The organism is Mesorhizobium sp. M1169 (genome assembly GCF_040318345.1).
Lineage (GTDB): Bacteria > Pseudomonadota > Alphaproteobacteria > Rhizobiales > Rhizobiaceae > Mesorhizobium.
In genome coordinates this window covers 54,363-165,950 of the sequence record NZ_JAMYME010000007.1, presented here as the reverse complement: position 1 = coordinate 165,950, position 111,588 = coordinate 54,363, and the positions used below count along the sequence as shown (strand labels likewise).

Sequence of the window (111,588 nt, the reverse complement as noted above, 5' to 3'; positions counted from 1 at the left end):
GGCGGCGCCAGCCAGCTTGCCGGCCTGCCAGAAGCAGCACGCCGCATTCTCGGCCGCAATGTGCGCATCGGACGCCCGCTTGGCGTGGCAGGCCTACCCGAGGCGGCCAAGGGGCCGGCTTTTTCGACGCCCGTCGGGCTTCTGATCTACCCGCAGATGGCGAGCTTCGAGAGCCGCCCGGCGAAGGGAATTTCCGGTCTTCGGATGACCGGAACAGGCGGAAAACTGCATCGAATGAGTCAGTGGTTGAGAGACAGTTTTTAATTTGACGGGGACAGCCCCATAGGCGGCCGCGGCGGCGAAGCGGCGGGAAAGGCAAAGGACGAAGACAATGACCATCAATCTGCAGAAGCCGGACATCACCGAGCTCAAGCCGCGCATCACCGTATTCGGTGTCGGCGGCGGCGGCGGCAATGCCGTCAACAACATGATCACCGCCGGCTTGCGCGGCGTTGAGTTCGTGGTGGCCAACACCGACGCGCAGGCACTGACGATGTCGAAGGCCGAGCGGCTGATCCAGCTCGGTGCGCATGTCACCGAGGGTCTTGGCGCCGGATCGCAGCCTGAAGTCGGGCGCGCGGCGGCGGAAGAGTGCATCGACGAGATCATCGATCATCTCTCCAACACGCATATGTGCTTCGTCACCGCCGGCATGGGCGGCGGTACCGGCACCGGGGCGGCCCCCGTCGTCGCGCGCGCTGCCCGCGAAAAGGGTATCCTCACCGTCGGCGTCGTCACCAAGCCGTTCCACTTCGAAGGCCAGCGCCGCATGAAGACGGCCGACATGGGTATCGAGGAACTGCAGAAATGCGTCGATACCCTGATCGTCATTCCCAACCAGAACCTGTTCCGGCTGGCCAATGACAAGACCACCTTCGCCGATGCCTTCGCCATGGCCGACCAGGTGCTCTATTCGGGCGTTGCCTGCATCACCGACCTGATGGTCAAGGAAGGCCTGATCAATCTCGACTTCGCCGACGTCCGCTCGGTCATGCGCGAAATGGGCAAGGCGATGATGGGGACCGGCGAGGCTTCGGGCGAGGGCCGTGCAATGGCCGCGGCGGAAGCGGCCATCGCCAACCCGCTGCTCGACGAGACCTCGATGAAGGGCGCCAAGGGTCTGCTGATCTCGATCACCGGCGGCCGCGACCTGACCCTGTTCGAAGTCGATGAGGCGGCAACCCGCATTCGCGAAGAGGTCGACCAGGACGCCAACATCATTCTGGGCGCCACCTTCGACGAGGAACTCGAAGGCGTTATCCGCGTGTCGGTGGTCGCCACCGGCATCGACAAATCGGCGGCCGAAATCGCTGCCGCGCCGATCGCCATCCGCACGGCTCCGCCGAAGCCGGTCAGCCGCCCGGCGGCTCAGGTCACGGAAATGCGCCCGGCGCCTGTCCAGCAGCCGATCTATGAACCACGTGCTGCCGATCCGGTCGCCGAGGCCATTCAGCTCGCCGAGGCGAATGCGGCAGCGATGGCGCAGGCCCGCCCGGCACCGGTCGCCCATGCGGAAGACTTCCGCCCGCAGAGCAAGATCTTCCAGGCGCCACCGGCTCAGCCGCAGCCGATGATGCAGCCAGTGGTTCAGCAAGCGATGCAGCCGGCTCCGCATCGTGAAATGCCGCAGCCGGTTGCCGCAGCGCCCCAGCGCATGCCGCGGGTCGAGGATTTCCCGCCGCAGGTGAAGGCCGAAGTGGAAGCCAAGATCCGCCCGGCCGACCACGAGAACAGCGGCCCGATGGGGTTGCTCAAGCGCCTGACCAACGGTCTGACCCGCCGCGAAGAGGAGCCTGCACGGCTGCAGCCGGCGCAGCCGCGCGAACCGAAACTGCGCCAGGCGCCGGCCGAAGTGCGCCGCCTAGCCAGCCAGGATCCGCAGCTTTACGCGCCGCGCCGCGGCCAACTGGACGAGCAGGGCCGCCTGACGCCGCAGAGCCGGGCTGTCCAGGAAGACGATCAGTTGGAGATTCCCGCCTTCCTGCGCCGACAGGCCAATTGATCTGTTAACGGTTCGTAACAGTTATTAACAGGCGAGCAGGAAACTGTTCGCCTGTAAACTTTAAAAGTGATTGTAAAACAAGGACTTATGGGGCAATCCCGCGCTGGACCGCAGTTACAAAGAGTAAGAAACCGTGATTTGGAGTCTCCCTGCGGGATCATTATCTTCGCCACCGACCAAAGTCGGTTTGCTGGGAGTCTCGGGGAAGTGGCCCTGCCTGCCGATCAATCAAGAGCCGCGCCCTCAGGGCAGATGAAGCGGACCTAGGCAGCAAGGGCTATGGGGATTGTTTTGCACGACTATCAGACGACACTTAAATCGCGCGCGACGCTGACCGGCATCGGCGTTCACAGTGGCAATCCGGTCACCGTCCATTTCCTGCCGGCGGACGCCGATACGGGTGTCGTCTTCCAGCTTTCGAATGCAAGCGGAAGCCACGAATTTCGCGCGCTCGTTTCCGAGGTCGGTGCCACCGACCTCTGCACCATGCTCGGCGATCCGCAGGGCGAGCACATTGCCACGGTCGAGCATCTGATGGCGACGCTTTTCGGGCTTGGGATCGACAATCTCGTCATCGAAATCGACGGCCATGAGGTGCCTATCCTCGACGGTAGCGCAGTGATGTTCATCGAGGCCATTGACCAGGCAGGCGTCGAAACGCTGCCGGTCAAGCGTCGCTACATCAGGGTGGTCAAGCCGGTTCGCATCGAGAACGGCGCCTGCTGGGCGGAGTTCCGGCCCTATGACGGCACGCGCTTCGAGATCGAGATCGATTTCGAAAGCCCGGCGATCGGGCGCCAGCTTTTTGCATCCGACATGAACGCCGACATTTTCCGGCGTGACGTCGCGCGGGCCCGCACTTTCGGTTTCATGAAGGACGTCGAGCGGCTGTGGGCGGCCGGCTATGCGCTCGGCTCCTCGTTGGAAAACTCCCTGGTGATCGGCGACGACAACCGCGTGATCAATATGGGAGGCCTGCGCTATCCCAACGAGTTCGCGCGCCACAAGACGATGGATGCGATGGGCGACCTGGCGCTCGCCGGTGCCCGGTTCATCGGCTGCTTCCGCTCCTATCGTGGCGGCCACAGGCTGAACGCAGCTGCGCTGCGCCGTCTCTTGTCCGACCGTTCGGCTTTCGAGATCGTTGAGACGACGCGCCGCGAGCGCGGGCGTACCGCGGAGATGAGCGCCGTCAACGCACCCCTCTATGCGCCCTGGATGATCTGATTCTTAAGGTCTTGCGGCTCCCGTTGCGGTCAAGCTGTGTTGCATGGATGCATCACCGGCCTGCCAAATTACACAGTTTTCCAGGTAGCGCCAAAGCGCCACAAAAATGTGCGATTGGCCGGGGATAGCGTTGCCGGGCAAGGCAATTATGGTTTATGGCTGCTGCCGTCGACTGAAATGACGCCGAAAGGGCGGAATCCAAACATGTTTTTCAAGCGAGTTGGTCAATCGAAGGCGCCGCGGCGGGCTGTTTTCCTGGCGCTTTCGGTGGTCGTTCCATCGCTGTTTCTGTCGGCCTGCATGTCGTCCGAGAAGGACGTCGATCTGTCGACCTATGTCGATCAGACCGAGCCGGCCGACGTGCTCTACAATCAGGGTCTCGCCAATCTGAATGCCGGGCGACTGCAGGAGGCAAGCCGCAAGTTCGATGCCGTCGACCGCCAGCATCCATATTCCGAATTCGCCCGCAAATCGATGGTGATGGGTGCCTTTGCCGACTACCGTCAGGGCAATTACGATGAGGCGATCGGTTCGGCCAAGCGCTACCTGACCCTCTACCCGTCGACCGACGATGCAGCCTATGCCCAGTATATTATCGGGCTGAGCTACTACCGCCAGATCAAGGACGTCACCCAGGACCAGAAGGAAGCGCGTCTTACCGCGCAGACGATGCAGGATCTGGTAACGCGCTGGCCGACTTCCGAATATGTTGATGATGCCAAGGAGAAGATCCGCTTCGCCAACGATCAGCTCGCCGGCAAGGAGATGCAGATCGGCCGCTACTATCTCGAGCGCCGCGAATACATCGCGGCCGTCAAACGGTTCCGCAACGTCGTGGAGAACTATTCCAACACACGTCATGTCGAGGAGGCGCTGGCGCGTCTGACCGAGAGCTACTATGCGATGGGGCTGACGTCGGAAGCGCAGACCGCTGCGGCCGTGCTCGGCACCAACTATCCCGACAGCCAGTGGTACAAGGACTCCTACAAGCTCCTGCAGAGTGGTGGGCTCGAGCCGCGCGAGAATGCCGGATCGTGGATCTCCAAGGCCGGGAAGCTGATCACCGGCGCCTGAGCGGCGCGTCACCATGCTCTCCAGGCTGTCGATCCGCGATATCGTTCTGATCGAGAAGCTGGACATCGACTTCTCGTCCGGCCTTTCGGTCCTTACCGGCGAAACCGGCGCCGGAAAATCCATCCTGCTCGACGCCTTGTCGCTGGCGCTTGGCGCCCGCGGCGACGCTTCGCTGGTGCGGCATGGCGCGGCACAAGGCCAGATCATCGCCGTGTTCGACGTGCCGCGCAACCACGCGGCTCGCATGTTGCTTGCCGAGAATGCCATCGAGGACGACGGCGAAATCATCCTGCGCCGCGTCCAGACGGCTGACGGCCGCACGCGCGTGTTCGTCAACGACCAGCCGTCCAGCGTGACGCTGATGCGCGACATCGGCCGTGCGCTGGTCGAGATCCACGGCCAGCATGACGAGCGCGCTTTGGTCGATCCCGGCGCCCATCGCGAGTTGCTCGACAGTTTCGGCGGCCATCTCGGCGCTGCTCGGGCAACCGGCGAGGCGTGGCGGCATTGGCGTACCTGCGAGCAGGAATTTTCACGGCACCGGGCCAAAGTCGAAGCAGCTGCCCGTGAGGCCGATTATCTGCGTGCAGCGGTCGCCGAATTGACCAGGCTCGATCCGCAACCTGGCGAAGAGACCGAGCTGGCCGAATTGCGCGCCTTGATGATGCGTGCCGAAAAGATCGCCTCGGAAATCCACGATGCGCAGGATGTGCTCTCGGGTCCGTCCTCGCCCTTGCCGCAGCTGGCCAGCCTGCTCAGGCGGCTGCAGCGCAAGGTCACCGAAGCGCCCGGGCTGCTCGAGGATGTCGTCAAGTCGCTCGACGAGGCGATGCTGTCGCTCGACGCGGCGCAGTCGGGCGTCGAAGCAGCACTTCGCGCCACCGAATATGATCCGCAGCGGCTGGAGAAGGCTGAGGAGCGGCTGTTTTCGCTGCGTGCCGCCTCGCGCAAGCACAGCGTCGCCGTCGATGACCTGGCGCAATTGCGTGACACCATGGCTGCCGACCTTGCCGATCTCGACGCCGGCGAAGAGCGCCTGCAGGCGCTGGAGAAACAGGCTGCGGCGGCGCGCGAGGCCTATGACATTGCAGCGGCCCAGCTGTCGTCGCTTCGCCATGCGGCGGCTGTCGGGCTGAGCAAGGCGGTGATGGCCGAACTGCCGGCGCTGAAGCTCGAACGCGCCGAGTTCATCGTCGAGATCGCTAGCGATGCCGAGAGCCGCATGGAAGAAGGCATCGACCAGGTCGAGTTCTGGGTGCGGACCAATCCCGGCACCAGGCCCGGCCCTATGATGAAGGTCGCTTCCGGCGGCGAGCTTTCGCGTTTCCTGCTGGCGCTCAAAGTCGCGCTGGCTGATCGCGGGTCGGCGCCGACCTTGGTCTTCGACGAAATTGACACCGGCGTCGGCGGCGCGGTTGCCGACGCCATCGGCCAGCGGCTGGCGCGGCTGGCAAAACGCGTGCAGGTGCTTTCGGTCACGCATGCACCGCAAGTGGCGGCGCGCGCGGCGACGCATTTCCTGATCTCCAAATCGGGCGGTGCCGACCGGGTCTCGACCGGCATCGCCGAGATGGACCGGGCGGCGCGGCAGGAAGAGATCGCACGCATGCTCGCCGGTGCCACCATCACCGACGAGGCGCGTGCGGCGGCCGAGCGGCTGCTGCGGGAGAACACCGCGGCAGCGTAGAGCTGTTCATCGTTTCACCGAAACGCCGAACCGCTCTACCTCTTTGTTTCTGCGCAGTTCCGGACGGAAAACCGTTTCACACTTTTCCTGGAATTGCTCCAGGCGAGTTCGTTTCCGGCGCTCGTGACCTGAGTCAGGGTATGGCGCCATCCTGCTGTTCAGGAATGATTTTCTGTGTCTGGTCTCTCCCTCATGAGAAAATCCTGTTCTATTGTGTCGCGCCACCGTGGAGGGAGCAGTGCATGGACGAAAAACCAATCGATTCGCTCAGCGAAAGCGAGGCGGCAAGCGAGTTGAAGCGGTTGGCGCAGGAGATCGCCGAGCACGACCGGCGCTACCATGGCGAGGACGCGCCGATAATCACGGATGCGGAATATGACGCGCTGACCCGGCGCAACCTCGCCATCGAGCAGCAGTTCCCGCATCTTGTGCGCGAGGATTCGCCCTCACGCAGGGTCGGCGCGCCGCCGGCGGAAGGTTTTGCAAAGGTGCGCCACGCGGTGCCGATGCTTAGCCTCGCCAAGGCCTATACCGACCAGGACGTCGCGGACTTCATAGAACGGGGCCGGCGATTCTTTGATCGCGACAAGGAGCTGAACATCGCCTTCACGGCTGAGCCGAAGATCGACGGGCTATCGGCTTCCCTGCGGTATGAAGGCGGTGTGTTCGTGCAGGGGGCAACGCGCGGCGACGGCGTCGTCGGCGAGGACATCACCGCCAATCTCAAGACCATCGCCGATATTCCCAAGACCTTGAAGGGATCGGACTGGCCCGAGGTCATCGAAATACGCGGTGAGGTCTATATGACCTACGCGGAATTCGAGGCGCTGAAGCAGCGTTCGGCGGCGATAGGCGGCCAGGATTACGTCAATCCGCGTAACACGGCGGCCGGATCGCTGCGCCAGAAGGACCCGTCCGTTACCGCCAGCCGCAACCTCAAATTCTTTGCCTACGCCTGGGGCTATACTTCAAAGGATCCAGCTCCGACCCAATACGATTCCGTGCAAAAATTCGCGGAGTGGGGGTTCAAGGTCAGTCCGCTGATGGTCCGGGCAAAGTCGGTCGACGAACTGATCGCGCATTATCACCTTATCGAGGCCCAGCGCTCATCGCTCGGCTACGACATCGACGGCGTCGTCTACAAGGTCGACCAATTGGAGTTGCAGCGCAGATGGGGCTTCGTCACCGGCGAACCACGCTGGGCGATCGCTCATAAATTTCCGGCCGAACAGGCGATGACGACCGTGCTCAGGATTGACATTCAGGTCGGCCGTACCGGTACGCTGGCGCCCGTTGCCCGGCTTGCGCCCGTCACGGTCGGCGGCGTCGTGGTCGAAAATGTCACGCTTCACAACGAAGACTACATCAAGGGTCTGGACAGCAACGGCCAGCCGATCCGCGACGGCAACGACATCCGTATCGGCGACACGGTGGTCATCCAGCGGGCAGGGGACGTCATTCCGCAGATCGTCAGCGTCGTCGTCGACAAGCGTCCGCCAGATGCCGTGCCCTACGAATTCCCGCACAAATGTCCGATCTGCGGCTCACCCGCAACGCGCGAGATCAACGAGAAGACCGGCAAGGAGGATTCCCGCCGACGGTGCACCGGCGAGCTGATCTGCCCCGCGCAGGCCGTGGAAGGATTACGCCACTTTGTGTCGCGCGGCGCCATGGATATCGAAGGCCTGGGCGCTGAAAACATAGACCTGTTCTTCAATGCCGGGTTGGTCAAGACAGCCGCCGATATCTTCACCCTCCGGGACCGCCGTCCCGCCGTCACCAAGGCGCTGGCGGAGCGACGGGAGGAGCAGGCCAGGCAGCGCGAGGCCGCATCGGGCAAAACGCGCAAGAATGTACGCAGCGTCGAGGAACGCAACTATGACGGCCTCGACAAGCTCTTCGCTGCCGTCGACGCCCGCCGCGAACCCGAACTCGATCGCTTCATCTTTGCGCTGGGCATCCGCCATATCGGCGAAACGACGGCCGCTGTGCTCGCCCGAACCTTCTCGACGATCGAGGAGTTGATCCGCATTGGCAAGGAGACAGCAGCAGCAGCCGATCCACACACCGTTTTTCCTTCGATCAACGGCATCGGCGATACCGTGATAGGCGCGCTTCGCGATTTCTTCGGCAATGAACGCAACGACGCCGTACTTGAAGCGCTGCTCACACAGGTCCACCCGAAGCCGTACATTGTGAACGTCTCAGCCGATAGTGCGGTCGCCGGCAAGACAATCGTGTTTACAGGCACGCTGGAAAAGATGACGCGCCCCGAGGCCAAGGCGATGGCCGAACGTCTCGGGGCGAAGGTCGCCGGCTCGGTTTCCGCGAAGACCGATCTCCTGGTGGCAGGGCCAGGCGCCGGTTCCAAGCTGAAGGACGCGACCAAATTCGGCATCGAGGTGATCGACGAGGACACCTGGCTGCAGCGGATTGGCAAGGGCGGGTGATGGCGGCTGCGTTCAATGGATTTGGGCAAAAGGCCATTCCCTTCCTCAAGGCGCTGGATTTTCATCAGAGCCGGGAGTGGTTTTTGGAAAACCGCGATCTTTTCGAGCGCGACCTGCGCGATCCCTTCGGCGATCTGGTCGAGACGCTCTCCGAGCGCTTCACGGCATTGGGGCTCGGCCTGCGCGGCGACCGCAAGAAATCGCTGTTCCGGATTAATCGCGACGTGCGTTTTGCCAAGGACAAACGGCCTTATAACCGGCATTTGTCGGCGATCCTTTCGCCCGACGGCACCAAGATGGAACAGGGCGTGTTTTACGTCCATATCGGGCTCGAGCGCTGCTTTGCCGCCATTGCCTGGTGGCAGCCCGGACCGGAGCTATTGCTGGCGCTGCGCAACGCGATCGCGAAGCGGCCCGCTGAATTCTGCAGCCTCGTCGCGGCGCTGAAGAAGAACGGCCTCGAGCTCGACCCGGACGGCTGCATGAAGCGCACGCCGCGCGGCTTCGAGCATATCGCCGAGCCCGATCTCGCTGCCGCGATCCGCAACCGGCATTTTGCCGTCCGGCACGCAATCGAGCCGGCGGATATCTACGGAGCTGGATTGGTCGACGAACTCGTCGACTTCGTCATGCGGGCAAAACCGCTGCTTGACTGGGGCAGGGCGATCGATGGCAAGGCTTCGCCGCGCTAGGCTCGGAAGCGAGCTTGCCGCGACGCTTCAGCCATCATTTCCGCTGATCGTTTGCCTCAAGCAAATTGGTGTGACAAGCCGCGCCGCCCTCCCTACATAGGCGCTTCCCGAGGAGCGGTCGATGTCGGCGGAAGCAATCTCCGAAAACGGAGCGAAAAGCGATTTCTGGGACGGCGTGCGGCTCAGCATGCCCGTCGTGGTGGCGTCGGCGCCGTTCGCGTTGCTGTTCGGGGCGCTCGCAGTCGACAACGGGTTTTCCGTGCTCGAAGCGTTCCTGATGAGCGCAACGGTGTTCGGCGGCGCCAGCCAGATGGTGGGCATCGAGCTGTTCGGCCAGCATGTCGCGCCGTGGCTGATCGTGCTGTCGATCTTCGCGGTAAATTTTCGCCATGTGCTCTATTCGGCTGGCATCGGCCGACGCATCGCGCATTGGCCGCTGGTGCAGCAGGCGATAGGCTACTTCGTGCTTACCGATCCGCAGTTCGCGGTGGCCGAGCGCAAGGCTGAGGCCGGCGAGACCGTCGGGTTCACCTGGTATATGGGGCTTGGGCTGCCGGTCTATGTGTTCTGGATCAGCGAAAGCGCGCTCGGCGCGATGTTCGGCAAGCTTATTCCCGACACCCATGCGTTGGGCATCGATTTCCTGCTGCCGATCTATTTTCTCGGCCTGGTCATGAGCTTCCGCAAGCGGCCGCTGTGGCTGCCGGTGGTCGTCGCCAGCGCTGCCGCCTCCATTATTGCATACAAAACGGTCGGCTCGCCCTGGCATGTCTCCATAGGTGCGCTGGCCGGCGTGCTGCTCGCCGTCATCCTGCCGCCCCGCCACAGCGGCGTGGAGGCACGGCCATGAGCACGACCTTGTGGATCATCGTCGCCGGTTCCATCGCGACCTATCTGACCCGCATCGGCGGTCATCTGGTGATCTCGCGTTTCGATCAAATCCACCCGCGCGTCGAAGCCGGGCTCAGCGCCGTGCCGGCGGCGGTGCTGACCACGCTGGTGGCGCCGGCGGCGCTCAGCGCCGGGCCGGCGGAATGGGCAGCCTTGATCGTCGCCGGCCTTGTCTCACTGCGCGGCGGCCTTATGGCGATGTTCCTGGCGGGTGCTGCCGTGCTGATCCTCGCGCGGCAGCTCGTCGGCTGATCGACTTTTGCCTTGGCGGCGAGAGCACACATGCGCTTTACCGCAGCGACTATTGCCGCGCCGACCCGCGACAGGCTCAGCCGGACCGCCTCCGATCTCTCCTGGTGGGCGCCACGCACGGCGTCGCTATAGAGCGCTTCGTGCTGCTTCGGCGTCAATGCGCTTAGATCGGTCGGCTGGATGCCGAAGGGCTCACGCGACATTTCCATCTCCCCTGGTTTGCCGTGTTGATCGGCAGCTACACCGGCGATTTACGGGAAAGGCATAATCAGTTAAAATGAATAATTAAGATCGTTATGTTCTCCAGGAGAGATGTATGGATTTGGCCGATCTGCGCATCTTCCGCACGGTGGTGCGCGAGGGCGGAATCACCAGGGCGGCGGAAAAACTGTTTCGCGTGCAGTCGAACGTGACCACACGCATCCGGCAGCTCGAGGAGGATCTCGGCGTGCAGCTGTTTATCCGGGAGGGCAAGCGCCTGCACGTATCGCCGGCCGGTCACAGATTGGTCGGCTATGCGGATCGGCTGCTGGCGCTTGCGGAGGAGGCGCGAACGGCGATGCTCGATCCACGCCCGCGCGGCACTCTTCGCCTAGGTGCCATGGAGAGCACCGCCGCGGCACGGCTTCCAAGTCTGCTCGCCGAATACCATGCACGGCATCCCGAAGTGGAAATCCAGTTGCGCACCGGCAATCCGCAGGTTCTCGCGACCGCCATGCTTGCCGGCGAACTCGATGCAGCCTTCGCCGCCGAGCCGATCGCTGACGTTCCGTTCGAAAAGCTGCCGGCATTCCACGAACAGCTGGTCATTGTCTCGGCGGCATCGCGCGTTTCGGTCGAAGACCACCTGGACATGCCCAAAACCATGATAGCCTTCGAGCACGGCTGCCCGCACCGCAAGCGGCTGGAACAATGGTACGCGCGTAGAGGGTTCATGGCCGAGAAAACCATCGAGCTTGGTTCATACCATGCCATCCTTGGTTGCGTGGTGGCTGGCATGGGCATAGCGCTGATGCCGAAAAGCGTGCTTTCGGGTTTTCCGGAAAGCCGCTGGCTAAAGCTGCACGAACTGCCCGCTGACGAAGACAATGCCGTCACGGTGTTGTTCTGGCGCAAGGGAGCCGGTTCTCCCAACGTCACCGCTTTGCAGGCACTGCTTGCGGAGCAAAGCCTGTCAACCGGCGTTGCCGCCGCGGCTATTGCTTGAAGTCGTGCGGCAGCGGCGCGGTTGCCTTTTCCAGCCAGGCCAGCGTTTCGCCGTCGAGCATCGGTCCGATCTCGGCCAGTACGCGCGCATGGTATTCGTCAAGCCAATGCAACTCGTCGCGGGTTAAAAGGTCCGATCGGACCAGCCGCTTGTCGATCGGCGCCAGCGTCAGAGTCTCGAAGCCGTGCATGGCGATGTCGCCGCCCTCGATTGCCTCGGCCGGTGTCACCAGAATCAAGTTCTCGATGCGGATGCCGTAGGAACCTTCCTTGTAATAGCCGGGCTCGTTGGAGACGATCATGCCGGCCAGCAGCTTTTCGGTGCCGGTCTTGGCGATACGCTGCGGGCCCTCGTGCACGGCAAGATAGGAGCCGACACCGTGCCCGGTGCCATGGGCGAAATCGCAGCCGTGTCTCCATAGCGCCAGGCGCGCCACTGCATCGATTTCGGAGCCGCGCGTGCCCTGGGGGAAGCGCAGCATGGAGATGCCGATCATGCCTTTCAGCACCAGCGTGAAGCGCTCGCGCATCTCCTCGGTTGGCGCGCCAATCGGAACCGTGCGGGTGATGTCGGTGGTGCCGTCCTGGTACTGCCCGCCGGAATCGAGCAGGAACAGCTCGCCATCCCCCAGCTTGCGATTGGTGGCGCGGGAGACGCGGTAGTGCATGATGGCGCCGTTAGGACCAGCGCCGGAGATGGTATCGAACGATACGTCGCGCAGCGGCATCTGCGTTTCTTCGCCGGTCTGACGGCGCGTCTCCTCAAGCCTGGTGACAACGGCGATTTCGTCGAGCGTGCCGGGCTTCTGGCGGTCGAGCCAGCACAGCAGCTTGGCGACCGCGGCGCCGTCGCGGCGATGTGCGGCGCGTGCGCCGGTGATCTCAGCTTTGTTCTTTGTTGCGCGTGGAATGCGGGCCGGATCGGGCACGGCAATGACGGTGCCGCCATTATCCTCGACCAGCATCCTGAGCTTGTCCGCCGCTAGAACCGGGTCCAGCGCGATTTTTGCGCCGCCCTTGGCCCGGGTGACGATTGCCGTTTCGAATTCACCTGGGTCGTGCAATTCGGCGAGCTGCGTCAGGTAGGCCGCGACGGTGCGCGAAAACTTGCGCTGATCCATGAAAAGCAGATGCGAGCCGTCGGCGGCGAGCACGGCAAAGCCGAGCGCCAGCGGTGTGTGCGGTACGTCGCCGCCACGGATGTCGAACGCCCAGGCAATGGAGGAGGGGTCGGTCAGCACGGCATGGGTGGCGCCGTCCTTCTCGATGGCCGCTGCCAGCCGCACCAGCTTGTCCTTGGCCAGTTCGCCGGCAAAGCCGATCGGGTGGATCTCGACCGGCGCCAGTGGCGGCCCGGGCTGGTCCTGCCAGATGGCGTCGATTGGATTTTGTTCGAGCGGCTCCAAAGTCGCGCCGGACTTCTCGGCCGAGGCCTTCAGCGCCTTGACGTCACTGATCGTATGGAGCCACGGATCGAAGCCCAACCGCACGCCCTTGCCGAGATTATCCTTGATCCAGTTGGCCGGCGGGTTGTCGACAAGGCTCTCGATCGAAAAGATGTCGAGGTCGACCTCCTGGCGCACCTGCAGCGTGTAGCGCCCGTCGACAAACATGACGGCGCGCTCGCCAAGCACAATGGCGACGCCGGCCGAGCCGCTGAAGCCGGTCAGCCATTTCAGCCGTGCCGAGCGGTCGGCGACATATTCGCCCTGGTGCTCGTCGGCACGGGGCACGATGAAGCCATCCAGCCCGTTCGCCGCCAACCATTGGCGCAGCATTGCCACGCGCGGCTTGCCAACGGCCGGATCGCCGGCGGAATCGAAGGTCTGGAACATGTCGGCTCTCCTCGAATGCTGGCGCGACCGTAGCGCATGACTTCGAAAATCGGAATCGATTTTCGGACCGATCATTCCCGGTTGCTGCGTGTCTCTTTGCGCATGGACGCCATGCAGAATCGACGATTTCAAAAAGCGTCAGCGGAGCTTACCTTCTTAATGTGGAGGAAAAGTCCTGTTGCCCTGCAAAGGAGACCGTCATGTCCACGATTTCACCTAGACGCGGATTTTTCAAAAACGCTGTGAAAGCGCTGATCGAAGCTCGCCAGCGCGAAGCGAGCCGGTATGTAAGCGGCGTTCTGCTTGGCTTTGACGACGAAACGCTGAAAGCTCACGGCTACGATCGCGAACAGCTGAAGAAAGCGGCGAACTCGCGCTAAGTCCGAGCGGATTCCGGCTTGCGTTGAAGGCGTCGCGCCTCAGCGCTTGAGGTGAATCGTCACCCAGCCCTCGCGGTGCAAGGTGCGGACGTGCCGGAATTTCTGGCCGACATAGGCCGCGATTACCGCATCGCGCTGGCGCTCGAGGATGCCCGACAAAACAATCGAGCCACCGAGCGCGATATGCTCCGCCATTTGCGGCGCCAGGCGCATCAGCGGCCGCGCCAATATGTTGGCGACGATCAAGTCGAAGGGCGCGCGCGCGGCAAAGATCGGGTGGTGGAATCCGGGCGCCGTCACTGTTTCGACGAGCCCCTTGACGTGGTTCAGCCGCGCATTGGCGGCGGCCACCTTGACGGCGACCGGGTCGATGTCGGTCGCCAGCACCGGTATATGCGCGAGCCTGGCCACTGCGATCGCGAGCACCGCGCTGCCGGTGCCAAGGTCGAGCGCGTTGCGCGGATGCTCGCGCCGTACGACCTGCTCCAGCATTTCGAGGCAGCCGGCGGTGGTGCCGTGATGGCCGGTGCCGAAAGCAAGGCCGGCCTCGATCTCTATGGCGATTTCGCCGCTGTGGCGCTTCCTGCGGTCATGCGCGCCATGGACGAAGAAGCGCCCGGCCCGCACCGGCTTCAATCCCTCCAGCGAGCGCGCCACCCAGTCGATGTCGGGCAGCGTTTCGCGCGCTATAGGCTTCGACAGCGACAGTCCGGCAAGTACATCCCTGAGCCGCGCCTCGACCGCATCGACGTCGTCGCCGGCATAGAGCGATACTTCGTGGATGTCGCGGTCCTCGTCGACCTCGAGCACCGCAATCGGCAGGCCCTCATCGTCGAACGCCGCACCGAGCGCCGCGAAGATGCGATCAGCCTCGATCTTGCCCGCGGTGAAATACAAACGCGTCTGCGTCATTACCGGATGTGTCAACCTTCCGCCGCCAGCCGTTTGAGCTTGGCGATGGCGGCGTCCGGGCTTTCGCCATAGGCAATAGTGCCGGCGAAATCGCCCTTGGCATTGAGCAGCAGCACCGAAGCGGTGTGGTCCATCGTGTAGTCGCCGTCGTTCGTGTCGACTTTCTTCCAGTAGATGCCGAAGGACTTGGCCATGGCGTGGACCTTATCCGGATCGCCTGATATGCCGAGGATGCGATCGGAGAAATTGCTGACATAGGTGTTCATGATTTCCGGCGTATCGCGCTCCGGGTCGACCGTAACGAAATAGGCACGCAGGTTCTTGCCGTCGTCGCCCATCGTCTTCAGCCAGCCGGCCAACTCGAAAAGCGTGGTCGGGCAGACTTCCGGACAATGCGTGAAGCCGAAGAAGACGACGCTGGGGTGGCCGCGAAACGCGGCTTCGGTGACCGGCGCGCCCTTCTGGTCGACCAGCGTGAACGGTGCTCCGAACGGCTCGCCGCCATAATGTCCGCGGTACCAGTCGAAGGTGAGCCAGCCGATGCCAGCGGCCATCAGGACGAGAATACCGACCAGAATTGAACGCATCATCAGTGAAGTCCGTCGTTATTTCCATCGGGCGCCGGGTTGGCGCCGTGAAGGCCCTGGCTTGGCGAACACTCTTAGCGGTTCGGTCGCGCCGACGCAAAGATGTCGCGTTGCCGCAACCGGCAATCCTGTGGGAGGCGATCTGCTTGCAAAGCGCTGCCGTTCGTCCCACCTGAGGTCGGCAAAATTCGAACCGCAGGAGGCCTCTTTGCGAAAACTGATTGGCGGCGCGTTAGCCGCATGCCTGGTCATTGGCGCCGGCGCGGCCGCCGCCGAGGAAGTCGGCAAGGTCGGCGTCGATTGGCTAGGCAATGATATCATCGTCGAGGCGATCAAGGATCCGAAGGTCGAGGGCGTGACCTGCCACGTCTCCTATTTCGACCGTGGCATGATCGACCGCCTGCAGAAAGGCAACTGGTTCGAGGACCCGTCCGATTCCTCGATCTCCTGCCGCCAGACCGGGCCGATCACCATTGGCGACATCGACATGAGCGAGGCCGGCGAGGAGGTGTTCAAGCAAGGCATCAGCCTGATCTGGAAAAAGCAGGTGGTGAACCGCATCTACGACAAGGCCAACGAGACGCTGATCTACCTGTCGCATTCGCGCCAGGTGCAGGATGGCTCGGCAAAAATGTCGGTCACCACCGTGCCGCTCTACGGCCAGAACGTAGTGTGGACCAGCGGCAAGCCGAAATAGAGACTGAAGGTGCTACGGGGTCCTTGGCGCGTCCAAGCGGATGCGCGGCGCTGCACTCGGCTTGCGAGACTTTGCGCGCGGGCGTAAAGCGCCCGCATGGACCGTCCCGAACACCTTGTCCTGAAAGATCCCGAGCCGCGCATCCACCCGACGGCGGAGCTGAAGGCGTGCAAGCTTGGACGCTATGCGTCGATCGGCGAGCGCGTCATCTTACGTGAAGTCATGGTTGGCGACTTCTCCTACTTCGAGCGCCACGCCGAGGCGATCTATACGACGATCGGCAAATTCTGCTCGATCGCCGCCAACAGCCGCATCAATGCGCTGGAGCATCCGGTCGAGCGGCTGACGCAGCACAAAATCAGCTATCGGCCCAACGAGTACTTCCGCTGGCTGGGTGTCGATCAGGCATTCCGCGACCGGCGGCGGGCGAGAGCCGTCAGCATCGGCCATGATGTCTGGATCGGCCATGGCGCCGTGATCATGCCTGGCATAGTGATCGGCAACGGCGCGATCGTCGGTGCCAATGCGGTGGTGACGCGAGACCTGCCGGCCTATGCAATCGTCGCCGGCGTTCCGGCCAGGCCATTGCGGCAGCGCTTCAGCGCGGGAACTGCGGCCCGGATCGAACGTCTTGCCTGGTGGGACTGGCCGCTCGAGAAACTGGCCAGGGCAGTCCCCGACATGCAGGCCTTGCCCATCGAGGCTTTCCTCGACCGCTGGGAAAACGGCGCCGCCTGAGTTCGGGCGTATCTGCAAGCGGTCCGACGGCCTGCGCGATCTGCTCCTCCAACAATGTACCCGCGACCTTCCGCCACGAGGGAACCAGGAGCGGCTGCCAACTGTTTCTGCAGACACAATGAACTCGGCTTCCGTCCGGGTTCGTCGCCCGGCTGTTGAGGGAGTTTGAATGATTGAGAAGCTTTTCACCAGGATCGCCAACAACGTCGCCCATTTTGCCGGCCTGCCGCCGACGTTTGCCGTCTGTTTCCTGATCATCGTCGTCTGGGCGGCAAGCGGGCCGATGTTCGGCTTTTCGGACACCTGGCAGCTCGTCATCAACACCGGCACGACGGTCGTCACCTTCCTGATGGTGTTTCTCATCCAGAACACCCAGAACCGCGATGGCGCTGCGATCCAGGCGAAGCTCGACGAATTGATCCGGGTCAGCACAGCCCAGAACACCTTCATCGGTATCGAACACCTGACTGAGACCGAAGTCGAAGAGATCCGCAAGAAATGCGAACAGGCAGCGAAGCGGCATGATCAGAAGCTTGCCGAGTTGGCAGCCGAGAAAGCCATGGCGAAGAAGCGGAACACGAAGAAGCATGCGGCGGCGTGATATAAAGGTCTGGCGCATACCTGCGAAGATCGGATCCGATTCGTTGCTACGGTGATCTTCGGTTCGGGATCATGCGCTGCGTGTCATGAATGCCGCGAAAGCATCCTTGTAGTCCGGGTGCCAGCGCGACAGGGCAGGGCGGTTCTCGATGAGGTCGCCAATCGCCCAGGCCATGCGCTTTTCGTCCATGGACCGGGTCGCCTCGTTATCGGGGCACAGGATGTAGAAATCGCCACGCAGCAGCGAGGCCAGCATGAAGTCGATGACCCGCTCGCCGGTCCAGGCGCCGGCCGGCTTTTCGGTCGCACCTTCGGTCAGGCCGGTAAAAGTGAACCCGGGGATAAGCAGATGCGCCGCGACACTGGCGCGCGGCTCGTTGCGCAGCGCGTGTGCAAGGCCCTCGGTATAGGTCTTCACGCCAGCCTTGGAGACGTTGTAGGCGAGGTTGCCGGGCGGCGTGGTAATGCCTTGCTTGGAGCCGGTGTTGACGATCAGGCCCGGCTTTCCCGCCGCCAGCATGCGTGGCGCGAACGCCTCTACGCCATGCACGACACCCCAGAAATTGATGTCCAGCAGTCGCTTCCAGGCGTCACGGTTCTCCCACGGCTTGCCGGGGTTGTTGCCGACGCCGGCATTGTTCATCAGCAGCGACACGTCGCCGAAAGTGCCGGATGTCCTTTCGGCGAGGCGGTCGAGCTCGTCGGCCTTCGAGACATCGGTGGCGACGGCAAGTACGGCGCTGTCGCCGGCGATGGCGGCGACGGCGCGTCGGGCCTCATCGAGGCGTGCGCCGCCGATATCGGCCAGCACGATCTTCATGCCCATCGCCGCCAGCCGTTTGGCCGCGGCGAGGCCGATGCCGCTGGCCGCGCCGGTGATGACGGCGACATTACCGGAGGCAAGTGCGGGCAGGGCGGTCTGGATCTCGGCGTCGGTGGTCATGATTTTCTCCTGTTCTGGCCGTGGCGAACTTAGCGCGGAAAGAGGCTCGCGCAAGCCGGTGCGGCTTCTTCGGGTTGACCGCGTCGGCGGGCGCTGCGCATGCTGATATCGAAAAAGGAGACTGACGATTGACCGACTGGATCGAGATCCTGAAAGAACAGACCGCCACCGGCGACCAGATGAGCCGCGAGGTGCCACAAATGCTCGCCAATCCCGACATCAGCGAAGCGCAAGTTATGACGCTGTTTTCGGCGCTCGAAAAACAGGCGGAATTCGTTGAAAAGCTGCGCATGGCGCTGGAAAAATTCGGCCATGATTTTTCAGTGATCAAGGCGGCCGAGCGGCTGGAGGAGCGCTACGCCGACCTTGCCGCTTCGGTAGCGGAAAAGCTGAAAGCAATGCGAGGCTAGAAGGGGCCTATTTCTCGATCAGCCGCTCGAAGCGCCTGTCCGGCACGAACCAGATCATCGCCACCAGGACATAGATCGAGACACCGATCCAGTGATTGACGAAGGTCAGCGCGATGGCGGAAAGATAGAGGACCAGCGAGATCTTTCCCTTGAGGTCATTGCCCAACGCCCTGGCGAAGAGAGTCTCATTGCCGTGCAGTCGATGCAGGGCCATGGTGAGGATGTTAAAGCCGATGGCGCAGAGCGCCAGGTCGACGCCATAGACGGCAACCGGCACCGGCGCGAAATGGTTCTCACCCATGAAGGCTGTCGTCGCCGGCATCAGCGATAGCCAGAACAGCAGGTTGAGGTTCGCCCACAGCACGCGGCCGTCGACCCGCTGCACGGTATGGAACATGTTGTGCAAATTGTTCCAGTAGATGCCGACATTGATGAAGGACAGCACATAGCTGAGGAAGATCGGCCAGAGTGGTGCCAGCGCGGAAAAATCCTCGCCATGCGGCACCTTCAATTCCAGCACCATGATGGTGATGATGATGGCGACCACGCCATCGGTGAATGCCTCGACTCGTCCCTTGCCCATGAATCTCCCCTGACAATCCGCTGAAGTTAAAAGAGGATCTCGCTCAGCGCCATCGGCAAAGCTGCCAAACTTGTCAGGAGCAAGCCGGGGAGGGGGAACGGCTGACGCGAAAAAGGCGTTAGGATGTCAGATTCCGAACAGCAAAAGGTCGAAAAAATGACAGCTCACGCTCAAGTCATGACGCGCGATCACGAACTCGGCGGCCGCGCTGCAGCGGCCGCCGTGGCCGCCATGATTGCGGCTCTTTTCGCCGGCAGCACGGCGCTGACGCCGCTTTACATCATCTACAAGCAGCTCTTCGGCTTCTCGCAGATCACTTTGACGCTGGTCTACGCCGTCTATGTCATCGGCAATCTGGCAGCGCTTCTGATGTTGGGGCGTGTGTCCGATGTCATCGGGCGCCGTCCAATGGCATTGGCCGGGATGGCGGTGGCCGTGGTCAGCGCGGTGGTTTTCCTGTTCGCCGAAAATGTCGCATGGCTCGACATCGCCCGAATTCTGAGCGGACTGGGAATCGGCGTCGGCGCGGGCACCGGCACCGCCTGGCTCGCCGAATTGCTCCCGACCGACGACAAGTCACAGGCGGCGACGATTGCCACCAGCACCAATTTTCTCGGCCTCGGCCTCGGTGCGCTGGGAGCCGGGTTGCTCGCCGAATACGCGCCTTGGCCGCTCAGGCTGACATTCGTCGTCTACCTGGCGATGCTCGCGACTGTAACCCTGCTGGTCTGGCGCACGCGGGAAACCGTTTCGCGGCCGGGGAAACTGGCTGACGTTTCGATGCGGCCGCGCCTTTCCGTGCCCGATGCCATCCGCGCAAATTTCGTTGCGCCGGCGGTGACCGGCTTTGGCGCAATGGCGCTGGTCGGCTTTTATGCAGCACTCGCACCGAGCATTTTGGCGCAGCAACTGCAGGTAACCAACCATGCCGAAGCCGGCGCTCTGTTCTTTGAATTGGCGATCGTGACGGCCGCCACCATTGTAGCGACGGCACGTCTTTCGAGCCGAGCCGCGATGTTCGCGGCGCTTGCGCTGATGATCCCAACCGTCGCGCTGATTGTTGCGGCGCAGGTCTTCGCCTCGATGACCATAATGATTGCCGGCACCGCCTTGTGCGGCGTGGCGGCAGCGCTCGGCTATCGCGGCGGCTTGCAAGTGGTGAACGAGATCGCGCCGGCGGACCGGCGCGCCGAAGTCGTCTCGGCCTTCTTCATCTGCTGTTTTTGCGGCAACGCGCTGCCGGTCATCGGCATCGGCGTTCTGTCGACGGTGGCAGGTGCGACCGCGGCAAGCCTGGCCTTTGCCGGCATGATTGTCGTCTTTTCCCTGGTCGCTCTCGGGTTTGGCGCGAAATACGCGCGCTGAGCCGACCTTTCAGCCGTTCGGTGTCTCGGGCGAAAGGTGCGCGCGCTGGCGCGGTACGCCGAGGCCGGTATCCGGCGGTTCGCCGGCAGCCGGCCGGCTCTCGATCATGTGCAGGCTGCGCCAGCGGCCGAAGCGATAATAGGCCGCGGCCAGCACGAGCGAGGTTACAGAGCCAGCCGGAAAGCTCCACCACAGAGCTTCCTCGCCGATCACGCTTCGGAAGAAATAGGCGAAGCTGGTGCGCACCAGCAGCACCGAGATCACCAGGATGATCAGCGGCGGCATCACCGCGCCGGTGGCACGCACGGTGGCGAAGAGCACGATGGTGATGCCGAACAGGATGAAGGACCACGACGCGATCTTGTTAATGTGAGTGGCGATGTCGATTGCTGCACTGTCGCTGCCAAGGAAGAGGCTGAGCACCGCGCGATCGAATACGAACAGCAGCGCGACGAGCATCCCGGTGAGCACAAGGTTGAAGCCGACGCCGGAGGTGGCGATGCGTCCAATCCGGTCCCAGCGCCTGGCGCCGACATTTTGCGCCGCCATGGACGACACCGCGGCGCCGATGGCGAGCGCCGGCATCTGGATATAGGTCCAGAGCTGTGCGGCTATGCCGTAGGCAGCCGCGACCTGCGAGCCGTACGAGTTGACCATGCCCATCACCGTCAGCGCCGCGGCCGAAACGACGATCATCTGCAGGCCCATCGGCACGCCCTTGAAGACGACGATGCGCAGCAGCGCCGGGTCCGGCCGCAGCAGAGCGAGATTAGCGCCGGCCAGCCGCAGCGGGTGCTTGCGCGCATAAAGCACGATCAGGATGGCAACCACGCTTACCGTCTGGCCGATCAGCGTCGAGGTGGCCGAGCCGGCGATGCCGAGTTCGGGGAACGGGCCGATGCCGAGGATGAGCAACGGGTTCAAAACGACGTCGAGCATGACGGCCAGCGCCATAAAAAGGAAAGGCGTGCGCGAATCGCCGGCGCCGCGCAGCACCGTCATGACGAAGGACAGCAGGTTCATCATCGGCACGGCGAGGAAGATGATGCGCAGATAGGAGCGCGCCAGCGGCAACGCGTCGGCCGGCGTGCCGAGCGCATCGAGGATCGCATCGACCCAGATCCAGCCGCAGACCGCGAACACCACCGAGACGAGGAAGAAGAAGGTGGCGCTGGTTCCGACGATGCGCCGGGCTTCGGGCAGGTCACGAGCGCCGACGGATTGTGCGACCAGGATGGTCGCCGCCATGCCGATGCCGAAGACGGTGCCGAGGATGAGAAACAGCACGAGGTTGGCATTGGACGTGGCGGTCAGCGCCGCTTCACCGAGGAAACGGCCGACCCACACGGCATTTATCGAGCCGTTGAGCGACTGCAGCACATTGGAGCCGAGCACCGGCAGGGCAAACAGCAACAGGGTGCGCGGGATAGGCCCACTGGTGAGGTCGCCGGTCTGCCGGCGCGGGGGCATGTTGTCGTCCATGGCAGGCAACTCGGCGAAGGCTTGTCTGAGTCCGCAATGATTGCCGATTTAACGGGAGAGGTCGATGCGGCGCTGTAAATTCCGCCTGGCGTGCCTTGATCTAAGCATTTCTCAACCTTCCGGAATCGTATATTGATCCCGCACGCGTGGGGCCGCATTTTCCTGGATCTCATGGGTAGGCCGGGGGGCTCATGTCCGATATTCCGTTGTTTTTTGAGCGCCTGAACCGGCGCGCCTTTCTTGGTGCATCCGCTCTGGGCGCGGCCTCCGTGGCTCTTTCGTCGTGCACTACGACGGACGTGGCGGCGCCGGTGCCCGCGGCACCAAGCGATCCGGCTTTCGGCGATGCCGCAAGCATGTATGCCGCGCGCATGGACGAGGGCTATCAACTGCCGGCAATCCCGGTAGCCAAGGTCGATCCGAAATTCGTGCGTCAAATCGTGGCCGACCCGACTGGAGAAAAACCCGGCACGATCGTCGTCGATACTTCCGAGCACTTCCTCTATCTGGTGCGCGACGGCGGCAAGGCAATTCGCTATGGCGTCAGCCTCGGCAAGGCCGGTTTCGGATGGACCGGCAGCGCCGTGGTACAGGCGAGGAAGAAGTGGCCGGTCTGGACGCCGCCGCCGGAAATGATCCAACGCCGGCCGGAACTGGCGAAATACAAGGACGGCATGCCGCCCGGCCCGCAGAGCCCGCTTGGTGCCCGCGCGCTGTATCTCTTCCGTGACGGCAAGGACACGATGTATAGGCTGCACGGCACGCCGGAGTGGGATTCCATTGGGAAGAACGCTTCCTCCGGCTGTGTGCGCTTCATGAATCAGGACATAATCGACCTCTACAGCCGCGTCGACGGCGTCGCGCCGGTCTTCGTGCGCCCGAACCTGTCGGCCGCCGGGAAGATCGCCGCCGTGTCGAACAGGACGGCCGAGCCGATCGATGCCGGCGTGCCAAAGGACGCGGAGATGTTGAGGTAAGTGCCTTCGACTGGATCGTCAGTCGCAGGTTTTGCAACGCACCAGGACACCGTCCTTGCGCGGGCGAGCCGCAACTGAAGGGCACGACCGCTCAATCGCGCCAGCTCAGGCGGACGCGTTCCGCGCGTCCGCCTGTATGGGTGCCGCTACTTCTTGGCGAGGCCTGGGAGCGTGACCTGATAGACCAGGAACATGGTGTCGACATCGGCGCCATCCTCGGCCTTGTAGGCCGCGCCTACCTGGAAGCCGTCCTGCGTGAGGAAGTCATTGTCATTGGCGACGAACAGGAAATAGTCGTCGGGCAGTGTCGGATCGAGGACGCTCACCACCGACATCGCCTCCCACTTCTCCGAAAGGTTGTTGCGGTCGTTGGGCGCGCCATTGTGCAGCCCGAAGCGGCCGAGCTCGGTCTTGTCGTTGATGTCAATGAGCGGCGTCAGCTTGGCCGGCGTCACCGATGGATCGAGCTCACCCTTGGGCGCCAGCGGCTTGTCCTTGTCGAATTCTGTGCCGGCGACATCGGTTGCCGCAGACAGATCGACGACGCTGATCTCGCGGTGGAGCGAGGTGTCGCCCTTCAGCCCCTGGCCATTGCCGCTGTCGCGCGCCAGCATCAGGAAGGTCTTGTCCGACAGCGCCACGATTTCGCTCTGCGCGGCGATCTTGGTTTTGCCCTTGGCATCGGTGAACACCGGCAGCGGCACGACATATTCATGCGCGAGCTTGAGCTGGCCGGGATCCGAGGCATCGTAGACCAGCGCGCGCGTGTTCTGACGCGTCGAGGCGGAATCGCCGCCATCCTGCCTTGGGGCCGACTGCAGCACGGCAATCAGGAACTTCCCGTCCGGCGTCAGCGCCATGCCTTCGAGGCCCTGGTTGTTCTGACGGCCGGTTTCGGGATCCTTCGGATCCGGGTCTGCCGCGCCAAGTCCCGGATTGTTGGAAGCAAAGTTTGGCGTCCCGTGACGCATCGGGACAAGCGCCGCCGGCGGCTGCGTTGCCGACATCAGACGCCCATCGGCGGAGAAGCGGTAGATGTTCGGACCGTATTCGTCCGAGATGAACATCGTGCCGTCGGGCAGCCGTGCGATCGCTTCGTTATCGAGCGCGAGCTTGCCGTTGGCTTCGGGCAGGATCGGCATGTCGTCGGTCGCGGCACGCACGCCGTTGAGCGGATCGAGGCCGGTTGCGTCGGCGCCCTTGTCGTCGGTCAAAAGCATGGTGTCGGCAAGCGTCGCCTTGAGGCCCGATTGTTCCTGGCCGGTGGCCGGCACTGCACCCGGCGCGATCGGCGCGAACTCGAGGGCGATCGTGTTGAGGCGCGGGCGGTAATCGGTGGTACCGACGACATTGTAGCCGCGGTCCGGCAACAGCCATAACGAGCCCTTATAGCCATCGGCGCCATGTGTCCAGCCGGCAGCGTCGATCGACATGCCCGAGCCGGAGCCAAACGTCTCGCCGAACTTGTCCTTCTGGCTGGCCGGGATGCGGCCGACACCGACCAGGCCCTTGTTGACGAAGCCGACGCCGCCGACGGTCGCGGCGTTTTCTGCCAAGGCCGGGGTCAAGGCGGTGAACATCGCCAGCGCGACGGCGAGGGACGCGGTTCGGAGCAGGTTTTTCATGGATATCCTCTTTTGAGACAAAGCTGCCGGGATCTGAAAAAGCGCCGCGTGGCATCGAGGATGCCGCGAAAGCCTTCGGAGAAGCGATCTAGGACGCGAACATGATACTTGCGTGACAGTGCCGCGCTTGCTTGTCCCCCGTGGTCGCAACTGGCCTGGGTATGGCGAATTCGTCGTCGCCGAGCGAGCAATTAACAACTTTACAAATAATCGTTCTAATGTAAAGTTATGACAATGGAAGGTCCCCGATGACTGCCTATCGTTTCGCCACCCGCCTCAATTCCTTTGCCTCGCGGCCACAGTCCGAGTGGCCCGATCTTGTCGGCAAACCGTCCATGCTGCAAATGGCGGCACGTGCGGCGAAGGTTGCGGAGTTGACCGATCTCGACCTCAACTTCCCCGACCATGTCGATGAAAAGCCTCCGGAAATAGCGCGCAAACTCGGCGATATCGGGCTTTCCATCAATGGTTTCGCCATGCGCTACTATTCCAATCCGGCTTTCAAGCTCGGCGCCTTCACCAACCCGGATCCTGCCATTCGCCGCGAAGCCATCGACCTGACCAAGGCCGGCATCGACGCCACCCGCGAGGCGGGCGCCAGCCTGATGACCTTGTGGCTCGGGCAGGATGGCTTCGACTATGCCTTCCAGGTGGACTACGCAGCGCTCTGGCAACACGAAATCGATGGCATTCGTGAAGTTGCGGCGCATGATCCGGGCTGCCAAATCAGCCTTGAATACAAACCCAACGAGCCGCGCTCCTACAGCCTGATGCCAGATGCGGCGACTACATTGCTGGCGATCCGCGAGATCGGCCTGCCCAATCTCGGCGTGACGCTCGATTTCGCCCATGTGCTCTATGCCGACGAGCAGCCGGCCTTTGCCGCAGCACTCGTGGCGCGCCATAGCAAGCTGCTCGGCGTGCATCTCAACGACGGCTACGCCAAGCGCGACGACGGCCTGATGGTCGGCGCCGTGCACACGCTGCAAACGATCGAGCTGCTCAGGCAGATCCGTCGAGACGGCTATGCCGGCGCCATCTACTTCGACACGTTTCCCGATATGACCGGGCTCGACCCGATCCACGAATGCGAAGTCAACATCGCGACCGTCAAGCGCATGCTGCGCGTCGTCGATCGGCTGGACGGGGACAACCGCCTGTCAGCCGCCGTCGGCCGTCAGGACGCGGTCGCGTCGCAGGCCATCATCCAGGAAGCCATGCTCGGGCCGGACAGCTGAGGCCGGCGGCATAGACCGTTTTTCAACAAGGGAGGAAGATCATGAAATTTCTACTTGCCATCGCTGCCGCTGCCCTGATGGCGCTGTCCATCGACTCGGCTTTTTCCGCGGACCTCGCGCCGCTCAATTCCGACACCGAGAAGGATCGCATCGACTGGTCGCAGCTCGAGGCCAAGTTCGGGGCGTTCCCCAAGCTGCCCGAGGGTACCAAGGCGGGTGCGGTCTCCAAGACGCTGACCAATGAATACTGGCGCTCGCTGGGAGAGGGCTACAAGTCGTTCGGCGACCGCACCGGCGTGCCCGTCGTCTACCAGGCAGCGCAGAGCGAGGGCGACCAGCTCGGCCAGCTCACCATCGCCGAAGGCCTGGTCACACAGGGCTACAACGTGCTGCTCGTCTCGCCGCAGACCGACTCCAACCTGCAGCCGATCATGGAACAGGCCAAGGCGGCCAACGTGCCGGTGGTCAACGTCAACGACGCGGTCATCCCGCAGGCCGAGCATTATGTCGGTAATGTCCAGCGCGACAACGGCGTGCGCGTCGCCAAATGGTTCATCAAGAACCGGCCGGACGGCGGCAAGGTCGCCATCGTCGAAGGCCAGGCCGGCGTCTACGCCGCCGTCCAGCGCACCGACGGTTTCAAGACAACGATCACCGAGGCCGGCAAGTTCGACGTCGTCGCCAGCGTCCCCGGTAACTGGGATCGCCAGACCTCCTACGACGCGGCCACCAACATCCTGCAGCAGCACCCCGACCTGATCGGCTTCTATGCCAACAATGACGGCATGGCGCTGGGCATCGTCGAGGCGGTCAAGGCTGCCGGGCTGCAGGACAAGGTTGCGGTCTTCGGCACCGACGGCATCTCCGACGCCTATGCCTCGATCCGCGCCGGCGAGCTGACCGGCACCGTCGATTCGTTCCCGGTGCTGACCGGCGAGGTGGCGCTGGAATCGGCGCTGCGGCTGGTGGCCGGGCAGAAGCTGCCGCGCGTCGTTGCCACGCCGCAGGCGCTGATCACCAAGGACAATGCCGACCGTTACTCCGGCGGCGGCGATGCCGTGCGCAAGGCGCTGCTCGAGGACGCGGCAGCGGGCCAGTAGAGCAGGGCCGGCAGGTGCCGGCCTTGGGTCGGCACCTTGCCTGGAGAACCGAAGCAATGTCAGCGCGGCTGCAATTCGAGGGCATTTCCAAAGAGTTTCCGGCTGTGCGGGCGCTGAGCGAAGTGTCGTTTTCGGTCGGCGCCGGCGAGATCCATGGCCTGCTCGGTGAAAACGGCGCCGGCAAATCGACGCTGCTGCGCATACTGTCAGGCGTCTACCGACCGACGGCGGGAAGCGTGCTGATCGACGGCAAGCCGGTGACGCTGAACAATCCGGTCGCCGCACGCGCCGCGGGCGTGGCGATGATCCATCAGGAATTACAGCAGGTGCCACGCCTCAGCGTCGCCCAGAACATGTTTCTCGGCCATCCGTTGACGCGCGGCGGCGTCTTCGTCGCACGGCGCGAGCAGGAGAGCCGCGCTGCGGAAGCGCTGGCCGCCATCGACCCGACCATCGATCCGGCAGCCCCGCTTGGCAGCCTGAAGGTGGCGCAGCGGCAGATCGTCGAGATCGCCCGGGCGCTGCTCGACCGCGCCAGGATCGTGGCGATGGACGAGCCGACGTCGAGCCTCACGCCGAGCGAGTTCGAACGGCTGGCGGAAGTCATTGCCGGTCTGGCACGCGACGGTGTCGCCGTCGTCTATGTCTCGCACAAGCTGGACGAGGTGTTCGGCATCTGCCAGCGCGCCACTGTCATGCGCGACGGCGTTGTGGTCGAAACCGTCGATCTCGCGCAGGTGTCGGAAAAGGCCGTCGTTTCGATGATGGTCGGCCGCGAGCTTGCCCAGGAACAACACCGCTCGCATGCTTCCCCCGAAATCAGGCTGAGCGTGCGTGGCCTCGCCTCGGTAACCAAGGTCCGTGACGTTTCGTTCGACCTGCATCGCGGCGAGGTGTTGGGCATTGCCGGACTGGTCGGCTCCGGCCGCACCGAGCTGCTGCGGCTGCTGGCCGGCGCCGACCGGGCCTCATCAGGCGCAATAGAGATCGACGGCAAGGCGGTAAAGCTTTCCAGTCCGCGCGACGCGATCGCGGCCGGCATCGGCCTGGTGCCGGAGGAGCGCAAGCGCGAAGGCATCGTGCCGTTGCGGTCGATCTCCAGCAACATGGCGCTGGCCTCGATGGGCGTGTTCGCGCCGCGCGGCCTCATCGACCACCGCCGGCTGAAGCGCGTCGCAGCCGAGAAGATGAAGCGAGTCAATCTCAGGCCGTTCCTGCTCGACCGGCCAATTCGGCTGTTCAGCGGCGGCAACCAGCAGAAAGCGATCATCGGCCGCTGGCTGGCGGCGGGAACGCGGATCCTTCTGTTCGACGAGCCGACGCGCGGCATCGATGTCGGCGCCAAGGCGGAGATCTACCACCTGATCGAGGAACTCGCCGCCGAAGGCCATTCGGTTATCGTCGTGTCGTCCGAGTTGCCTGAGGTGATCCGGCTCGCCGACCGCGTGCTGGTCATGCGCGACGGCACGGTCGCCGCCGAACTGGGCCGCGCAAGTCTCAGCGAACACGCGATCGCCGCGCACGCCATACCCCAAACGGAGATTGAGGCCGGCAAGGCGCAAGGCCATCGGGCCGGTGCATAACGGACAGGACCAGCGGATGACCGATATAACCCAACACACAGCAGCGCGCCCAAGGGCAGATTTCCTGCACCGGTTTTCCGTGCGCGACGCCGGCACGCTGATCGGCCTGGTGGTGATCCTTGCCGTCTTCGGGGCGCTGGTCCCCGGCTTTTTTGCCGAGCGTAACCTGATCAACATCCTGCAGCAGTCGAGCATCAATGCCTGCCTGGCGTTGGGCATGACGCTGGTAATCATCTCGGGCGGCATCGATCTGTCCGTTGGGCCGACGGCAGCGGTTTCTGCCGTCATCTCGGCCTCGATGCTGGTTGCCGGCGTGCCGTTTCCGCTGGCCATCGCCGCCGGCTTCGCCATCGGCCTCGCCTGCGGACTGCTCAACGGCGTGCTGGTTGCCTATATCGGGCTGCAGCCCTTCATCGTCACGCTGGGAACGCTCAGCACCTACCGGGCGCTGGCGCTGATCTATACCGGCGGCAATCCGGTGCTCGGCCTGCCTGCCGGCTTCCGTGCCATCTTCAACGGCTCGCTGTTCGGATTGCCATTGGCGGTCATCATCGTGGCCGTGGTCGCGCTGATTGCCTGGATCATCCTCAAGAAGACGCCGTTTGGCGAATATCTGCTCGCCGTCGGCGGCAATGAGGAGGCGGCCTACATAGCCGGCGTGCCGATCGCCCGCACCAAGATCGCCGCCTATATGATCTCGGGCCTGCTGGCAGCGCTTGCAGCGCAGATCCTGATCGGCCGGCTGGGTGCGGCCGAACCCATTCTCGGCAATCTCTGGGAGCTCGACGCCATAGCAGCGGCGGCGATCGGCGGCGCCTCGCTGATGGGCGGCAAGGGCAGCGTCGTCGGCACCATCCTGGGTGCCGTCATCCTTGGCAGCATGCGCAACGGCCTGACGCTGATGAACGTGCAGTCCTTCTATCAGCTCCTGGCAACTGGCCTTATAATCCTCGCCGCGATGCTTATCGATCGCGTGACGAGGGGACGTGGATGACCTTGACCGGGCTGGACCTGAAAGCAGTAGGACCGCGCATTCGCATGATGATGCCGCATCTGACGCCGCTCGAGGCGAAGGTGGTTGAAACCGTCTTCGGACGGCGCGGCTTCGACGAGACCATACCGCTCAAGCAGATCGCCGAGGAGGCCGGTGTCTCGGAGGCGATGGTGGTCAAGATCGCCAAGAAGCTGGGTTTTTCCGGCTATCGCGATTTTCGCACGGCGGTCTATGAATACAGCCGCCTGCCGACCGCCGAGATGCATCAGGAGCTGTCGGTGGACGACAGTTCGGCCGAGATCGTGCAGAAGGTGTTCCGCACCTCTATCCAGGCGCTGGAGGAGACGCTGGCTATCCTCGACATGGACGATTTCGACCGTGCCGCCGATCTGCTTTACCGCGCCAGGAACCGCGATTTCTACGGCGTCGGCGGTTCGGCGCAGATCGCACGCGACGTCTCGCACAAATTCCTGCGCATCGGCATCCGCACCTCTGTCTACGACGATTCGCACATGATGCTGATGTCGGCCTCGCTGCTCGGCGCCGACGACATTGCTGTCGGCTTCTCGCATTCCGGCAACACGAGCGCCGTCATCGACGCCATCCAACTTGCGCGCAAAAGCGGCGCGCGTACGCTGGCCATCACCAACTATGACAACTCGCCATTGGCAGCCGTCGCCGACATCGTGCTTTGCTCGACCGCGCAAGGCTCGCCGTTGATGGGTGAGAACGCAGCGGCCCGCATTGCCCAGCTCAACATTCTCGACGCGCTGTTCGTCGCGGTCGCGCAACGCGACTACCAGGCGGCGGAGCGCAATCTCGGCCGCACCATGTCTGCGGTGACGTCGAAACGGAAAGATAAAGGCACATGACGGCTTCCCCGCCGCTGGTGACCGTATTCGGCAGCCTGCATTACGACATCATGGTCGAAGCCGCCGATCGCCCGCGCAAGGGCGAAACGGTGACCGGCCATTCCTGGCATCCAAAATGCGGCGGCAAGGGCGGCAACCAGGCGGTGTCGGCAGCGCGGGCCGGCGTGCATGCGGCGATGATCGGAGCTGTCGGCGACGATGATTTCGGCCGCGCGCTTCTCGACAATCTTGATCGCAACGGCGTCGACCAGCGCTTCGTGGGAGTGGCTTCGGGCGCCGGCTCGGGCATGAGCGTAGCGATTTTCGACGACAGCGGCGACTATGGCGCGGTGATCGTCTCGGGCAGCAATCTCACTCTCGGCGAAAAGGACATTATTGAGGCGGCCGAGTTGATCGCGCAAACGGCGGTTCTGCTGCTGCAAAACGAGGTACCGGAAGCCGCCAACATTGCCGCGGCGCGAGCGGTGAAGGCGCATGGCGGCCGGGTCGTTCTCAATGCGGCGCCGGCGCGAAAGCTGACAGCCGAACTGATCGCGCTGACCGACATCGTCATCGTCAACGCCATCGAGGCGGAGTTCCTGGCCGGCGTTCCGGTCGTCGACACGCTCGAGGGTGCTGCGAAGGCGGCCGGCATACTCGTCGGTTCCTATCCGGCTGCAATCGTCACGGCCGGCGGCGAGGGCGTTGCCTATCGCGACCGCGACGGCCAGGCATTCGCCTTGCCGGCGATGCCGGTGGAGGTGGTCAGCACCCACGGTGCCGGTGATGAATTCGTCGGCGCCTTTGCGGCGTGGCTTGCGCGTGGAGAGCCCGTCGAGGCGGCACTTGCCGCCGCCAATGCCGCCGCTGCCTCGCTGGTCGCAACGCCGGAGCGCGAGCGCGGGGGTCTTGATCAATCTGAGCCTGCTCAGTGACCGCCGCGATTCAATCGCTGTCGCGCGCGATCAGTTCCAGCGGCCAGACTTCACGGATGATGCGTGCGCCTTCGGCGCCGGCGTAAGCCGGGATCGATGCCAGCAGCATTTCGGCCAACCGCTCGCCCATCGGCTCCAGCGCCGGGCGGAAGCCGGTCAGCGCCGGCGAAAAATAGCGACAGAGCGGCGTGTCGACGATGACGATCACCGCAACGTCGTGGCCGGGCCTGATGCCCGCCTCGGCCAGAGCCTTGCAGCCGCCAAGCGCCATCGCGTCGTTGTTGAAGATGATGGCCGTCGGCGGGTCCTTGGAGTGCATGACCTTCGGCGTCACCGCGTAGCCGCCGGCCTCGTTGATGAAGCCGTCGGCGATCAACGCGGGGTCGAATTCGATGCCGTGCCGCCGCAACGCCTTGCGATAGCCGGCGAGGAACAGATAGCCGAAATTGAGGTCGAGCGACGGGCGGATGGCGGCGATGCGGCGGTGACCGCGCGCGACGAGACGATCGACCGCGTCAGCCCCGGCTTTTTCGAAATCGAGGTCGAGCGAGGGATAGGCATCGCCGCCGGAGCGGCTGCGGCCGAGCGTCGCGAACGGGAAACCGGCCTGGGTCAAATAGTCGATGCGCTCGTCCTCGCGCCGCGTCCAGGCCAGCACCACGGCATCGGCCCGCCGCGTCTCGACGACACGGCGCAGGCGCTCCTGCTGATAGTCGCCCGGCGCGCCCATCACCACGATCAGGTCGAGGCCGCTTTCGGCGAGCTTCGCCTGCAACCCGGTCAGGAACGGAATGAAGAACGGCTCGCCATATTCCTGGTCGCCCGGATGAGGCTGCAGCATGAAGGCGATCGAATGGGTGGCGCCGCGCCGCAGGCTGCGGCCGGACTGGTTCGGCGAATAATTCAGCTTCTTGGCCGCATCGAGCACGCGCTGGCGTGTGTCGGCATTGACGTCGGCGCGGCCGTTGAGCGCGCGCGACACCGTGCCGATGGAAATATTCAGGTGACGTGCAAGGTCGTGAATGCTGGACGCCAAAGGACAGTTCTCCCCCTTGCTTGGCTAGCACCGGCTGCTCTCCGGGCCAAGCCGACGCCACGATTTTTCACAGCCGGCCAATTGACATTCTACGCCATCGGGTGTGTTCTCGTAAACGTTTACGGAAGAACGTTTGCGGCTCTGCCGTGAACGCCGTGGCGATCGGTCTGGAGGGGCCGAGAGGGAGGAGTGCTGGATGATCAATGTCGTCCTTGTCGGCTGCGGAGCGATGAGCAAGACCTGGCTCGATGCGGCCAAGCAGATCGACGGGCTCGCCATTGTCGGCCTGGTCGATATCGACGCCGAAAGGGCGCGGGCAAGGGCGCGCGAATACGAGCTTTCCGGCGCCGTCATCGGAACCGAGCTCGACGCCGTGCTCGACCAGACCAGGCCCGACGCGGTATTCGACGTCGTGGTTCCCGCCGCCCGCCGCGAGGTCGCGCTTTCCGCCTTTGCCCACCATTGCCATCTCTTGACCGAAAAGCCGCTGGCCGACAGCCCGGACAATGCGCGTGCCATTGTCGAGGCCGCCCGCAGCGCCGGCCGCATCCATGCCGTCGTGCAGAACCGCCGCTATGTCGCCAATGTCAGGCGCATCCGGCGCTTTCTCGATTCCGGCGCCATTGGTGCGCCAACCAGCATCCACGCCGATTTCTTCGTTGCGCCGCATTTCGGCGGTTTTCGCGAAGAGATGCGCCATGTGCTGCTGCTCGATATGGCGATCCACACATTCGATGCAGCCCGCTACATGGTGGCCGGCGAACCGGCCGGCGTCTATTGCCAGGAGTGGGAGCCGGCCAACTCCTGGTATCGGCAAGGGTCGTCGGCAACCGCAAGCTTCGACCTCGGCGGCGGCAAGCTGTTCACCTATGCCGGCAGCTGGTGCGCGGCCGGCTTCCGTACAAGCTGGGACAGTACATGGCGGATCGTCGCCGAGCGCGGCAGCATTGTCTGGGACGGCGCGGACGGATTGAAGGCGGAAGTCGTGCGGCCGGTCCGTGAAGGCCTGTTCGACCGCACCGAACCGATAGCCGTGCCGCCGCTCGACCCGGCAGATCGCGTCGGCGGCCATCTCGGCATCATCCAGGATTTCGTCCGCGCCGTCGAAACCGGCACCGAGCCGGAGACGCGCGGCGCCGACAACATCAAGAGCCTGGCCATGGTTTTCGCTGCGATCGAGAGCGCCGAAACCGGGCGCCGGGTCGCCATCGCTCAACAGGAAGGATCATGATGCCAAACCCGCTGCTCGACATCAGGATCGGCACCATGGTGCGCGCCAATCTGGACGACCCGGCCGCCTATGTCAGGCAGATTCTGCCGCTCGGCTTCGAGAGCATCCAGCCGTTCTTCTGGCAGACGCTGGGCGGCAAGGACATTCCGCGGCTGGCGGGCGAGATCCGCGAGGCGATCGGCGATGCCGATGTCATCGTCTCGTCGATCGGCGTGTTCGGCAATCCGCTGGAGAGCGGCGAGATCGATCGCGGCGTGCTCGAGGCGTGGGAAACGATCATCGACAACGCGCATCTGTTCGGCACCAATGTGGTCAGCGGCTTCACCGGCCGCATCCGCGGCAAGCCGCTGCCCGACAGCCTGCCGCGCTTCCGCGAGGTCTGGGGGAAGCTGGCAAAGCGGGCCGCCGACAAGGGCGTGCGCATCGCCTTCGAGAACTGCGCCATGGACGGCAACTGGGCCAGCGGCGACTGGAACATCGCCCACAATCCGGACGCCTGGGAGCTGATATTCAACGAATTGCCAAACGACAATCTCGGCCTGGAGTGGGAGCCCTGCCACCAGCTGGTCTATCTGATCGATCCGATCCCGCAGATCCGCAAATGGGCGCAGCGTATCTTCCACGTCCACGGCAAGGACGCGACGGTGCGCTGGGACGTGATCCGCGAACATGGCGTGTTCGGCCGCCTGCCGTTCGTGCAGATGCGCACCCCTGGCTTCGGCGACAGCGACTGGACGCGGGTGATCAGCGAGCTGCGGCTGGTCGGCTACAAGGGCGCCATCGACATCGAGGGCTGGCACGACCCGGTCTATCGCGGCGATCTCGAGATCACCGGCCAGGCGCGTGCGCTGGATTATCTCCAACAATGCCGGGGAGGCGCGAGCTACCTGCCGAACCCGGTGTGAGGCTAATGCATGTCGCGCAAAAGTGCCCAGCGGTTTTGCGATAACGGCATACATAAAAACAGGACAAGCCGGCGGGAGGTGCCGGCCAGCGAAAGATTGCGGCGCAATACCGAAGCGATCGTCAAAACCCCTCGGCTAGCGAGGGAACAAAGGGAGGATAAGTGCATGAGCATTACGATGAGAAGGACAGTTCTGCGCTCGACCGTCGCGGCGGCCGCGATGGCGCTCTCCGCCGCACTCTCGACCTTGCCGGCGCAGGCGCTCGATGCCCAGTGGTGTAAGGATGTCCATATCCGTTTCTTCGTCGGCGGCGCCGAGGGCGATGCCTTCGGCACGATCGTCTATAATGGCGCGAAGCAGGCGGCGGCCGATCTCGGGCCGAAGGTCGACTACATCTTTTCCCAGTGGGATGTCGAGAAGATGGTGCAGCAATTGCGCGAGGCTGTCGCGGTCAAGCCCCAAGGCATCGCCATGATGGGCCACCCGGGCGACGCCGCGATCATGCCGCTGGCCGAACAGGCGCACAAGGACGGCATCAAGATGATGTACCAGAACGTGCCGGTGCCGACGGTCACGGCGGCGTTCGGCGGCGGCTATGTCGGTGCCCAGCAGGAGCAGCAGGGCCGCGCGCTTGGTGCCGAGGCGGTCAAGCTGGCCGGGCTCAAGGCCGGCGACAAGGCAATCATGATCGGCCCGTTCGAGAACGAGAGCCGCGGCGCACGCGAACGCGGCACTGTCGCTGCCCTCAAGGAAGCGGGCGTCGAGGTCATACAGCTCTCCTCGCCGCCAAGCGGCGAATGGGCTTCCGACCCCAATCTGGCCCTTCCGGTGATCACCGCGGCACTGCTCAACAATCCCGACGTCAAGGCGGTTGGCTATCCCGGCGGACAGATGCTGGGCAACGTCCCGACTTACATGCAGGCGGCGGGCAGGAAGCCGGGCGATATCTTCAACTTCGGCTTCGACACCAGCCCGCAGATCGTCGAGGGCTTCAAGGGCGGCTGGGTGCAGCTGACGGCCGACCAGCAGCCGTTCCTGCAAGGCTATCTGCCGATCCTCAGCCTCTGCCAGCAGGTTGTGCTGGGTCTCGCACCGATGAATGTCGACACCGGCGCCGGCTTCGTCACGCCGCAGAATTACGAGATCGTCGCCGAGCTCGCCAAGCAGGCGCTGCGCTGACCTCCCAAGCCGCCGGCCGGGATCGAGCCCGGCCGGCGGGACCGCCGGCGAAAAGGCCGGCACGCGACAATCAAGCGAGGATCGCCATGGCCGAACGCATCATCGAACTGCGCGACATCACCAAGTCCTACGGCCAGGTCTATGCGCTGGGCGGGGTCAATCTCAGCGTCGATCGCGGCGAGGTGGTCGGCCTGATCGGCGACAATGGCGCCGGCAAGTCGACGCTGATCAAGATCCTGTCCGGCGTGGTCAAACCGACCAGCGGCGAGATTCTCGTCCGCGGCAAGCCGGTGACCGGATGGAACCCTGCGCGCTCGCGCGACGCCGGCATCGAAACGGTGTTCCAGGACCGGGCGCTCGCCGTGCAGCAGACGATCGTGCGCAATATCTTCATGGGCCGGGAGCTCACCGGCTGGCTTGGCTGGCTGAAGGTCAACAAGGAGATCGCGGAGGCGAGCCGGCTGATGCGCGAGATCGGCTTCACCTCGAAAGTGTTCACGCCACAGTCGATCGTCGGCCAGCTCTCGGGCGGCGAACGGCAGGGCGTGGCGATCGCGCGGGCCATCTATAAGAAGGCGGAGCTGATAGTCCTCGACGAACCGACGACCGCGCTATCGCTGACCGAGACCGCCAAGGTCTTCCACTTCGTGCGCCAGGTGCGGGCGAGCGGTCGCTCGATCCTGTTCATCGGCCACAACATCCACCACGTCTTCGATATCGCCGATCGCTTCGTGGTGCTGGACCGCGGCAAGGTCGCGCTCAGCGCCGACCGCAGCGAGGTCAAATCGGCCGAAGACCTGATCAATTTCATGGAAGACGTCGCCCACCCCAGCGGATTGCCGGGGTTGCACGACGCGGGCGATGCGGGGAGGGCGGCACGATGAGCAAGACCATGGAACCCGATCTGCAGAGCCCCCTCGGCGGCACGCATGGCGAAACCGCCGGGAAAGAGTGGAGACACCCGTCCGACAATTGGCTGCGCGGGTTCATCCTCGACAACCGCGCCGCGCTCGGCACGCTTGCCGTGTTCATCGTCATGATGGCGGTGTTCATGATCGCCAACCCGATCGTCTTCACCACCTGGTATCTCTACAGCTCCGTACTCACCACGCTGCCGGTGGCGCTGTTCGTGGTGGTGCCGCTGGTCTTCGTCGTCACTTGCGGCGAGATCGACCTGTCGTTTCCGGCGACGATGGGCTTTGCCTCCTGGGTGTTTGCGCTGGTCGTGCAGGCCGGCTACGACCCGTTCCTCGGCATCGCCGCCGCAATCGTCACCGGCATGCTGCTCGGCTTCCTGGTCGGCTCGCTGGTCGTCTATGGCGGGCTGTCGTCGCTGATCGCCACGCTCGGCATGAATTTCCTGCTGCGCGGCCTGATCCAGATCATCAACGAGGGCAGGTCGACGGCGCTGACCGGCCTTGCCGACAGCTGGGCCTACAAGATCTTCTCCAGCCAGCTTTACGGCATTCCGGTGCAGATCTTCTGGGCCATCGGCTTCGTCGTGCTGTCGGCGCTGCTTTACAACCGCCATCGCTTCGGTGCCCAGGTCAAGGTGGTCGGCGACAATCCAGACAGCGCCCAGCAGATGGGTATCGACGTCAAGCGCGTGCGCGTAAAAGTGTTCGTCTTCGTCGGCATCGGCGCGGCAATCGCCGGCACCTTCTCGGTGATGATCAACTTCACCTGGTGGCCGACGGCGGGCGACGGCTATCTGCTGCCGGTGCTGGCATCGGTGTTCGTCGGCGGCACCCCGACCTGGGGCGGCATCGGTACCGTCGTCGGAGGCGCCATCGGCGCGGTCACGGTCTCGTTCATCCAGACCGGCGTCGTCGCGGCAGGCCTGAGCGGCTTCTACGTCCAGTTCTTCAACGGCCTGATCATCATCCTGTCGCTGCTCGGCCACAAGTGGAACCAGGCGCGGTATCGCTAGCGCCCGGCGGCCTCACACCCCGGTGACAAACCCGTCCAGCACGCGTTTCTGGCCGGCTTTGTCGAAGTCGATGGTCAGCTTGTTGCCTTCGATGGCCGAGATGTTGCCGTTGCCGAATTTCTGGTGGAAGACGCGGTCGCCGACGCTGAAGGGGGACGGCGTGTCGGCGACGGATTTGGCGACCAGCTCGCCGTCGATGGTGCGCCCCTTGACCGAGGTGCGGCCGGCGCCGTAGCCGGAGTCGGTTTCGCCATAGCCGATGCGCTCGACCTGGTGACCGGAGCGCGTGCCCCAATTGCGGTCGGTCGCCTCGGTGCGGTTGGCCTGAGCACGCTGCCAGCCCGGTGTCGCATAGGTGCTGGAGAAAGCGCCGGATTTTTCGGCGCCGTTATTGCCGCCGATGTTGTCGAAGCGCGATGCCCCATAAGGGTTCTGCCTGCCTGCACCTTGGCCTCCACGACCGGAGGCGAACGAGCCGCCGCCATAGGCATTGCCGTAGCCGCCGTAGGAGTTGCCGCTCTCGGAAACTTCGACATGGGCTTCCGGCAGCTCGTCAAGGAAGCGCGACGGGATGGTCGATTGCCAGAGGCCGTGGATGCGGCGGTTGGAGACGAACCAGATGTGCAGGTTCTTCTTGGCGCGGGTCAGGCCGACATAGGCGAGGCGGCGTTCCTCCTCCAGCCCTGAGCGGCCGCCCTCGTCGAGCGAGCGTTGATGCGGGAACAGGCCTTCTTCCCAGCCGGGCAGGAACACGGTTTCGAATTCGAGGCCCTTGGCCGAATGCAGCGTCATGATGTTGACGGCGTCGAGCTCGGCGTTCTGCTCGGCGTCCATCACCAGCGCGACATGTTCGAGGAAGGAGCGCAGCGATTCGTACTCCTCCATGGAGCGGATCAGTTCTTTTAAGTTCTCGAGCCGGCCGGGCGCTTCGATCGAACGGTCGTTCTTCCACATGTCGGTGTAGCCGCTCTCCTCCAGAATGGTCTCGGCGAGCTCGGTGTGCGGGGTGGTTTCCAGCGCCTTCTGCCAGCGCTCAAAATTGGCCGCGACCTCACGAAGTGCGGCGCGTGGCTTCGGCTTCAGCTCGTCGCTCTCGGCGAGTTTTGCCGCCGCCTCCAGCATCGGGATGCGCAGCGCCCGTGCGGTGTCGTGGATCTGGCGGATGGTGGCCTCGCCCAAGCCGCGCTTCGGCACGTTGACGATGCGCTCGAAGGCGAGGTCGTCGGCGCCTTGTGCGACGACGCGGAAGAAGGCCAACGCATCGCGGATTTCGAGGCGCTCGTAGAAGCGCGGGCCGCCGATGACGCGGTAGTTGAGGCCGAGCGTGACGAAGCGGTCCTCGAATTCGCGCATCTGGAAGGACGCGCGGACGAGGATCGCCATGTCGTTGAGATTGTGCTTCTGGCGCTGATAAGCCTCGATGGTCTCGCCGACGGCGCGGGCCTCCTCTTCGGAATCCCAGGCGGCGTGGACATGCACCTTCTCGTCGTCCTCGGCGATCTTTTCGGTGAACAGCGTCTTGCCGAAGCGGCCCTCATTGTGGGCGATGAGGTGGGAGGCGGTGCCGAGGATGTGCGCGGTCGAGCGATAGTTGCGCTCCAGCCGGATGATGGTGGCGCCGGGAAAATCCTTGTCGAAGCGCAGGATGTTGTCGACCTCGGCGCCGCGCCAGCCATAGATCGACTGGTCGTCGTCGCCGACGCAGCAGATATTTACGGTGGACAGGCGCGGGCTTCCCTCCCCCTTGAGGGGAGGGTGGCCGGGCGAAGCCCGGTCGGGTGGGGTCCGTGCGGCAGTGCTTGACCTACCGGCGGCAGTGCTCGACGCTCTAGCGGTGCCTTCTGCGGCAACCCCCTCCGCCCGCTTCGCGGGCACCTCCCCCTCAAGGGGGGAGGATTGCGGCCGCTGTGCCAGCAGCCGCAGCCACATGTACTGGGCGGTGTTGGTGTCCTGGTATTCGTCGACGAGGATGTAGCGGAAGCGCTTGTGGTATTCCTTCAGCACGTCCGGATTGGCGCGGAAGATGCGGATCGGATGGCACAGGAGATCGCCGAAGTCGCAAGCGTTCAGCGTTTTCAGCCGCTCCTGATAGGCCTTGTAGAGCTCGCGGCCCTTGCCGTTGGCGAAGGCACGGGCATCGCCCTCGGGGATGTCGGCGGGGCCAAGGCCCTTGTTCTTCCAGCCGTCGATCATCTGGGCGAACTGCTTGGCCGGCCAGCGCTTGTCGTCCAGCCCTTCGGCCTGGATAAGCTGCTTGATCAGGCGCACGACATCATCCGTGTCGAGAATGGTGAAGTCGGATTTGAGCCCGGCCAGCTCGGCATGTCTGCGCAGCAGCTTCACTCCAATCGAGTGGAAGGTGCCGAGCCACGGCATGCCCTCGACATTGCCTTCACCGATCAACAGGCCGATGCGCTGCTTCATCTCGCGCGCCGCCTTGTTGGTGAAGGTGACGGCGAGGATCTGCGAGGGGAAAGCCTTGCCGGTGGCAAGGATGTGGGCGATGCGGGTGGTCAGGACGCGCGTTTTGCCGGTGCCGGCGCCGGCCAGCACCAGCACCGGGCCTTCGGTGGTTTCCACCGCCAGCCGCTGCTCGGGGTTGAGGCCGTTGAGATAATCGGGCGCGTTGTTCTGGTTGCTGCGGGCAGCCATGGCGCGCGCGGCAATGCCCGACGGGGCCGCGGGCCGCGCGTTCGGTTCGTCAAAAAAGGGCATGTCTTCCGAAAAGCCGGACATCTCCCCCCGAATGTAGTGATTCGGCAGCGAAAGGCCAGAAGTGTCTCCGTTTTGTTCTCTGTCCAGTCGGTAGACTCACAATCTGAATGGGTCCGCTAACCAAAACGCCGGGCTTGCTGAGGGTCGGCACCGTAAAACGCCGAGCTTGCTTGACAGGGGAAGCGGGCCGGAGAAAGTTGCGTGGGGGCAGGAGCGCAATGCCGGGTTGCCCATGGACGCGTCGCGGAGCGCACCAGTCGAAGGAGCACCGTCTTGGCTGTGGTCATTACCTCCCTGATCCTTTTCCTCATCGGCCTGGCGGTTGGCGGCGGCGGCATCTGGCTCGTGACGCTGGGCGGCAGCTGGTACTACGTCATCGTCGGTCTAGCTTTCCTTGTCGCGGCCTGGCTGCTCTACAGGCGCAGATCCACGGCGCTGTGGCTCTACGCGGCGATCGTGCTCGGCACGCTCGCCTGGGCGGTCTGGGAGATTGGCTTCGACTGGTGGGAGCTCGGCCCGCGCGGCGGCATCATCGTGCTTGTCGCGCTATGGCTGTTGACGCCATGGGCGCGGCGCGGGCTTACCGGTCCCGACGGACGCGCGCCGCTTATCCTCGCCGTGCTGGCATCGCTAGCCGTCGCCGGCTATTCGATGACGACCGATCCAAAGGATATTGCGGGTGAACTCAACACCGACAAGGTGACGCCGACGGCCGATCTTGGCGGCAACGTGCCGGCTGGCGAATGGCACTATTACGGTCGCACGCAATATGGCCAGCGCTATTCGCCGCTCGACCAGATCACCGCTGAAAACGTTGCCAATCTGCAGCCGGCCTGGACCTACCGCACCGGCGACGTGAAAGGGCCCGACGACATCGGCGAGACGACCTATCAGGTGACGCCGCTAAAAATCGCCGACACGCTCTACATCTGCACGCCGCATAATTTCGCCATCGCCATCGATGCCGCGAGCGGCAAGGAGAAATGGCGGTTCGATCCGCAGGTCAAGCTCAACAAGGACCGCCAGCACCAGACCTGCCGCGGCGTGTCCTATTATGCCGATGCCAAGGTCGCCGCCGGCCAGCCCTGTGCCACACGCATCTACCTGCCGACATCCGACGCCCGGCTGATCGCGCTCGATGCGGCGAATGGCCAGGTCTGCCCGACTTTCGCCGAAGGCGGCACGCTGAACCTGCTCGCCAACATGCCATATCCGAAGCCGGGCTATTATTATTCGACCTCGGCGCCGCTGATCGTCGCCAACAAGATCATCGTCGGCGGCGCGGTCAACGACAATTATTCGACGCAGGAGCCGTCCGGGGTCATCCGTGCCTACGATGCCGACACCGGCGCGCTGTTGTGGAATTGGGATTCCGGCAATCCGGACCAGACGACGCCGCTGCCGCCGGACCAGACCTACACCAACAACTCGCCCAACATGTGGTCGACGGCAAGCGCCGACGAGAAGCTCGGCCTGCTTTATGTGCCGCTCGGCAACAAGACGCCGGACCAGCTCGGCGCCGGGCGCAGCGCCAATGACGAGAAATTCTCCTCGTCGATCACCGCGCTCGATCTCAACAGCGGACAATTGCGCTGGGTGCGGCAGACCGTGCACCACGATCTCTGGGACATGGACGTGCCGGCGCAGCCGACGCTGGTCGACATCACCACGGAAAGTGGCGTGGTGCCGGCGCTGGTCGGGCCGACCAAGCAGGGCGACCTCTATGTGCTCGACCGGCGCAGCGGCGAGCCGATCGTTCCGGTCAAGGAAGTGCCGGCACCGGGCGGCGCGATCGAGGGCGACCATACCTCGCCGACGCAGCCGGTCTCGGATCTCAGCTTCAGTCCGAAACCGCTGACCGGTGCCGACATGTGGGGCATTACCATGTTCGACCAGCTGGCCTGCCGGATCGAGCTCCGGAAGTTGCGCTATGAGGGCCGCTACACGCCGCCGTCGCTGCAAGGCTCACTGATCTATCCCGGCAATTTCGGCACCTTCAACTGGGGCGGCGTGGCAGTCGATCCGGTCCGGCAGGTGATGTTCGGCATGCCGACATACCTGGCGTTCATCTCCAAGCTGGTGCCGCGCGCCGACGTGCCGCCGCCCGGTGACACCAAGGGCAGCGAACAAGGCCTGAACCGCAATGACGGTGCGCCTTACGCAGTGATATTGAAGCCGTTCCTGTCGCCGCTCGGCATTCCCTGCCAGGCGCCGCCCTGGGGCTATGTGGCGGGTGCCGACCTTCGGACCGGCAAGATCGTCTACAAGCATCGCAACGGCACCGTCTACGACATGACGCCGCTGCCGCTGCCGTTCAAGGTCGGCGTGCCCGGCATTGGCGGGCCGATGATCACTGCCGGCGGCGTCGCCTTCCTCGGTGCGGCGGTCGACGACTATGTGCGCGCCTATGACCTGACGACCGGCAAACAGCTCTGGCAGGCGCGGCTGCCGGCCGGCGGGCAGTCGACACCGATGACCTACACGGTAGCCGACGGACGCCAGTTGGTCGTCATCGTTGCCGGCGGCCACGGCTCGGTCGGTACCAAGCCGGGCGACTATGTGATGGCCTATACGCTGCCGAAATAGAGAAGTTCCTTCAGAGCCCGAGATGCCCTTTCAGGTCGGGTACCGATGCAAGTACCTCACTGGTCAGCTGCGGGCCGGCGGCTGTCTCGGCCTGCTGGACCAGCATCGTGCCGGCCTGGCTGATCTGAGCGAGCGTGAGGCCTGATGGCTTGAGTATGGCGACGCCGTTGATCAGCGCGCCGGTCTTTTCGCCGAGAGCGCCGCCGAGCGCGCCCTCCAGCGAGGACAGGAGGCCACCACCGGAAGCCGCGCCGGGAGCCATGACATCATATTGCTTGGCCAGGGCGTCGGCTCCCGGGATTTTGGCAAAGAAGCTGGACAGAGTCGTGCCTTCCGCCTCGTGTTCGAGCACCGAGAAAATCGTGCCGGCGACCTTTTCCGTCAAAGCCTGGTTGAGACCGGATTTCTGGGAGACGGTGTTGATGATGTCCTGAACGTCCATGACCTTTCCTCAGGCTTTGGTGTTTGCGGGCGGGTGCCGGTTGGCGCGGATCTTGATCAACGATCGTTTGAAGGCGGTGAAGGCAGTGAACCGCAGCGCCAGCAAAGCCATAGCGGCGAGGGCGAACCCACTTGCCAGAAGCGGGGAGGGAAAGGTCATGGGCGTGTTCCTTCGTCGTCAATCAGGCATTCTTTTCCCGCCAAATGGCCATTGTCGTTCGCCAAATGGCCCGAGTGAGGCATAGCCCGGTAACTTCTTTTTACATTGTGGTGCGTGCATTTAGCATTGCCACAAAGGACCAAAATTTAACGACAGTGGGGCTAGCGGCATCACGGCCCTCGCGCAGGGACTTATGGCAGCCTCACTCAGCCGTGACTGGATCAGGCAAGCTTCGGCTCTATGTTGCCGCGGGGGGCGCCGACGAGGAGCGCGCCATGACAACACCTGCCGAACCCACTGCCGCCGAGCCTGTCATTACCCAGGCGATGATCGACGCCTATGACGAATACACGCATCTGACGCTCGACCGGCGGCGCTTCATGGAGCAATTGACCAGGCTTGCCGGATCGGGTGCGGCAGCTGCCGCGATCGCGCCGCTGCTGGCGGCGAACTCGGCCCAGGCGGCAATCGTGGCGGAAGACGATCCGCGTGTGAAAGGCGAGGACATCAGCTATCCCGGCAGCGCCGGCGAGATGAAGGGCTATCTGGTCAGGCCGGCGGACCAGACCGGCAAGCTTGGCACCGTCATCGTGGTGCACGAGAACAGGGGTCTCAACCCGCATATTCGCGATGTGGCGCGGCGCGTGGCGCTGGAAGGGTTCGTGGCGCTTGCGCCGGACTTCATGACATCGCTCGGCGGCACGCCGGACGATGAAAACAGGGCACGTGACCTGTTTTCCCAGCTCGATCCAGCACAGGTCGCCGCCAATGCCGTGGCAACCGTCGCCTACCTCAAAGGCTACGAGGACGGCAACGGCAAGGTCGGCGCTGTCGGCTTCTGCTGGGGCGGCGGCACGGTGAACATGCTGGCCGTCAACGCGCCGGACCTCACCGCCGCCGTCGCCTATTACGGCATGCAGCCAAAGGCCGAGGACGTGCCGAAGATCAAGGCCGCGCTCATGCTGCACTATGCCGGGCTCGACACCCGCACCAATGCCGGCATCGATGCCTTCAAGAAGGCACTCGACGCGGCTCACGTCGAATACTCGGTCTATGTCTATGAAGGCGCCAACCACGCCTTCAACAACGACACGTCGGCGGCCCGCTACGACAAGAACGCGGCTGACCTCGCCTGGGGCCGAACGATCGCTTTCCTCAAGGAGAAGCTGGCCTGATCAGGTGGGCGCCGGCGCCGGTTTGTGAAGGGCGACGCCGGCCACCACCAACGCGATGCCGATGCAGTCGGTGAGGCTCGGCACCTGCCGCAGCACAATGACGCCGATCAACGTCGCGGTGACCGGCAGCAAAGACAGCATCAGCGCGAAGCTGGAGCGCGGCAGCCGCGACATGGCAAGCTGGTCGCAAATATAGGGAATGACCGACGAGCAGATGCCGACGCCGACCCCCGCAAGCAGCAGCGGCGGCGCCGAGAAAGCCGGCAGAGCATCGGCGAAACCGATCGGCAGAACGACGAGAAGGGCGACCGCCATGGCGGCACCCAGCCCGGCGATGCCATCACCGGCGCCGCCGCGCGCGACGCGGTGGCCGAGCACGATGTAGCCGACGAACAGCGTGCCGTTGAGGAAGGCCCAGAACAGGCCGACGGGATCGCTCGACCATTTGACGTCGATCAGCAACAGGGTGCCGGCGACAGCGATTGCGAGGGCGGCGAGATTGCGCGGGCTTTTGAGGCCAACAAGCGCAACGCCGATGGTGCCGACGAATTCGATCGCCGCCACCAGCGAGATCGGCAGCCGGTCGAGCGCCAGGTAAAACGAGCAATTCATCACCCCAAGGCAGACGCCGAAAGCCACAAGCAACAACCGCGTCGAGCGATCGGCGCGGGCGAAGACAGCCCATGGCCGGGTCAATGGGGCAAAGACGAGTGCCGCGGTGGCGATGCGCAGCCAAGCCATGCCGAGCACGCCGACATGCGGGAAGAGCAGCACCGCGAAGGCCGGTCCGAGATAGTGGAACATGGCGCTGACGCCGAACCAGAGATGCGGCGGGACCGCGTTTGCCAAGGTAAAGGCGGGGCCGGCGAGTGCCGGACTTGCCGCTGGGGCTTGCGTCCGATCTTGCATGGGATCAGTATCGCAGGCGATTTTTGCGATTGATATGGATGGTGGCCGGGCATTGCGGCCATTTCCTTTCCGAAAGCAAGGAGTATTCCGCTGAAACGCCTTCGAAATGAAAATAGCGATCTGGATCCGGCGGATCTGAAAATCCTGCGCCTGCTGGAAAAGGACGCGCGCACCAGCACCGCCGAACTGGCGCGGTCGGTCGGCCTGTCGGCGCCGAGCGTTGCCGAGCGCATCAAGCGGCTGCAGGAAAGCGGTGTGATCGAGGCCTATACGGTGCGTATCAATCCGGCCGCGCTCGGCATGAAGCTGTCGGCATGGCTGCGGATCAGGCCGGTGCCGGGGCAACTGGCTGTCGTGGCCGAAATCATCCGCGACCTACCGGAAATCGCCCAATGCGACCGGGTCACCGGTGAAGACTGTTTCATCGCGCTGGCGCATGTCGCCTCGGTGGCCGAGCTCGAGCGGGTGATCGACCGGATCATTCCGTTCGCGATGACCAATACGGCGATCATCCAGTCGTCGCCGGTGGTGCCGCGATCGCCGCTGGGTGCGGTGAAGCGCCAGCCTTGACACTTGGGATCGTTCGTCAGCACATCATCAGAAATGCAAACCGGACGGCCGGTCTGTTTTTTCCCCCACCGTTCAGGCGTGGCCGCGTTTCATCCGCGCCTGCTTCAGGATGGCGCGCCAGCGGATCATGGCGAAGGGGATCGGCTCGTTGTTGTTGGCGATGTGGAAGATCTCGTTATTGAGGTTCTTCAGCGAGCGCCAGAAATCATAGTCGGTGATGCGTGGATCAGCCGCCAGCCTGTCCGCCTCGACCTTGATATCGGTTTTCATGCACGTTCCCCGAACCGCTGCTGCTCCGCCGCCCGTATCGCAATTCGATGCGGACGGTTTTCCAACGCCGCACTGAGTCGTTCAACGTCTCAATTCGGCTTGTTCACGTTAAAACCTCGGTAAGGTTAACGGCGGTTGGGTTGCGGTTCAAGCCGGCTTACGACGAATACCGATCGAGCGGCCGGCGCGCTCCGGCATCGGCAGGGCGGCATGGGCGGCGCGCATCGCTTCCACCCTGGCCAGGACGTCGGCGGGGAAGGGCGCGACCTTCGGGCCAGCCATGTCGACGTGCAGCGACAGCGTTTCGGATGTGGCGGCAAGCCAGCCGTCGAGATGGCGGATTTCCTGATAGGCCCTCAGGCGCTTCTCGTCATGGTCGAGGAGTTGGAACGAGACCGTGACCTTGTGGTCGAGATGCAACTCCTGGACGTAGCAGACATGGACTTCCGCCGTGTAGATGGTCAGCCGTCGTTCTTTCACATAATCCGGCCCCATCCCCATCATCTCGAAGGCCTCGTCGGAGCAACGATCGAATAGCACGTTGTAATAGGCCATGTTGAGATGGCCATTGTAGTCGATCCAGGCCTCCTCGATGTCCATGGCACGAGAGACGAAAGGGGCGGAGATGGGCATCGGAAACTTCCTTCTCGTCATGCCGGGATGAGCGTGGACTGGACAGAGCGTGGTTGGTGAGACTACGCATCCGTAGATGCAGAACAAGGGTGGACGCTGGTCCATTCGCGGAGGAATCGATGGCTCTAAGCGACCTCAATCCGGTCGAGCGCAACGAAGAAGGCATTGCCGCCGTACTCGGCATCCTCAAGCAGCGGCTCGGCGAGCGATTCCAGACCGGCCAGGCGATCCGGGCCCAGCACGCGCACACCACGACCTATATCCCGACGCAGGCGCCGGACGGCGTCGCCTTTGCCGAGACGACGGAGGAGGTGCAGGAGATCGTGCGCGCATGCGCGGCACATCGCGTGCCGGTGATCGCCTTTGGCGTCGGTTCCTCGCTGGAAGGCCACACCAATGCGCCGGGCGGCGGCATCTCGCTCGATACGTCACGCATGAACCGCATCATTGCGGTCAATCCGCAGGACCTCGACTGTACCGTCGAGCCCGGCGTGACGCGCGAGGATCTGAACCGGCACCTGCGCGACACCGGCCTGTTCTTTCCGATCGACCCGGGCGCCAACGCCTCGCTCGGCGGCATGGCGGCGACACGAGCGTCGGGCACCAACGCGGTGCGCTACGGCACGATGCGCGAAAACATCCTGTCGTTGACGGCGGTGATGGCCGACGGGGAAGCAGTGACGACCGGCAAGCGCGCCAAGAAGAGCTCGGCCGGCTATGATCTGACGCGGCTGCTGATCGGTTCGGAAGGCACGCTTGGCATCATCACCCAGCTGACCTTGAAGCTGCAGGGCATTCCACAGGCGATTTCAGGCGGCGTCTGCCCGTTTCCCAGCCTCGAGGCGGCGTGCAACGCGGTGATCGCGACCATCCAGATGGGCATTCCGGTGGCGCGCATAGAATTGGTCAACGCGCTGCAGATGCGGGCGATGAAGACCTATTCGAAGCTCGACTATCCGGAGAGCCCGTGCCTGTTCGTCGAGTTCCACGGCAGCGATGCCAGCGTCGCCGAACAGGCCGAGACCTTCGGCATGATCGCCGAGGAAAATGGCGGCGGTCCGTTCCTGTGGACCAGCGTCGCCGAAGAGCGGACAAAATTGTGGAAAGCCAGGCACGATGCCTACTGGTCGTCGCTGACGCTGCGGCCGGGCGCCAAGGGCCTGTCGACCGATGTCTGCGTGCCGATCTCGCGCTTTGCCGAATGCGTCACGGAGACCGAGGCGGATATCGCCGAGATGGGCCTGATCGCCCCGATCGTCGGCCATGCCGGCGACGGCAATTTCCATGTGCTGGTGCTGATGGACGTGGATGACCCGAAAGAGATCGCACTGGCCGAAAAATTCGTGGCGCGGCTCAATATGCGCGCCATCGCCATGGACGGCACCTGCACTGGCGAGCACGGCATAGGGCAAGGCAAGATCGGCTTCCTGCGGCATGAGCTCGGCCATGGCGTCGACATCATGCGCACGATCAAGCAGGCGCTCGATCCGCTGAACATCATGAACCCGGGGAAGATACTGCCGGGCGTGGGGAAGTAAGGGGTATGGCCGCCCTTGAGACACTTCTGCCAATCGAGGTGCCACCGTCGTCCGCCGGTGCACCGTTGCCTCACATCTTTGCGGATGAAGGCAAGCTGCTCATCACCTACGTCGCCAACAGGCCGGAGCCGTCATTCGATGGCACGAATCCGCGTTCGGTTTCGCCGGCAACGGATAACCAGCCCATCGCAATCCTGACGGCGGATCCTTATCTGGCACTGCAATTCGGCCCGCCGAATGACGAAGCCATCAACGGGCATCGGCTTTATGGGCTCGGGTTGAAGCCATATTCCGCGTTCGAAGTTTTCAACTCGTCCTGGATCGCTTCTCTGGAAAGGGCAAATCGGGTTCACCCATCCCATACCCCTGAGCTGTTTTCAGGCTATCGCCATTTCATCCTGACGTTTCAAGATTCGACGCTGGAATTCATCGCTAAGAGTTTCTCGACTAGTGTTCGCGAGGGAGCGGTGTTGAGCGCACTGATGGAGAGCGTTGGCCATTCTGTTCTAGCGCATCGTGTCAAACCAACTGGATTTTTCACACGGCTTTTGAGACGCGGTTGATCGCCGAGACTTCCATGTGTCTTGATCGCATCGCCGTTTGGTCGCAGACTTCGGCCCAAGAGAACCGGGAAGAAGCGGTCTTCACCAACGGAGGAGCGGTGTCATGGCGATTTCGTGCAAGGAAGAGGCTCGGGCACTGAGCGCCGACGAGCACGGTCTGGTCCAGAATCGCACCATCCGGCGGTGCAGGGTCATGCCGACGCCGAGCTTGCCGGCCTGGTCAAGCTGCTGAGAGAACGGCGCGACGAGGCGCAGACCGAGGCGCATCGGCGCCGACGCGAAATACGCGGCAAAGGCTCGCCGAAGGGGACTGCCGCCTCAAAGCTGATGGCGGCTCGCAGTTGAAGCTTGCAGTGCTGGCGATGGCCATGCGACGGCTCAATGGCGAGACCGAACGCCGCCGCCAACTGTTGGCGCGTGTTTCGCTGGTCGAGAATGCACGCAAGGCGCTGTCCATGAGCAAGGCGCTGCCGCGGACGGTCCCGAGTTCAACACGCGTACCGCGCACAAAGGCATGCGCGCGGTCGTGAGCCGGCGGCCAGAGAATCTGATCCGACCGATGGAACGCGGCCGGCAGCGGCAGGCGGCAAAGGTGGCGCAAGCAAAGCGCGACGCGCGCTGAGTTTTCTTGGCTACCTTCTTTTGCTCTGGAGCCAGTCTGGCGGGAATTGCCTCTTTATCGACACGCTGATGCGGATAGAGTGCGGCTGACTTTCAATCAACCGCTTCGGAGTTCATGCTCGCACGCCTGTTCGTGATCTTCGGTGGGCTTCTCGTGCTGGTGCTGTGTGCGGCGCTGGTGGTGCCGTACTTTGTCGACTGGACAGGTTACCGTGCCGATTTCGAGCGCGAGGCCAGTGCCGTCCTGGGCCGCAAGGTGACCGTGCGAGGCGATGCAACGGCAAGGCTGTTGCCGTTCCCCTCCGTGACCTTTTCCAACGTCGCCGTTGCCGGTGGCCCTAACGGCCAGCCGGCGATGACCGTCGAAACCTTTTCGATGGATGCAGAACTCGCGCCATTCCTGCGCGGCGAGGTGCTGATCTTCGACATGCGCCTGGTGAGGCCGAAGGCGAGGATTGACATCGCCGCCGACGGCACGGTCGACTGGACGATACGGCCGTCCTCGCCCTTCGATCCCGGCCAGATCTCCATCGAGAAGCTGACGGTGACGGAAGGACAGATCGCGCTCAGCCACGCCGCCGGCGGGCGCAGCCATCTTATTTCCGAGATCAACTCGACGATCTCGGCCAAGTCGCTGGCCGGCCCCTGGCGGCTGGACGGCTCGCTGTTGCTGGACGGGTTGCGGACGACGATCGCCGCTTCCACCGGCAAGGCCGAACCGGACGGGCAAATGCGGCTCAGGCTCAAGGCCGATCCGGACGCCTATCCGCTGGTCATCGAGACCGACGGCAATGTGGGCCTCGTCGAGGGCGCCGCCGTCTATTCGGGCCAGTTCAAGATATCGGGCGCAGACCAGACTGCGGCGCGGCAGCTGGGCACCGGCGGCGAGGCGCTGAAAGTCAGCGCCGGCAAACCGGACCCGGGCTTCAGGCTGAACGGCAAGTTTTCGCTCGACCACCAGAAGCTCGGCGTCGACGAATTCCGCTTCGAGACCGGGCCGCGCGACAATCCCTACACTGCCGACGGCAAGGCTGCGGTCGACCTTGGGCTGAAGCCGCATTTCTCGATCGAGGCCGATGGCGCGCAGGTGCAGTTCGACGAGGCCGTGGGGGCGGCGGCCGGTGCCGGATTGACGCTGTCCGAGCGGGTGGCGGCGCTGGAGCAGGCGCTGCTCGACCTGCCGAAGCCGACCATACCGGGCACGGTCGAGGTGAAACTGCCGGCGGTGGTGGCAGGCGATACCACCGTTCGCGACGTGCACCTGTCCGCCGAGCCAGCCGAGGGCGGCTGGGCGGTAAAATCGCTGGCCGCCACGCTGCCCGGCCGCGCCAAGCTGGAAGCCAACGGCATGGTCAGCGTCGAGGACCATTTCGGTTTCACCGGATCGCTGCTTCTGGCGGTGGCGCAGCCCTCCGGCTTCGCCGCATGGCTGTCGAAGGACGTCGACGAGGCGATCCGCCGCTTGCCGGCCGCCGGCTTCAAGGCCAAGGTGGATTTGAGCGAGAAGCACCAGGCCTTCAGCGATCTCGAACTCATCCTCGGCAAGGCGAAGTTCTCCGGCCGCATCGATTCCAGCCAGCCCGACGACACAAGGCCATCGGTGCTGATGCAACTGGAAGGTGGCGAACTCGATGTCGACGGGCTCGCCGCCTTCGCCTCGATCTTCGTCAGCGACAAGGGCGCCAACCGCTTTTCCGACCGCGACCTCGATTTCCAGATCAAGGCCGGGCCGGTCAGCGCCGGCGGGTTGACCGCCGATAGCGTCGACACCGCGCTTAGATTGCGCGATGGGCTGCTTGAGATCGATCGCCTGTCGGTCGGCGGACTTGCCGGCGCCTCGATCAGCGCTACCGGTCGAATCAAGGATTTCCCGGCGAGCCCGACCGGCAAGCTCGACGCCTCGGTGGTCGCCGTCGACCTCAAGCCGCTGATCGACGTCGCCGTCCAGCATTATCCCGACAATGCAGTGCTGAAGGGCCTGGCGGAGCGTGCTGCTGCCTATCCCGAGCTGTTCCAGGATGCGCGTATCGATGCGGTCACGAGTGCCGCAGACAATGGCGACGGTACGACTGGACTGGCAATGAGCGCACAGGGCAAGGCCGGTGGCTCGGCCTTTTCGGCGTCGTTGTCCGGCAAAGGGGCGCTCGACCGGCCTCTCGAAGCGCCGGTGACGCTGACCTTCAACGCAAGGAACGCCGACGCCACCGCGCTGCTGGCGCTTTACGGTCTGCCGGCGCTGCCACTCGGCATGCTTGGCGAGGCGACCACCGAGGTCTCGGCCAAAGGCACGCTTGGCGGCGGCCTGGCGACACGCTTCAGCCTGGCCGGCAACGACTTCAAAGCTGGTTTCGACGGGACAATTGCCGACACGCCTCAAGGCGCGGCCGCCAAGGGCAAGGTCAGCCTTGAAACGGCCGACATCGAGCCATGGCTGATGACGACCGGCGTCGGCCTGCCCGGCATGGGCACCGGCATGTCGACGTCGCTTGCAGCCGATGCCGATTACGGCAATGGTCTCCTGGTGCTGAGCGGCCTCAGCGGCGCCGTCAACGAAGCGGCGGTCTCCGGTGACGTAAATATCGACATCAAAGAGGGGCTGCCGCATCTTGCCGGCGCGCTGTCGCTGGACGAGCTGGACCTCGATCCGATGGCGGTGATGCTGTTCGGTGACCAGGCCTTCCTTGTCAATGACAGGACCTGGCCGACAGCACCGTTCAGCCAGAAATCCAGTCTGCCATTTACCGCCGATCTCGATCTGACGGCGGCGTCGCTTGCCGCCGGCCCGCTTGCCACCGCCTATGACGCTGCGCTGTCGCTGCAGCTCGACCAGGAGGGCATCCGCGTTTCCGACCTCAAGGCAAAGTTCCTCGGCGGCGCGTTGAGTGGCCTGTTCGAGCTCAAGAACAATGACGGCACCGGGCTTTTCTCCAGTCAGATGAAACTCGCCGGCGCCGATCTGGTAGCCGTGCTGCCGGAGGCCGGCATCAGCGGAAGCGGCGAGTTCTCGACGGCGCTTTCGACCAGCGGCAAATCGGTCGACGCGATGGTTGCGGCGCTGTCCGGTTCCGGCACGGCGACGCTGAAGGGCATGACTATTGCCGGCTTCAATCCCGATGCCTTTGGCGCATTCATTGCCAAGGCCGACGCGATAGGGCGCGATATCGACGCGTCGAAGACCGCCGGCTTTGTGCCGCAGATCGCCGCGGCGGGCAGTTTTCCGGCGCAGGACACCGATATTGCCTTCACCATCGCCGGCGGCACGCTGAGGGCGCCGCCGGTCAAATTCGAAAGCCCGGGCGCGACGCTGTCCGCCGACATCACCGCCGATCTGAACACCAGCACCGTCGATGCCAAGGGCGAGATCGCCTACCGGCCCGGCGATGAGGCGCTGGTCGGCTCCGAACCGATTTTGAATTTCAGCGTCGACGGGCCGTTTGGCGCCACCAAACGGCAGTTCGACAGCGAGCCGCTGGCACAGTTCCTGACCCAGCGTGCGCTGGAAAAGGAGCAGCAGCGGGTCGAAGCCATGCAAGCCGCACTGCTCGAGAAACAAAGGCTGCGGCGTGAGGTGCGCTACTACGCTGCGCTGCAAACCGAGCGTGAAAGAGCGGCGGAGGAACTGCGCAGGCAACAGGAAGCAGCGCGGCTGAAGGCCGAGGCCGACGCCAAGGCAAAGGCCGAAGCCGAGGCTCAGGCCCAGGCCGAAGCCGAGGCGAGGGCGCAGGCTGAAGCCAAGGCGAAGGCTGAAGCGGACGCCAAGGCACAGGCGGATGCGGAGGCGAGGGCGCAGGCTGAGGCCAAAGCGAAAGCTGAAGCGGACGCCAAGGCAAAGGCCGAAGCTGAGGCGCAGGCCCAAGCCGAAGCGGAGGCCAGGGCGCAGGCTGAAGCCAAGGCAAAGGCGGATGCAGCGGCGAAAGCCGAAGCCGAGGCCAGGGCGAAAGCCGAGGCGGCTGCAAAGGCCGCAGCGGATGCCGAAGCCAAAGCCAAGGCGGCGCAACAGGCTGCCGAGGAAGCAGCGCAGGCCGAAGAACAGCAACGCCAGAGGGCGGAAGAGGCGTTGCGGATCGCCTCGGAAGAGAAGGCAAGGCTCGACGCCGAACGCAAGGCCGCGGCGGAGCGCGCGGAACGGGAGCCACCGGCCGCAAACAACGTGCCACCGCCAGTGCAGCCCCCGCCAAAGCTCAAGCTCGATCCCTCGTCGATCGACGATCTGCTGAAATCGCTGAATGGCGGGTGACGGCGCATCCCTTATGTGTCGCCTCCAGCAAGCAAGCGCTTCAGCATCGGCTCGATCCGCCCGAGTTCGTCGAGATGAGCGGCTGACAGATCGGCGAGACTGTCGTCGGCGCGCTCGGTCAGCCGCAGCAGCACGCGGCGGTGGTCCTCCTCGTCGTGGTCCCTCGCGACCAGCCCGGCTTCGCAAAGACGGTTGACCAATTCCACTGCGCTGTGATGGCGGATGCGCAGGCGCTCCGCGAGGTCGCCAATGGTCACTGGCCCTCCGCCGGGGAACCCTTTGATTGCAAGCAGGGCCTGATGCTGGCGTGGTGTCACCAACATCGCTCGTGCCCGCCATCTTCGGTGGCACGGCCGGCGACCCATCCGCAAGTCGGCACGCCGCCAGAAAGCAAGGTCTGCAAATGAAGTCCGATCACGCCAACCCCAGCCATCTGCGCGATTTTACCACCGATGCCCGGGTGCTGCTCATTGCCGGCATAGCGGTGGTGGTTGCGACGGCGGGGTTGTTTGCCGGCATTGCCCTCTTGAAGCTGATCCGGCTTGCCACGAACATCGCCTATTTTGGCCAGTTCACGCTCGCCGACCTGAAACTGCAGGATACGCCGCTTGGCAGGCCGAAGAACGCGACCGTTCGGCTTTGCTGGGCTTCCGTATCCGGCGCAGGAAACAGGATAGCGTTGCCTGAAGGCTACAACTTGCCGCGCTTGGCCCAATCCAGCACATAGAGCCGGAGCGCCGAGGAGAGATTGGCATCCCGCGGGCGGCTCTCGTCGATTTCGGCGACAAGGGCGGCGAGCGTCAGTTTTCGCACGGCCGCGATGGCGACCAGGTCGTCGTAAAAAGGCTTTTCGAGCGAATAGCTGGTGCGGTGGCCGCGAATGGTGACCGAGCGTTTTTCCACCGGGCTCACGAGACGATCCTACTCACACTTCAAGCATCGGATTTGTCCGAATCGCCCGAATTTTCGCGGCGATGGCCGGCGACGAATTTATCGGCCTTGTCGGCGATCAGGCGGTCGCGATCCCGGCTGGGTTTGGAACGGCCATGCAGCGCCCGGTTCTGTTCGGCCAGGCGCTCCTTCTCGGCTCGCGCCTTCTGCTTGCGTGCCTGACGGAGATTGACGATCTCGGCCATGTCACGCCGCCCGTCGGGTCACTTCTTGCGGAAGGCGTCAAGCGACACCACGTCGGCGCCCTTGGCGACGGCGTCGGCCGCGGCAGGCTTCTTTTCCGCCTCGGCGGTTTTCTTCTTCGACTCGGGCTTTTTCTCGGCGACGATGGCCAGCGGTTCGGGAGCAGGCTTGGCCTTTGTCTCCTGTTCCGCCGGGGTATCGGTCTTGACGTCGAATTCGAGCTCGAAGTTGACGGACGGGTCGTAAAAGCCGCGTACGGCCGAGAACGGGATTTCCAGTTTCTCCGGCACGTCGGAAAACGACAGCCCGACCTCAAAGCCGGTGTCGCTCACCTTCAGGTCCCAATACTGGAACTGGATGACGATGGTCATCTGTTCGGGATAGCGCTCGCGTAGCCGCGACGACACGCGCACGCCCGGCGCGCCGGTGAGAAAGGTGATGAAGAAATGATGGTTGCCCGGGAGACCGGTGCGCGCGACTTCGGCCAGGACCTTGCGCATGACGCCGCGCAACGCCTCCTGGGCCAGAATGTCGTAGCGGATGTGGTCGTCGGCCATGTGGCTGTCGGGTTCCGTTGAATCGTCCTGATAGCTGTAATCAAGCTTGAGCGCGGCGTAAACCGGATATAGATCGCCGGCGTGCGGAAGCGAAGCCCATTGGCGACGATTTGATCGTCAAACAGCTTTGATCGTCAAGCGCTGGCGAGCGCGCCCTGATTGCTCGCCCGGGCCACAGGCTGCCGCTTGCCGAAGGCGCGCAGGAAGGTGCGCACGCCATTTGTCGCCGATTGGACCACCTCGTCCTCGGTCGGTGTGCCGCCGAGCATGAACGTCGTCTGCAACTCGGCATTGGCAAGCGCCATGAACTGGCGCGCTGCGACATCGGGATCGTCGATGTCAAGGAAGCCCGCATGAGCGAGGCGGGCGAAGCGGGCGGCGATCGCCGGCCATGTCCTGCCCGGTCCTTCTTCGCGCCATTCGGCGAACAACTCGGGATAGCGCCCGCCCTCGGTCTGGATCAGCTTGCGCAGGAATTTGCCGTCGCGGTTGCAGATGCAGTTGTGGTTCATCCGCACAGCAAAGGCGATGAGGTCGGCCTCGAGATCCTTCGGCTGATCGGGAAAAGTGGAAATCGTGGCAAAGATGCCGGCATTGCAACGTTCGGTGAGGTCGCGGACGATGGCAACGAAGAGTTTTTCCTTGTCGCCGTGATGATTGTAGATGGTCTGGCGGGAGACGCCGGCCTCGGCGGCAATCATGTCGATATTGGCACCGGCAAAGCTTTCGCGGCAGAAGACCGAGGCGGCGGCATCGACAATCGATATGCGCTTGGCCTCGTGGCCTCGCGGCGGGAAAATGTCAGGAGAGACGTTGGCCTTCATGCAAAACTATATAGAGGTGGTTGACGAATTAGACAAGCCTGTCTAAATTTGTGGACTTGCACGAAGGGGGTTTCGTTCCGCAGAAGAGTCGGAACTCCACGGGATGGAACGTCCTAGGGTTACACGTCGGTCCTCGGCGGCAACCAGAATTCGAAAGAGCCTGCTATCATGAACGCCAAATTCCTCCGCATTGCGGTCGTGCTCGGCCTATTGTCCGCGATCGGCCCGTTTGCCATCGACATGTATCTTCCGGCCCTGCCTTCAATCGGCGAAGATCTGCATGCCGGCACTGCCGCGGTGCAGATGAGCCTGCTGATCTTCTTTCTTTCCATGGGCTTCGGCCAGATCGTCGTCGGACCGATCTCCGACATGGTCGGCCGCAAGCTGCCACTCTACGGCGGCCTGGCGCTGTTCATGGTCGGCGGCGTCGGCTCGGCGCTGGCTCCCTCGATCGAATGGCTGATCGCCTTCCGCTTCCTGCAAGGGCTCGGCGCCAGCGCCGGCATGGCCGTGCCGCGCGCGATCGTGCGCGATCTGCATACCGGCACCGAGGCCGCCAAGCTGATGTCGCTGCTGATGCTTGTGTTTTCGGTGTCGCCGATCCTGGCACCGCTGACCGGTAGCCAGATCATCGAGAATTTCGGCTGGCGCGCCGTGTTCTGGACGGTGACGGGCGCGGCCGTGCTCGCCACCATCCTGCTGGCGACCTCGCTCAAGGAGACACGGCCGGTCGAGGAGCGCGCCGGGTCGTCCTTCGGGACGGCACTTTCCGGCTACCGCTTCCTGATGGGCGACCGCAACTTCCTTGGCCTGACGGCCATCGCCGGCTTCGGCATTGCGAGCTTCTTCGTCTATCTGTCGAGCTCGTCCTTCATCCTGATCGACCATTATGGCCTGTCGCCTTCGGTTTACAGCGTGTTCTTCTCGATCAATGCGGTTGCCTTCATCGGCATGTCGCAGCTGACCGGGTTGCTATCGGAGCGGTTCGGGCTGCAGCGCGTGGTGCGCGTCGCGGTGACCGGCTATGCGACGACGATGGTGGTGCTGTTCGCGGTGATGGCATCGGGTGTCGACCGGCTCGACGTGATGGCGGCGCTGCTGTTCATCGGCTACGGCTTTCTCGGCCTGGTCATCCCGACGACGTCGGTGCTGGCCATGGAAGAGCATGGCGAGATCGCCGGTACCGCGTCGGCGCTGATGGGCACGCTGCACTTCGCCATCGGCGCGGTCGCCATGGGCGTCGCCGGCGTGTTTTTCGACGGCACGCCGCTGCCGATGGTGGCGGGCATCACGCTCTGCGCAGCGATCTCCTTCACACTGGCCAAAATAACGCTCGGCCGCAGCCGGGACGTCGCGGAAGCGCCGGCGGAGTAAACTTCGCTTATCGAGACAAAAAGGCCGGGCGATGTTCCCGGCCTTTTCACGTTTGCGGTCCCGGTTCAAAGCAGCCTATGCCTATATGACGGGTTCAGGACATGCAGCTTCGACATCTCAAAACCTTCGTGGCGGTCGCCACCACCTTGAACATCACACGCGCCTCCGAGCGGGTTCATCTTGCCCAATCGAGCGTGACCGAACAGATCCAGGCGCTGGAAAGCGATCTAGGCACGTCGCTGTTCGACAGGTCACGGCGTGGCTTGAAGCTGACGGCGGCGGGACAACGCCTGCTGGACTATGCAAACGATCTCCTCGACCTCGCGGACGAAGCCCGTTCCGCTGTCGCCGACGCGAGCGGCACCGTTGCCGGTCGCCTGACTGTCGGCGGCCTGGAGACGCTTTGCTCGACACGCTTGCCAGCTCTGCTGGCGGAATTCCATCGGCGCCATCCCGATGTGGAACTGAACCTCAGGGCGGACGATAGCAGTGGGTTGCGTGCCGGCGTGACAAGCGGGGCGCTGGACGTATCTTTCCATTTCGGAGCCGTCCCGGCGGCGCCGCCGGAGCTGCGAAGCGAGCAAGTGGCATTAGAAGAGCTCGTCACCATAATGCCGGCAAATCACCGGTTGGCCGGATATTCTGCCATAACGCCCGACGATCTGGCCGACGAGGCCTTCCTCGTCACCCAGCCCGGTTGCGTCTATAGGCGGATGTTCGACGAAACGTTTGCCGCAACATTGCCTGACCGTCCAAAACTCGTCGGCGAGTTCGCCAGCATGGGCGCGATACGGAGCCTTGTTGAAGGCGGTCTTGGATGCGCGCTGGTCCCGCGTCTCGTGGCTTCCGCGGCTGACGCCAATATCGTCGTGCTGCCCTGGGTCGGAAGCAGCCCGGTGACGCCGGTCACCATGGTATGGCGCCACCGGCGCATTCAAGCGCCGGTGCTGCGGCTGTTCCTTGCAATGGTCCGCGAAATTTTGGCCATCGCTAGACCAGTCGCTGGCCACCATCGACATGAAGCACGGTTCCGGTGATGAAGCCGTTGTGCATGAGGGACGTGATGGCTTGGGCAATGTCGGCTGCCTGGCCGATCCGGCCGACGAGCAGACGCTTTGCCATGGCGTCCAGCGCGGCTGTCTTTCCGCTGCCGACGACGGCATCCCAAATCGGCGTGTTGACCCAGCCGGGCGAAACGACGTTGACGCGGATCGGCGCCAGTTCGACGGCAAGCGCGTAGGCGAGTGAGCCAAGTGCCCCATTAACGGCTGCCACCACCGAGCCTTTCGCCGCCGGACGATAGGCGGCGATGCCCGAGGTCAGCGTGATCGATCCCCCGGGCGTCAGACGAGGCGCGCCATGTTTGGCAAGAAGAAGCGGTCCGACGACTTTGGAATCCATCACTTTGCGCGCCACCGAGATATCCATCTCGGGAAGCAACACATAGACGCCGGTAACGTCGGCGGCGGTCGAGACGATGTGGTCGAGCGTGCCGACATCCTGGAACAGGCGCTGGACCTCGTCCTCGCTTGTGACGTCGGCTGCGATCGTCCTCAGCCTTTCCGGGTGAGGCAAGCGCTGCCGTGCGGCCGACAACCGGTCCTCGGAGCGGCCGACGATCGTAACCTCGGCGCCGGCGGCAAGCTGCTGTTCGGCCAGCGACAGCCCCATGCCGGAACTGCCGCCAACGATCAGGATGCGTTCGTGTTTTGGTGTGGTTTCCTGGTTCATCTTATCTCTCCATGAGGCAGCTCGCCGGGCATGACCACACGCGGCGAGAAACTGAGGCCTTGTCCCGCAAAGGCGTAGAAGAAGGGAAACGGGAAGAAACGAATGCTGCCATCGGAGGTTCCGATGATGGGAGGCCCTTGGGCTTTCGCCTCAGCCTGAGACGCCTCAGCCTGAGACGTTGACGATGCGCGATTTTCTGTGTAGCAGCGATCATCATGAAGATCGCAATGGTTCTTGCAGTGGTAGGAAAGCGCACGGGCAGGATGGTGTAACCATCCGGCGACAGCCACCCGTGCGCGACAAACAGGCTCCCGACGGGGCCTTTTTTTATGCCCGAAATTCTTCTTACGCCCGATTTCGGCGATGCCCCGTCAGCCCATCCTCATCACGCTACGGGACAGAACCATGACAAGCGATAATTCCATTCAGCATACGAGCAACCGCATGACAGGAGCGGAGATCGTTCTCCGCGCACTCAAAGACAATGGTGTGGAGCATATTTTCGGCTATCCCGGCGCGGCCATATTGCCGATCTACGACGAGATATTCCAGCAGGACGACATCAAGCATATCCTCGTGCGCCACGAACAGGGCGCCGGCCATGCCGCGGAGGGTTATGCCCGGTCCACGGGCAAGGTCGGCGTGATGCTGGTCACATCAGGCCCAGGCACGACGAATGCCGTGACGCCCCTGCAGGACGCGCTGATGGATTCAGTGCCGATCGTCTGTCTGTCCGGACAAGTGCCGACAACATTGATCGGCTCCGATGCCTTTCAGGAATGTGACACGATTGGCATCACGCGATCCTGCACCAAGCACAACTCTTTGGTCAAAGACGTCAATGACCTGGCGTCAGCAATCCATAGGGCGTTCCACATCGCCCGGTCGGGGCGACCGGGGCCTGTTCTCGTCGACATGCCAAAGGACGTTCTGTTTGCGTCCGGCGTGTATACGCCGCCATCGGGTGTTGCTGCGCTGAAAAATTATCAACCGAAGCTTCAGGGCGATATCGGCAAGATCGGCCAGGCGATAGCACTGATGGCCAATGCCAGCCGTCCCGTTATCTATGCCGGCGGCGGCATCGTCAATTCCGGCCCGGAAGCATCGAGATTGCTCAGGGAGCTGGTTCAACTGACCGATTTTCCGGTCACCTCGACGCTTATGGGCCTTGGAGCTTACCCCGCCTCCGGCAAAAACTGGCTCAAGATGGTCGGCCTGCATGGTTCCTATGAGGCGAACATGGCGATGCACGATTGCGACGTCATGATCTGTATCGGCGCGCGCTTCGATGACCGCGTGACCTCGCGTGTGGACGCTTTTTCGCCGAACTCCAGCAAGATCCATATCGATATAGATCCGTCCTCGATCAACAAGAACGTCCACGTCGATATCGGCATACAAGGCGATGTCGGCAATGTTCTGGATGACATGGTTCGTCTATGGCGCGCATTGCCTCAGAAACCGGATGGTGAACAAGGACGTGATCATGCCGCAATATGCGGTGCAGCGTCTCTACGCGCTGACGAAGGATCGCGACACATACATCACCACAGAAGTGGGCCAGCATCAGATGTGGGCGGCCCAATTCTACGGCTTGGAAAAGCCGAACCGCTGGATGAGTTCGGGCGGCCTCGGGACGATGGGCTACGGCCTGCCGGCGGCGCTGGGCGTGCAGATCGCACATCCGGACAGCCTCGTCATCGATATCGCCGGCGACGCATCGGTTCAGATGACCATGAAAGAGATGTCGACGGCAGTCCAGTACGACGCGCCGATCAAGGTCTTCATCCTGAACAACGGATATATGGGCATGGTTCGCCAGTGGCAGCAAATTCTCCACGGCAACCGCCTCGCGCATTCCTATTCCGAGGCTTTGCCCGATTTTGTCAAATTGGCCGAGGCGTTCGGAGCGGTCGGCCTGCGCTGCGACAAACCAGCCGACCTTGATGATGCGATCCAGGAAATGATCGATGTGGACCGGCCGGTGCTCCTTGACTGTCGTGTTGCCAAGCTCGCCAATTGTTTTCCGATGATCAGGACGGGCAGGGCGCACAATGAGATGCTTCTGTCATATGAGGCTACCGACGAGACCTTTGGCAGCGCGATCGAAACGATCAGCCAGGGACTGGTATGAACGCCGCGGCGCCAGGGCGTATCAGGGCGTAAAAAGCCGAAGCCCGCAGCTGCACATATCGGGCGAGCCTGCGGCTGCGCATATCAAAAAGGGGGAGAAATGGAGGTTTCTGTTGCCAGGTACCTCCGAACCCCGCCTAGAAGTGCGAACCACTAGGGCTTGAATTGAAGCTATCGCACCGCTTACGCGGCGAGACGTGCTTCCGCATAGTTGTCGTTGGCAACTATAAGTTTAGCCCGATAACGGTGGTACAATGCCGGGCAAAAGTACGATCTTTACACCTTCGTCGATCCTATTTCGCCCCCAGCAAAAGCCGCTCCTGAGCAGCGGTTTTTGGTGGAGGCGCCGGGTACCGCCCCCGGGTCCGAACGGCTTATTTCATCGCCTGTTTATCGCCATAGTCGGTCGAACCGACGAAGCGAATATAGGGACTGGCGGTGGAAAATGAAAGGCCGGAATGCCACTTTCGTCCGTGCCAAAGTGGATCATGAAGGGTTGACTTGCAGCCGGTCTCAACCGAAGCTTTGTGGCGGTGAGGAGACCTAGCGCATACTTGCGGCAGCGCGCCACAATCCTCATCGACCGGATCCCGTGGCGCCGACGAGGGGAAATTCGATGGCCGATTATCTCGCAGACGTAAAGAAGTATGATGCGGCGGCGGATGCCGACGCGGTCGCCAAGATCGTCAAGCATCTGGGCATCGCGCTCAGGAACCGCGATTCCTCGCTAGTGTCCTGCACCGACCCGGAGGAACTGAAGCGCGTCAGGAACAGCTGGGTCGCCGGCAAGCTCGGCGTCACCGACGGTGCCAAGGCGGATGCGGCTATCGAAAAGACCTGCAAGGCTATGGCGGCCGACAACAGCAAGAGCCGGGTGACATTCTATTACCTCGTCGCCAAGGATCTGGGCATGCTCGGCTCGCTCTGAGCAACCTCGCCGCCGGTGCTGGTGAAACTTCTGCTGGAATCGTCTCGCTTTGCTGTGTTCGGCCGACGGTCATTCGGCTATGATGGCTGATAACCCGAATCGGACCGGAGCCGATGCGCCAGTATCTCGACCTTCTGAAGCATGTGCTGGAAAACGGCGCTGATCGCGGCGACCGCACGGGCACCGGAACGCGCTCGGTATTCGGCTACCAGATGCGCTTCGACCTGGCCCGCGGCTTTCCGGTCACCACCACCAAGAAGCTGCACCTGAAGTCGATCATCCACGAACTTTTGTGGTTCCTGGCCGGCGACACCAACATCAAATATCTCAACGATCACGGCGTCTCGATCTGGGATGAGTGGGCCGACGAGAACGGCGATCTCGGCCCGGTCTATGGCAAACAATGGCGGTCGTGGCCGGACGGCCATGGCGGCGCTATCGACCAGATCGCGAATCTTCTGAAGGAGATACGCAAAAATCCTAATTCGCGGCGGCTGATCGTTTCGGCGTGGAACCCGGCCGAGGTGGAGGCCATGGCCTTGCCGCCCTGCCACTGCCTGTTCCAGTTCTATGTTTCGGAAGGCAAGCTTTCCTGCCAGCTCTACCAGCGTTCGGGCGATATCTTTCTCGGTGTGCCGTTCAACATCGCTTCCTATGCGTTGCTGACGCTGATGGTGGCGCAGGTGACCGGATTGAAACCCGGCGATTTCATCCACACGCTCGGCGACGCGCATCTTTACTCGAACCATTTCGAGCAGGCGCGCGAACAATTGCGGCGCACGCCCAAGGCGTTGCCGACGCTGTGGATCAATCCCGAGGTGAAGGATCTCTTTGCCTTCCGCTTCGAGGATTTCCAGCTCGAGAACTATTTCGCCGACGCGACGATCAAGGCACCGATCGCGGTCTAGCACCATAGCTGACTGTGCATGTCGACATTGCCTACTGCGGCTACGCCCTCGGGCGTTGTCAGCATCCATCTTTATTGGCCGACGTCGACTTGACGCGCAATCCCTGGTCGCTGATTTTCATGTGAATATTTCCTTCGGCCTCGGTGCCGCTGTATCCAACGAAGATTATCGCAGGCCGGGAAAACCTCAGCTCAGAATGCCGTAGGCGGTAAAGAGCCTTTCCTTGTTATGTTCACATGGATATATCGATGGACGGCTTCGGGCGTTCCGAGACGAGGAGAGTTTCATGCTGGCGCGCAAAGGTTCGACGACGATTACCATCGCGGGTCTCGCCGCCATCCTGATGGCCGCGGTGCCGGCGGCCCAAGCCGATGACAAGGTGGTCGTATTTGCCGCGGCGAGCCTGAAGGATGGGCTCGATGCCGTCAACAAGGCCTGCGAGGCCGATGTCGGCGAGGCGGCGACCATTTCCTACGCGGCGAGCTCGGCGCTGGCCAGGCAGATTGAAAGCGGCGCGCCAGCAGACCTGTTCATCTCGGCCGATCTCGACTGGATGAAATATCTTGCCGACAGGAAGCTGACCAAGCCCGAAACCGAAGTGAAACTGCTCGGTAACCAGATCGTTCTGGTTGCGCCACGGGATTCCAAGGTTGAAACCAGGATCGAAAAGGGTTTCGATCTTGCCAAGCTCGTCGGTGACGGCAAACTTGCCATGGGCGATGTCAAAGCTGTGCCGGCAGGCAAATACGGCAAGGCAGCCCTCGAATCGCTCGGTGCCTGGTCTTCGGTCGAAGGCAAGGTGGCGCAGGCCGAGAATGTCCGCGCCGCCCTAAAGCTGGTGTCGACCGGCGAGGCAGCACTCGGCATCGTCTACGCCACGGATGCGCATGCGGAGCCTGGCGTGAAGGTGGTCGGCACTTTCCCCGCGGGTACCCATCCGCCGATCATCTATCCAGTCGCCCAGCTTGCGGATTCGAAGAGCAGGGATACGCCGGCATTCCTGAAATGCCTGCAATCCGCCAAGGCTGGCGAACTCTTCAAGGCGCAAGGTTTTACAATCCTCGCGCCGAGCAACTGACGTACGGCACCGCACATGAACTGGCTGCTGGATCTCGCTCCCGACGAATGGAATGCGGTCCGGCTGTCGATCAAGGTGGCGACCGTGGCGATGATTGCCAGCCTGCCGCCGGGCATCCTGATCGCTCTTGTGCTTGCCCGCGGCCAGTTCTGGGGCAAGACGCTGCTCAATGGTCTGGTGCATCTGCCGCTGATCGTGCCGCCGGTGGTGACCGGCTATTTGCTGCTGTTGACTTTCGGCAAGCGTGGTCCGGCCGGCGCTTTCCTGGCCGAACATTTCGGGATCGTTTTTTCCTTCCGCTGGACTGGCGCCGCGCTCGCCTGCGGCGTGATGGGCTTTCCGCTGATGGTGCGGGCCATCCGGCTGTCGATCGAGGCCGTCGACCGCAAAATCGAGGCGGCCGCCGGCACGCTCGGCGCCAATCCGCTATGGGTATTCGGCACGATCACGCTGCCGCTGATCCTGCCCGGGCTGATCGCCGGTGCGATCCTCTCCTTCGCCAAGGCGATGGGCGAATTCGGCGCGACGATCACCTTTGTCTCCAACATTCCGAACGAGACGCAGACGCTACCGTCGGCGATCTACACTTTCACGCAGGTTCCCGGCGGCGACGCCGGCGCGCTCAGGCTGACGCTGATCTCGATCGTCATCTCGATGGCGGCACTTGTTGCCTCGGAAGTGCTGGCGCGGCGTGTCGGCCGGCGGATGGACATCGAATGACGGTTCAGGTCGACATCAGCCACCGGCTTGGCGATTTCATCGTCAAGGCCCGCTTCGAAAGCGCCGGGCGGCTGACTGCGCTGTTCGGGCCTTCCGGCTCCGGAAAGACGACGCTGATCAATTTGATTGCCGGGCTGATCCGCCCCGACAAAGGTCGCATCGCGGCCGAGGGCCGCGTGCTGGTTGATAGCGATGCCGGTCTGTTCGTGCCGAAGCACAAACGGCGGATCGGCATGGTGTTCCAGGATGCGCGGCTGTTTCCGCATATGAGCGTGGCGAGCAATCTGCGCTATGGCCGCTGGTTCACGCCGGCTGCCGAGCGTTACGCCGATATCAATGGCGTGGTCGAACTGCTCGGGATCGGCCATTTGCTCGACCGGCGGCCGGCAAAACTCTCCGGTGGCGAGAAGCAGCGTGTGGCAATCGGCAGGGCGCTGCTTGCCAGTCCGAAATTGCTGCTGATGGACGAGCCGCTGGCTTCGCTCGATGAGCGGCGCAAAGCCGAGATCTTGCCTTATATCGAGCGGCTGCGCGACGAGACGAAAATCCCGATCGTCTATGTCAGCCACTCGATCGCCGAAGTGGCGCGGCTGGCGAGCGACGTCGTGGTGCTGATGCAAGGAAAGGTCGCCGCTTCCGGTCCGACCGGAGCGATCATGCAGCGTCTGGATCTATTGCCGGCCGAAGAGCGCGGCGAGGGCGGCGCCGTGCTGGATACCGCGGTTCTGCGCCACGACGAAGCCTTCGGCATGACGGTGCTAGGCTCGTTGGCGGGCGAGATCCGGGTGCCGCTTCTGGCAACGCCAGTCGGTGCGCCGGTGCGCGTCCGCATCCGTGCCCGCGACGTGATGATCGCCACCGAGCAGCCGGTTGGCCTCAGCGCGCTCAACATATTGCCGGGCACGATCGTGGCGATAGAGCCGGGCGAAGGGCCTACGGTCGAGATTGGCCTCGACTGCAATGGCGCAACCGTGCTTGCCCGCATCACCGAACAGTCGCGGCAGACACTGGGGCTTCGGCTTGGTCGACAGGCCTTCGCCGTGGTCAAGACGGTCAGCTTCGACCGGGCGAATACCGGCGCCGGCCTGCCCGCCGAGGCGGATGAGTGAACGGCCGATGATTCGCTATATCGTTTTGGAATAGCGGTATCGCCGCGGAACTTGTAGAATAGCGTGACCGCGGAGGAGCAAATGCCGTCGCTGAGTTTGCGGATAAATCTCGATCCAGATGGCCGCATCGGACCGGGCAAGATCGAGCTTCTGGAACAGATCGCCGCCTTCGGCTCGATTTCGGCCGCGGCACGCGGCATGGAGATGTCCTACAAGCACGCCTGGGATCTGGTCGAAGACATGAACCGCGTGTTCGGCAAGCCGCTGGTTGCGGCACAGACGGGCGGCAAAAAAGGCGGTGGCGCCCAGTTGACGTCGGTCGGGCTTGCTGTGGTCAGCCGCTTCCGCGCGATCGAGCGGGCTGCGTCTTCAGCAGCGGCGGCGCATATGGAGGCGCTGCAAGCCGAGATCGACGCAGCGTGACGCCGGCGGAATTCTGCCGCGTGTGATCCCTGTTACTTCTTAGGCTCGCCCGGCTTGCGCAGCAGATAGGTGTCCATGATCCAGCCTTTTTTCCGGCGGGCCTGCTCACGGGTGCTCACGATCTTGTCGCCGACGTCGCCAATCCGGCCCGAGATGACGATCTCGTCGGGCGTCCCGAGATAGGCGCCCCAGTGAACGGTGACGTCGTTGTCGTCCAGCGTGTTGAAGGCGCATTTGCCGTCCAGCATGACGATGGTGCTGCCGGCGTTTTCGGGCAGACCTTCCTCGGCGAGCCGGCGGCCGGTGGTGATCAAAATGGCGTCGCCGATCCGGTTCAATGCCATTTTGTGGCTGGCTGCGAGTGCCTGGATGGCGGTGATGCCAGGGATGACCTCCAGCTCGAACGCTACATTGCCTCTGAGGCGCACGCGCTCGAGGATGCGCAGCGCACTGTCATAGAGCGACGGATCGCCCCAGATCAGGAAGGCGCCGCAGCCATCTTCAGGGAGTTCGTCGCGGATCAGGCCTTCGTAGATCGCGGCGATCGCCTCGTGCCAGTCGTCGACGGTCGAGCGGTAGGAAGGCGCCGGCTCGGCGCGCACCGGTACATCGAATTCGACCCGGCGCGAGTTCGGATTGATGACGAAGCGGTCGCAGATATGGCGGCGCAATTCGGCGAGATCGTTCTTCTTCGCGCCCTTGTCGGGAATGAACAGCACGTCGGCCCGGTTGAGGCCATTAATGGCCTGGACCGTAATGTGCTCCGGATTGCCGGCGCCGATGCCGATGACGAGAAGCTTGCGCATGGGCGAACTCCTGCCCGATCGGGACCGGCGTGTCCAGACCGACACGACATGCCGGCAGGCGCCGGCGCATTTGCCGAAAGGCTTTGAAACGCCACATTGAACAGCTAGAGTCATGTTGGCATTCTCGCCGGGGGAGTTTCCATGTTCCGTTACGTCCTGACCGCAGCCTTGGCGCTCTCGGCTACGCCTGCGCTCGCCAATGATTCGGTCGCCGAACTCGGCACCGGTGGGCTGATTCTTTCGCGCAGCGATGCGGTGGCGATGGAAAGCGAGGATCTCTACATCTCGCCGGAAAAAGTGATGGTCGATTACGTCTTCCGCAACAATACCGACAAGGATGTCGATGCAATCGTCGCCTTTCCGATGCCCGACATCGAAGGCGACCCCGAAGAAATACCGGCGATTCCGGAGGCGCAGAGCGACAATTTCCTCGGCTTCGAAGTGACGATCGACGGGGTGCCGGCAAAGCCGCAGCTAGAGCAGAAGGTGTTCGCGCTCGGCATCGACATCGGCGCTGACCTGAAGGCGCAGGGCGTGCCGTTCTATCCGTTCGGCGATGCGGCCAAGGCAGCGCTGGCAAAGCTGCCGCAAGCGGTCGCCGACGACTGGGTCAACCGCGGCATCATCATCGAGGACACTGCTGACGACGGTTCGGGCATGAAGACCGTCTATACGCCGTTCTGGCAATTGCGCTCGACCTATTGGTGGCGCTCGACGTTTCCGGCCAACAAGGCGGTCCATGTCTCGCATCGCTACAAGCCGAGCGTCGGCGGCACCTCCTCGGTCAGCTTCTTCTATGACGGCCAGTTCCAGGGTCAGTATGCCGCCTACAAGACACGCTACTGCATGGACGATGCCTTCGAGAATGCCGTGCGCAAGGCAGCCAAGGACGATCCCGACGGCTACCCCAAATATTTCGAGAACCGCATCGCCTATATCCTGACCACGGGCGGCAACTGGGCGTCGGGAAACATCGGCAGTTTCAAGCTGACCGTCGACAAGGGCGATGCGAAGAACCTGGTCTCGTTTTGCGGCGAAAACGTCAGGAAGATCGGACCGACGACGTTCGAGATGAAGGCGCAGAACTTCTACCCCGAGCATGACATCGACATATTGCTGCTGGAGCCGTCGGATGGCGGAAACGGCGGCTGATGGACCTCGCGCTTTATGTCGCCATCGCCGAGAACGGCGTGATCGGGCGCGAGGGTGGGTTGCCGTGGCGGCTGTCCACCGATCTCAAGCGGTTCAAAGCCGATACGATGGGCAAGCCCATCATCATGGGCCGCAAGACCTATGAAGGCATCGGCCGCCCATTGCCGGGCAGGCTCAACATCGTGGTGACACGAGACAAGGCATGGCGCGCCGAGGGCATCGAAGTCGCGCACTCGATCGAGGACGCAATCGCGCTGGCGACGGTGCGCGGGCGCTGCATGGCCGGCGCCGACGAGATCTGCGTCATCGGCGGCGGCGAAATCTACGCTCAGGCGCTGCCGTTGGCCGATCGGCTGCACGTGACCCATGTTCTGGCCGCGGTCGACGGCGATGCCCATTTCCCGCCGATCGATCCGGCGCTGTGGCGGATCGTCCGCTCGCAGGAGGTGGAGGCTGGCGAAAAGGACAGCCATGCGACACGCTATTCGGTTTACGAGCGGCGCCGCGACGTGCATTGAAGGCGACAAAGGGGTCGCGACAGGTCTAGATGGACCCAAAGGCGGACAGTGGCGGCAGCCGATCGCGTTGAAAGCGTGCCGTCGCATCCCTATAGAAGAATAATATTGGATTTTGCGCCGGTGAGCCGGCGCTTGAGGGAATTCCAAGCGAAAGGACATTCATGCCCTGGAACGACAAGAGCGGCGGCGGCGGCCCGTGGGGCGGCAGCAACAATCAGGGGCCTTGGGGTCAGGGACCAAAAGGACCCAGCGGCCCGCAGGGCTCGCCTCCCGATCTCGAGGATATCATCCGGCGCGGGCAGGACCGGTTGCGGCGCGCGCTGCCGGGCGGCGGTGGCGCGAGCCCTGCCGTGTTCGGGCTGATTGCCGCGGCGCTGGTGGTGCTATGGGCGTTCAAGGCAGTGTACACCGTCCAGCCAGATGAAGTTGCGGTGGAGCTCAGGTTCGGCAAGCCGAAGGCGGAGCTGTCGCAGCCGGGCCTGCATTTCCATTGGTGGCCCATCGAAACGGTCGAGACCGCTAACATCGCCGAGCAGCTTGTCAGCATCGGCGGCGGCAGCACCAGCGGCGATGGCCTGATGCTTTCCGGCGACCAGAACATCGTCAACGTGCAATTCTCGGTGGCCTATCAGGTTTCCGACCCGAAGGCCTATCTGTTCGACGTGTCCGACCCGGGCGGCATGCTGCAGCAGGTCGCCGAAAGCGCGATGCGCGAAGCGGTCGGCCGGCGCCCGGCGCAGGACATTTTCCGCGACGACCGGCAAGGCATTGCGGCGTCGGTGCGTGAGATCATCCAGACGACGCTGGACGGCTACAAGGCCGGCCTCAACGTCAACGCAATTTCCATCGAGGACGCCGCGCCGCCGCGCGAGGTGGCAGACGCGTTCGACGAGGTGCAGCGGGCCGAACAGGACGAGGACAAGTTCGTCGAGCAGGCCAATCAGTATTCCAATCAGAAGCTCGGCCAGGCGCGCGGTGCGGCCGCACAGATCCGCGAAGACGCGGCCGCCTACAAGAACCGGGTCGTGCAGGAGGCCGAAGGCGAGGCGCAGCGCTTCATCTCGGTCTATGACGAATATGCAAAGGCGCCGGAAGTGACGCGCAAGCGGCTCTACCTGGAGACGATGGAGAGGGTGCTGAAGGATTCGAGCAAGGTCATCGTCGAGCAAGGCAACGGGCAAGGCGTGGTTCCCTACCTGCCGCTGCCGGCATTGCAGCAGAAGGCGCCGGCACCGGCCACCGGAGGAAACCAGTGATGGCCAACCGTCTTCCCGTCATTGCGGTCATCGCCGCGGTCATCCTGTTCCTGCTCTATTCGTCGGTCTTCGTCGTCAATGCGCGCCAGCAGGCGCTGGTGCTCAGGTTCGGCGAAATCGTCGACGTCAAGAACCAGCCGGGCATCTATTTCAAGGCGCCATTCTCCTTCTTCGATGCCGACACCGTCCAGCTGATCGAAAACAGGGTCCTGCGCTTCGACCTCGACAACATCCGTGTCCAGGTTTCGGGCGGCAAATTCTATGAGGTCGATGCCTTTATCGCCTATCGTATCTCGGACCCGCGTGTGTTCCGCGCCGCGGTTTCCGGCCAGATCGAACTGGCCGAGGCCCGGCTGAGGACGCGTCTCGACGCTGCCTTGCGCCGCGTCTACGGCCTGCGCGACTTCGAGGCGGCACTCTCGGAAGAGCGCGCCGTGATGATGCGCGAGGTGCGCGATCAGCTGAGGCCTGATGCCACCTCGCTTGGCCTGCAGATCGAGGATGTCCGCATCCGCCGCACCGATCTCACGGCCGAAGTCTCGCAGCAGACCTTCGACCGCATGAAGGCCGAACGTCTCGCCGAAGCCGAGCGGCTGAGGGCGCGCGGCAACGAGGCAGCGCAGCGGATCAGGGCTCGCGCCGACCGCGAAGTGGTCGAAATCGTCGCCGAAGCGCAGAAAGAGTCTGAAATCCTGCGCGGTGAAGGTGAAGCCCAGCGCAGCGCGACGTTTGCCGGGGCCTATCAGCGCGATCCGGCCTTCTTCGATTTCTACCGGTCGATGAATGCCTATGGCACGGCGCTGAACAGCGCAGGAACGACGATGGTGCTGTCGCCGAATTCCGAGTTCTTCCGCTTCTTCCGCGACCCGGACAGCAAGGAAACGCCTGCGGCACCGGCGGCAGCACCGCCAGCACCTGCCGCTCCCGCGCCACCGGCGGCTCAGCCAAGCACCGGCCAGTAGGGCCGGTGCAGGGATAGCCGGCGTAACAGAGGATTTATTCTCTGGCGGTAGCCATAGCCGCAAACGTGCCTTATTTCTTGCCAACATGACGCGACGCGGCGTTTTTTGCCGAAGCGCTTTTTTCAGAACACCCGGAGGCCTTTCGATGACATCCACCACCCTTCTGCGTGCAGCGAGGCGGACGTTCATCGCCGGGGCCGCTGCGCTTCTGGTCGGCGCCATTGCCGTTCCGTCGTTCGTGGCGCCGACGATGGCAGCCGACGGGCCGCCCTCGGTTGCCGATCTCGCCGCCGGCCTGCTTGGCGCCGTGGTCAACATCTCGACGTCGCAGACTGTTAAAGGCACTGAAGGGCCGGGCGCAGTGCCGATGCCGCAGCTGCCGGAGGGCTCGCCCTTCCAGGACTTCTTCGACGATTTCTTCAAGAACCGTGGCGGCGACAAGGGCGGCGGCGGGCAAAAGGTGCAGTCGCTGGGCTCCGGCTTCGTGGTCGACGCCGAGCAGGGCATCGTGGTGACCAACAACCACGTCATTGCCGATGCCGACGACATCGAGGTGAATTTCTCCGATGGGGTGACGCTCAAGGCGACGCTGGTCGGCACCGACACCAAGACCGATGTCGCGGTGCTGAAGGTCGATCCGAAAGGGCACAAGCTGACGGCGGTGAAGTTCGGCGATTCCAACACGATGCGTGTCGGCGACTGGGTGATGGCGATCGGCAATCCGTTCGGTCTCGGCGGCACGGTGACGGTCGGCATCGTCTCGGCACGCAATCGCGACATCAATTCCGGCCCGTATGACGACTTCATCCAGACCGATGCCGCGATCAACCGCGGCAATTCCGGCGGACCGCTGTTCAACAGCAGCGGCGAGGTCATCGGCATCAACACGGCAATCATCTCGCCATCGGGCGGCTCGATCGGCATCGGCTTCTCGATCCCGTCGCAGCTTGCCTCGGGCGTCGTCGACCAGCTTCGCCAGTTCGGCGAGACGCGGCGCGGCTGGCTCGGCGTGCGCATCCAGCCGGTGACCGACGACATTGCCGAAAGCCTGGGCATGGCGACCGCCAAGGGCGCGCTGGTCGCCGGCGTTATCAAGGGCGGGCCGGTCGACAACGGCACCATCCAGGCCGGCGACGTCATCATCAAGTTCGACGGCAAGGACATCCATGAAATGCGCGACCTGCCACGCGTCGTGGCGGAGAGCCCGGTCGGCAAGGCGGTCGACGTGATCATCGTGCGCAAAGGGGTCGAGCAGACCGTCAAGGTAACGCTCGGCCGGCTCGAGGACGGCGAAAAGCTTGCCAGCGGCGGTGAAAACGGCAACGCCGACCAGGACGATGCCGACAAGGCGCCTGCGGTTTCGACGGCTGCCGTGCTCGGCATGACGATCGGCGAGCTCAATGAGGAGACGCGCACGAAATTCGGCATCGCCGCCGACGTCTCCGGCGTCGTCGTGACCGACGTCTCCAAGGATTCGGCGGCTGCCGAACGCGGCATCCAGCCGGGCGAGGTGATCACCGAGATCGCGCAGGAATCGGTCGCAACGCCCAAGGACGTCATGGACCGGATCGGCGCGCTGAAGGAGCAGGGGCGCAAGAACGCGCTGTTGATGCTGGCGTCGAAGACGGGCGAGCTGAGGTTTGTGACAATCCGGATGGATTGAGTCCGGAAGAGCCTGCAATGCTCTGATCTTGAAACGAAAAAGGGCGGCTAGCGGGCCGCTCTTTTTCTTGCCTGCCAGTCTGTGCGTGACAGCCTGTAGAAGACATGTCGCCTGAGTGCGGTGTGGCTGTCCGGAACACCGGGATGGTCGAAATCGGAGGCGGGGTCGGCGATCATGCCCAGGCGCTCCATAACGGCAGTGGACCGGCTGTTATCCTTGACTGCGAAGGACACGATTTCGTCGAGGCCAAGTCTTTCAAAGCCATAGGTGAGCCAGGCTTCGGCTGCTTCGGTGACATAGCCGCGGCCCCAGAATTCGGGTGCCAGCCGCCAGCCGATCTCGATCGTGCCGGGCGGCAGGAATGGCAAATGATCAGTTCGGGTTATGCCGACGAAGCCGATGCATTCGCCTGTGGCTGCGATCTCAGCGGCCGCGAAGCCGAAGCCGTCGCGATCGATAGCCGCGCGCAACTCCTCCATCTTGGTGTCCGACTGGGCACGGTCGCGGCGAAACGGAAAGAATTCCATGACCAACTCGTCGGAATTGATGCGATGGAAGAGCTCGCGGTCACGATCTTCCCAGTTGCGCAGGATCAGGCGCTCGGTGCGGATCGGCGTCATTCGACAAATTCCTCCCGGCGATAACCCTGCAGATAAAGCAAGGCGGTGAGGTCGCCGTGGTCGATGCGGATCTTTGCCTCGGCTGCGACGGCCGGCTTGGCATGCAAGGCGACGCCGATGCCGGCAAGACGGATCATGTCGAGATCGTTGGCGCCGTCGCCGACGGCAATGGCATCGGCAGGCGTCAGGCCGAGGCCGGCGGAAATCTCGATAAGGGCTTCGGCCTTGGCGGCGCGGCCGAGGATCGGTTCGGCGACCAGGCCGGTGAAGCGGCGATCCTGCTCGATCAGGCGGTTGGCGCGATTTTCGTGAAAGCCGAGCAATGCTGCGATGCGGGTGGTGAAGATGTCGAAACCACCGGAGATCAGCGCCGTCCAGGCGCCATTGGCCGCCATTGTCTGGACGAGCGTGCGGCCGCCGGAGGCTAGCGTCAGGCGATTGTCGATGATGCGGTCGATGATTGCGGCATCGAGACCCTTGAGCAGCGCCACGCGCTCGCGCAAGGCCGGCTCGAATGCGATCTCGCCGTTCATCGATCGCGCCGTGATGGCGGCGACGCGATCCTTGACGCCGATCTCGTCGGCAAGCTCGTCGATGCATTCCTGGTCGATCATCGTCGAATCCATGTCGGCGATCAGGATCTTCTTGCGCCTGTTCTCGGCCGGCTGGACGGCCACGTCGATCGGTTCGGAAGCCAGCGCGGCACGCAGGCGCGCCGTTATTTCGGAAGCGTCGGCGGTCTCCGGCAAGTCGAGCTCGCAGGCGATGCCTTCGGCCAGCCAGCGAACAGCGCTTGCGCCGACCGACCGCGAGGCCATATTCGCTAGCGTCGACGTCAATGCGCGGCCGGCGGGATGGGATAGAAGCGTGGCGATCAGCAGCATCGAAAATTCCAGCGGACAGGCGGGCGAAGGCCGCGTGAAGAACGCGATCCTGATAGCCGGGCCGACCGCCAGCGGCAAGTCGGCGCTCGCACTCGACCTCGCCGAGCGCAATGGCGGTGTCATCGTCAACACCGATTCCATGCAAGGCTATTCGGTGCTCGACGTGCTGACGGCGCGGCCTGGTCCTGCCGAACTCGCCCGCGTTCCCCACTTTCTTTATGGACACGTCGATCCGTCCACCGCCTATTCAACCGGCGCCTGGTTGCGTGATGTCATAAAGCTGATCGACGACGGCACGCTTTCGGAGCGGCCAGTGATTTTCGTCGGCGGAACCGGGCTTTATTTCCGGGCGCTCACGGAAGGTATCTCGGAGATGCCCGACATTCCGAAGTCGATCCGCGACCGCTGGCGCTACGAGCTCCAGGAACAGGGCGCAGTGAGATTGCACCGCATCCTGTTGCGCGAGGATTCTGCGGCCGGCATGATGCTGAAGCCGACGGATGGCCAGCGCATCGTGCGGGCGCTGGAGGTGCTCGACGCGTCGGGCCGTTCCATCCTGGACTGGCAGGCCGCGCGTGGCCGGCCGTTGATCGACGGCAGCAGCGCGCGTTTTTTCGTCATCGAGCCGGAGCGAGCGGCTCTGGTGGAGCGGATCGATGCCCGCTTCGACCGCATGCTGGATGAGGGGGCACTGGACGAGGTGAAACAACTTTCAGCGCTCGGCCTCGATCCCGACCTGCCGGCGATGAAAGCAATCGGTGTTCGCGAGCTTCAGGCCGCGCTGGCCGGCGCCTTCAGTTTTCCCGAGGCCATCGAGCGCGCGAAAATCGCGACGCGGCAATATGCCAAACGGCAGGCGACCTGGTTCAGGCACCAATTGGGCCCGGAATGGCAGAGATTGCGTCCTGATGGGGGGATCGACTCGATGCTCTCACTCCCTCCTTCGAGCGCAACCTGAAAAGTCGACACCGAGGGGACATTTCGCGTTGAAGTTGTCCAGGTTAACTGTCCGTAAGTTCCCGCATGCCATAAGATCGCTACGAACTTTCCAACGGGGAGCAGATGCGTTTCCACAAGGCGGAATCAGCCTTTTTCGTCTTTATTTTTGTGATCCTGGCCGCCGGCCTGGTGACGCTTTACGCCTATGGGCTCCTGCAAACCCTGGCCGCCGACATTAGCAATACGCCTTCAAAACTCGATGAAATCGTCTATCTCAACAAGCTGCTGTTTGCGACGGGCGTGCTGTTGGCGACTGCGCTGTTCTTCGGCATTTTCTTCATCTACCCGCTGATCCGAAAGCAGGCGACGGAAGAAGGCAAGCTGCGCGCCATGACCGTTTCGCTCAGTGCGCGTTCGGAGACGCTGGAGCATGCGGCGCTCACCGACAGCCTCACCGGCATGCAGAACCGGCGTTATTTCGACGATGCGCTGAAGGAATATCTCGAAGAGTTCCGTCGCATCGAGAAACCAGTAGGGCTGATGATCCTCGACCTCGACCATTTCAAGCAGGTCAACGACAGCCACGGCCACGATGTCGGCGACGAGGTGTTGCGGGCGGTCGCCAACTGTCTCAAGGACATGACACGCTATCACGACGTGGTGGCGCGCCTGGGCGGCGAGGAGTTCGCGGTGGTCACGCCCAATATGGACGCCGAGCTGCTATCCAAATTCGCCGAGCGCATCCGCAAGGCGATCGCGAACATGTCGGTGCTGACGGGCAACGTCCGACTGAAAATCACCACCAGCGTCGGGCTTGCCGTCTGGGATCGCAAGGAAACCGCCGAGGAGTTCTATCGACGTGCCGATCGCCAGCTCTATGAGGCGAAGAGGCAAGGGCGCAACCGCGTCTGTGCCTGAAATTCCGTCATTGAATTCGTGATGCCGGCCGTCTGGTATCGTCTTCTTCGTTTCCGGTGCACGCAGACCGACATCACCCCGTCAAGCTGAGATGCTGCCTTTGCGGGGCTTGCCGGAAATAGAGGTGTTGCCGTGACTAAATCCGATCTCTCCGGTCTTTACCGAGGCTATATTGCATGCCTGAACAAGCAGGATTGGCCAAATCTGGGGCGGTTTGTTCATGATGAAGTGACCCACAACGGTCGCAAGCTCGGATTGTCCGGCTATCTCGAAATGTTGGTGAGAGACTTCGACGAAATTCCGGACCTTTATTTCAACATTCAGCTATTGGTTGCCGATCCGCCTTATGTAGCGAGCCGGCTAAGCTTCGACTGCGCGCCAAGGGGAACGTTCCTTGGGCTCGATGTAAGCGGGAAGAGAATTTCGTTTGCCGAGAACGTATTTTATGAGTTTCAGAGAGGGAAAATTCGCCAGGTGTGGTCAGTTATAGACAAGACAGCCATCGAAACTCAGCTTTGATATCTGCGCGCGCTGCCTAAAAGTCGCTCGGCTCAATCATTCTGGGGACGCAGGCCGAAGGTCGCCGGCTTGAGGCCGTAGCGCAAGTCGAAATCGTCGTTTCGCTGGGTGCGTGCGGCCGACGGCTTGCGATAGTCCGAATCGCCGGCCTGCCGGCCCGGATCGACGACTTCCGCGAAAGGCATTGCCTGTTGTGATTTCGGCACGTTGCGCAGCCGTTCGACGATCGCCACGAGGTCGACCTCGTCGCCGGTTTCGGACGGCAAGGCATTCTCGCGTTTGGCGGTGCCGGGGATCAAATCCTCGGAGAGCTTTTCAAACTTCATCCGCATCGTCGTCGCCACGCCTTCCCCGAAGGCGATAGCCTCGCGCTGGCCCATGGAAGACAGGAACGCCAGCGTCGAAGCCGAGGAATCGGCGATCGCCGAGCGGATGATCGCCTGGTCCTGCTCGTTGGCGAGCCGCATGGCAAAGAACGTCGAGCACTGCGACAGGATGGTCGGGTCGAGTTCGCCCGGGCGCTGGGTGACGACCCCGAGATAACAGCCATATTTGCGGCCTTCCTTGGCGATGCGCGACAGCGCGTGCCGCGTCGGCGCGAAACCGAGGCGCGGATCGGCCGGCATATAACGATGCGCTTCCTCGCACAGGAAGAGCAGCCGCAGGCGGCCTTCGCTCCACAACGCCAGGTCGAAGGCCAGCCGCGCCAGGACCGAGCAAACGGAATTGACCACCTCGGACGGCATGCCGGCCATTTCGAAGCAGGTCACCGGGCGGCCGTGATGCGGCACGCGGAAGATGTTGCCGATCGTCTCGTGGATGGTGTCCTCGATCAGGCGCGAGTTGAACATGAAACGGTAGCGCGGATCGGATGCCGCCGATTCGATACGTGTCTTCAGTGACCTGAGGGTCGGGCGATCGTTCTTGCTTTCCAGCAGCCCCATGCGCTCGTCGACCAGCTTGATGAGGTCGGCAATGCGATAGGGCACCGGCGCGTCTGCGGTCAGCGCATCGGTGCTGCGCCGTAGATAGTTGCCGGAGTTCGGATTGCGGTAGAGGTTCTTGGCCGCGGGGATGAGATCGCGCAAGGCGTCGACCTCTTCCGGGACCGTCTCGCGGCCGCGAAACAGCACCTCGGCAAATTCCTCTAGCTTGAACATCCAGAAGGGCAGGTCGAGCGTCGTCGAATCGACCCTGACGCAATGTTCGGGCAACGACGCGGCGAACTCGTTGTGTGGATCGAGGATGAGCACGCGCAGGTCGGGCCGGGCGGCGATCGACTTGCGCAAGAGCAGCGACACGGCGGTCGATTTGCCGACCCCGGTGGTGCCGACAATGGCGAAATGCCGCGCCAGCGTATCGTCGATGGCGATATTGGCGTCGATCGCCTCGTCCTGCGACAGCGTGCCGATGGTGATCGAATGACGACCTGCGAGATCGTAGACGGCCTGCAGGTCGCGGCTGCGGATACGATGGGCAATGGCGCCGATATGCGGGTAGGTTGTGATGCCACGGTCGAAGATCGGCTTCGCGCCGGGTTCGGCCCCGTCGCGCACCTCGCCGATCAATTCGATGCTGACCTCGATCGGATTCTGGCCCTCGCTGCTCCACGCACGATCCGACTTGCCGATTTCATAGACCAGGCCGACGGTTCGTGATGTACCGAGATTGATCGAGATCATCTTGCCGACGCTCCACAGGCCGGTGACCGTGCCTTCGATATCGTCGGCATAGGCGCTGATGGTGGCGCGCGCGCCGTCGCATTGCACGACATTGCCCAGAATGCGCTTGTCGTTCTGCTCCGCCCTGCGGCGCTCCAGCAAAGTCGGTTCCCCAATGGAGGCTTCGCGTTCAACGAGCATGGATACGCCGGTCCCCTTTTCCCAAGCGATGAGCCTAGGCGAACGGGGTTAAGGTGGGATGAGGCCGGATGGTTTAGCGGACATTAAGGAGTTTGCGAAAACTGGATGAAACGGCCGTTGCTCTGTAGAAGAATTTCGATATATTGGATTAATGGATGATATAGCGAACGACATCTCCTCGACCATCGGCAGAAGAATACATACCGAAAGAGTGGCTCGAGGCTGGTCCCTGGCAGAGCTGGCGGAGCGGTCCAATGTTTCGAAAGCCATGCTGAGCACGGTAGAACGCGGCATGACCAGCCCGACGGCGGCACTCCTTGTGCGTATTGCGGCCGCCTTCGGCATGACGCTGTCCACATTGATCGCAAGGGCGGAATTGCAGGGCGGTGGCCTGCTTCGCGAACGTGACCAGCCGCTCTGGCGCGATCCGGCTACGGGTTATGTGCGGCGGCATCTTTCGCCGGTCTCCGACATACCCCTCGAACTGATCCGGATCCAGTTGCCGGCCGGCGCCAAGGTAAGTTTCCCGGCGGCCTCTTATGCCTTCATCAGGCAACAGATATGGCTGATCTCCGGGCGGCTGGAATTCACCGAGGGGGACATCGTTCACCGGCTCGAACCGGGCGACTGCCTGGCGCTCGGCGCGCCATCCGATTGCGTCTTTCACGCTCCGGGGCCGGACGCCGCCGACTATCTGGTTGCGTTGGCCAGGAGCTGAGGTGAAGGCGCGCCGTCCAAAACGCTGCGACAATGGCGGTCCGCCGCTCGACGACTATGACGGTCCGCCCTGGGGCAAGGGCGACCCCTATGTCTTTCTTGCCTGGCGGACCGCCCATGCCCAGGCATGGAAAGTGCCGAGCCGCGAGATCATGCTGATGCGGCTGCACAAGGCCGAGCGGCTGGGCCTGACCTATGAGGAATACACGCTCGAACTGCTGGAACGCGGGCGACATCTGCAAGAGGAAGACGCCGATCGCATCGCGGAAATCCGGCGGGCCAGGAAGCGGAAGCGGACCAGTCGTTTCGACTGACGGACGGCGACAGGGGAACGACATGAGTTCGATCGAAATCAGGCCACTCAGCAATGCTGACGGAACGCAAAAAATGCTGACGGAACTGCTGATCGGGACAGTCGCTGCGGGCGGCTCGGTCAGCTTCACGCATCCGTTGGCGCCGGAGATGGCCGCGGCCTTCTGGAACAGGTCGCTTCAGGCGGCCGCCAGAGGCGAAAGGGCGGTGCTTGGGGCCTGGAACGGCGAGGCTCTGGTCGGCACCGTCACCTTGCTGCTCGACTGCCCGCCCAACCAGCCGCGCCGGGCCGAGATCGCCAAGCTGATGACCCGCCTCGATTATCGCGGCAAGGGCATCGCAACCCGCCTGATGGAGGCGGCGGAAGCCGTTGCCGTGGAGAAAGGCCGCACGCTGTTGGTCCTCGACACGGCAAAAGAGGAGGGGGCTTCCGGCCTCTATGAAAAGCTCGGCTTCACGCTGGCCGGCGAAATACCGGATTATGCGCTGAAGCCGCATGGCGGGCTCACAGGCACCCTCATCTACTGGAAACGCGTCGGCCGGACACGCTGATGGCGACAACGATGCACCTTTGCAACACCCGTCAGACCATCGCGGGCATGGAAAGAATAGCTCTTGCGTCAAATTGGCGGCGAGCTTAGAGAAGCCGCCCATTCTGATCCGTCGTCCTGAAAGGAGACCTGTCAATGACCCGGCGATCCAGATCGACACATTCCGTGCCGACGCTGGAATTGCGTGCGGCTGACAGGGTTCCAATCAGGAAGAACGGCCGTGGCAAAGTCCATGATCCAGCGCAGGCAGGATGCCGAGCGCGAACGCATTGAAGCATATGCCGTAACGCTGCGGCGGGTTTTTCCCGTCCCGCGTCCCGCTCCGGATTTCGAGCGGGCGCTCGACGAGGCACGTCGGGGATTTGCCGGCATGACGATCCGCGACGGCGCGCTGTGGCGTCCAAAGCTGAAGACGCGCGACCCCGCGCGGCTGCGGCTGGCCGCGGCGCGTCATCTCTATGCGCGCTACCCGGTTACAGCCGCGCTCGAGGGGATCTGGCTGGACAGCTCGGGGTTGCATGCCGGCGAGATTGCGCTTCGCAAGGCTTGGTATATCGCAGTGGCGCGTGGTGACTCGCTCTACAAGGCGGGCGCCTGTGCGTGGCTGTCTCGCAAGGAGGTGCATTGCTTCTTGAACTTGCCCGGCGATTTCACGTTCGACGAGGCATTTTGGGTCGTGATCGCCCGGTCCTACACGGATGATTCCGGGTTGGCGGCCCGACTTGCCAAGTCGAAAATCGCGCGCACGCCACGTAACGATCTGGCCTTCTGGCGCGAGGTGACACGGTTCTTCTGCGGGCAACCCGCGTCGAAGGAGGAGATCGACGATCTTTGCGACTATATCGGCGCCGTGCACCAGCGCGATGCGGCGTACAGCCTGAAGGGTCGCACGCTTGCCTCGCTGCGTCGGCAGATGCTGGAATGGCATCGAGACATTGCCGCGATCGAACGCATCGAGGCAATGCGCCGCCGCGCTGCCGGGCGGACCACGCGTACTGCCGGGACGCAGTCGCAGGGTCGCGCCTGGGACGGCTCGTGCCTGGACGACTGGGACTGGCAGCCGTCGACCAAGGAGGCAAAGGCGCATGGCGAGCGTTTCTTCGTCCGTCAGTTGAAGACAGCTGAGGATCTGGTCGCCGAGAGCCGGGCGATGCATCATTGCGTCTCGATATACGCGGCCAAATGCATCGCCGGCAATGCCTCGATCTGGGTGCTGCGGCGCTCGGCGCTCGGCAAGATCGAGCGGTTGCTGACGATCGAACTCGACCCGCAAAACCGTGCGATGCAGGTGCGCGGTTTCGGCAATCGTCTCGCCTCGCTCGAGGAGCGCAAGATCATCGAGCGCTGGGCCAAGGCGAGGGGTGTGGTGCTCTGCGCCTGAAACGGAAGACCCGCGCGGCGGAAAGGCGGCGCGGGTGCATAATGGGCGGATGTGCCGACGTCAGGCCAAGTGCACATTCGCCGTTGACAGCGGCGTCAAACCAATTCTATTGTCCGCCACCATGAAAAAGGCACTCATTCTCGTAGGAAAGCGCGTGGGCAAGGCGGTGTAACCGCCGGGCGGTGACCTCCCATGCGCAAGACACAGGCTCCCTCGGGGGCCTTTTTTATTGCCCGAAACACGACTAAACGACGAGCAATCGCCAGATGGCGAACAGTACGGGACCAGAACGATGAGCAGTGGACAGAATGAGCGGCGCGAAATGCCAAGAACTGAAATGCCAAGGAGCGAAATGACGGGTGCCGAAATGGTGGTGCAGGCGCTGAAGGACAATGGCGTCAAGCATGTTTTCGGCTATCCGGGCGGCGCGGTTCTGCCAATCTACGATGAAATCTTCCAGCAGGACGAGGTCGAGCACATCCTCGTCCGCCACGAGCAGGGCGCGGGCCACGCGGCGGAAGGCTATGCGCGCTCGACTGGCAAGGCCGGCGTCATGCTGGTGACCTCAGGGCCGGGCGCCACCAATGCGGTGACGCCATTGCAGGACGCGCTGATGGACTCGATCCCGCTGGTCTGCCTGACCGGCCAGGTGCCGACTTCGCTGATCGGCTCGGATGCGTTCCAGGAGTGCGACACGGTCGGCATCACGCGGCCCTGCACCAAGCACAACTGGCTGGTGAAGGACGTCAACGAGCTCGCGGCAACGATCCACGAGGCCTTCCATGTGGCAACGACAGGGCGCCCCGGTCCGGTCGTCGTCGACATCCCGAAGGACGTGCAGTTCGCCAGGGGTATCTATGTCCCGCCGCAGACGGCGCCGCGCACCAGCTACCAACCGAAGGTCCAGGGCGATCTGGAAAAGATCAAGGCGGCGGTCGAGCTGATGGGGGCTGCCCGAAAGCCGATCATCTATTCGGGCGGCGGCGTCATCAATTCCGGCCCGGAGGCGAGCCATCTGCTGCGCGAGCTGGTCGACCTCACCGGCTTTCCCATCACCTCGACGCTGATGGGCCTCGGCGCCTATCCGGCGTCGGGCAAGAACTGGATGGGCATGCTCGGCATGCACGGCACGTATGAAGCGAACATGGCGATGCACGATTGCGACGTCATGCTCTGCATCGGCGCGCGCTTCGACGACCGCATCACCGGGCGGCTGACGGCGTTTTCGCCGAATTCGAAGAAGATCCACATCGACATCGACCCGTCGTCGATCAACAAGAACGTCCACACCGACGTGCCGATCATCGGCGATGTCGGGCGTGTGCTGGAGGATCTGGTGCGGCTGTGGCGGGCAACCGCCAAGGCCGACAAGAAAGCGCTTCACCCGTGGTGGGAGCAGATTGCCAAATGGCGCGCGCGCGATTCGCTCGCCTACAAGATGAACCACGAGGTGATCATGCCGCAATACGCCGTCCAGCGGCTCTATGCGCTGACCAAGGACCTCGACACCTACATCACCACCGAGGTCGGCCAGCATCAGATGTGGGCGGCGCAGCACTATCATTTCGAGAAGCCGAACCGCTGGATGACCTCCGGCGGACTGGGCACGATGGGCTACGGCCTGCCGGCCGCGCTCGGCGTGCAGATCGCGCACCCGGATGCGCTGGTCATCGATATCGCCGGCGACGCCTCGGTGCAGATGACGATGCAGGAGATGAGCGCCGCGGTGCAGCACGAGGCGCCGATCAAGATATTCATCCTCAACAACCAGTATATGGGCATGGTGCGGCAGTGGCAGCAGCTGCTACACGGCAACCGGCTGTCGCACTCCTACACCGAGGCGATGCCGGATTTCGTCAAGCTCGCCGAAGCCTATGGCGGCCACGGCATTCGCTGCGACAAGCCGGACGAACTCGATGATGCCATCAAGGAGATGATCGCGGTCAAGAAGCCCGTCCTGTTCGACTGCCGCGTGGCGACGCTCGCCAACTGCTTCCCGATGATCCCGTCCGGCAAGGCGCATAACGAGATGCTGTTGCCGGACGAGGCGACGGACGAAGCTGTGGCCAACGCGATCGACGCCAAGGGTAGGGAACTGGTGTAGTCTGGTTCAAGGAAGCTGTGCGAAAACAGCAGATTAGCGCAAAAGTTTGAAATCGAGATTCATGTCATGAACGCACAGTTGCAACCGACCGGCTCCGCCTATTTCATCGCCAAGGAGACGGAAAAACCAGAGAACCACACGCTTTCGGTCCTGGTCGACAACGAGCCGGGCGTGCTTGCGCGGGTCATCGGCCTGTTTTCCGGACGTGGCTACAACATCGAGAGCCTGACGGTCTCGGAAACCGAGCACGAAAAGCACCTGTCGCGCATCACCATCGTGACGCGCGGCACGCCGCACGTGCTGGAGCAGATCAAGCACCAGCTCGAGCGCATCGTGCCGGTGCACCGCGTCGTCGATCTCACCGTGCGGTCGCAGGAATTCGGACAGGAGCGGCCATTGGAGCGGGAACTCGCGCTGGTCAAGGTCGCCGGCACCGGCGAAGCCCGCGTCGAGGCGCTCCGGCTCGCCGATGCATTCCGCGCCAGCGTCATCGATGCCAACACCGAGCATTTCATCTTCGAGATCACCGGCAAGGGCTCCAAGCTCGATCAGTTCATCGCCATCATGAAACCGCTCGGGCTGGTCGAGATCTGCCGTACCGGGGTGGCGGCGATGAACCGCGGCCCGCAAGGGATGTGATCATGATGCTCGCGGCGGCAATTCGAGCAGGCGCCGGCGCAATCGTTCTTGCGGTCACGACGGCGGCGGCCAGCCAGGAGCCGGTATTCGACAAGTCAGTGCTGCCGAAATTGTTTGAAGAAATCGACCGCAGGGGCACACCGAGCTATTATTTCCAACAATGCCCGGCCGATATTTGGCGCAGGGCGTCGGGCGCCGATGACGCGCTCTTTTCCACGCCGGGAATAGATTACCAAGGTTGTGAGAAAGACGTCTTGGCCTGTGCCAGGCGGTGTTTCGACGGACGCAGGGGCGAAGCCTGTTTCGAGACGGCCAGGGTCATCCAGGAGCACTCGCCAGAAGACAAGCAATGGACCGAGGAGATGTTCGCCCAGGCCTGCGCTACTGGCAGTATCGGCGGCTGCACAAATCGCGGCGCGGGAATTCTCTTGGGTCGGCTTGGGCTAAACAAACTGCTTGCCGCCGGTAGTGCAAACGAATCTTGCCCTTATCGCACATTCAAGCTGAGCTGCAATGAGGGCGATGCCTGGGGTTGCACCATGTATGGCAGCGCCCTTCAGCATGGTGAAGGCGTCTCTGCGGACGAAGCCGAGGCGATGGCCGCTTACAAAAAGTCTTGCGAGATCGCTGTGGAATTTGACGCCTGCCGATACGCCAAGGCGCTCATGAAAACGATGCAAAGCCGCTAGGGCTTTTCAGATTTGCGCAAGTGCGATCTTTGCGCTGCCTCGCCTCGACCAAGTTCTTTGCTTTCTCTCTTGATAGGGCGCGATACCGGGCAGACATCCTGAACAAATCCATTCAGCGTGTTCACAAGATTGTTCTGGACCAGAGAATAGTGGATGAACTGTCCGTGCCGCTCCTTGGCGATGAGCCCGGCCGTCTCCAGAATGCTCAAATGCTGCGAGATCGACGGCTTCGACATCTCGAAGCGCGCCGCGATCTCGCCCGCCGTTAGGGAAGAGTGCGCAAGATAGGCGAGGATCTTGCGCCGGGGCGCTGAAGATAGCGCTTCAAACACGCGCTGTATCGCGCCATTTGCGTGAGCAGCCGTTTCGGCATCCGCTGCGTGCTCTGCATCTTCGATCACTGTCTGCCACCTTGTGATGCCGAGGCGTTGGCTGCGCCTCGGTCCGCTTTTCTTATTTTCATTTAGACTATTGCCTAAATACCTAATTCGCAGTAGTAGACGATTAGCTTACTGCCTAAGTAACGGACGACGCGCCAGAAGGCAAGGCTGTGGTCCGGAAATGTTCATGCAGGAGGAGGGGTACCGATGAAAACCATATCCACGGGCAGAATGATTTCCCAACAGGACAGTGACGCCGAAGACGGCAAAGTCGTGTGGGTGCCGGCAAAGTCGATCTGGGTCGGGGCGATGACGATCGCCGCCATTGTGTTGGGACCGATGACATTTAGCTGGAGTGCCTTCGCCTTATTCGTTGCGACAACGGCGGCGACAATCTGCGCCGGACACTCGGTGGGGATGCACCGTCTGCTCATCCACCGGTCGTTCAAGGTTCATATCTGGGTCGAGCATGCGCTGGTCTACCTTGGCGTGCTCGTCGGCATGGCCGGTCCTTTTGGGATGATCTATGCTCACGATATTCGTGACTGGGCTCAGCGCCAGACCGCATGTCACGATCTCCATGCTCATCGTCGGCCATTTTTCACCGATGCCTTCTGGCAGATGCATTGCGCGGTCGCTTTGCGCAATCCACCCACCTTCATCATCGAACCCTCGATTAGGAATGACCCGTTCTACAAGTTCGTCGAACGCACCTGGATGCTGCAACAACTGCCCTGGGCGATCCTCTTTTTCGCGTTTGGCGGCTGGGATTGGGTGGTATGGGGAATCGCGGTGCGCGTTTCAGTGTCGCTTACCGGGCATTGGTTGGTTGGGCATTTTGCGCACCGAGATGGGGAGCAAGGATGGCGCGTCGACGACGTTGCCGTGCAAGGATACAATTTGCCGCGTTTCGGGCTGGTAACGTTCGGCGAGAGTTTCCACGGCAACCATCACGCGTTTCCCGAGTCTGCACGGCTTGGTTTGGAACACGGACAGATCGATCTCGGCTGGCTATTCATTCAGGTTCTGGCGATCCTGGGTCTGGCGCACAGCGTCAAGATTCCGGAGAATACGCCGAGACGCAAAGGGCTGCGACGCGTGCGCCGTCAGCGCGAAACTGCCCCGGATTCAGATCTATGGTCGGTGCAGCCCTACCGCAGATAGATGTTCTCAGCGGATATTGGCCTAAGATATGAAAGAACGCTGGGCGCGCGTGGACCAACGAATTGCATTTGCACTCAGCACCTCATCGATTTAAGTCAGTATTTCAATATTATTGATCTTTGCGATCCTCCATGACCTTCGATGCATTCCTTGCTCTGCTGGTTTATGCCTTCGTGACCTCGATCACGCCGGGTCCGAACAATTTCATGCTTTTGGCCTCGGGCGTGAATTTCGGCTTGGTCAAAACCGTGCCACACATGCTCGGCATCGGCTTCGGCTTCCTCGTGCTGTTGCTTGCCGTAGGCTTCGGGCTTGGCGCCGTGTTGACGACCTTTCCGGTGCTGCATACCGGGTTGAAGATCGCTGGCGGCCTCTACCTGCTTTATCTCGCCTGGAAGATCGCCATGTCGCGCTCGCTCGGCGGCGAAGACAAGACGAAGGGCCAGCCGATGCGCTTCATCGAGGCTGCGGCATTCCAGTGGGTCAATCCCAAGGCCTGGGTGATGGCGATTACAGCCATGGCCGTCTATACCAGTCCGGAACGCCCGTTTGTGTCGGTGGTGCTGATCGCAGCCGCTTTCGCCGTCGTCATGCTGCCGAGCATTTCGACCTGGGCCGGTTTCGGCATGGCGCTGCGCGGCTTTCTGGCGGATGCGGTGCGGCTCAAATGGTTCAACATCGTCATGGGTGTGATGCTTGCGGCGACGCTGTGGCCGATGCTGCGTTAGCTGCCGTTCTATTGTGCACTGCACATTAAATCTTCGTAATGACGGGTTTTGGCCCTTTTTCGCCTTCGGCATCCTCTATTATCTGGCAAAAGCGCGGCAAGAGGCTGCGAGTTGAGCTAGACTACGGCCACCGGATAGCGGCGTGTCGGATCGAGAGGTCTTTTGTCGATGCGCGGAAAGATCGTATTAGCGGTGATCGCTGCAGCCTGCGTTGCCGCGGCGTGGCTCTATCTTTCGCCCAGCGCAATGAGCGGTCTTCAGCAGATGCTGTCGGCGAAGCAGACGGCGACGGCGGACAAGCCCGCTGCAGCGGCAAATGCCGCGCGTACGACTTCGGTGGTTGCCGCCACCGCTGCGACGGCCGATTTCCCGGTCCGGCGCTATGCCATCGGCTTTGTGTCCTCTCCTGCCGTGGCCAGCATCAACGCGCGGATATCGAGTCAGATCGTCGCAATCGCGGTCAAGGACGGACAGATGGTGAAGGCGGGCGACCTTCTGTTCTCGCTGGACGATCGCTCGTTGAAGGCACAACTGGCACGCGATCAGGCGACGCTCGCGAAAGACCAGGCGCTGCTTGCCAGCGCCACGGCCGATCTTCAGCGCGCCAAAAATCTCGTCGCCAGGCAGGCCGGAACACAGCAGACCTACGATCAGGCCGTCGCGGCGCAGAAATCCGCCGCGGCCACCGTCGACGCCGACAAGGCAACGATCGATGCAGACCAAATCCAGCTTGGCTTCGCCACGATCAGGGCGCCGATCTCCGGCAGGCTTGGCGCAGTCAACGTCGCCGTCGGCGATCTCGTCACCACCAGCAACGGCAGCAGCACGTCGACTCCACTGGTGACGATCACGCAGGTCGACCCGCTGCAGGTGAACTTCAATCTCCCCGAAAGCGATCTTGCCTTGCTGCACAAGGCGCTGGCAGCGCCGCAGCAAGGTGCGGTGACGCTGACCAAGGACGGCGACCCGAAGCCGATCGGCAAGGGAACGCTGGATTTCGTCGATTCCAGCGTAGACACGGCGTCCGGCACGATCGCAACGCGGGCCAGTGTGCCCAACGCCGATCTTTCGCTATGGCCGGGCCAATACGTCAACGTCGTGCTCGATGCCGGGATCATGCCACAAATGACGTCCGTTCCGACGGTCGCCGTCCAGCCCAGCCAGAAGGGCCCGTTCGTCTATGTAATCAAGCCGGACAACACCGTTGAAATGCGGCCCGTGCAGGTCGCGCTGACAGAAGGCACCAACACCGCGATCAGCCAAGGATTGAAAAGCGGCGAGCGTGTCGTCGTCGAGGGTCAGACCAAACTGAAGAACGGCGCGGCGGTGCGCGAAGGCAAGGCTTCGACCGGCACCGGCGATCAGGCGGCTCCGAAGGTTGCCGAGGCTGACCGGACGGGCGGAACACAGCCATGATTTCCGAATTCTGCATCCGCAGGCCCGTCGCCACGCTGCTCATGTCGTTCGCCCTGGTTCTGGGCGGACTATTTGCTTACAAATTCCTGCCGGTCGCGGCGCTGCCAAGCGCCGAATTTCCGGTTGTCAACGTCTCGGCCTCGCTGCCCGGGGCTTCGCCGGAAACCATGGCGACCTCGGTGGCAACGCCTCTGATCAAGCAGTTTGCCACTATCGCAGGCATCGATTCGATCTCGACGACCAACTCGCTCGGCTCGACCTCGATCGCCATTCAGTTCGTGCTCAACCGCGACATCGATGCAGCCGCCGCCGACGTCCAGGCAGCGATCGCACGCACGCAACGACAATTGCCGCCGGAGATGACCAGCCCGCCGAGCTACCGCAAGGTCAATCCAGCCGACGCGCCGATCCTGCTGATGTCGCTGGTCAGCGACACAATTCCGCTGACCGATCTCGACGCGTTTGCCGAGAATGTGATTTCGCCGTCGCTGTCGACGATCGACGGCGTTGCGCAGGTTTCGATCTACGGCCAGCAGAAATATGCCGTACGCGTCCAGATCGATCCCACGGCGCTCGCCGCACGCGGCATCTCGATCGACCAGCTGCAGACGGCTATTGCCTCGGCCAACAGCAACACGCCGCTCGGCGTGCTCAAGAACAACAAACAGCAGCTGACGATCACCGCGAACACGCAGCTGACCGATGCGGCGGGATTCTCCAACATCATCATCGCCACCAAGAACGGCCATCCGGTGCGGCTCGGTGAGGTGACCCGCGTCATCGATTCGGTCGAGACCACGACGACGGCAAGCTGGTATGACGGCACCCGCGCCATCATTATGGCGGTGCAGCGCCAGCCGGATGCCAATACCGTCGACGTCGTCGACCGCGTCAAGGCGATGCTGCCTTCCTTCGACGATCAGATGCCGGCAGCGGCGAGCATCCAGTTGCTAAACGACCGCTCGACATCGGTCCGCGAGGCGGTCGATGACGTGCAGTTCACGCTCCTGCTCACCATCGCGCTGGTGGTGATGGTGATCTTCCTGTTCCTGCGCCGGGTGACGGCGACGATCATCCCGGCGGTGGCGGTACCGATTTCGCTCATCGCCACGCTGGGCGTGATGTACCTGTTCGGCTTTTCCATCGACAACGTCTCATTGATGGGGCTGACATTGGCGGTCGGCCTTGTCGTCGACGATGCCATCGTCATGCTCGAAAACATTTTCCGCCACATGGAGGAGGACGGGCTCTCTGCCCTCGAGGCGTCGCTCAAGGGCGCCCGCGAAATCGGCTTCACCATCATCTCGATCTCGATCTCGCTGGTCGCCGTGTTCATTCCGGTGCTTTTGATGGGCGGCGTGATCGGGCGCATCTTCAACGAATTCGCGGTGGTGGTGACGGTCGCCATCCTGGCGTCGATGTTCGTCTCGCTGACGCTGACGCCGATGCTGTGCTCGCGGCTGTTGTCATTATCGAAAGCCGAGCAGAAAGCAGCGCACGAAGGCCATAGACAAAACGTCTTCATGCGGGGCTATGACAGGCTGCTGACATTCTGCCTGCGCCACAATTTCCTTGTCTTCCTTGTCTTCCTCGTGACCGCCGGGCTGTCGGTGTGGCTGATCCAGATTTCGCCGAAGGGCTTCTTCCCGCAGGAGGATATCGGCCAGGTCTCGGTGACGACCATCGCGCGCCAGGACATTTCGTTTGACGCGATGGTGAAGCTGCAGGGGCAAGTGGCGGATGTCTTCACCCATTCGCCCTACGTCGCGCATGTCGGTTGGTCGGCGGGCAGTGGAAACAATGCGCTCAACCAGGGCCAGCTGTTTGTGCAGCTGAAAGACAAGGACCACCGACCGAACATCGACAAGGTGCTTACGGACCTGCGGCGCCAGCTTGCCAATGTGCCCGGCATCGAAACCTACATGCAGCCGGTGCAGAACCTGCGGCTCGGCGCGCGTTCTTCGGCGAGTGCCTACCAGCTTGCCGTTCAGGGCCTCGATACCGGCCTGACGAACGTCTGGGCGCAAAGGCTGACGGACGCGATGGCCGCCGATCATGCCGCCTTCACCGACGTCACCAATGACCTGCAGAACAACGCGCTACAGGCAACGCTGGTGATCGACCGCGACAAGGCGGCGAACCTCGGTGTCGATACCGACACGCTGCGCTCCAGTCTCTATGGCGGTTTCGGCACCCAACAGGTGTCGACCATCTTCGGCTCGGCCGATAGCTACGACGTGATCATGGAGCTCGACCCGAAGATCGAGTGGTCGCCCGAGCGGATGCTCGCCATCAAGGTGAGAACGGCGAGCGGCAGCCTGGTGCCGCTCGGTGCGTTCGCCCGCGTCGATCGGACCGCCGGTGCTTTGACCGTCAACCAGCTCGGCCAGCTTCCGGCAGTGACCATCTCCTACAATCTGCCGCAAGGCGTGGCCCTCGGCGACAGCGTGAGCCACATCAACGCGCTGAAGGACAAGATCGGCATGCCGCCGACGATCTCGACCGCCTTCTCGGGCACGGCCAAGACGTTCCAGGATTCGCTTTCCAACCAGGGGCTGCTGATCGGCGGCGCGATCCTGACCATCTATATCGTGCTCGGCATGCTTTATGAGAGCTTCATCCATCCGCTCACCATCCTGACCGGGCTTCCATCGGCGGTGCTCGGCGCGCTGGTGGCACTGCGGCTGGCGGGGATGGATCTGTCGGTGATCGCGGTGATCGGCATCCTGATGCTGATCGGCATCGTCAAGAAAAACGGCATCATGATGATCGACGTGGCGCTGGAACTCAGGCGCGAGGGGATGTCGCCTGTCGAATCCATCCACAAGGCCTGCCTGATGCGCTTCCGGCCGATCATGATGACCACGCTTGCGGCGCTGATGGGTACCATCCCGATCGCGCTCGGCACCGGTGCCAGTGCGGAACTGCGCCAGCCTCTCGGCGTGGCGGTGGTCGGCGGTCTTGTCGCCTCGCAGGCACTGACGCTGTTCGTCACGCCCGTCATCTACGTCTACATGGAGCATTTTTCCGGCTGGCTGGTCAGGCTGTGGGCGCGGCGCCGGGGCGAGCCGAGCCCGGTCGAAGCGGTCGACCAGCCGTCACTGTTCGACGAGGAGGAAGAACCGGTGCCGCAAAAGGCGGCAGCCGAATAGCGCTGGCCCAAGCCGTGGTGCTTGCGGCCGGGGGTCCGCGATCGTAATTTGACGCCATGCCGCACAATCACGACCACGACAACGAGCTTGATCCCTTTGCGGCGCGGGTCCGCGCGCTGGAGACGATTCTCACCCGCAAAGGCCTGATCGATCCGGCGGCGATCGATGTTATCGTCGACACCTATGAGACTAAGATCGGGCCGCGCAACGGCGCAAAGGTGGTGGCGAAGGCCTGGGTTGATCCCGGGTTTGCCGCATGGCTGAAGCGTGATGCGACGGCGGCAATCGAATCGCTCGGCTACACCGGCCGGCAAGGCGAGCACATGCAGGCGGTGTTCAACACGGCCGACACGCACAACCTCGTCGTCTGCACGCTATGCTCCTGCTATCCGTGGTCGGTGCTCGGCCTGCCGCCGGTCTGGTACAAGGCGCCGCCCTACCGTTCGCGCGCAGTGATCGATCCGCGCGGCGTGCTCGAGGAATTCGGTCTGACCTTGCCGGCGAGGACGACAATCCGGGTGTGGGATTCGACCGCCGAGCTGCGCTATCTGGTGGTGCCGATGCGCCCCCGGGGTACGGAGGGCTGGGATGAGGCAAGGCTCGCCGATCTGGTGACGCGCGATGCCATGATCGGCACGGCGTTGGTGCGGGAACCGGCATGAACGGGCCGCAGGATCTCGGCGGCCAGATGGGTTTCGGGCCGGTCGCGCCCGAACCTGACGAACCCTATTTCCATGCCGATTGGGAAAGGCGGGCGCTGGGCGTGACGTTGTGCGCCGGCGCCATGGGCGCCTGGACCATCGACGAGAGCCGGCACGCGCGGGAATCGCTGCATCCAGCGGATTATTATGCCTCCAGCTACTACCAGATATGGATCAAGGCGCTGGAGGTGCTGCTCAAACGCCATGGTTTCGTCAGCGACCGGGACCTGACTACGGGCGACGCAGTCGACCCGGCAGCGACACCCAAACGGGTGCTGAAGGCTAAGGACGTTCCGGCGGTGCTGGCCAAGGGCGGGCACTGCGACCGGCCTGTCGCCGCGCCTGCGCGGTTCAAGGCGGGCGACCCCGTGCGAACCAAGAACTTTCATCCGACCGGCCACACCAGACTGCCGCGCTATGCACGCGGCAAGCGAGGCGTCGTCGAGGCTGTGCGCGACGGCTTTGTCTTTCCCGACACCAATGCGCACGGCCAGGGCGAAAACCCGCAATGGGTCTATACGGTGGCCTTCACCGGCGGCGAAATCTGGGGCGAGGGCGCCGATCCGACACTTGTCGTGTCGATCGACGCCTGGGAGAGCTACCTTGAGCCGGCGTGAGACGGGCTCAGTTGCCGCCATGCTGCCCGCCGGTGTCGAGGCGCCTGTGTTTGCCGAGCCGTGGCAAGCAGAGGCCTTTGCCATGACGGTAGCACTGCACGACAACGGGCTGTTTTCGTGGAGCGAATGGGCGGATGCTTTGTCGGCAGAGGTGAAGCGGCCGGGCGCCGCGCGCGACGGTCACGATTACTACGAGCACTGGCTGGCAGCGCTGGAAAAGCTGCTTTTGGCCAAGGGCGTTGCCGGAAAGCGCGACGTCGATGCGCTCGCCGCTGCCTGGGAACGCGCCGCGCACGCAACGCCGCATGGCAAGCCGATCCAGCTGGAGAACGATCCACAGCGGGCCGGGTAAGCTGCGGCCGCCCGGCCTTGTTCTCTTTACGTTCCTGTTCGTCACTGATAGCCTGACCCTGTCGCAGCGGCGTGATTGCCGGCGATGAAAATTTGCCGGTGACGGCAGTCACCTTGTCTTTCCCTCGCGAATCCGGTCTGTCGCGCTGATGGAATTCTCTCCTCAACAAGACGAGGCGCTGAAGGCGGTGGCCGGCTGGCTGAAAGCAGGCAAGCCGCAGCTGTTCCGGCTGTTCGGCTATGCCGGCACCGGTAAGACGACGCTGGCGCGCTATTTCGCCGAGCATGTCGACGGCCAGGTGCAGTTCGCCGCGTTTACCGGTAAGGCGGCGCAGGTGCTGCGTTCCAAGGGGGCGGTCAATGCCCGCACCATCCATTCGCTGATCTACCGGCCGAAGGGCGAGGAATCGGTAGCGGACGAGGTGACCGGCAAGACATCGATGTCGCCGACATTTTCGCTCAACCGGCAGAGCCCGATCTCGCGAGCCAAGCTCGTCGTCATCGACGAATGCTCGATGGTCGACGAGCAGCTCGGCCGTGACCTGATGAGCTTCGGCACGCCGATCCTGGTGCTCGGCGATCCCGGCCAGTTGCCGCCAATCTCCGGCGGCGGCTTCTTCACCGACCATGAGCCGGACATTCTGCTCACCGAAATCCATCGCCAGGCGCGAGACAACCCGATCATCCGGCTGGCGCTTGACGTGCGCGAGGGCCGCGAGTTCATGCGCGGCGACTATGGCGCGGCGCAAGTGATCGGCAAGGAAGACGTCACCCAGGAATTGGTGCTGAAGGCGGACCAGGTGCTGGTCGGTACCAACCGTACGCGCCGCCGTTATAACCAGCGGCTGCGCGAGCTGAAGGGGTTCAACGCCGATTATCCGCAAGCCGGCGACAAGCTGGTCTGCCTGCGCAACGATCCGGCCAAGGGACTGCTCAACGGCTCGTTGTGGAAGGTGATGACCTCGTCGCGCGAGACGGTCAAGCCTGGCATCAATCTGCTGGTTTCGCCGGAGGAAGACGACCCGGATCGCGGCGTCGCCAAGATCAAGCTGCTCAAGGCGGCATTCGAAGATCCGGACGCCGACATTCCCTGGCAGCAGAAGAAACGTTTCGACGATTTCGACTATGGCTATGCACTGACCGTGCACAAGGCGCAAGGGTCGCAATGGAACGAGATCGTGCTTTTCGACGAAAGCTGGGCATTCAAGGAAACTCGCCAGCGTTGGCTCTATACCGCTATCACGCGCGCGGCCGAACGGTTGACGATCGTCCGATAGGGCTGTCAGGTCCGTCGTATCAGCGCTGGGCGATCGGTCTGGCGTCAAGCCATTCCCAGGCGGCGGCTTCGTCCTTGGCCTCGAAATGCCGGAGTTCGATAGGCAAAGAGGCAGGCAAAAAGGCTCTTGCCTCCGGTATCCAGTTCGGCTCACCGATCGCCGCGCAGCGGCCGATATGCTCCACGGCATGAGCTATGCCCTGTTCGATCGTCTCGTCCGATACGTCGGCCCAGTCGACACCCTCATGGTCGATCAGGCGCACCAGCACGTCGATCTTCGGATGCAGCGCATAGGCCGCCTCCAGCAATCCGAACAGGTTTTCGGCGTCAGCCGCTGCGACATGGCCGACGACATCGATGGCGAAGAGGTCTTCGCGATCGGTGTCGATGCGGCGAACCGCCGGCACGGCCTCGAGAAAATTCAACAGGGAACTCCTTGCGCTCGATTTCCTTCGCACACCTTGGAACACCTGAAACCCTCTGTCTGTTCCCATTAAAGGCGGTATAGATGCGCGCCAAGATCAGCCTGGAGCCGTGCAAATGCCTGCAAAGCTTTCCGTCAATCTCAATGCGATCGCCATGCTGCGCAACCGGCGCGACCTGCCGTGGCCAAGCGTGACGGGGCTCGGACGCATCGCCCTTGCCGCCGGCGCGCATGGGCTCACGGTACACCCGCGACCCGACGAGCGGCACACCAGGCATTCCGATCTGCCTGAGATCAGGGCGCTGATCGACGACGAGTTCCCGAATGCGGAATTCAACATCGAGGGCTATCCGACCGAGGAGTTCCTGGCGCTTGTGGAAAAGCATCAGCCCGAGCAGGTGACGCTGGTGCCCGACGACCCGGCGCAGGCGACTTCCGACCATGGCTGGAACTTCGCCGCCGAGGCTGCGTTCCTGACACCGGTCGTCAAGCGCCTGAAGAAGGGAGGCTTTCGCGTGTCGCTGTTTTCGGATCCGGATCCCGCTGGCGTGAACGCCGCTCGCGACACCGGCGCCGATCGGATCGAACTCTATACGGGTCCATACGGCAGCTATCATTCCGATTCGGCAAAAGCGGCGAAGGAATTGGAGAAATTGGGAAAGACGGCGGATGCCGCATTGGCGGCAGGGCTCCAGGTCAACGCCGGGCACGACCTTGTGGTGAGCAATTTGCCGGCGCTGGCCAGGCGCATCCCGGCATTGGCCGAAGTGTCGATCGGACATGGGTTGACAGCCGATGCGTTGGAGTATGGCATGGCCGCAACGGTCAGGCGGTTTCTGAAGGCTTGTGGCTGGTAGAGAAAGGCGAGCCGATAGGCCATGCGTTTCGGGCACGGCAGCGCGTCCTTTCCATCCCGCAGCGTCGAGCGCCGCACGTCTATGGGAGTGTCGTCCATGGCTCTTGCCCACGCCGGTAGCGAGGCAGAACCCATCGAACAATCCAGCCACTCCAAGGCCGAACAGCACAGCACCAGAGTTTTGATGCTGGGCGCGTTGGGCGTGGTTTACGGCGATATCGGCACGAGCCCAATCTACGCGTTTCGGGAAGCGCTGCACGCATCGTCGGGACCGGTAGCGCGCAACGACGTCCTTGGCGTGCTGTCGCTTATCGTCTGGGCGCTGACGATCATCGTCACGATAAAGTACGTCGCTTTCGTGCTCAGAGCCGACAACAAGGGTGAGGGCGGCACGCTGTCGCTGATGGCGCTTGCGCGCAACGCTTATCCAAAGGGAGCCCGGTTCATTCTGGGGATCGGACTTTGCGGCGCGGCGCTGTTTTTCGGCGACGCCATCATAACGCCGGCCATCTCCGTGCTTTCGGCGGTCGAGGGCCTGGAAGTGGTGACCCCGACGCTGGAAACTTATGTTGTTCCGATCACGCTGATCATCCTGGCAATGCTTTTTGCCGTGCAACGCTTTGGCACCGGCAGGGTGGCGGCCGTGTTCGGACCGGTGACGGCAGCGTGGTTCCTGGCGATCGGTGCCGCCGGGGTCTACCATCTGCTGGACGACCCGTCGGTCCTGCTGGCGATCAATCCCTATTACGCGGTCGCTTATCTGGCCAATACGCCCACCGGTGCGTTCGTCACGGTCGGGGCTGTGTTCCTGGCGGTCACCGGGGCCGAAGCCCTTTATGTCGATCTCGGCCATTTCGGCCGCAGGCCAATAGTGCTGGCGTGGTTCTCCGTCGTGTTCCCTTGTCTGCTCCTCAACTATTTCGGACAAGGGGCGTTCGTCCTGGCCAATGGCGGCAAACCCACCAATCCGTTCTTCCAAATGCTGCCTGATTGGGCCCTGATGCCCATGGTTGGCCTGGCGACGGCAGCGACGGTGATCGCCAGCCAGGCGGTGATCTCCGGCGCGTTCTCGCTGACTCGCCAGGCGGTACAGCTCAATCTGCTGCCGCGCATCGAGGTGCAGCATACTTCCGAGATGCAATCCGGCCAGATCTACATGCCGCGGGTCAATCTGGTGGTCGCGCTGGGCGTGATGTTGCTGGTTGTCGGCTTTGGCAGTTCGAGTGCGCTGGCTTCCGCCTATGGCATTTCGGTGACTGGCGAAATGCTTATGACGACCATCCTGCTGTTCGTGGTGATGCGGTTCCGGTGGAAATGGCAGCTTGCACTGGCGGCCGCGCTCACACTGCTGTTCGGCACGATCGATACCGGATTTTTCCTCGCAAACGTCGTCAAGATCCTCGAAGGCGGGTGGGTGTCGATCACGGTCGCCTGCGGCATGGGGCTGATCATGTCCACATGGATACGCGGCACCCGCTATTTGTTCGACAAGACGCGCCGGAACGAGATCCCGCTGGATTTCCTCGCCGGCAATCTGCTGAAGAAGAAGCCGCATCTGGTGTCGGGCACCGCGGTGTTCCTGACCAGCGATCCGCTGAGCGCGCCGACCGCGCTGATGCACAGCCTGAAGCACTACAAGGTGCTGCACGAGCAGAACGTCATCCTATCGGTGGTGACGGCACCGCAGCCGGTTGTGCCCGACAGCGAGCGCGCCAAGATGGAAATGGTCAACGAGCTGTTCATGCGGGTGACGCTGACCTTCGGCTATATGGAGCAGCCCAACATCCCGCGTGCGCTGGCGATCTGCCGCAAACAGGGCTGGAAGTTCGACATCATGACGACGTCCTTCTTCCTGTCGCGGCGCTCTCTCAAGGCCTCGCCCAATTCCGGCATGCCGGTCTGGCAGGACAAGCTGTTCATCGGGCTGGCGCGCACGGCGGCCGATGCAACGGAATATTTCCAGATCCCGACCGGACGGGTGGTCGAGATCGGGACGCAGGTGGCTATTTAAAAACGTGTCCGTTGCGACATTCCAGGTGGTCTGCCGATCGGACTGAGTCTGCCAAGTCGTGGAGGACTCGCAATATCGGGACGGAGCCATTACGTGACGGCACTTGATATTGCAGCGCAGCAAGCGTAGAGCACCGCCCGCTTACCGGAGTGTCGTCCATGGCCCTTACCAATGCTGGTAACGAGGCAGAACCTGTCGAACAATCCAGCCATTCTGAGGTCGAACAGCACAGCACCAAGGTGCTGATGCTGGGCGCGCTCGGCGTGGTTTACGGCGATATCGGTACCAGCCCGATCTATGCATTTCGCGAGGCGTTGCACGCATCGGCCGGTGGCAACGTCGCCAACCGTGGCGACATCCTCGGCGTGTTGTCGCTGATCATCTGGTCGCTGACGATCACCGTCACCATCAAATACATCATGTTCGTGCTCCGCGCCGACAATCGAGGCGAGGGCGGGGTGCTGTCGCTGATGGCGCTGGCGCGCAACAGTTTCCCGACGCGCTCGGCGGTGATCCTCGGCATCGGCATCGTCGGCGCGGCGCTTTTTTTCGGCGACGCAGTCATTACGCCGGCGATCTCGGTGCTATCGGCGGTCGAAGGTATGAATGTCGTCACGCCGACATTCCAGCCCTATGTGGTGCCGCTGACACTGGCCATCCTGGCGATCCTGTTTGCGGTGCAGCGATTCGGCACCGGCGGCGTAGGTTTGGTGTTCGGGCCAGTCACGGCGCTGTGGTTCCTGGCCATCGGCCTTTCCGGCATTAACCACATCATCGCCGATCCGGAAATCCTGCTGGCGATCAGCCCGCATTACATCGTGTCGTTCCTGGTCAACTCGCCCGATGTCGCCTTCGTCACGGTTGGTGCGGTCTTCCTCGCCGTCACCGGCGCCGAGGCGCTCTATGCCGACCTCGGCCATTTCGGCCGCAAGCCGATCGTACTCGCCTGGCTGGCAATCGTGTTTCCTTGTCTGTTGCTCAACTATGTCGGGCAAGGCGCCTTCGTGCTGGCAAATGGCGGCGTTGTCGGTCATCCATTCTTCGAGATGAACCAGGGCTGGACGCTTATTCCGATGGTCGTGCTGGCGACGGCGGCGACCGTCATCGCCAGCCAGGCGGTGATCTCCGGCGCTTTTTCGCTGACCAGACAGGCGGTGCAGCTCAATATGCTGCCGCGTTTCGTTATCCAGCATACGTCGGAAAAACAGTCGGGCCAGATCTATCTGCCGCGCATCAACCTGATGCTGGCGCTAGTGGTGATGTTGCTGGTGGTCGGCTTCGGCGAATCCAGCCGCCTGGCCTCGGCCTACGGCATTTCGGTGACCGGCAACATGCTGGTGACGAATGTACTGCTTTTTGTTGTGATGACGCGCATCTGGAAATGGCCGCTCGGCGTCGCGATCGCCTTGATGGCCGTGTTCGCCTTCGTCGATACCGGCTTCTTTGCCGCCAACATAGTCAAGGTGTTTGAAGGTGGCTGGGCATCGCTTGCCATCGCCGCAGTTATCGTGATGACTATGTGGACCTGGATCCGCGGCAGCCGCTATTTGTTCGACAAGACGCGCCGGAACGAGATCCCGCTCGATTTCCTCGCCGGCAATCTGCTGAAGAAGAAGCCGCATCTGGTGTCGGGTACCGCGGTGTTCCTGACCAGCGACCCGCTGAGCGCGCCGACGGCGCTGATGCACAGCCTCAAGCACTACAAGGTGCTGCACGAGCAGAACGTCATCCTTTCGGTGGTGACGGCGCCGCAGCCGGTTGTGCCCGACAGCGAGCGCGTCAAGATGGAAATGGTCAACGAGCTGTTCATGCGGGTGACGCTGACCTTCGGCTATATGGAGCAGCCCAACATCCCGCGTGCGCTGGCGATCTGCCGCAAACAGGGCTGGAAGTTCGACATCATGACGACGTCCTTCTTCCTGTCGCGGCGCTCTCTCAAGGCCTCGCCCAATTCCGGCATGCCGGTCTGGCAGGACAAGCTGTTCATCGGGTTGGCGCGCACGGCGGCCGATGCGACGGAATATTTCCAGATCCCGACCGGACGGGTGGTCGAGATCGGAACGCAGGTGGCTATCTAAATAAATGGCCGTGCCCTTCGAAGGGCACGGCCATTTGTCAGGCTCAGCTCACCAGAGCCGCCTTATTTGCCTCAAGAAATTGCTTCAGCGGCCGCGGCTTCCTGCCGGACAGCGTCTCGACCGCGTCGGTCACCATGCTGATGCGGCCGGAGCGTGTGTTGGTGTCGAACGAAACGATGACCGGGGCGAAACCTTCGGGGACGCCGGCTGCCTTCAATCCCCCGGTCAGCGCTTCGTCCGAAAGCTGGACGACCTCGATCGGCTTGCCGGTAACTTCGGTGACGAGGGCTGCAATCTCGGCCATCGTGTGGGCCTTGGGGCCGGTCAGCGTGTATGTCGTGCTTTCGGTTCCGCTCGAAGCAAGGCTGGCGGCGATCGCCGCGGCCATGTCGTCGCGCGCGCCATGGGCAATGCGGCCGTCTCCGGCGGATGTGTACCACTGCCCCGACGCGATGGCGTGCGGCAGCGCCATGAACAGGTTCTCCTGATACCAGCCGTTGCGGAAGATGGTGTAGGGGATACCGCTCGCCTTGATCGCCTGCTCGGTGCCGTGGTGATCAGGCGCAAACAGTACCGGCGATCCTGGCTCCGGACTGGGCATCGACGTGTAGAGCAGATGCGAAACGCCGGCGCTTTTTGCTGCGGCGACCGCAGCCTCATGTTGCTTCAGGCGCTTGCCCGGAACGGCGAGCTCGTTTGTCGAAATGATCAGAACCCTGCCCGCACCGGTAAATGCACTGGCCAACGACGTGGCGTCGTCGAAGTCGACTGCCCGGATGGTGACGCCTCGGGCTGCCAGATCGGCCAGATTTTCCGGGTTGCGGGTGGCGGCGATGATGCGCTGAGGGGAGACCTTGAGCGTGTCAAGCAGATGATTAATGACGCCGCGGCCAAGCTGGCCGGAGGCGCCGGTGACGAGAAGGGTGTCGGTCATGAGATGTCCTGACGTTGCGCCGGAGCGGCGGGTGCATATGTTAGTCTCAAAAAGAGACCAGCACTAAAATAGGAATTGACCCATCCTCGTAAAGAAGGCAGTTTTGCGGGAGGTAGGCACACCCAGGGAACCAGCCATGGACGGCAAGATCGTCAATCTGAGATCGAAGCTCGAGATATACAAAGCAGGCAGCGGTGGCGGAAACCTTGCGGATTGCCCGGTTCGCGACGTGATCCAGGGCATAAGCAATAAATGGAGTTCACTGTTGATGGAGGCCTTGGCCGAGAAGCCGTACCGCTTCGGCGAATTGCGGCGGCTGGTGCCCGATATTTCACAGCGCATGCTCACCCAGACGCTGCACGATCTGCAGCGCGACGGCTATGTGCATCGCCAGGTGTTCCCGACCAAACCGCCGAGCGTCGAATACAGCCTCACCGATCTCGGGCGCTCGATGTTTGGACCCTTGCATCAGCTGATCCAATGGGCCGAGCTCAATCACGGCGCTGTACGCGAGGCACGGAAGGTTTTCGATGCTGCCGAAGGCTGAGCCCCCAGGCCGAGACGGCGGCTTGATTTAGCGGCGGTGCTGAAGGATTGTCCGGCCTGGGTTGGGGCGGGCAGATGGGCAATTCTCTGGACATCGCGATTGCCGGCGCCGGGCCGGCTGGACTTGCCGCCGCGCTCTATCTCACGCGCGCCGGACATAGGGTCACCATCTTCGAGCGCTTCGACCAGCCACAACCGGTCGGGTCCGGGCTGATCCTGCAGCCGACCGGGCTGACGGTGCTTGCCGATCTCGGCCTGCTCGATGACATTCTGGCGCTGGGCAGCCGCATAGACCGCCTGCATGGTGCAGATGCCAAGACCGGCCGCACAGTGCTCAACGTCCGCTACGATGCCCGGAGTGGCGGCCGCTTCGGGCTGGCGGTGCACCGCGCGGCTCTGTTCGGCGTGCTTTTCCGCGCCGCCCGGCGCCAGGCGCTCACCATTGAGACAGGTATCGAGCTCGAGACGCTGGAAACCGGCGAGCGGGCAACATTGATCTGCGGCAACGGACAACGGATAGGGTCGTTCGACCTGGTAGTGGATGCCAGCGGTTCGCGCTCCAAACTGCGGCGGTGCGTGAACAATCCGGGCGAACCGCGATCGCTCGCCTATGGCGCGTTCTGGGCATCGCTTGGCTGGCGCGGCGAGGGTTTCGACGAGCACGCGCTGCTGCAGCGCTACGACAGCGCGAGCGTGATGATCGGCGTGCTGCCAATCGGCCGGCCCGAGCCGGATGCCCAGAAGATGGCGGCATTCTTCTGGAGCCTCAAGCCGGCGGATGCCGAGCGCGTCTGGGCGGCAGGTCTCGAGGCATGGAAGGCGAGATTGGTCGGGCTGTGGCCTGAATGCGCGGCCTTCATCGACCAGATCGACAGTTTCGAGCAGCTCTCGCTGGCGCGCTATGGCCATCACACGATGAAGACGCCAGCCGGACGGCGATTGGCTGTTATCGGCGATGCGGCCCATTCAACGAGCCCGCAGCTCGGCCAGGGCGCGAACATGGCGCTGCTCGATGCAGCCGCGCTCAACTACGCACTAATAGGAACGGACCGTATCGATACTGCACTGGAGGCCTATGTCCGGACACGGCGATGGCATGTGCGGGTCTTCCAGGCGCTGTCGCTGGTGCTGACGCCGTTTTATCAATCGGACTCGATTGTGATGCCGTTCGTCCGCGACAGGCTGGTGGCGACGCTGGCAAAAGTCCCGCCGGCGCCGCAGTTTCTTGCTTCCATGGTTACAGGAACGGTGCTCAATCCATTCAAGCCGATAGGGCTTGCGGAAGCGCTGTGGCCGGATCGTTTTGGCGGATGATTTCCGAAAGGTGCGAACCCTTAGCCTGCAAGAATGCATGGAGGCGTTGCGGATGATCGGGAGCGACCGCGCCCTTCACGGATGGGCGTTTGCGCAACGCCTCGCGCCACACCTGGACATGCGGCTTTCCGTCCAGGATGCCGAAATCGCCGATCCGGTCGAAGGCGTCGAAATAGCGAAAAATCGGGCCGTAGACCGCGTCGACCAGTGAAAAGCGCTCGCCGTCGAACCATGGTCCAGCCGCGCCGTTCGCCAGTTCCACTTCCAGGCGATCGAACATTGCTGCCAGAGCCCCGCGTTCGGCGATGAAGGCGGCTTCGGTGAGAGCTGAATAGAAGCGGCCGATGGCATTGAGGATTGCCGAGCCGAACTCGATCCAGGCGCGATGCCGGGCACGGGCGTAGGGGTCGGTGGGATGCAGCGGATTGGGCTGGGTTTCCTCGAGGAATTCGAGGATGACGAGCGATTCGAAGATCACCGTTTCCTGGCCGTCATGCTCAACGCGGAGCAGCGGCACCTTGCCGAGCGGCGATATCGCCTTGAACCAGGCAGGCTTGTTGGCGAGATCGACCGTGATGCGTTCGAACGGCACGCCCTTTTCGCGAAGCGAAATCGCCGCGCGCTGCACATAGGGGCAAAGATGATGGCTGACGAGAGTGAGCTTGTCGGTCATCTCACTCCCCCCAGACATAGTTCAAAGCACCGTCCTCGACGCGGGTGGAGAGGAACATCAGGCGGGAGCCCTTCGGCGCCGGGCCTTCGAGGCGATCACCGTTCGCCATGTCGAACGAGGCGCCGTGCCACTGGCAGACGAGCTTGCCGTCCTTGCAGTCGAGCGGGCCACCGAAATGCAGGCAGACGTTGGCGGCGGCGCGGATACGCTCGCCGCTGCGGTAGACATGGACCTCGCGGCCGAAAAACGGAGCGATGAGGCTGCCTGTTTCCGGAATGTCGGCGATCTTGCAGATTTCATGCTTCATCGGAATTGCCTCTCGTGATTGATGCGATTGCATCTATATAGATGCATTTGCATCGATCGTCAAGCTTGATGCAATTGCATCTATCGCCTACGATGCAATCATGACCGGGATTCCTACACCTCCAGCCATCAAGGCCTGGGCTCGCCTGATGCGGGTTTCGCGCCAGTTGTTGGAAAGAGCCGAGGACGCGCTGAAGGACAGTGGCCTGCCGCCGCTTGCCTGGTACGACGTCCTGCACGAGCTTGCCGAGGCGGGCGAGGGCGGATTGCGGCCGTTCCAACTCACCGAGCGCACCCTGTTTGCGCAGTACAACATCTCCCGGCTGCTGGCGCGGCTCGAAGCCGACGGGCAGGTCGAGAAGCTTCCAGTTGCCGATGACGGCCGCGGGCAAACAGTCCGCGTCACAGACAAGGGACGCGAGACGCGCCGCCGCATGTGGGCTGTCTACGGCCGGTCGATCGCGGAGTTGGTCGGCTCCCGGCTTTCCAATGTTGAACTGGACGCGCTGTCAGCTCTGCTTGGGCGCCTGCGAGATCCGCCCGCCCTGGAGTGACACGCCTTCATGACGAAGATGGCGACCGATTGACGAGGTCAGGCACTGCCCAAGAGGAATGCCAACGTCGCCAGAACGCCAAGCCCGACGCGGACCAGATGCAGATTGCCCCATTTGGCGATCAATGTCCGAGCTTCAGGATTGACGGAGTTCGCGTCCATCGCCTCCAGCAACCTGTTTGCCGGCATCATCACCAGCAGCGTCCATGGCCAAGGCAGGATGATCAGCACAGCGCCGGCCAGAAAAGCGAGATTGCCGGTCAGCCACCACGCGACGAGGCCTAGAATACAGGCGATGACGGCGATCGAGGCCTGCATGGCGGCGCCGCGCTTGTAGGAAGGCTGCCATTCCTGCAGCAATGCTTTGTCCTCGAGGCGAAGCCGCGCCGGCTGTTCGGCGACGCTGACGTAGATAGCCGCACCCGCGAACACTGCGGTAATGGTCAACGCAAGCAATCCGGCGAGCATGATCAGTGTCTCCCGTGATGCCCCGCATGGAGCAAGCTACAGAAATAAAGGCTTGCGTCGGGTCGGGCAATACGCCATAAAGCCGAACCGTAACGTACGGTACGCCATCGAGCTCGTATCTGAACTGCGGGTGAGTTCGCGTCCTGAGGAAAAACTGTGTTGCACGCTGTGACCGACATCGAAACCAGCGAGGCGCTGACGGAGCGGCAGAAGGACGTGCTCGACGCCGCCCTTCGCCTGCTGGTCGAAGAGGGCGATCAGTTGACCATGACCGCCGTGGCGCGGCGGGCGAGCTGCTCGAAGGAGACGCTCTACAAATGGTTCGGCGATCGCGACGGGCTGTTGACGGCAACGGTACAATGGCAGGCGTCCAAGGTGCGGGTAGTGCCGGTCGACCGCAAGGGGCTCGACCTCCCTTCGCTGACGGCGAGCCTCGAACGCTTCGCTTCGGACTGGCTCAAGGTAATTTCGAGCGACACCTCGATCGCGCTGAACAGGGTGGCGGTCGGCCATGCTAGTTCGGGGAAGGACGATCTCGGCGCCATCGTGCTGGAGAACGGCCGCTTCGCACTGGCCCGGCGCCTTAAACCGGTGCTGGAGGCAGGCAAGGAAGCTGGTTTCCTCGAGTTTTCCGACGCGGAGACGGCGTTCCGCACCTTTTTCGGGCTGGTCGCCCGCGACGTGCAGATCCGCCTGCTGCTTGGCGACCGGCTGGAATTGACTGATGCGGCGATCGGCGGCGATGCCGTCCGGGCGACGCAGCAGTTTCTCGCTCTTTACGGGGCAAAAACCGGGCCGCAAGGCCTCTGAATTCAAAACGGGAAGGAACAAAAATGCGTGTCTATTACGATCGCGATGCCGATCTCAACCTGATCAAGGGCAAGAAGGTCGCCATCATCGGCTATGGCAGCCAGGGCAGGGCGCATGCGCTCAACCTCAAGGATTCCGGCGTCAAGGACATCGCCATCGGCCTCAAGGCCGGCTCGGCGACCGCCAAGAAGGTCGAGGCCGACGGGCTCAAGGTGATGAGCGTAGCCGATGCCGCCAAGTGGGCCGACCTGATGATGATGGCCACGCCGGACGAGCTGCAGGCCGACATCTACAAATCCGAGATCGCGCCGAACATCCGCGATGGCGCAGCGATCGCCTTTGCCCACGGCCTCAACGTGCATTTTGGCCTGATCGAGCCCAAAGCTTCGGTTGACGTCGTGATGATCGCGCCGAAGGGGCCTGGCCATACGGTGCGCGGCGAATACCAGAAGGGCGGTGGTGTGCCGTGCCTGGTCGCGGTCAACCAGGACGCTTCGGGCAATGCGCTCGACCTGGCGCTCTCCTATGCCTGCGGCGTTGGCGGCGGCCGCTCGGGTATTATCGAGACCAATTTCCGCGAGGAGTGCGAGACCGACCTGTTCGGCGAGCAGGTGGTGCTGTGCGGCGGCCTAGTCGAATTGATCCGCGCCGGCTTCGAGACACTGGTGGAAGCCGGCTACGCGCCGGAAATGGCCTATTTCGAGTGCCTGCACGAGGTCAAATTGATCGTCGACCTGATCTATGAAGGCGGCATTGCCAACATGAACTACTCGATCTCGAACACCGCCGAATGGGGCGAATATGTCTCGGGCCCGCGCATCATCACCGCCGAGACCAAGGCCGAGATGAAGCGCGTGCTGAAGGATATCCAGACCGGCAAGTTCACCTCGGAATGGATGCAGGAATACCGCGCCGGCATGTCGCGCTTCAAGGGCATCCGCCGCAACAACGACAGCCACCAGATCGAGGAAGTCGGCGCCAAGCTGCGCGCGATGATGCCGTGGATTTCGAAGAACAAGCTGGTTGACAAGGCCAAGAACTGAAGGACATCCACGTTCGTTTCGTTACCCGTCCTCGGGCTTCGTCCTGCGGGCGCGTGGGAATTTCCATGAACAAGCTGGTCGACAAGGCCAAGAACTGATCGCAATTTCATTGCCGATCAAGAAAGGCCGGCGGAGCGATCCGCCGGCCTTTTCGCATCAAGATCGTGTGGTTTCCAGGCTTCTGGACAGGCGCACTATCCTCATCACCGTGATATGCCTGTGCGGGGCATGGCACAAAAGTGCCAAGGGGGTGAGAGTTGGAACTCAAATTTCTGTTGATCGGGTTTGCCTGCGCGGTTGCCGGCATGCTCTCCCTCGTCACCTTGCTGAAATGGTGGGAGGTGAGGGCGGTCAGCCGCTGGTCTCCGACGCCGGGAAAAATCATCTCATCGCGGGTCGAGGCCCGCGAGGTGACCAGTTCGGGATCCGGTTCGGACAGCAGTGGGTCGACCGAAATCCGCAACTTCCCGGCAATCACCTTCGAATACAAGGTGAACGGCAAGACATTTCGCAGTTCGCACTACAGCGTGCAGGAGAACCTTGGAAACTTTGCAGTGGCGGAAACCCTTGCGAAATTTCCAAACGGGGCCGGCGTAACCGTCTTCTACAATCCGGCCGATCCAGCCAAGGCGGTGATCGAACGCACCATGCCCGACGGCTCCTTCAAGTTCATGGTCCAGCTTTCGGCCGGGCTGGTGGTCGGCGCGCTTGTATTGGTCTTCTCCGTCGGCGGCGTCCTCGAAGCGATCCGGCCGTTTTTGCCCAGGCCGCAGAACCTCGGCGCCGCTGCCCTGCTGCTTTTCATGGGATTGTTTGTCCTGCGCATGGGCTTTGCCCAGAAGTCACTTGCGGAACAGGCGGCCAAATGGCCGATCACGGCAGGACGCATCGATGCTTCGGGCCTGCAGAAATTCGAGACCCGCGACAGGTCCGGAGGCGGCTATCGGCCCTGGCGGACAGTCTTCAAATCCCGCGTCGTCTACAGCTATAGCGTCGCCGGCCAGCGCTACGCCGCCGATCGCATCGCGTTCGGCGCAAACGTGACGGCTTCGCTGCCGAGCCTCGTCAGCGGTCGATCGCAGCGCTACCTCCAGGGCGACAAGGTCGAGGTCCACTACGATCCCGACAACCCGGTTGCAGCGGTTCTCGAATGCAGGGTGAGCGGGCTTTGGCTCCTGTGGGTCTGCGCAGTTGGCCTCCTCGGTGGAGCCGCGCTGCTGGTAGGCGTCATCTGAAGCTGCTGTCCTAGGCTGCATATCCAGCGGAAAAAGACGCCTGTCTTCAGCATCTGACAAGAACTCCGCTGTCGAAGCCAGGCCATGTCAATCTCACCGTCGCCCCGTCGACCACAATATGGATGACACGGGAGAACGGCTCTTCGGCCGACGGGTCGGATCCGTAGCATTGGCTGGCCCGAGCCACCCAGCCCGTAGGCGTCTTGAGAAACGATGCGTGTTCGCAGCCGAGAGCAGGGACCGACAGCGCGTCGCGGTACAATGTGTAGACAGTCTGGCGTTGAACATCCGCAACGGCGGTACAGTTCGATCTGTCCCCGGACCATGTGCCCACATAGGGTTCCGTGGCAAAGGCGCTGCCGCACGTAAATGTTAAGATCGAAATGAGCATCAAGAGATTTCGCATCATCGATTCTTTCTTTTCGACGCGGCCTTGGGCCATGCTAAAGCATCGATGCTCAAACTTCACAATGATGCTGCTCCAAGGGACTTAAATGATCATCCGCAAAGCAGCAGCTATTTTTCTGAGCATGCTGAGCCTGTTGCAAGCAGCGAACGCAACAGAATGTTCGCTCAGCCATGCGACCTATCGCGAGCCGCGTTCGGGAGCGACGATACAGTTCCGGCCAACCAACAACGAGCCGGCCGCGCTGACGACCGAGGTCTTTTCGTTGATCGTGCCCAATACCGACATTCGTCTGCCGTCGGACATTACCTGGACCAATGGCAAGTACTCCTTTCCTGTGGGCACGATCCGGCACACCTGCACCGACGACGATCGTGAGGCTGGTCTCGAGGACGGCACCGGGCTGTGCAGAGTGTGGGATGGGCAGGTCTATGCGTTCAATGCAGGCGGTGCCGAGCAGTTGAATTCCCGCGAAGCCTCGCCGGCACCGGCAGGGTTGCTGTTGCCTGACTTCGGCGCGATTTTTACCGAATGGCCCGATTTCGCCAAAGCCAATCCCGACGGTTCAGCCTGGGACGCCTTTAGTTTGACGGGTTGTAGCGATGAATAGCAAGAGACTGCCGACCTGCATGTTCGCCCTGTCGGTCCTTATTGCCATGGCAACCGGCGCTCGTGCCGACCAAAGCAAGCCGTCGCGTCCGCCTGTCGACAAATGCGCTTGGGAACGGCTGGCGGACAGGGATGTCGGGCTGGCTGCCTGGGTGCAGCGTTGCGATTTCGGTCTTCGCCGGATTCATTTCGAGCTTGGCGGCAATGCTCTTGCCATCGAATACAGCGACGGCGGGCCGGCCGATCCTGTCGTCGAAGTCTTCGATATGCTGCCTGGCGAGGCCGCCGATGCTGCGTTGCAGCGCATTTTTACGGAGAAGACCGAGAAAGCCATCAGCACACGTTGCGTGCTCATGCCTTACACCGAAGGGGCGACGCCCTCGCGCATCCTCCGGTATGTTTTCAGTCCCAATGCCGCCTATCGTGAGGAATTGAAGACCGTCGCCAACCCTGACGAGGTCGGCGTACCGCCTTGCGGCGAATGGGGCGAAGCCCCGGACGGCATTCAGTATTTCGAGGTGCAATCACCCGAACTGCGAAAGCTTCTATTCGTTCGCGTCGGCCAGGATGAGCCGCTGTTTGACGAGCAGACACTGCGAGTCCTGCCACCCGGATAGCGCCGGGATCTCAGCCGTAGTGCCAACTGGGCTTTGGTTCGGTACCGGTGAACATCACGCCGATACGATCCTCGCGGCGCCAGCGGACCACGGCCTTGTAGGCAATGCCGTCGGTCGGGACATAGAGCAGGAACTCATCGGGCACGCGCGCGTCGATCGAGACCTTCAATTCGGCGCCGCCGGCGTGCATGTTGCGCAGCGTGCATGTGACCTCGGAATTGCTCACGCCGGTCAGGATCGTCGCGCCCTTCAAGACGCGCTGCCGGTGTTTGTCCCTCTGTTCGTCCTCGGCCATCGCACGCAATCCAGCCATTTTTCGCGTCTCGGGCGTTCTGATCGGGAGGATTATTAGACCTGCCTGATAAAAATAGCGTTATCAGCAGTCGGGACTGGGCGATGTTCGCGGTTCCTGGCTGGAAGAAAAAGGCGCCGCGAAGCACGGCGCCGAATGATGCTTGTTGTCGGCCTGCTTACCTATAGGGCGAGTAGCATTGCTGGCGCGGCCCGTAATAGGGCTGGAAGGTGTTGTCCCAGGCGCGGTACGACCGGTAGCGATTGTAACACCATTGGACATGTGCACTGGAAAGCCGCCCTGCGCGATAATAGCGGCGCGGTGGCGGCGCGTCGTAGTAGTTGTAGCTGTTGTACAGGCTGCCAAGGCCGAGGCCCAGGCCCAAGCCAAGAATCGCGGCACCCGCACCATCATCATAGTAGCCGCCGCGGTAATGGCGGCGATGGTGGCGCCAGCGCCAGCTGTCGTCCCAGCCGCCATTGTCCCAGTGTCTCGAAAAATGACGGCCGCGGAAATTGCCGGAACGCCATCTCCAACCATCGTCGCCGTGCCATTGCCGAAAGCCGCGATTGCGCCAACGCCAGATCTGCCTGTCATTGCCGCCTGCCCAATCTTCACGAATTTGCACGATGTCGGCGGCATTGCCCGCCACCGGCAGCAGGGGTTTGGGCATCGGCCCGGCAAGCGACGGGGCCGAGAGGCTGGCGATCAGACCGAGGGCCATCAGCCCGGATCTGACGGAAGATAAAAAGAGCGGTTTCATCGCACTCTCCGAAATTCAGGCCCCACGCCCAGAAACCTCGGGGAAGGGCCTATTGATGGAACTTTCCATCTGAACGGAAGATGAACAAAAAGGTTCCGTCAACCATGGCGAGCGCGCGATCAATCAGAGCCGCCTGGTTTCTGCGCCCTTGTTTTCGGGCGCGCTTGCGGGCAAAGCTCAAAGCCATGTCGCTGCGCCTTGCCACCTTCAACGTCGAAAACCTGATGAACAGGTTTGATTATTCCGGATACCGCAATCAGCTCAACGAAGATCGCACACTGGCGCTTTTCGACATCCAGAGCGAGGCCGAATACAAGATGCTCGAGCAGGCGCGGGCGATCGCGCAATCCGACGACACGCGCCAGTTGACGGCGCTGGCGATCGCGGCCACCCGCGCCGACATCATCTGCATGCAGGAAGTCGACAATATCGAGGCGCT

110 protein-coding genes, 1 other RNA gene and 3 pseudogenes (2 of these 114 running past the window's edge) are annotated in these 111,588 nt (G+C 62.9%); 80 read left to right on the top strand and 34 right to left on the bottom strand.

Annotation, left to right across the window (positions count from 1 at the left end):
- The 10 genes from ftsA to NKH41_RS10210 all read left to right on the top strand — a co-directional run.
- Positions 1–264, top strand: the end of a protein-coding gene (ftsA, locus tag NKH41_RS10255) for a cell division protein FtsA (protein ID WP_023676759.1). It extends 1,044 nt beyond the left edge of the window; only the last 264 of its 1,308 coding nucleotides appear in the window; its start codon lies beyond the left edge, outside the window; it ends in the stop codon at positions 262–264.
- A gap of 67 nt (positions 265–331) precedes the next feature.
- Entirely contained in the window at positions 332–2,002 is a 1,671-nt protein-coding gene (gene ftsZ / locus NKH41_RS10250; RefSeq protein WP_352767748.1) for a cell division protein FtsZ, read from the top strand.
- Positions 2,003–2,281: 279 nt separating this feature from the next.
- Entirely contained in the window at positions 2,282–3,229 is a 948-nt protein-coding gene (gene lpxC / locus NKH41_RS10245; protein ID WP_352471566.1) for a UDP-3-O-acyl-N-acetylglucosamine deacetylase, read from the top strand.
- Positions 3,230–3,433: 204 nt separating this feature from the next.
- Positions 3,434–4,303, top strand: coding sequence for an outer membrane protein assembly factor BamD (locus NKH41_RS10240; protein WP_352501057.1), 870 nt, complete (start codon positions 3,434–3,436; stop codon positions 4,301–4,303).
- 13 nt (positions 4,304–4,316) lie between these two features.
- Complete coding sequence (gene recN, locus NKH41_RS10235) at positions 4,317–5,990, top strand: DNA repair protein RecN (RefSeq protein WP_352767750.1); 1,674 nt, start codon at positions 4,317–4,319, stop codon at positions 5,988–5,990.
- A gap of 242 nt (positions 5,991–6,232) precedes the next feature.
- Positions 6,233–8,440, top strand: coding sequence for an NAD-dependent DNA ligase LigA (gene ligA / locus NKH41_RS10230; protein WP_352767752.1), 2,208 nt, complete (start codon positions 6,233–6,235; stop codon positions 8,438–8,440).
- Positions 8,440–9,132 (top strand): DUF2461 domain-containing protein, encoded by a 693-nt coding sequence (locus NKH41_RS10225; protein ID WP_352767754.1) that lies wholly within the window; start codon positions 8,440–8,442, stop codon positions 9,130–9,132. Before ligA ends, NKH41_RS10225 begins: the two co-directional genes overlap by 1 nt.
- A 121-nt stretch (positions 9,133–9,253) precedes the next feature.
- Positions 9,254–9,982 carry an AzlC family ABC transporter permease gene (locus tag NKH41_RS10220; protein ID WP_352778739.1) on the top strand — a complete coding sequence of 243 codons (729 nt, stop codon included), beginning with the start codon at positions 9,254–9,256 and terminating at the stop codon, positions 9,980–9,982.
- On the top strand, positions 9,979–10,275 hold the full coding sequence (locus NKH41_RS10215) for an AzlD family protein (RefSeq protein ID WP_352767756.1): 297 nt from the start codon (positions 9,979–9,981) through the stop codon (positions 10,273–10,275). The genes NKH41_RS10220 and NKH41_RS10215 overlap by 4 nt, the downstream gene beginning before the upstream one ends.
- Before the next feature lie 316 nt (positions 10,276–10,591).
- On the top strand, positions 10,592–11,482 hold the full coding sequence (locus NKH41_RS10210) for a LysR family transcriptional regulator (protein WP_352767758.1): 891 nt from the start codon (positions 10,592–10,594) through the stop codon (positions 11,480–11,482).
- On the opposite strand, the gene NKH41_RS10205 is transcribed toward NKH41_RS10210, so the two are convergent.
- Positions 11,472–13,316 carry an aminopeptidase P family protein gene (locus NKH41_RS10205; RefSeq protein WP_352767760.1) on the bottom strand — a complete coding sequence of 615 codons (1,845 nt, stop codon included), beginning with the start codon at positions 13,314–13,316 and terminating at the stop codon, positions 11,472–11,474. The genes NKH41_RS10210 and NKH41_RS10205 overlap by 11 nt on opposite strands.
- Before the next feature lie 200 nt (positions 13,317–13,516).
- Here NKH41_RS10205 and NKH41_RS10200 point away from each other — a divergent pair, with 200 nt between their 5' ends.
- Positions 13,517–13,696 (top strand): hypothetical protein, encoded by a 180-nt coding sequence (locus NKH41_RS10200; RefSeq protein WP_352450114.1) that lies wholly within the window; start codon positions 13,517–13,519, stop codon positions 13,694–13,696.
- A gap of 39 nt (positions 13,697–13,735) precedes the next feature.
- Here NKH41_RS10200 and NKH41_RS10195 read toward each other — a convergent pair whose 3' ends face one another.
- Positions 13,736–14,608: a 50S ribosomal protein L11 methyltransferase gene (locus NKH41_RS10195; RefSeq protein ID WP_352767762.1), complete on the bottom strand. Its 873-nt coding sequence runs from the start codon at positions 14,606–14,608 to the stop codon at positions 13,736–13,738.
- An 11-nt stretch (positions 14,609–14,619) separates the two neighbouring features.
- Positions 14,620–15,198, bottom strand: a complete 579-nt coding sequence (locus NKH41_RS10190) for an SCO family protein (RefSeq protein ID WP_352450110.1) — start codon at positions 15,196–15,198, stop codon at positions 14,620–14,622.
- 205 nt (positions 15,199–15,403) lie between these two features.
- Here NKH41_RS10190 and NKH41_RS10185 point away from each other — a divergent pair, with 205 nt between their 5' ends.
- From NKH41_RS10185 to NKH41_RS10175, 3 genes are all read left to right on the top strand, one after another.
- Entirely contained in the window at positions 15,404–15,892 is a 489-nt protein-coding gene (locus NKH41_RS10185) for a CreA family protein (RefSeq protein WP_254818969.1), read from the top strand.
- A 96-nt stretch (positions 15,893–15,988) separates the two neighbouring features.
- Entirely contained in the window at positions 15,989–16,630 is a 642-nt protein-coding gene (locus NKH41_RS10180) for a DapH/DapD/GlmU-related protein (RefSeq protein ID WP_352767764.1), read from the top strand.
- A 169-nt stretch (positions 16,631–16,799) separates the two neighbouring features.
- The gene (locus tag NKH41_RS10175; protein ID WP_031211766.1) at positions 16,800–17,231 is read left to right on the top strand and encodes a low affinity iron permease family protein; all 432 of its coding nucleotides are present in this window, start codon (positions 16,800–16,802) and stop codon (positions 17,229–17,231) included.
- A gap of 69 nt (positions 17,232–17,300) precedes the next feature.
- Here NKH41_RS10175 and NKH41_RS10170 read toward each other — a convergent pair whose 3' ends face one another.
- On the bottom strand, positions 17,301–18,173 hold the full coding sequence (locus NKH41_RS10170) for an SDR family NAD(P)-dependent oxidoreductase (protein WP_352767765.1): 873 nt from the start codon (positions 18,171–18,173) through the stop codon (positions 17,301–17,303).
- A 128-nt stretch (positions 18,174–18,301) separates the two neighbouring features.
- Here NKH41_RS10170 and NKH41_RS10165 point away from each other — a divergent pair, with 128 nt between their 5' ends.
- Positions 18,302–18,583 (top strand): hypothetical protein, encoded by a 282-nt coding sequence (locus NKH41_RS10165; protein WP_023676741.1) that lies wholly within the window; start codon positions 18,302–18,304, stop codon positions 18,581–18,583.
- 7 nt (positions 18,584–18,590) lie between these two features.
- Here the strand turns inward: NKH41_RS10165 and NKH41_RS10160 are convergent, their stop codons facing one another.
- On the bottom strand, positions 18,591–19,166 hold the full coding sequence (locus NKH41_RS10160) for a TMEM175 family protein (protein WP_023676740.1): 576 nt from the start codon (positions 19,164–19,166) through the stop codon (positions 18,591–18,593).
- A gap of 156 nt (positions 19,167–19,322) precedes the next feature.
- On the opposite strand from NKH41_RS10160, the gene NKH41_RS10155 reads away from it, so the two are divergent.
- Positions 19,323–20,531, top strand: a complete 1,209-nt coding sequence (locus tag NKH41_RS10155; protein ID WP_352778734.1) for an MFS transporter — start codon at positions 19,323–19,325, stop codon at positions 20,529–20,531.
- A 9-nt stretch (positions 20,532–20,540) separates the two neighbouring features.
- Here NKH41_RS10155 and NKH41_RS10150 read toward each other — a convergent pair whose 3' ends face one another.
- On the bottom strand, positions 20,541–22,013 hold the full coding sequence (locus tag NKH41_RS10150) for an MATE family efflux transporter (protein WP_352767769.1): 1,473 nt from the start codon (positions 22,011–22,013) through the stop codon (positions 20,541–20,543).
- 191 nt (positions 22,014–22,204) lie between these two features.
- On the opposite strand from NKH41_RS10150, the gene NKH41_RS10145 reads away from it, so the two are divergent.
- Positions 22,205–22,990, top strand: coding sequence for a L,D-transpeptidase (locus NKH41_RS10145; protein WP_352501044.1), 786 nt, complete (start codon positions 22,205–22,207; stop codon positions 22,988–22,990).
- 146 nt (positions 22,991–23,136) lie between these two features.
- Here the strand turns inward: NKH41_RS10145 and NKH41_RS10140 are convergent, their stop codons facing one another.
- Entirely contained in the window at positions 23,137–24,615 is a 1,479-nt protein-coding gene (locus NKH41_RS10140) for an esterase-like activity of phytase family protein (RefSeq protein WP_352614300.1), read from the bottom strand.
- Between the two features lie 248 nt (positions 24,616–24,863).
- On the opposite strand from NKH41_RS10140, the gene NKH41_RS10135 reads away from it, so the two are divergent.
- From NKH41_RS10135 to NKH41_RS10110, 6 genes are read left to right on the top strand one after another with little or no spacing between them, the layout of a single operon-like run.
- Positions 24,864–25,853: a TIM barrel protein gene (locus NKH41_RS10135; RefSeq protein WP_352614301.1), complete on the top strand. Its 990-nt coding sequence runs from the start codon at positions 24,864–24,866 to the stop codon at positions 25,851–25,853.
- A gap of 41 nt (positions 25,854–25,894) precedes the next feature.
- Positions 25,895–26,953, top strand: coding sequence for a sugar ABC transporter substrate-binding protein (locus tag NKH41_RS10130; protein WP_352614302.1), 1,059 nt, complete (start codon positions 25,895–25,897; stop codon positions 26,951–26,953).
- A gap of 56 nt (positions 26,954–27,009) precedes the next feature.
- Positions 27,010–28,536 carry a sugar ABC transporter ATP-binding protein gene (locus NKH41_RS10125; protein WP_352767771.1) on the top strand — a complete coding sequence of 509 codons (1,527 nt, stop codon included), beginning with the start codon at positions 27,010–27,012 and terminating at the stop codon, positions 28,534–28,536.
- Positions 28,537–28,552: 16 nt separating this feature from the next.
- Positions 28,553–29,530 carry an ABC transporter permease gene (locus NKH41_RS10120; protein ID WP_352767773.1) on the top strand — a complete coding sequence of 326 codons (978 nt, stop codon included), beginning with the start codon at positions 28,553–28,555 and terminating at the stop codon, positions 29,528–29,530.
- On the top strand, positions 29,527–30,402 hold the full coding sequence (locus NKH41_RS10115) for a MurR/RpiR family transcriptional regulator (protein ID WP_023676730.1): 876 nt from the start codon (positions 29,527–29,529) through the stop codon (positions 30,400–30,402). Before NKH41_RS10120 ends, NKH41_RS10115 begins: the two co-directional genes overlap by 4 nt.
- The gene (locus NKH41_RS10110) at positions 30,399–31,316 is read left to right on the top strand and encodes a ribokinase (RefSeq protein ID WP_352767774.1); all 918 of its coding nucleotides are present in this window, start codon (positions 30,399–30,401) and stop codon (positions 31,314–31,316) included. The genes NKH41_RS10115 and NKH41_RS10110 overlap by 4 nt, the downstream gene beginning before the upstream one ends.
- Before the next feature lie 10 nt (positions 31,317–31,326).
- Here NKH41_RS10110 and NKH41_RS10105 read toward each other — a convergent pair whose 3' ends face one another.
- Complete coding sequence (locus NKH41_RS10105) at positions 31,327–32,352, bottom strand: LacI family DNA-binding transcriptional regulator (protein WP_352705151.1); 1,026 nt, start codon at positions 32,350–32,352, stop codon at positions 31,327–31,329.
- Between the two features lie 196 nt (positions 32,353–32,548).
- Here NKH41_RS10105 and NKH41_RS10100 point away from each other — a divergent pair, with 196 nt between their 5' ends.
- The 5 genes from NKH41_RS10100 to NKH41_RS10080 all read left to right on the top strand — a co-directional run bounded on the left by NKH41_RS10100 (position 32,549) and on the right by NKH41_RS10080 (position 37,597).
- Complete coding sequence (locus NKH41_RS10100) at positions 32,549–33,583, top strand: Gfo/Idh/MocA family protein (RefSeq protein WP_352767776.1); 1,035 nt, start codon at positions 32,549–32,551, stop codon at positions 33,581–33,583.
- Positions 33,583–34,488 (top strand): sugar phosphate isomerase/epimerase family protein, encoded by a 906-nt coding sequence (locus NKH41_RS10095; RefSeq protein ID WP_352768044.1) that lies wholly within the window; start codon positions 33,583–33,585, stop codon positions 34,486–34,488. Before NKH41_RS10100 ends, NKH41_RS10095 begins: the two co-directional genes overlap by 1 nt.
- Before the next feature lie 165 nt (positions 34,489–34,653).
- Positions 34,654–35,667, top strand: coding sequence for a substrate-binding domain-containing protein (locus NKH41_RS10090; RefSeq protein WP_352767778.1), 1,014 nt, complete (start codon positions 34,654–34,656; stop codon positions 35,665–35,667).
- An 86-nt stretch (positions 35,668–35,753) separates the two neighbouring features.
- Positions 35,754–36,551 (top strand): ATP-binding cassette domain-containing protein, encoded by a 798-nt coding sequence (locus tag NKH41_RS10085; RefSeq protein WP_352614309.1) that lies wholly within the window; start codon positions 35,754–35,756, stop codon positions 36,549–36,551.
- Positions 36,548–37,597, top strand: coding sequence for an ABC transporter permease (locus tag NKH41_RS10080; RefSeq protein ID WP_352614310.1), 1,050 nt, complete (start codon positions 36,548–36,550; stop codon positions 37,595–37,597). Before NKH41_RS10085 ends, NKH41_RS10080 begins: the two co-directional genes overlap by 4 nt.
- A gap of 12 nt (positions 37,598–37,609) precedes the next feature.
- Here the strand turns inward: NKH41_RS10080 and NKH41_RS10075 are convergent, their stop codons facing one another.
- Positions 37,610–40,333, bottom strand: coding sequence for an ATP-dependent helicase (locus NKH41_RS10075; RefSeq protein WP_352767780.1), 2,724 nt, complete (start codon positions 40,331–40,333; stop codon positions 37,610–37,612).
- Positions 40,334–40,585: 252 nt separating this feature from the next.
- Here NKH41_RS10075 and NKH41_RS10070 point away from each other — a divergent pair, with 252 nt between their 5' ends.
- Positions 40,586–42,898 carry a glucose/quinate/shikimate family membrane-bound PQQ-dependent dehydrogenase gene (locus NKH41_RS10070; RefSeq protein WP_352767781.1) on the top strand — a complete coding sequence of 771 codons (2,313 nt, stop codon included), beginning with the start codon at positions 40,586–40,588 and terminating at the stop codon, positions 42,896–42,898.
- Between the two features lie 10 nt (positions 42,899–42,908).
- Here the strand turns inward: NKH41_RS10070 and NKH41_RS10065 are convergent, their stop codons facing one another.
- Positions 42,909–43,340 carry a hypothetical protein gene (locus NKH41_RS10065; RefSeq protein WP_352767783.1) on the bottom strand — a complete coding sequence of 144 codons (432 nt, stop codon included), beginning with the start codon at positions 43,338–43,340 and terminating at the stop codon, positions 42,909–42,911.
- 9 nt (positions 43,341–43,349) lie between these two features.
- Entirely contained in the window at positions 43,350–43,499 is a 150-nt protein-coding gene (locus NKH41_RS10060; RefSeq protein WP_023676719.1) for a hypothetical protein, read from the bottom strand.
- Between the two features lie 275 nt (positions 43,500–43,774).
- Between NKH41_RS10060 and NKH41_RS10055 the strand changes: the two genes are divergently transcribed.
- Complete coding sequence (locus tag NKH41_RS10055) at positions 43,775–44,674, top strand: dienelactone hydrolase family protein (RefSeq protein ID WP_352767785.1); 900 nt, start codon at positions 43,775–43,777, stop codon at positions 44,672–44,674.
- Here the strand turns inward: NKH41_RS10055 and NKH41_RS10050 are convergent, their stop codons facing one another.
- A complete protein-coding gene (locus NKH41_RS10050) occupies positions 44,675–45,583 on the bottom strand; it encodes an EamA family transporter (RefSeq protein WP_352767787.1) in 909 nt (302 codons plus the stop codon). It lies immediately after the preceding gene.
- Positions 45,584–45,673: 90 nt separating this feature from the next.
- Here NKH41_RS10050 and NKH41_RS10045 point away from each other — a divergent pair, with 90 nt between their 5' ends.
- Positions 45,674–46,153 (top strand): Lrp/AsnC family transcriptional regulator, encoded by a 480-nt coding sequence (locus NKH41_RS10045; RefSeq protein WP_352456563.1) that lies wholly within the window; start codon positions 45,674–45,676, stop codon positions 46,151–46,153.
- A gap of 72 nt (positions 46,154–46,225) precedes the next feature.
- Here the strand turns inward: NKH41_RS10045 and NKH41_RS10040 are convergent, their stop codons facing one another.
- Both NKH41_RS10040 and NKH41_RS10035 read right to left on the bottom strand, forming a co-directional pair.
- Positions 46,226–46,423, bottom strand: coding sequence for a hypothetical protein (locus tag NKH41_RS10040; RefSeq protein WP_023676715.1), 198 nt, complete (start codon positions 46,421–46,423; stop codon positions 46,226–46,228).
- Between the two features lie 147 nt (positions 46,424–46,570).
- Entirely contained in the window at positions 46,571–47,056 is a 486-nt protein-coding gene (locus NKH41_RS10035) for a thioesterase family protein (RefSeq protein WP_352619536.1), read from the bottom strand.
- Between the two features lie 119 nt (positions 47,057–47,175).
- Here NKH41_RS10035 and NKH41_RS10030 point away from each other — a divergent pair, with 119 nt between their 5' ends.
- The 4 genes and pseudogenes from NKH41_RS10030 to NKH41_RS10015 all read left to right on the top strand — a co-directional run bounded on the left by NKH41_RS10030 (position 47,176) and on the right by NKH41_RS10015 (position 54,015).
- Positions 47,176–48,594, top strand: a complete 1,419-nt coding sequence (locus NKH41_RS10030; RefSeq protein WP_352767789.1) for an FAD-binding oxidoreductase — start codon at positions 47,176–47,178, stop codon at positions 48,592–48,594.
- Positions 48,595–48,599: 5 nt separating this feature from the next.
- Positions 48,600–49,157 (top strand): hypothetical protein, encoded by a 558-nt coding sequence (locus NKH41_RS10025; protein WP_352767790.1) that lies wholly within the window; start codon positions 48,600–48,602, stop codon positions 49,155–49,157.
- Positions 49,158–49,260: 103 nt separating this feature from the next.
- Positions 49,261–49,779, top strand: a pseudogene (locus tag NKH41_RS10020) (hypothetical protein).
- A gap of 114 nt (positions 49,780–49,893) precedes the next feature.
- Complete coding sequence (locus NKH41_RS10015) at positions 49,894–54,015, top strand: AsmA family protein (RefSeq protein WP_352767792.1); 4,122 nt, start codon at positions 49,894–49,896, stop codon at positions 54,013–54,015.
- Positions 54,016–54,026: 11 nt separating this feature from the next.
- On the opposite strand, the pseudogene NKH41_RS10010 reads toward NKH41_RS10015, so the two are convergent.
- Positions 54,027–54,332: pseudogene (locus tag NKH41_RS10010) on the bottom strand (MarR family winged helix-turn-helix transcriptional regulator); the annotation flags it as partial.
- Positions 54,333–54,418: 86 nt separating this feature from the next.
- On the opposite strand from NKH41_RS10010, the gene NKH41_RS34135 reads away from it, so the two are divergent.
- Positions 54,419–54,742, top strand: coding sequence for a hypothetical protein (locus tag NKH41_RS34135; RefSeq protein WP_502895654.1), 324 nt, complete (start codon positions 54,419–54,421; stop codon positions 54,740–54,742).
- Here the strand turns inward: NKH41_RS34135 and NKH41_RS10000 are convergent.
- The 4 genes from NKH41_RS10000 to NKH41_RS09985 all read right to left on the bottom strand — a co-directional run bounded on the left by NKH41_RS10000 (position 54,706) and on the right by NKH41_RS09985 (position 56,530).
- Positions 54,706–54,927 carry a ribbon-helix-helix domain-containing protein gene (locus NKH41_RS10000; RefSeq protein ID WP_352450079.1) on the bottom strand — a complete coding sequence of 74 codons (222 nt, stop codon included), beginning with the start codon at positions 54,925–54,927 and terminating at the stop codon, positions 54,706–54,708. The genes NKH41_RS34135 and NKH41_RS10000 overlap by 37 nt on opposite strands.
- Before the next feature lie 20 nt (positions 54,928–54,947).
- Positions 54,948–55,151, bottom strand: coding sequence for a DUF4169 family protein (locus NKH41_RS09995; protein WP_023676708.1), 204 nt, complete (start codon positions 55,149–55,151; stop codon positions 54,948–54,950).
- 18 nt (positions 55,152–55,169) lie between these two features.
- A complete protein-coding gene (locus tag NKH41_RS09990) occupies positions 55,170–55,706 on the bottom strand; it encodes an SspB family protein (protein WP_352539556.1) in 537 nt (178 codons plus the stop codon).
- Between the two features lie 134 nt (positions 55,707–55,840).
- A complete protein-coding gene (locus NKH41_RS09985) occupies positions 55,841–56,530 on the bottom strand; it encodes a TetR/AcrR family transcriptional regulator (RefSeq protein ID WP_352614320.1) in 690 nt (229 codons plus the stop codon).
- 168 nt (positions 56,531–56,698) lie between these two features.
- On the opposite strand from NKH41_RS09985, the gene NKH41_RS09980 reads away from it, so the two are divergent.
- Complete coding sequence (locus tag NKH41_RS09980) at positions 56,699–57,904, top strand: multidrug effflux MFS transporter (RefSeq protein WP_023676705.1); 1,206 nt, start codon at positions 56,699–56,701, stop codon at positions 57,902–57,904.
- 101 nt (positions 57,905–58,005) lie between these two features.
- Positions 58,006–58,941, top strand: a complete 936-nt coding sequence (locus tag NKH41_RS09975; RefSeq protein WP_352767793.1) for a LysR family transcriptional regulator — start codon at positions 58,006–58,008, stop codon at positions 58,939–58,941.
- On the opposite strand, the gene NKH41_RS09970 is transcribed toward NKH41_RS09975, so the two are convergent.
- Complete coding sequence (locus tag NKH41_RS09970) at positions 58,895–59,635, bottom strand: SDR family oxidoreductase (RefSeq protein ID WP_352767794.1); 741 nt, start codon at positions 59,633–59,635, stop codon at positions 58,895–58,897. The genes NKH41_RS09975 and NKH41_RS09970 overlap by 47 nt on opposite strands.
- A 444-nt stretch (positions 59,636–60,079) precedes the next feature.
- On the opposite strand from NKH41_RS09970, the pseudogene NKH41_RS09965 reads away from it, so the two are divergent.
- Positions 60,080–61,769: pseudogene (locus NKH41_RS09965) on the top strand (acetolactate synthase 3 large subunit); the annotation flags it as partial.
- A 98-nt stretch (positions 61,770–61,867) separates the two neighbouring features.
- Here the strand turns inward: NKH41_RS09965 and ssrA are convergent.
- Positions 61,868–62,223, bottom strand: a transfer-messenger RNA (tmRNA) gene (gene ssrA / locus NKH41_RS09960).
- 161 nt (positions 62,224–62,384) lie between these two features.
- Here ssrA and NKH41_RS09955 point away from each other — a divergent pair.
- From NKH41_RS09955 to NKH41_RS09930, 6 genes are all read left to right on the top strand, one after another.
- The gene (locus NKH41_RS09955; RefSeq protein ID WP_023676702.1) at positions 62,385–62,696 is read left to right on the top strand and encodes a DUF2853 family protein; all 312 of its coding nucleotides are present in this window, start codon (positions 62,385–62,387) and stop codon (positions 62,694–62,696) included.
- 113 nt (positions 62,697–62,809) lie between these two features.
- Positions 62,810–63,604 (top strand): thymidylate synthase, encoded by a 795-nt coding sequence (locus NKH41_RS09950; RefSeq protein ID WP_352471610.1) that lies wholly within the window; start codon positions 62,810–62,812, stop codon positions 63,602–63,604.
- Between the two features lie 286 nt (positions 63,605–63,890).
- Positions 63,891–64,682: a molybdate ABC transporter substrate-binding protein gene (gene modA, locus NKH41_RS09945; RefSeq protein ID WP_352767798.1), complete on the top strand. Its 792-nt coding sequence runs from the start codon at positions 63,891–63,893 to the stop codon at positions 64,680–64,682.
- A 15-nt stretch (positions 64,683–64,697) separates the two neighbouring features.
- A complete protein-coding gene (gene modB, locus NKH41_RS09940) occupies positions 64,698–65,402 on the top strand; it encodes a molybdate ABC transporter permease subunit (protein WP_352539561.1) in 705 nt (234 codons plus the stop codon).
- Positions 65,399–66,511 (top strand): molybdenum ABC transporter ATP-binding protein, encoded by a 1,113-nt coding sequence (gene modC / locus NKH41_RS09935; protein ID WP_352767799.1) that lies wholly within the window; start codon positions 65,399–65,401, stop codon positions 66,509–66,511. Before modB ends, modC begins: the two co-directional genes overlap by 4 nt.
- 81 nt (positions 66,512–66,592) lie before the next feature.
- Positions 66,593–66,934 carry a winged helix-turn-helix domain-containing protein gene (locus NKH41_RS09930; RefSeq protein WP_023676697.1) on the top strand — a complete coding sequence of 114 codons (342 nt, stop codon included), beginning with the start codon at positions 66,593–66,595 and terminating at the stop codon, positions 66,932–66,934.
- Positions 66,935–66,966: 32 nt separating this feature from the next.
- Here the strand turns inward: NKH41_RS09930 and cobF are convergent, their stop codons facing one another.
- On the bottom strand, positions 66,967–67,740 hold the full coding sequence (gene cobF, locus NKH41_RS09925) for a precorrin-6A synthase (deacetylating) (RefSeq protein ID WP_352767801.1): 774 nt from the start codon (positions 67,738–67,740) through the stop codon (positions 66,967–66,969).
- A 141-nt stretch (positions 67,741–67,881) separates the two neighbouring features.
- Between cobF and NKH41_RS09920 the strand changes: the two genes are divergently transcribed.
- From NKH41_RS09920 to NKH41_RS09900, 5 genes are all read left to right on the top strand, one after another.
- Positions 67,882–68,892 (top strand): DUF4424 domain-containing protein, encoded by a 1,011-nt coding sequence (locus NKH41_RS09920; RefSeq protein WP_352539564.1) that lies wholly within the window; start codon positions 67,882–67,884, stop codon positions 68,890–68,892.
- Complete coding sequence (locus NKH41_RS09915) at positions 68,892–69,410, top strand: dihydrofolate reductase (RefSeq protein WP_352767803.1); 519 nt, start codon at positions 68,892–68,894, stop codon at positions 69,408–69,410. Before NKH41_RS09920 ends, NKH41_RS09915 begins: the two co-directional genes overlap by 1 nt.
- Before the next feature lie 161 nt (positions 69,411–69,571).
- On the top strand, positions 69,572–70,666 hold the full coding sequence (gene hflK / locus NKH41_RS09910) for an FtsH protease activity modulator HflK (protein ID WP_352767804.1): 1,095 nt from the start codon (positions 69,572–69,574) through the stop codon (positions 70,664–70,666).
- Entirely contained in the window at positions 70,666–71,628 is a 963-nt protein-coding gene (gene hflC, locus NKH41_RS09905; protein ID WP_352539565.1) for a protease modulator HflC, read from the top strand. The genes hflK and hflC overlap by 1 nt, the downstream gene beginning before the upstream one ends.
- 145 nt (positions 71,629–71,773) lie before the next feature.
- Positions 71,774–73,291, top strand: a complete 1,518-nt coding sequence (locus tag NKH41_RS09900; protein WP_352539566.1) for a DegQ family serine endoprotease — start codon at positions 71,774–71,776, stop codon at positions 73,289–73,291.
- Positions 73,292–73,338: 47 nt separating this feature from the next.
- Here NKH41_RS09900 and NKH41_RS09895 read toward each other — a convergent pair whose 3' ends face one another.
- The gene (locus NKH41_RS09895; RefSeq protein ID WP_352614328.1) at positions 73,339–73,911 is read right to left on the bottom strand and encodes a GNAT family N-acetyltransferase; all 573 of its coding nucleotides are present in this window, start codon (positions 73,909–73,911) and stop codon (positions 73,339–73,341) included.
- A complete protein-coding gene (gene serB / locus NKH41_RS09890; protein ID WP_352501017.1) occupies positions 73,908–74,795 on the bottom strand; it encodes a phosphoserine phosphatase SerB in 888 nt (295 codons plus the stop codon). Before serB ends, NKH41_RS09895 begins: the two co-directional genes overlap by 4 nt.
- Here serB and miaA point away from each other — a divergent pair.
- The 3 genes from miaA (at position 74,785) to NKH41_RS09875 (ending at position 77,171) form a co-directional block, all read left to right on the top strand.
- Positions 74,785–75,753: a tRNA (adenosine(37)-N6)-dimethylallyltransferase MiaA gene (miaA, locus tag NKH41_RS09885; protein WP_352614339.1), complete on the top strand. Its 969-nt coding sequence runs from the start codon at positions 74,785–74,787 to the stop codon at positions 75,751–75,753. The genes serB and miaA overlap by 11 nt on opposite strands.
- A 104-nt stretch (positions 75,754–75,857) precedes the next feature.
- Entirely contained in the window at positions 75,858–76,652 is a 795-nt protein-coding gene (locus NKH41_RS09880; protein ID WP_352501016.1) for a GGDEF domain-containing protein, read from the top strand.
- A 132-nt stretch (positions 76,653–76,784) separates the two neighbouring features.
- Complete coding sequence (locus NKH41_RS09875) at positions 76,785–77,171, top strand: ester cyclase (protein WP_352767806.1); 387 nt, start codon at positions 76,785–76,787, stop codon at positions 77,169–77,171.
- 32 nt (positions 77,172–77,203) lie between these two features.
- On the opposite strand, the gene NKH41_RS09870 is transcribed toward NKH41_RS09875, so the two are convergent.
- Complete coding sequence (locus NKH41_RS09870) at positions 77,204–79,033, bottom strand: ATP-binding protein (protein WP_352767808.1); 1,830 nt, start codon at positions 79,031–79,033, stop codon at positions 77,204–77,206.
- Between the two features lie 151 nt (positions 79,034–79,184).
- Here NKH41_RS09870 and NKH41_RS09865 point away from each other — a divergent pair, with 151 nt between their 5' ends.
- From NKH41_RS09865 to NKH41_RS09835, 7 genes are all read left to right on the top strand, one after another.
- A complete protein-coding gene (locus tag NKH41_RS09865) occupies positions 79,185–79,751 on the top strand; it encodes a helix-turn-helix domain-containing protein (RefSeq protein WP_352539571.1) in 567 nt (188 codons plus the stop codon).
- A 1-nt stretch (position 79,752) separates the two neighbouring features.
- A complete protein-coding gene (locus tag NKH41_RS09860; RefSeq protein WP_352767809.1) occupies positions 79,753–80,064 on the top strand; it encodes a hypothetical protein in 312 nt (103 codons plus the stop codon).
- Between the two features lie 22 nt (positions 80,065–80,086).
- On the top strand, positions 80,087–80,614 hold the full coding sequence (locus NKH41_RS09855; protein WP_352767811.1) for a GNAT family N-acetyltransferase: 528 nt from the start codon (positions 80,087–80,089) through the stop codon (positions 80,612–80,614).
- 219 nt (positions 80,615–80,833) lie between these two features.
- Complete coding sequence (locus NKH41_RS09850) at positions 80,834–81,994, top strand: PcfJ domain-containing protein (RefSeq protein ID WP_352767813.1); 1,161 nt, start codon at positions 80,834–80,836, stop codon at positions 81,992–81,994.
- Positions 81,995–82,346: 352 nt separating this feature from the next.
- Entirely contained in the window at positions 82,347–84,098 is a 1,752-nt protein-coding gene (locus NKH41_RS09845; protein ID WP_352471629.1) for an acetolactate synthase 3 large subunit, read from the top strand.
- 66 nt (positions 84,099–84,164) lie between these two features.
- Entirely contained in the window at positions 84,165–84,737 is a 573-nt protein-coding gene (gene ilvN / locus NKH41_RS09840; RefSeq protein ID WP_023676680.1) for an acetolactate synthase small subunit, read from the top strand.
- A 2-nt stretch (positions 84,738–84,739) separates the two neighbouring features.
- The gene (locus NKH41_RS09835; RefSeq protein WP_352778704.1) at positions 84,740–85,426 is read left to right on the top strand and encodes an SEL1-like repeat protein; all 687 of its coding nucleotides are present in this window, start codon (positions 84,740–84,742) and stop codon (positions 85,424–85,426) included.
- On the opposite strand, the gene NKH41_RS09830 is transcribed toward NKH41_RS09835, so the two are convergent.
- Positions 85,423–85,827: a metalloregulator ArsR/SmtB family transcription factor gene (locus NKH41_RS09830; protein ID WP_352570428.1), complete on the bottom strand. Its 405-nt coding sequence runs from the start codon at positions 85,825–85,827 to the stop codon at positions 85,423–85,425. The two genes, NKH41_RS09835 and NKH41_RS09830, sit on opposite strands and share 4 nt — an antisense overlap.
- 186 nt (positions 85,828–86,013) lie before the next feature.
- On the opposite strand from NKH41_RS09830, the gene NKH41_RS09825 reads away from it, so the two are divergent.
- From NKH41_RS09825 to NKH41_RS09790, 8 genes are all read left to right on the top strand, one after another.
- A complete protein-coding gene (locus NKH41_RS09825) occupies positions 86,014–86,970 on the top strand; it encodes an acyl-CoA desaturase (protein WP_352767816.1) in 957 nt (318 codons plus the stop codon).
- A 131-nt stretch (positions 86,971–87,101) separates the two neighbouring features.
- Positions 87,102–87,698 carry a LysE family translocator gene (locus NKH41_RS09820; protein WP_352501011.1) on the top strand — a complete coding sequence of 199 codons (597 nt, stop codon included), beginning with the start codon at positions 87,102–87,104 and terminating at the stop codon, positions 87,696–87,698.
- A gap of 168 nt (positions 87,699–87,866) precedes the next feature.
- The gene (locus NKH41_RS09815) at positions 87,867–89,114 is read left to right on the top strand and encodes an efflux RND transporter periplasmic adaptor subunit (RefSeq protein ID WP_352767818.1); all 1,248 of its coding nucleotides are present in this window, start codon (positions 87,867–87,869) and stop codon (positions 89,112–89,114) included.
- The gene (locus NKH41_RS09810) at positions 89,111–92,266 is read left to right on the top strand and encodes an efflux RND transporter permease subunit (RefSeq protein ID WP_352767820.1); all 3,156 of its coding nucleotides are present in this window, start codon (positions 89,111–89,113) and stop codon (positions 92,264–92,266) included. The genes NKH41_RS09815 and NKH41_RS09810 overlap by 4 nt, the downstream gene beginning before the upstream one ends.
- Before the next feature lie 56 nt (positions 92,267–92,322).
- Positions 92,323–92,928, top strand: a complete 606-nt coding sequence (nthA, locus tag NKH41_RS09805) for a nitrile hydratase subunit alpha (protein ID WP_352501008.1) — start codon at positions 92,323–92,325, stop codon at positions 92,926–92,928.
- Positions 92,925–93,584 (top strand): nitrile hydratase subunit beta, encoded by a 660-nt coding sequence (gene nthB, locus NKH41_RS09800; RefSeq protein WP_352767821.1) that lies wholly within the window; start codon positions 92,925–92,927, stop codon positions 93,582–93,584. The genes nthA and nthB overlap by 4 nt, the downstream gene beginning before the upstream one ends.
- A gap of 19 nt (positions 93,585–93,603) precedes the next feature.
- Positions 93,604–93,936, top strand: a complete 333-nt coding sequence (locus NKH41_RS09795; RefSeq protein ID WP_156937343.1) for a nitrile hydratase accessory protein — start codon at positions 93,604–93,606, stop codon at positions 93,934–93,936.
- A 148-nt stretch (positions 93,937–94,084) separates the two neighbouring features.
- Positions 94,085–95,212 (top strand): ATP-dependent DNA helicase, encoded by a 1,128-nt coding sequence (locus tag NKH41_RS09790; protein WP_023720791.1) that lies wholly within the window; start codon positions 94,085–94,087, stop codon positions 95,210–95,212.
- A 19-nt stretch (positions 95,213–95,231) separates the two neighbouring features.
- Here NKH41_RS09790 and NKH41_RS09785 read toward each other — a convergent pair whose 3' ends face one another.
- Positions 95,232–95,636 (bottom strand): SpoIIAA family protein, encoded by a 405-nt coding sequence (locus NKH41_RS09785; protein ID WP_352450052.1) that lies wholly within the window; start codon positions 95,634–95,636, stop codon positions 95,232–95,234.
- Between the two features lie 115 nt (positions 95,637–95,751).
- Between NKH41_RS09785 and NKH41_RS09780 the strand changes: the two genes are divergently transcribed.
- The 3 genes from NKH41_RS09780 (at position 95,752) to NKH41_RS09770 (ending at position 100,580) form a co-directional block, all read left to right on the top strand.
- On the top strand, positions 95,752–96,492 hold the full coding sequence (locus tag NKH41_RS09780) for a pyridoxine 5'-phosphate synthase (RefSeq protein WP_352471639.1): 741 nt from the start codon (positions 95,752–95,754) through the stop codon (positions 96,490–96,492).
- Between the two features lie 96 nt (positions 96,493–96,588).
- Positions 96,589–98,502, top strand: coding sequence for a potassium transporter Kup (locus NKH41_RS09775; protein WP_352767823.1), 1,914 nt, complete (start codon positions 96,589–96,591; stop codon positions 98,500–98,502).
- Positions 98,503–98,660: 158 nt separating this feature from the next.
- Positions 98,661–100,580, top strand: a complete 1,920-nt coding sequence (locus NKH41_RS09770; protein WP_352450049.1) for a potassium transporter Kup — start codon at positions 98,661–98,663, stop codon at positions 100,578–100,580.
- A 43-nt stretch (positions 100,581–100,623) separates the two neighbouring features.
- On the opposite strand, the gene NKH41_RS09765 is transcribed toward NKH41_RS09770, so the two are convergent.
- Positions 100,624–101,514 carry an SDR family oxidoreductase gene (locus tag NKH41_RS09765; RefSeq protein ID WP_352681723.1) on the bottom strand — a complete coding sequence of 297 codons (891 nt, stop codon included), beginning with the start codon at positions 101,512–101,514 and terminating at the stop codon, positions 100,624–100,626.
- 136 nt (positions 101,515–101,650) lie between these two features.
- Between NKH41_RS09765 and NKH41_RS09760 the strand changes: the two genes are divergently transcribed.
- Complete coding sequence (locus NKH41_RS09760) at positions 101,651–102,061, top strand: winged helix-turn-helix transcriptional regulator (protein ID WP_352466906.1); 411 nt, start codon at positions 101,651–101,653, stop codon at positions 102,059–102,061.
- Between the two features lie 74 nt (positions 102,062–102,135).
- Positions 102,136–103,374, top strand: a complete 1,239-nt coding sequence (locus NKH41_RS09755) for an FAD-dependent oxidoreductase (protein WP_352767824.1) — start codon at positions 102,136–102,138, stop codon at positions 103,372–103,374.
- Here NKH41_RS09755 and NKH41_RS09750 read toward each other — a convergent pair.
- Both NKH41_RS09750 and NKH41_RS09745 read right to left on the bottom strand, forming a co-directional pair.
- Entirely contained in the window at positions 103,322–104,047 is a 726-nt protein-coding gene (locus NKH41_RS09750) for a glutathione S-transferase family protein (RefSeq protein WP_352767826.1), read from the bottom strand. The two genes, NKH41_RS09755 and NKH41_RS09750, sit on opposite strands and share 53 nt — an antisense overlap.
- Position 104,048: 1 nt before the next feature.
- Positions 104,049–104,354, bottom strand: a complete 306-nt coding sequence (locus NKH41_RS09745; RefSeq protein WP_352470198.1) for a Rieske (2Fe-2S) protein — start codon at positions 104,352–104,354, stop codon at positions 104,049–104,051.
- A 100-nt stretch (positions 104,355–104,454) separates the two neighbouring features.
- Here NKH41_RS09745 and NKH41_RS09740 point away from each other — a divergent pair, with 100 nt between their 5' ends.
- Positions 104,455–104,907, top strand: coding sequence for a MarR family winged helix-turn-helix transcriptional regulator (locus NKH41_RS09740; RefSeq protein ID WP_352767828.1), 453 nt, complete (start codon positions 104,455–104,457; stop codon positions 104,905–104,907).
- Positions 104,908–104,945: 38 nt separating this feature from the next.
- Here the strand turns inward: NKH41_RS09740 and NKH41_RS09735 are convergent, their stop codons facing one another.
- Positions 104,946–105,374: an anthrone oxygenase family protein gene (locus NKH41_RS09735; protein ID WP_352767830.1), complete on the bottom strand. Its 429-nt coding sequence runs from the start codon at positions 105,372–105,374 to the stop codon at positions 104,946–104,948.
- Between the two features lie 156 nt (positions 105,375–105,530).
- Between NKH41_RS09735 and NKH41_RS09730 the strand changes: the two genes are divergently transcribed.
- From NKH41_RS09730 to NKH41_RS09710, 5 genes are all read left to right on the top strand, one after another.
- The gene (locus NKH41_RS09730) at positions 105,531–106,184 is read left to right on the top strand and encodes a TetR/AcrR family transcriptional regulator (RefSeq protein ID WP_352539587.1); all 654 of its coding nucleotides are present in this window, start codon (positions 105,531–105,533) and stop codon (positions 106,182–106,184) included.
- Positions 106,185–106,207: 23 nt separating this feature from the next.
- The gene (gene ilvC, locus NKH41_RS09725; protein ID WP_023676662.1) at positions 106,208–107,227 is read left to right on the top strand and encodes a ketol-acid reductoisomerase; all 1,020 of its coding nucleotides are present in this window, start codon (positions 106,208–106,210) and stop codon (positions 107,225–107,227) included.
- Between the two features lie 257 nt (positions 107,228–107,484).
- Positions 107,485–108,462 (top strand): DUF3592 domain-containing protein, encoded by a 978-nt coding sequence (locus NKH41_RS09720; protein WP_352767832.1) that lies wholly within the window; start codon positions 107,485–107,487, stop codon positions 108,460–108,462.
- Between the two features lie 494 nt (positions 108,463–108,956).
- On the top strand, positions 108,957–109,478 hold the full coding sequence (locus NKH41_RS09715; protein WP_352767834.1) for a hypothetical protein: 522 nt from the start codon (positions 108,957–108,959) through the stop codon (positions 109,476–109,478).
- Positions 109,471–110,094: a hypothetical protein gene (locus NKH41_RS09710; protein ID WP_352767836.1), complete on the top strand. Its 624-nt coding sequence runs from the start codon at positions 109,471–109,473 to the stop codon at positions 110,092–110,094. Before NKH41_RS09715 ends, NKH41_RS09710 begins: the two co-directional genes overlap by 8 nt.
- Positions 110,095–110,104: 10 nt before the next feature.
- On the opposite strand, the gene NKH41_RS09705 is transcribed toward NKH41_RS09710, so the two are convergent.
- The 3 genes from NKH41_RS09705 to NKH41_RS09695 all read right to left on the bottom strand — a co-directional run bounded on the left by NKH41_RS09705 (position 110,105) and on the right by NKH41_RS09695 (position 111,336).
- A complete protein-coding gene (locus NKH41_RS09705) occupies positions 110,105–110,389 on the bottom strand; it encodes a PilZ domain-containing protein (RefSeq protein ID WP_352470452.1) in 285 nt (94 codons plus the stop codon).
- 175 nt (positions 110,390–110,564) lie between these two features.
- Positions 110,565–111,149, bottom strand: a complete 585-nt coding sequence (locus NKH41_RS09700) for a BA14K family protein (RefSeq protein WP_352767838.1) — start codon at positions 111,147–111,149, stop codon at positions 110,565–110,567.
- A 49-nt stretch (positions 111,150–111,198) separates the two neighbouring features.
- The gene (locus NKH41_RS09695) at positions 111,199–111,336 is read right to left on the bottom strand and encodes a hypothetical protein (RefSeq protein WP_352470206.1); all 138 of its coding nucleotides are present in this window, start codon (positions 111,334–111,336) and stop codon (positions 111,199–111,201) included.
- Here NKH41_RS09695 and NKH41_RS09690 point away from each other — a divergent pair.
- Positions 111,335–111,588 carry the 5' end (the start) of an endonuclease/exonuclease/phosphatase family protein gene (locus NKH41_RS09690; RefSeq protein ID WP_352767840.1) on the top strand. The gene runs 859 nt beyond the window's last position, so only the first 254 of its 1,113 coding nucleotides appear in the window; the start codon lies at positions 111,335–111,337; the stop codon falls past the right edge of the window. The two genes, NKH41_RS09695 and NKH41_RS09690, sit on opposite strands and share 2 nt — an antisense overlap.

Coding starts and splice junctions, on each gene's coding strand:
- NKH41_RS10240 (WP_352501057.1), top strand. CDS start 3,434: ATGTTTTTCAAGCGAGTTGGTCAATCGAAGGCGCCGCGGCGGGCTGTT.
- NKH41_RS10220 (WP_352778739.1), top strand. CDS start 9,254: ATGTCGGCGGAAGCAATCTCCGAAAACGGAGCGAAAAGCGATTTCTGG.
- modC (WP_352767799.1), top strand. CDS start 65,399: ATGACGGTTCAGGTCGACATCAGCCACCGGCTTGGCGATTTCATCGTC.
- NKH41_RS09735 (WP_352767830.1), bottom strand. CDS start 105,374: ATGCTCGCCGGATTGCTTGCGTTGACCATTACCGCAGTGTTCGCGGGT.
- NKH41_RS10155 (WP_352778734.1), top strand. CDS start 19,323: ATGACAGCTCACGCTCAAGTCATGACGCGCGATCACGAACTCGGCGGC.
- NKH41_RS10160 (WP_023676740.1), bottom strand. CDS start 19,166: ATGGGCAAGGGACGAGTCGAGGCATTCACCGATGGCGTGGTCGCCATC.
- NKH41_RS09695 (WP_352470206.1), bottom strand. CDS start 111,336: ATGGCTTTGAGCTTTGCCCGCAAGCGCGCCCGAAAACAAGGGCGCAGA.
- NKH41_RS09955 (WP_023676702.1), top strand. CDS start 62,385: ATGGCCGATTATCTCGCAGACGTAAAGAAGTATGATGCGGCGGCGGAT.
- NKH41_RS09970 (WP_352767794.1), bottom strand. CDS start 59,635: ATGAACCAGGAAACCACACCAAAACACGAACGCATCCTGATCGTTGGC.
- NKH41_RS09950 (WP_352471610.1), top strand. CDS start 62,810: ATGCGCCAGTATCTCGACCTTCTGAAGCATGTGCTGGAAAACGGCGCT.
- NKH41_RS09900 (WP_352539566.1), top strand. CDS start 71,774: ATGACATCCACCACCCTTCTGCGTGCAGCGAGGCGGACGTTCATCGCC.
- NKH41_RS09990 (WP_352539556.1), bottom strand. CDS start 55,706: ATGGCCGACGACCACATCCGCTACGACATTCTGGCCCAGGAGGCGTTG.
- NKH41_RS10030 (WP_352767789.1), top strand. CDS start 47,176: ATGGCTCTAAGCGACCTCAATCCGGTCGAGCGCAACGAAGAAGGCATT.
- NKH41_RS09915 (WP_352767803.1), top strand. CDS start 68,892: ATGGACCTCGCGCTTTATGTCGCCATCGCCGAGAACGGCGTGATCGGG.
- lpxC (WP_352471566.1), top strand. CDS start 2,282: ATGGGGATTGTTTTGCACGACTATCAGACGACACTTAAATCGCGCGCG.
- NKH41_RS09845 (WP_352471629.1), top strand. CDS start 82,347: ATGACGGGTGCCGAAATGGTGGTGCAGGCGCTGAAGGACAATGGCGTC.
- NKH41_RS10135 (WP_352614301.1), top strand. CDS start 24,864: ATGACTGCCTATCGTTTCGCCACCCGCCTCAATTCCTTTGCCTCGCGG.
- NKH41_RS09865 (WP_352539571.1), top strand. CDS start 79,185: ATGGATGATATAGCGAACGACATCTCCTCGACCATCGGCAGAAGAATA.
- NKH41_RS09745 (WP_352470198.1), bottom strand. CDS start 104,354: ATGAAGCATGAAATCTGCAAGATCGCCGACATTCCGGAAACAGGCAGC.
- NKH41_RS10085 (WP_352614309.1), top strand. CDS start 35,754: ATGGCCGAACGCATCATCGAACTGCGCGACATCACCAAGTCCTACGGC.
- NKH41_RS09765 (WP_352681723.1), bottom strand. CDS start 101,514: ATGACCGACACCCTTCTCGTCACCGGCGCCTCCGGCCAGCTTGGCCGC.
- NKH41_RS09975 (WP_352767793.1), top strand. CDS start 58,006: ATGCAGCTTCGACATCTCAAAACCTTCGTGGCGGTCGCCACCACCTTG.
- NKH41_RS09930 (WP_023676697.1), top strand. CDS start 66,593: ATGCCGTCGCTGAGTTTGCGGATAAATCTCGATCCAGATGGCCGCATC.
- NKH41_RS09705 (WP_352470452.1), bottom strand. CDS start 110,389: ATGGCCGAGGACGAACAGAGGGACAAACACCGGCAGCGCGTCTTGAAG.
- NKH41_RS10125 (WP_352767771.1), top strand. CDS start 27,010: ATGTCAGCGCGGCTGCAATTCGAGGGCATTTCCAAAGAGTTTCCGGCT.
- NKH41_RS09760 (WP_352466906.1), top strand. CDS start 101,651: ATGGACGGCAAGATCGTCAATCTGAGATCGAAGCTCGAGATATACAAA.
- NKH41_RS10200 (WP_352450114.1), top strand. CDS start 13,517: ATGTCCACGATTTCACCTAGACGCGGATTTTTCAAAAACGCTGTGAAA.
- NKH41_RS09700 (WP_352767838.1), bottom strand. CDS start 111,149: ATGAAACCGCTCTTTTTATCTTCCGTCAGATCCGGGCTGATGGCCCTC.
- NKH41_RS09715 (WP_352767834.1), top strand. CDS start 108,957: ATGATCATCCGCAAAGCAGCAGCTATTTTTCTGAGCATGCTGAGCCTG.
- NKH41_RS09770 (WP_352450049.1), top strand. CDS start 98,661: ATGGCCCTTACCAATGCTGGTAACGAGGCAGAACCTGTCGAACAATCC.
- NKH41_RS10170 (WP_352767765.1), bottom strand. CDS start 18,173: ATGACCACCGACGCCGAGATCCAGACCGCCCTGCCCGCACTTGCCTCC.
- NKH41_RS09825 (WP_352767816.1), top strand. CDS start 86,014: ATGAAAACCATATCCACGGGCAGAATGATTTCCCAACAGGACAGTGAC.
- NKH41_RS10095 (WP_352768044.1), top strand. CDS start 33,583: ATGCCAAACCCGCTGCTCGACATCAGGATCGGCACCATGGTGCGCGCC.
- NKH41_RS09780 (WP_352471639.1), top strand. CDS start 95,752: ATGCCTGCAAAGCTTTCCGTCAATCTCAATGCGATCGCCATGCTGCGC.
- NKH41_RS10110 (WP_352767774.1), top strand. CDS start 30,399: ATGACGGCTTCCCCGCCGCTGGTGACCGTATTCGGCAGCCTGCATTAC.
- NKH41_RS09775 (WP_352767823.1), top strand. CDS start 96,589: ATGGCTCTTGCCCACGCCGGTAGCGAGGCAGAACCCATCGAACAATCC.
- NKH41_RS10130 (WP_352614302.1), top strand. CDS start 25,895: ATGAAATTTCTACTTGCCATCGCTGCCGCTGCCCTGATGGCGCTGTCC.
- nthA (WP_352501008.1), top strand. CDS start 92,323: ATGCCGCACAATCACGACCACGACAACGAGCTTGATCCCTTTGCGGCG.
- NKH41_RS10075 (WP_352767780.1), bottom strand. CDS start 40,333: ATGTCCGGCTTTTCGGAAGACATGCCCTTTTTTGACGAACCGAACGCG.
- NKH41_RS09815 (WP_352767818.1), top strand. CDS start 87,867: ATGCGCGGAAAGATCGTATTAGCGGTGATCGCTGCAGCCTGCGTTGCC.
- hflC (WP_352539565.1), top strand. CDS start 70,666: ATGGCCAACCGTCTTCCCGTCATTGCGGTCATCGCCGCGGTCATCCTG.
- NKH41_RS10205 (WP_352767760.1), bottom strand. CDS start 13,316: ATGTTCCAGACCTTCGATTCCGCCGGCGATCCGGCCGTTGGCAAGCCG.
- NKH41_RS09855 (WP_352767811.1), top strand. CDS start 80,087: ATGAGTTCGATCGAAATCAGGCCACTCAGCAATGCTGACGGAACGCAA.
- NKH41_RS10050 (WP_352767787.1), bottom strand. CDS start 45,583: ATGCAAGATCGGACGCAAGCCCCAGCGGCAAGTCCGGCACTCGCCGGC.
- NKH41_RS10180 (WP_352767764.1), top strand. CDS start 15,989: ATGGACCGTCCCGAACACCTTGTCCTGAAAGATCCCGAGCCGCGCATC.
- modB (WP_352539561.1), top strand. CDS start 64,698: ATGAACTGGCTGCTGGATCTCGCTCCCGACGAATGGAATGCGGTCCGG.
- nthB (WP_352767821.1), top strand. CDS start 92,925: ATGAACGGGCCGCAGGATCTCGGCGGCCAGATGGGTTTCGGGCCGGTC.
- NKH41_RS34135 (WP_502895654.1), top strand. CDS start 54,419: ATGAAGTCCGATCACGCCAACCCCAGCCATCTGCGCGATTTTACCACC.
- NKH41_RS10190 (WP_352450110.1), bottom strand. CDS start 15,198: ATGATGCGTTCAATTCTGGTCGGTATTCTCGTCCTGATGGCCGCTGGC.
- cobF (WP_352767801.1), bottom strand. CDS start 67,740: ATGCGCAAGCTTCTCGTCATCGGCATCGGCGCCGGCAATCCGGAGCAC.
- NKH41_RS09985 (WP_352614320.1), bottom strand. CDS start 56,530: ATGAAGGCCAACGTCTCTCCTGACATTTTCCCGCCGCGAGGCCACGAG.
- NKH41_RS10035 (WP_352619536.1), bottom strand. CDS start 47,056: ATGCCCATCTCCGCCCCTTTCGTCTCTCGTGCCATGGACATCGAGGAG.
- NKH41_RS09790 (WP_023720791.1), top strand. CDS start 94,085: ATGGAATTCTCTCCTCAACAAGACGAGGCGCTGAAGGCGGTGGCCGGC.
- serB (WP_352501017.1), bottom strand. CDS start 74,795: ATGCTGCTGATCGCCACGCTTCTATCCCATCCCGCCGGCCGCGCATTG.
- NKH41_RS10080 (WP_352614310.1), top strand. CDS start 36,548: ATGAGCAAGACCATGGAACCCGATCTGCAGAGCCCCCTCGGCGGCACG.
- NKH41_RS10225 (WP_352767754.1), top strand. CDS start 8,440: ATGGCGGCTGCGTTCAATGGATTTGGGCAAAAGGCCATTCCCTTCCTC.
- NKH41_RS10055 (WP_352767785.1), top strand. CDS start 43,775: ATGACAACACCTGCCGAACCCACTGCCGCCGAGCCTGTCATTACCCAG.
- NKH41_RS09750 (WP_352767826.1), bottom strand. CDS start 104,047: ATGACCGACAAGCTCACTCTCGTCAGCCATCATCTTTGCCCCTATGTG.
- NKH41_RS10025 (WP_352767790.1), top strand. CDS start 48,600: ATGGCCGCCCTTGAGACACTTCTGCCAATCGAGGTGCCACCGTCGTCC.
- NKH41_RS09820 (WP_352501011.1), top strand. CDS start 87,102: ATGACCTTCGATGCATTCCTTGCTCTGCTGGTTTATGCCTTCGTGACC.
- NKH41_RS09740 (WP_352767828.1), top strand. CDS start 104,455: ATGACCGGGATTCCTACACCTCCAGCCATCAAGGCCTGGGCTCGCCTG.
- NKH41_RS09755 (WP_352767824.1), top strand. CDS start 102,136: ATGGGCAATTCTCTGGACATCGCGATTGCCGGCGCCGGGCCGGCTGGA.
- NKH41_RS10115 (WP_023676730.1), top strand. CDS start 29,527: ATGACCTTGACCGGGCTGGACCTGAAAGCAGTAGGACCGCGCATTCGC.
- NKH41_RS09980 (WP_023676705.1), top strand. CDS start 56,699: ATGAACGCCAAATTCCTCCGCATTGCGGTCGTGCTCGGCCTATTGTCC.
- NKH41_RS09880 (WP_352501016.1), top strand. CDS start 75,858: ATGCGTTTCCACAAGGCGGAATCAGCCTTTTTCGTCTTTATTTTTGTG.
- NKH41_RS09920 (WP_352539564.1), top strand. CDS start 67,882: ATGTTCCGTTACGTCCTGACCGCAGCCTTGGCGCTCTCGGCTACGCCT.
- modA (WP_352767798.1), top strand. CDS start 63,891: ATGCTGGCGCGCAAAGGTTCGACGACGATTACCATCGCGGGTCTCGCC.
- ilvC (WP_023676662.1), top strand. CDS start 106,208: ATGCGTGTCTATTACGATCGCGATGCCGATCTCAACCTGATCAAGGGC.
- NKH41_RS09895 (WP_352614328.1), bottom strand. CDS start 73,911: ATGACGCCGATCCGCACCGAGCGCCTGATCCTGCGCAACTGGGAAGAT.
- NKH41_RS10215 (WP_352767756.1), top strand. CDS start 9,979: ATGAGCACGACCTTGTGGATCATCGTCGCCGGTTCCATCGCGACCTAT.
- NKH41_RS09835 (WP_352778704.1), top strand. CDS start 84,740: ATGATGCTCGCGGCGGCAATTCGAGCAGGCGCCGGCGCAATCGTTCTT.
- NKH41_RS10175 (WP_031211766.1), top strand. CDS start 16,800: ATGATTGAGAAGCTTTTCACCAGGATCGCCAACAACGTCGCCCATTTT.
- NKH41_RS10150 (WP_352767769.1), bottom strand. CDS start 22,013: ATGGACGACAACATGCCCCCGCGCCGGCAGACCGGCGACCTCACCAGT.
- NKH41_RS09995 (WP_023676708.1), bottom strand. CDS start 55,151: ATGGCCGAGATCGTCAATCTCCGTCAGGCACGCAAGCAGAAGGCGCGA.
- recN (WP_352767750.1), top strand. CDS start 4,317: ATGCTCTCCAGGCTGTCGATCCGCGATATCGTTCTGATCGAGAAGCTG.
- NKH41_RS09710 (WP_352767836.1), top strand. CDS start 109,471: ATGAATAGCAAGAGACTGCCGACCTGCATGTTCGCCCTGTCGGTCCTT.
- NKH41_RS09810 (WP_352767820.1), top strand. CDS start 89,111: ATGATTTCCGAATTCTGCATCCGCAGGCCCGTCGCCACGCTGCTCATG.
- NKH41_RS10140 (WP_352614300.1), bottom strand. CDS start 24,615: ATGAAAAACCTGCTCCGAACCGCGTCCCTCGCCGTCGCGCTGGCGATG.
- hflK (WP_352767804.1), top strand. CDS start 69,572: ATGCCCTGGAACGACAAGAGCGGCGGCGGCGGCCCGTGGGGCGGCAGC.
- NKH41_RS09795 (WP_156937343.1), top strand. CDS start 93,604: ATGCTGCCCGCCGGTGTCGAGGCGCCTGTGTTTGCCGAGCCGTGGCAA.
- NKH41_RS10060 (WP_023676719.1), bottom strand. CDS start 43,499: ATGACCTTTCCCTCCCCGCTTCTGGCAAGTGGGTTCGCCCTCGCCGCT.
- NKH41_RS10195 (WP_352767762.1), bottom strand. CDS start 14,608: ATGACGCAGACGCGTTTGTATTTCACCGCGGGCAAGATCGAGGCTGAT.
- ligA (WP_352767752.1), top strand. CDS start 6,233: ATGGACGAAAAACCAATCGATTCGCTCAGCGAAAGCGAGGCGGCAAGC.
- NKH41_RS10090 (WP_352767778.1), top strand. CDS start 34,654: ATGAGCATTACGATGAGAAGGACAGTTCTGCGCTCGACCGTCGCGGCG.
- NKH41_RS10120 (WP_352767773.1), top strand. CDS start 28,553: ATGACCGATATAACCCAACACACAGCAGCGCGCCCAAGGGCAGATTTC.
- NKH41_RS10145 (WP_352501044.1), top strand. CDS start 22,205: ATGTCCGATATTCCGTTGTTTTTTGAGCGCCTGAACCGGCGCGCCTTT.
- NKH41_RS09870 (WP_352767808.1), bottom strand. CDS start 79,033: ATGCTCGTTGAACGCGAAGCCTCCATTGGGGAACCGACTTTGCTGGAG.
- ftsZ (WP_352767748.1), top strand. CDS start 332: ATGACCATCAATCTGCAGAAGCCGGACATCACCGAGCTCAAGCCGCGC.
- NKH41_RS10065 (WP_352767783.1), bottom strand. CDS start 43,340: ATGGACGTTCAGGACATCATCAACACCGTCTCCCAGAAATCCGGTCTC.
- NKH41_RS10100 (WP_352767776.1), top strand. CDS start 32,549: ATGATCAATGTCGTCCTTGTCGGCTGCGGAGCGATGAGCAAGACCTGG.
- NKH41_RS10015 (WP_352767792.1), top strand. CDS start 49,894: ATGCTCGCACGCCTGTTCGTGATCTTCGGTGGGCTTCTCGTGCTGGTG.
- NKH41_RS10210 (WP_352767758.1), top strand. CDS start 10,592: ATGGATTTGGCCGATCTGCGCATCTTCCGCACGGTGGTGCGCGAGGGC.
- ilvN (WP_023676680.1), top strand. CDS start 84,165: ATGAACGCACAGTTGCAACCGACCGGCTCCGCCTATTTCATCGCCAAG.
- NKH41_RS10040 (WP_023676715.1), bottom strand. CDS start 46,423: ATGAAAACCGATATCAAGGTCGAGGCGGACAGGCTGGCGGCTGATCCA.